The sequence below is a fragment of the Thalassotalea algicola genome (assembly GCF_012932965.1).
Taxonomy (GTDB): domain Bacteria; phylum Pseudomonadota; class Gammaproteobacteria; order Enterobacterales; family Alteromonadaceae; genus Thalassotalea_F; species Thalassotalea_F algicola.
The window spans coordinates 403,701-519,043 of the sequence record NZ_JABBXH010000001.1 but is presented as its reverse complement, the minus strand read 5'-3'; the positions used below and the strand labels follow the sequence as shown (position 1 = coordinate 519,043).

General features: G+C 39.4%; 110 protein-coding genes and 1 riboswitch (2 of these 111 cut by a window edge). Of the genes, 62 read left to right on the top strand and 48 right to left on the bottom strand.

Features of this window, described 5'->3' with window-relative positions:
• Positions 1-115, top strand: the 3' end of a protein-coding gene (locus tag HII17_RS02345; RefSeq protein ID WP_169073704.1) for an acyltransferase family protein. It extends 1,166 nt beyond the left edge of the window; 115 of the gene's 1,281 nt are visible here — the last part of the coding sequence; the start codon falls outside the window, past its left edge; the stop codon is at positions 113-115.
• A 62-nt stretch (positions 116-177) separates the two neighbouring features.
• Here the strand turns inward: HII17_RS02345 and HII17_RS02340 are convergent, their stop codons facing one another.
• Together HII17_RS02340 and HII17_RS02335 are read right to left on the bottom strand one after the other, a co-directional pair.
• Positions 178-1,053: an alpha/beta hydrolase family protein gene (locus tag HII17_RS02340; RefSeq protein WP_235938613.1), complete on the bottom strand. Its 876-nt coding sequence runs from the start codon at positions 1,051-1,053 to the stop codon at positions 178-180.
• Between the two features lie 83 nt (positions 1,054-1,136).
• Positions 1,137-1,538, bottom strand: a complete 402-nt coding sequence (locus tag HII17_RS02335) for a rhodanese-like domain-containing protein (protein WP_169073703.1) — start codon at positions 1,536-1,538, stop codon at positions 1,137-1,139.
• A 50-nt stretch (positions 1,539-1,588) separates the two neighbouring features.
• Here HII17_RS02335 and ftrA point away from each other — a divergent pair, with 50 nt between their 5' ends.
• Together ftrA and HII17_RS02325 are read left to right on the top strand one after the other, a co-directional pair.
• Entirely contained in the window at positions 1,589-2,605 is a 1,017-nt protein-coding gene (ftrA, locus tag HII17_RS02330; protein WP_211185223.1) for a transcriptional regulator FtrA, read from the top strand.
• Positions 2,606-2,694: 89 nt separating this feature from the next.
• Positions 2,695-3,648 (top strand): S41 family peptidase, encoded by a 954-nt coding sequence (locus HII17_RS02325; protein ID WP_169073702.1) that lies wholly within the window; start codon positions 2,695-2,697, stop codon positions 3,646-3,648.
• Positions 3,649-3,652: 4 nt separating this feature from the next.
• Here the strand turns inward: HII17_RS02325 and HII17_RS02320 are convergent, their stop codons facing one another.
• Entirely contained in the window at positions 3,653-5,350 is a 1,698-nt protein-coding gene (locus tag HII17_RS02320; RefSeq protein WP_169073701.1) for an RluA family pseudouridine synthase, read from the bottom strand.
• Between the two features lie 135 nt (positions 5,351-5,485).
• Between HII17_RS02320 and HII17_RS02315 the strand changes: the two genes are divergently transcribed.
• Positions 5,486-6,286, top strand: a complete 801-nt coding sequence (locus HII17_RS02315; protein WP_169073700.1) for a sulfite exporter TauE/SafE family protein — start codon at positions 5,486-5,488, stop codon at positions 6,284-6,286.
• Between the two features lie 57 nt (positions 6,287-6,343).
• On the opposite strand, the gene HII17_RS02310 is transcribed toward HII17_RS02315, so the two are convergent.
• Positions 6,344-7,762 (bottom strand): alpha-amylase family glycosyl hydrolase, encoded by a 1,419-nt coding sequence (locus HII17_RS02310; protein ID WP_235938612.1) that lies wholly within the window; start codon positions 7,760-7,762, stop codon positions 6,344-6,346.
• 131 nt (positions 7,763-7,893) lie between these two features.
• Here HII17_RS02310 and HII17_RS02305 point away from each other — a divergent pair, with 131 nt between their 5' ends.
• Positions 7,894-8,772 (top strand): LysR family transcriptional regulator, encoded by an 879-nt coding sequence (locus HII17_RS02305; RefSeq protein ID WP_169073699.1) that lies wholly within the window; start codon positions 7,894-7,896, stop codon positions 8,770-8,772.
• Here the strand turns inward: HII17_RS02305 and HII17_RS02300 are convergent.
• The 3 genes from HII17_RS02300 to HII17_RS02290 form a co-directional block, all read right to left on the bottom strand.
• Positions 8,769-9,653, bottom strand: coding sequence for a DMT family transporter (locus HII17_RS02300; protein ID WP_169073698.1), 885 nt, complete (start codon positions 9,651-9,653; stop codon positions 8,769-8,771). The genes HII17_RS02305 and HII17_RS02300 overlap by 4 nt on opposite strands.
• A 105-nt stretch (positions 9,654-9,758) precedes the next feature.
• Positions 9,759-10,475, bottom strand: coding sequence for a helix-turn-helix domain-containing protein (locus HII17_RS02295; RefSeq protein WP_169073697.1), 717 nt, complete (start codon positions 10,473-10,475; stop codon positions 9,759-9,761).
• A 138-nt stretch (positions 10,476-10,613) separates the two neighbouring features.
• Complete coding sequence (locus HII17_RS02290) at positions 10,614-11,138, bottom strand: NADPH-dependent FMN reductase (protein WP_169073696.1); 525 nt, start codon at positions 11,136-11,138, stop codon at positions 10,614-10,616.
• Between the two features lie 141 nt (positions 11,139-11,279).
• On the opposite strand from HII17_RS02290, the gene HII17_RS02285 reads away from it, so the two are divergent.
• The 11 genes from HII17_RS02285 (at position 11,280) to HII17_RS02235 (ending at position 18,793) form a co-directional block, all read left to right on the top strand.
• On the top strand, positions 11,280-12,176 hold the full coding sequence (locus HII17_RS02285; RefSeq protein ID WP_169073695.1) for a LysR family transcriptional regulator: 897 nt from the start codon (positions 11,280-11,282) through the stop codon (positions 12,174-12,176).
• A 109-nt stretch (positions 12,177-12,285) separates the two neighbouring features.
• A complete protein-coding gene (locus tag HII17_RS02280) occupies positions 12,286-12,864 on the top strand; it encodes a TetR/AcrR family transcriptional regulator (protein WP_169073694.1) in 579 nt (192 codons plus the stop codon).
• 70 nt (positions 12,865-12,934) lie between these two features.
• Positions 12,935-14,041 (top strand): NADH:flavin oxidoreductase, encoded by a 1,107-nt coding sequence (locus HII17_RS02275; RefSeq protein WP_169073693.1) that lies wholly within the window; start codon positions 12,935-12,937, stop codon positions 14,039-14,041.
• A 124-nt stretch (positions 14,042-14,165) separates the two neighbouring features.
• Complete coding sequence (gene dusA, locus HII17_RS02270) at positions 14,166-15,143, top strand: tRNA dihydrouridine(20/20a) synthase DusA (RefSeq protein ID WP_169073692.1); 978 nt, start codon at positions 14,166-14,168, stop codon at positions 15,141-15,143.
• Positions 15,144-15,368: 225 nt separating this feature from the next.
• Entirely contained in the window at positions 15,369-15,632 is a 264-nt protein-coding gene (locus HII17_RS02265) for a hypothetical protein (protein WP_169073691.1), read from the top strand.
• Between the two features lie 12 nt (positions 15,633-15,644).
• Positions 15,645-15,800, top strand: coding sequence for a hypothetical protein (locus HII17_RS02260; protein ID WP_169073690.1), 156 nt, complete (start codon positions 15,645-15,647; stop codon positions 15,798-15,800).
• Positions 15,801-15,932: 132 nt separating this feature from the next.
• The gene (locus HII17_RS02255) at positions 15,933-16,796 is read left to right on the top strand and encodes a sulfurtransferase (protein ID WP_169073689.1); all 864 of its coding nucleotides are present in this window, start codon (positions 15,933-15,935) and stop codon (positions 16,794-16,796) included.
• Positions 16,797-17,073: 277 nt separating this feature from the next.
• Entirely contained in the window at positions 17,074-17,367 is a 294-nt protein-coding gene (locus HII17_RS02250) for a hypothetical protein (protein ID WP_169073688.1), read from the top strand.
• Between the two features lie 11 nt (positions 17,368-17,378).
• Positions 17,379-18,041, top strand: coding sequence for a phage shock protein PspA (gene pspA / locus HII17_RS02245; RefSeq protein ID WP_169073687.1), 663 nt, complete (start codon positions 17,379-17,381; stop codon positions 18,039-18,041).
• Between the two features lie 153 nt (positions 18,042-18,194).
• Positions 18,195-18,407, top strand: a complete 213-nt coding sequence (locus HII17_RS02240) for a PspC domain-containing protein (RefSeq protein ID WP_169073686.1) — start codon at positions 18,195-18,197, stop codon at positions 18,405-18,407.
• Positions 18,408-18,448: 41 nt separating this feature from the next.
• Positions 18,449-18,793: a hypothetical protein gene (locus HII17_RS02235; RefSeq protein ID WP_169073685.1), complete on the top strand. Its 345-nt coding sequence runs from the start codon at positions 18,449-18,451 to the stop codon at positions 18,791-18,793.
• A 25-nt stretch (positions 18,794-18,818) separates the two neighbouring features.
• Here HII17_RS02235 and HII17_RS02230 read toward each other — a convergent pair whose 3' ends face one another.
• The gene (locus HII17_RS02230; protein ID WP_169073684.1) at positions 18,819-19,559 is read right to left on the bottom strand and encodes an enoyl-CoA hydratase-related protein; all 741 of its coding nucleotides are present in this window, start codon (positions 19,557-19,559) and stop codon (positions 18,819-18,821) included.
• A 69-nt stretch (positions 19,560-19,628) separates the two neighbouring features.
• On the opposite strand from HII17_RS02230, the gene HII17_RS02225 reads away from it, so the two are divergent.
• From HII17_RS02225 to HII17_RS02215, 3 genes are read left to right on the top strand one after another with little or no spacing between them, the layout of a single operon-like run.
• Positions 19,629-20,096, top strand: coding sequence for a copper chaperone PCu(A)C (locus HII17_RS02225; protein ID WP_169073683.1), 468 nt, complete (start codon positions 19,629-19,631; stop codon positions 20,094-20,096).
• Between the two features lie 9 nt (positions 20,097-20,105).
• Positions 20,106-21,098, top strand: coding sequence for a DUF2333 family protein (locus tag HII17_RS02220; RefSeq protein ID WP_169073682.1), 993 nt, complete (start codon positions 20,106-20,108; stop codon positions 21,096-21,098).
• Positions 21,099-21,101: 3 nt separating this feature from the next.
• A complete protein-coding gene (locus HII17_RS02215; RefSeq protein WP_169073681.1) occupies positions 21,102-21,884 on the top strand; it encodes a TIGR04219 family outer membrane beta-barrel protein in 783 nt (260 codons plus the stop codon).
• Between the two features lie 31 nt (positions 21,885-21,915).
• Here the strand turns inward: HII17_RS02215 and HII17_RS02210 are convergent, their stop codons facing one another.
• Positions 21,916-23,421 carry a transporter substrate-binding domain-containing protein gene (locus HII17_RS02210; RefSeq protein WP_169073680.1) on the bottom strand — a complete coding sequence of 502 codons (1,506 nt, stop codon included), beginning with the start codon at positions 23,419-23,421 and terminating at the stop codon, positions 21,916-21,918.
• Between the two features lie 48 nt (positions 23,422-23,469).
• On the bottom strand, positions 23,470-25,029 hold the full coding sequence (locus HII17_RS02205; protein WP_169073679.1) for an amidohydrolase family protein: 1,560 nt from the start codon (positions 25,027-25,029) through the stop codon (positions 23,470-23,472).
• A gap of 148 nt (positions 25,030-25,177) precedes the next feature.
• On the opposite strand from HII17_RS02205, the gene HII17_RS02200 reads away from it, so the two are divergent.
• Together HII17_RS02200 and ssb are read left to right on the top strand one after the other, a co-directional pair.
• Positions 25,178-25,579 carry an acyl-CoA thioesterase gene (locus HII17_RS02200; protein ID WP_169073678.1) on the top strand — a complete coding sequence of 134 codons (402 nt, stop codon included), beginning with the start codon at positions 25,178-25,180 and terminating at the stop codon, positions 25,577-25,579.
• A gap of 152 nt (positions 25,580-25,731) precedes the next feature.
• Positions 25,732-26,451, top strand: a complete 720-nt coding sequence (gene ssb / locus HII17_RS02195; protein ID WP_169073677.1) for a single-stranded DNA-binding protein — start codon at positions 25,732-25,734, stop codon at positions 26,449-26,451.
• A gap of 68 nt (positions 26,452-26,519) precedes the next feature.
• Here the strand turns inward: ssb and bfr (HII17_RS02190) are convergent, their stop codons facing one another.
• The 6 genes from bfr (HII17_RS02190) to HII17_RS02165 all read right to left on the bottom strand — a co-directional run bounded on the left by bfr (HII17_RS02190) (position 26,520) and on the right by HII17_RS02165 (position 30,814).
• Positions 26,520-26,987 carry a bacterioferritin gene (gene bfr, locus HII17_RS02190; protein WP_169073676.1) on the bottom strand — a complete coding sequence of 156 codons (468 nt, stop codon included), beginning with the start codon at positions 26,985-26,987 and terminating at the stop codon, positions 26,520-26,522.
• Positions 26,988-26,996: 9 nt separating this feature from the next.
• Positions 26,997-27,461, bottom strand: coding sequence for a bacterioferritin (gene bfr / locus HII17_RS02185; protein ID WP_169073675.1), 465 nt, complete (start codon positions 27,459-27,461; stop codon positions 26,997-26,999).
• 133 nt (positions 27,462-27,594) lie between these two features.
• Positions 27,595-27,789 carry a (2Fe-2S)-binding protein gene (locus tag HII17_RS02180; RefSeq protein ID WP_169073674.1) on the bottom strand — a complete coding sequence of 65 codons (195 nt, stop codon included), beginning with the start codon at positions 27,787-27,789 and terminating at the stop codon, positions 27,595-27,597.
• 167 nt (positions 27,790-27,956) lie between these two features.
• Positions 27,957-28,148: a hypothetical protein gene (locus HII17_RS02175; protein ID WP_169073673.1), complete on the bottom strand. Its 192-nt coding sequence runs from the start codon at positions 28,146-28,148 to the stop codon at positions 27,957-27,959.
• A gap of 184 nt (positions 28,149-28,332) precedes the next feature.
• Complete coding sequence (locus HII17_RS02170) at positions 28,333-29,451, bottom strand: anhydro-N-acetylmuramic acid kinase (protein WP_169073672.1); 1,119 nt, start codon at positions 29,449-29,451, stop codon at positions 28,333-28,335.
• Positions 29,444-30,814 (bottom strand): peptidoglycan DD-metalloendopeptidase family protein, encoded by a 1,371-nt coding sequence (locus HII17_RS02165; RefSeq protein ID WP_408033872.1) that lies wholly within the window; start codon positions 30,812-30,814, stop codon positions 29,444-29,446. The genes HII17_RS02170 and HII17_RS02165 overlap by 8 nt, the downstream gene beginning before the upstream one ends.
• A 166-nt stretch (positions 30,815-30,980) precedes the next feature.
• Between HII17_RS02165 and tyrS the strand changes: the two genes are divergently transcribed.
• The 4 genes from tyrS to HII17_RS02145 all read left to right on the top strand — a co-directional run bounded on the left by tyrS (position 30,981) and on the right by HII17_RS02145 (position 33,820).
• The gene (gene tyrS / locus HII17_RS02160; RefSeq protein WP_169073671.1) at positions 30,981-32,180 is read left to right on the top strand and encodes a tyrosine--tRNA ligase; all 1,200 of its coding nucleotides are present in this window, start codon (positions 30,981-30,983) and stop codon (positions 32,178-32,180) included.
• Positions 32,181-32,319: 139 nt separating this feature from the next.
• Entirely contained in the window at positions 32,320-32,871 is a 552-nt protein-coding gene (locus HII17_RS02155; RefSeq protein ID WP_169073670.1) for a DUF4136 domain-containing protein, read from the top strand.
• Complete coding sequence (locus HII17_RS02150; RefSeq protein WP_169073669.1) at positions 32,864-33,346, top strand: hypothetical protein; 483 nt, start codon at positions 32,864-32,866, stop codon at positions 33,344-33,346. The genes HII17_RS02155 and HII17_RS02150 overlap by 8 nt, the downstream gene beginning before the upstream one ends.
• 150 nt (positions 33,347-33,496) lie before the next feature.
• Positions 33,497-33,820: a ribonuclease E inhibitor RraB gene (locus HII17_RS02145; RefSeq protein WP_169073668.1), complete on the top strand. Its 324-nt coding sequence runs from the start codon at positions 33,497-33,499 to the stop codon at positions 33,818-33,820.
• Here the strand turns inward: HII17_RS02145 and HII17_RS02140 are convergent.
• The 8 genes from HII17_RS02140 to HII17_RS02105 all read right to left on the bottom strand — a co-directional run bounded on the left by HII17_RS02140 (position 33,817) and on the right by HII17_RS02105 (position 40,940).
• Positions 33,817-34,446, bottom strand: coding sequence for a trimeric intracellular cation channel family protein (locus HII17_RS02140; protein ID WP_169073667.1), 630 nt, complete (start codon positions 34,444-34,446; stop codon positions 33,817-33,819). The two genes, HII17_RS02145 and HII17_RS02140, sit on opposite strands and share 4 nt — an antisense overlap.
• A 25-nt stretch (positions 34,447-34,471) precedes the next feature.
• The gene (locus tag HII17_RS02135) at positions 34,472-34,864 is read right to left on the bottom strand and encodes a rhodanese-like domain-containing protein (RefSeq protein ID WP_169073666.1); all 393 of its coding nucleotides are present in this window, start codon (positions 34,862-34,864) and stop codon (positions 34,472-34,474) included.
• Between the two features lie 10 nt (positions 34,865-34,874).
• Complete coding sequence (locus HII17_RS02130) at positions 34,875-35,849, bottom strand: cobalamin biosynthesis protein CobD/CbiB (protein ID WP_169073665.1); 975 nt, start codon at positions 35,847-35,849, stop codon at positions 34,875-34,877.
• A complete protein-coding gene (gene mtnN, locus HII17_RS02125; RefSeq protein ID WP_169073664.1) occupies positions 35,849-36,559 on the bottom strand; it encodes a 5'-methylthioadenosine/S-adenosylhomocysteine nucleosidase in 711 nt (236 codons plus the stop codon). The genes HII17_RS02130 and mtnN overlap by 1 nt, the downstream gene beginning before the upstream one ends.
• Positions 36,560-36,659: 100 nt before the next feature.
• Positions 36,660-37,307: a DUF2726 domain-containing protein gene (locus HII17_RS02120; protein ID WP_169073663.1), complete on the bottom strand. Its 648-nt coding sequence runs from the start codon at positions 37,305-37,307 to the stop codon at positions 36,660-36,662.
• Positions 37,308-37,397: 90 nt separating this feature from the next.
• Positions 37,398-38,027, bottom strand: a complete 630-nt coding sequence (locus HII17_RS02115) for a dUTP diphosphatase (RefSeq protein WP_169073662.1) — start codon at positions 38,025-38,027, stop codon at positions 37,398-37,400.
• A 70-nt stretch (positions 38,028-38,097) separates the two neighbouring features.
• Positions 38,098-38,979 (bottom strand): prenyltransferase, encoded by an 882-nt coding sequence (locus tag HII17_RS02110; RefSeq protein ID WP_169073661.1) that lies wholly within the window; start codon positions 38,977-38,979, stop codon positions 38,098-38,100.
• Between the two features lie 143 nt (positions 38,980-39,122).
• On the bottom strand, positions 39,123-40,940 hold the full coding sequence (locus HII17_RS02105) for a DUF885 domain-containing protein (protein WP_211185221.1): 1,818 nt from the start codon (positions 40,938-40,940) through the stop codon (positions 39,123-39,125).
• A gap of 217 nt (positions 40,941-41,157) precedes the next feature.
• Between HII17_RS02105 and HII17_RS02100 the strand changes: the two genes are divergently transcribed.
• Positions 41,158-41,973, top strand: coding sequence for a class II aldolase/adducin family protein (locus tag HII17_RS02100; RefSeq protein ID WP_169073660.1), 816 nt, complete (start codon positions 41,158-41,160; stop codon positions 41,971-41,973).
• Positions 41,974-41,987: 14 nt separating this feature from the next.
• Complete coding sequence (locus tag HII17_RS02095; RefSeq protein WP_169073659.1) at positions 41,988-42,857, top strand: bile acid:sodium symporter family protein; 870 nt, start codon at positions 41,988-41,990, stop codon at positions 42,855-42,857.
• Positions 42,858-42,863: 6 nt separating this feature from the next.
• Here the strand turns inward: HII17_RS02095 and HII17_RS02090 are convergent, their stop codons facing one another.
• A complete protein-coding gene (locus tag HII17_RS02090) occupies positions 42,864-43,766 on the bottom strand; it encodes a LysR family transcriptional regulator (RefSeq protein WP_169073658.1) in 903 nt (300 codons plus the stop codon).
• Positions 43,767-43,907: 141 nt separating this feature from the next.
• On the opposite strand from HII17_RS02090, the gene HII17_RS02085 reads away from it, so the two are divergent.
• From HII17_RS02085 to HII17_RS02065, 5 genes are read left to right on the top strand one after another with little or no spacing between them, the layout of a single operon-like run.
• Positions 43,908-45,128 carry an acyl-CoA dehydrogenase family protein gene (locus HII17_RS02085; protein ID WP_169073657.1) on the top strand — a complete coding sequence of 407 codons (1,221 nt, stop codon included), beginning with the start codon at positions 43,908-43,910 and terminating at the stop codon, positions 45,126-45,128.
• Between the two features lie 13 nt (positions 45,129-45,141).
• Positions 45,142-45,957 (top strand): SDR family oxidoreductase, encoded by an 816-nt coding sequence (locus HII17_RS02080; RefSeq protein WP_169073656.1) that lies wholly within the window; start codon positions 45,142-45,144, stop codon positions 45,955-45,957.
• 4 nt (positions 45,958-45,961) lie between these two features.
• Positions 45,962-47,047 (top strand): phosphotransferase family protein, encoded by a 1,086-nt coding sequence (locus tag HII17_RS02075; protein ID WP_169073655.1) that lies wholly within the window; start codon positions 45,962-45,964, stop codon positions 47,045-47,047.
• The gene (locus tag HII17_RS02070) at positions 47,047-47,745 is read left to right on the top strand and encodes a histidine phosphatase family protein (RefSeq protein WP_169073654.1); all 699 of its coding nucleotides are present in this window, start codon (positions 47,047-47,049) and stop codon (positions 47,743-47,745) included. Before HII17_RS02075 ends, HII17_RS02070 begins: the two co-directional genes overlap by 1 nt.
• Before the next feature lie 15 nt (positions 47,746-47,760).
• Complete coding sequence (locus tag HII17_RS02065) at positions 47,761-48,510, top strand: SDR family oxidoreductase (RefSeq protein WP_169073653.1); 750 nt, start codon at positions 47,761-47,763, stop codon at positions 48,508-48,510.
• Positions 48,511-48,514: 4 nt separating this feature from the next.
• On the opposite strand, the gene HII17_RS19290 is transcribed toward HII17_RS02065, so the two are convergent.
• The 4 genes from HII17_RS19290 to folE2 form a co-directional block, all read right to left on the bottom strand.
• Positions 48,515-50,317 (bottom strand): sensor domain-containing diguanylate cyclase, encoded by a 1,803-nt coding sequence (locus HII17_RS19290; protein WP_169073652.1) that lies wholly within the window; start codon positions 50,315-50,317, stop codon positions 48,515-48,517.
• A gap of 136 nt (positions 50,318-50,453) precedes the next feature.
• Positions 50,454-51,887, bottom strand: coding sequence for an FAD-dependent oxidoreductase (locus HII17_RS02055; RefSeq protein ID WP_169073651.1), 1,434 nt, complete (start codon positions 51,885-51,887; stop codon positions 50,454-50,456).
• 19 nt (positions 51,888-51,906) lie between these two features.
• Positions 51,907-56,367, bottom strand: coding sequence for a glutamate synthase large subunit (gene gltB / locus HII17_RS02050; RefSeq protein ID WP_169073650.1), 4,461 nt, complete (start codon positions 56,365-56,367; stop codon positions 51,907-51,909).
• Between the two features lie 425 nt (positions 56,368-56,792).
• The gene (folE2, locus tag HII17_RS02045) at positions 56,793-57,719 is read right to left on the bottom strand and encodes a GTP cyclohydrolase FolE2 (protein ID WP_169073649.1); all 927 of its coding nucleotides are present in this window, start codon (positions 57,717-57,719) and stop codon (positions 56,793-56,795) included.
• Between the two features lie 252 nt (positions 57,720-57,971).
• Here folE2 and HII17_RS02040 point away from each other — a divergent pair, with 252 nt between their 5' ends.
• Positions 57,972-58,319: an Hpt domain-containing protein gene (locus HII17_RS02040; RefSeq protein WP_169073648.1), complete on the top strand. Its 348-nt coding sequence runs from the start codon at positions 57,972-57,974 to the stop codon at positions 58,317-58,319.
• Between the two features lie 11 nt (positions 58,320-58,330).
• On the opposite strand, the gene arcA is transcribed toward HII17_RS02040, so the two are convergent.
• The 3 genes from arcA to HII17_RS02025 form a co-directional block, all read right to left on the bottom strand.
• Positions 58,331-59,032: a two-component system response regulator ArcA gene (gene arcA / locus HII17_RS02035; protein WP_169074143.1), complete on the bottom strand. Its 702-nt coding sequence runs from the start codon at positions 59,030-59,032 to the stop codon at positions 58,331-58,333.
• Between the two features lie 165 nt (positions 59,033-59,197).
• Positions 59,198-60,808, bottom strand: coding sequence for a sensor histidine kinase (locus tag HII17_RS02030; RefSeq protein WP_169073647.1), 1,611 nt, complete (start codon positions 60,806-60,808; stop codon positions 59,198-59,200).
• Positions 60,809-60,891: 83 nt separating this feature from the next.
• A complete protein-coding gene (locus HII17_RS02025; RefSeq protein WP_169073646.1) occupies positions 60,892-61,932 on the bottom strand; it encodes a methyltransferase in 1,041 nt (346 codons plus the stop codon).
• A 175-nt stretch (positions 61,933-62,107) separates the two neighbouring features.
• Positions 62,108-62,280: riboswitch (Lysine riboswitch) on the top strand.
• A gap of 41 nt (positions 62,281-62,321) precedes the next feature.
• Between HII17_RS02025 and dapA the strand changes: the two genes are divergently transcribed.
• From dapA to HII17_RS01990, 7 genes are all read left to right on the top strand, one after another.
• On the top strand, positions 62,322-63,284 hold the full coding sequence (gene dapA / locus HII17_RS02020; protein WP_235938610.1) for a 4-hydroxy-tetrahydrodipicolinate synthase: 963 nt from the start codon (positions 62,322-62,324) through the stop codon (positions 63,282-63,284).
• A 35-nt stretch (positions 63,285-63,319) separates the two neighbouring features.
• On the top strand, positions 63,320-64,069 hold the full coding sequence (locus HII17_RS02015) for a 2,3,4,5-tetrahydropyridine-2,6-dicarboxylate N-succinyltransferase (protein ID WP_169073645.1): 750 nt from the start codon (positions 63,320-63,322) through the stop codon (positions 64,067-64,069).
• Positions 64,069-65,283, top strand: coding sequence for a PLP-dependent decarboxylase (locus HII17_RS02010; RefSeq protein WP_169073644.1), 1,215 nt, complete (start codon positions 64,069-64,071; stop codon positions 65,281-65,283). The genes HII17_RS02015 and HII17_RS02010 overlap by 1 nt, the downstream gene beginning before the upstream one ends.
• Positions 65,284-65,310: 27 nt before the next feature.
• On the top strand, positions 65,311-66,429 hold the full coding sequence (locus tag HII17_RS02005; RefSeq protein WP_408033871.1) for a succinylglutamate desuccinylase/aspartoacylase family protein: 1,119 nt from the start codon (positions 65,311-65,313) through the stop codon (positions 66,427-66,429).
• Between the two features lie 143 nt (positions 66,430-66,572).
• A complete protein-coding gene (locus HII17_RS02000) occupies positions 66,573-68,054 on the top strand; it encodes a M16 family metallopeptidase (protein ID WP_169073643.1) in 1,482 nt (493 codons plus the stop codon).
• A complete protein-coding gene (locus HII17_RS01995; RefSeq protein ID WP_169073642.1) occupies positions 68,054-69,436 on the top strand; it encodes a M16 family metallopeptidase in 1,383 nt (460 codons plus the stop codon). The genes HII17_RS02000 and HII17_RS01995 overlap by 1 nt, the downstream gene beginning before the upstream one ends.
• A gap of 120 nt (positions 69,437-69,556) precedes the next feature.
• Entirely contained in the window at positions 69,557-70,375 is an 819-nt protein-coding gene (locus HII17_RS01990; RefSeq protein ID WP_169073641.1) for a substrate-binding periplasmic protein, read from the top strand.
• Here the strand turns inward: HII17_RS01990 and HII17_RS01985 are convergent.
• Positions 70,337-70,765 (bottom strand): MAPEG family protein, encoded by a 429-nt coding sequence (locus HII17_RS01985; RefSeq protein WP_169073640.1) that lies wholly within the window; start codon positions 70,763-70,765, stop codon positions 70,337-70,339. The two genes, HII17_RS01990 and HII17_RS01985, sit on opposite strands and share 39 nt — an antisense overlap.
• 130 nt (positions 70,766-70,895) lie before the next feature.
• Here HII17_RS01985 and HII17_RS01980 point away from each other — a divergent pair, with 130 nt between their 5' ends.
• Together HII17_RS01980 and HII17_RS01975 are read left to right on the top strand one after the other, a co-directional pair.
• Positions 70,896-71,189, top strand: coding sequence for a hypothetical protein (locus tag HII17_RS01980; RefSeq protein ID WP_169073639.1), 294 nt, complete (start codon positions 70,896-70,898; stop codon positions 71,187-71,189).
• A 65-nt stretch (positions 71,190-71,254) separates the two neighbouring features.
• Positions 71,255-73,753, top strand: a complete 2,499-nt coding sequence (locus HII17_RS01975; protein WP_169073638.1) for a TonB-dependent receptor — start codon at positions 71,255-71,257, stop codon at positions 73,751-73,753.
• 496 nt (positions 73,754-74,249) lie between these two features.
• On the opposite strand, the gene HII17_RS01970 is transcribed toward HII17_RS01975, so the two are convergent.
• From HII17_RS01970 to lptD, 7 genes are all read right to left on the bottom strand, one after another.
• Positions 74,250-76,268, bottom strand: coding sequence for a methyl-accepting chemotaxis protein (locus HII17_RS01970; RefSeq protein WP_169073637.1), 2,019 nt, complete (start codon positions 76,266-76,268; stop codon positions 74,250-74,252).
• 194 nt (positions 76,269-76,462) lie between these two features.
• On the bottom strand, positions 76,463-77,278 hold the full coding sequence (locus HII17_RS01965) for a symmetrical bis(5'-nucleosyl)-tetraphosphatase (RefSeq protein WP_169073636.1): 816 nt from the start codon (positions 77,276-77,278) through the stop codon (positions 76,463-76,465).
• Between the two features lie 2 nt (positions 77,279-77,280).
• Entirely contained in the window at positions 77,281-77,664 is a 384-nt protein-coding gene (gene apaG / locus HII17_RS01960; RefSeq protein ID WP_169073635.1) for a Co2+/Mg2+ efflux protein ApaG, read from the bottom strand.
• Positions 77,665-77,669: 5 nt separating this feature from the next.
• Positions 77,670-78,479 carry a 16S rRNA (adenine(1518)-N(6)/adenine(1519)-N(6))-dimethyltransferase RsmA gene (rsmA, locus tag HII17_RS01955; RefSeq protein ID WP_169073634.1) on the bottom strand — a complete coding sequence of 270 codons (810 nt, stop codon included), beginning with the start codon at positions 78,477-78,479 and terminating at the stop codon, positions 77,670-77,672.
• A complete protein-coding gene (gene pdxA / locus HII17_RS01950; RefSeq protein ID WP_169073633.1) occupies positions 78,476-79,459 on the bottom strand; it encodes a 4-hydroxythreonine-4-phosphate dehydrogenase PdxA in 984 nt (327 codons plus the stop codon). The genes rsmA and pdxA overlap by 4 nt, the downstream gene beginning before the upstream one ends.
• Positions 79,459-80,760: a peptidylprolyl isomerase SurA gene (surA, locus tag HII17_RS01945; protein ID WP_169073632.1), complete on the bottom strand. Its 1,302-nt coding sequence runs from the start codon at positions 80,758-80,760 to the stop codon at positions 79,459-79,461. The genes pdxA and surA overlap by 1 nt, the downstream gene beginning before the upstream one ends.
• Before the next feature lie 12 nt (positions 80,761-80,772).
• Complete coding sequence (gene lptD / locus HII17_RS01940; RefSeq protein WP_169073631.1) at positions 80,773-83,049, bottom strand: LPS assembly protein LptD; 2,277 nt, start codon at positions 83,047-83,049, stop codon at positions 80,773-80,775.
• 157 nt (positions 83,050-83,206) lie between these two features.
• Here lptD and HII17_RS01935 point away from each other — a divergent pair, with 157 nt between their 5' ends.
• The 4 genes from HII17_RS01935 (at position 83,207) to HII17_RS01920 (ending at position 86,321) form a co-directional block, all read left to right on the top strand.
• Positions 83,207-84,205, top strand: a complete 999-nt coding sequence (locus HII17_RS01935) for an aminoglycoside phosphotransferase family protein (RefSeq protein ID WP_169073630.1) — start codon at positions 83,207-83,209, stop codon at positions 84,203-84,205.
• A 5-nt stretch (positions 84,206-84,210) separates the two neighbouring features.
• Complete coding sequence (murU, locus tag HII17_RS01930) at positions 84,211-84,879, top strand: N-acetylmuramate alpha-1-phosphate uridylyltransferase MurU (protein WP_211185252.1); 669 nt, start codon at positions 84,211-84,213, stop codon at positions 84,877-84,879.
• A 14-nt stretch (positions 84,880-84,893) separates the two neighbouring features.
• A complete protein-coding gene (gene djlA, locus HII17_RS01925) occupies positions 84,894-85,697 on the top strand; it encodes a co-chaperone DjlA (RefSeq protein ID WP_169073628.1) in 804 nt (267 codons plus the stop codon).
• 72 nt (positions 85,698-85,769) lie between these two features.
• On the top strand, positions 85,770-86,321 hold the full coding sequence (locus tag HII17_RS01920; protein ID WP_169073627.1) for a lipid-binding SYLF domain-containing protein: 552 nt from the start codon (positions 85,770-85,772) through the stop codon (positions 86,319-86,321).
• Positions 86,322-86,348: 27 nt separating this feature from the next.
• Here the strand turns inward: HII17_RS01920 and HII17_RS01915 are convergent, their stop codons facing one another.
• Genes HII17_RS01915 through rapA form a run of 3 tightly spaced genes read right to left on the bottom strand, consistent with a single transcriptional unit; the run spans position 86,349 to position 90,945 of the window.
• Positions 86,349-87,293, bottom strand: a complete 945-nt coding sequence (locus tag HII17_RS01915; protein WP_169073626.1) for a DUF3530 family protein — start codon at positions 87,291-87,293, stop codon at positions 86,349-86,351.
• 53 nt (positions 87,294-87,346) lie between these two features.
• Complete coding sequence (gene rluA, locus HII17_RS01910; protein WP_169073625.1) at positions 87,347-88,033, bottom strand: bifunctional tRNA pseudouridine(32) synthase/23S rRNA pseudouridine(746) synthase RluA; 687 nt, start codon at positions 88,031-88,033, stop codon at positions 87,347-87,349.
• Positions 88,034-88,041: 8 nt separating this feature from the next.
• A complete protein-coding gene (gene rapA, locus HII17_RS01905) occupies positions 88,042-90,945 on the bottom strand; it encodes an RNA polymerase-associated protein RapA (protein WP_169073624.1) in 2,904 nt (967 codons plus the stop codon).
• A 561-nt stretch (positions 90,946-91,506) separates the two neighbouring features.
• On the opposite strand from rapA, the gene HII17_RS01900 reads away from it, so the two are divergent.
• On the top strand, positions 91,507-92,895 hold the full coding sequence (locus HII17_RS01900) for a PhoH family protein (protein WP_169074140.1): 1,389 nt from the start codon (positions 91,507-91,509) through the stop codon (positions 92,893-92,895).
• Between the two features lie 145 nt (positions 92,896-93,040).
• Positions 93,041-96,328: an ATP-binding protein gene (locus HII17_RS19285; protein WP_169073623.1), complete on the top strand. Its 3,288-nt coding sequence runs from the start codon at positions 93,041-93,043 to the stop codon at positions 96,326-96,328.
• A 7-nt stretch (positions 96,329-96,335) separates the two neighbouring features.
• Here HII17_RS19285 and HII17_RS01890 read toward each other — a convergent pair whose 3' ends face one another.
• A complete protein-coding gene (locus HII17_RS01890; RefSeq protein WP_211185220.1) occupies positions 96,336-97,277 on the bottom strand; it encodes a hypothetical protein in 942 nt (313 codons plus the stop codon).
• Positions 97,278-97,713: 436 nt separating this feature from the next.
• Here HII17_RS01890 and HII17_RS01885 point away from each other — a divergent pair, with 436 nt between their 5' ends.
• From HII17_RS01885 to HII17_RS01860, 6 genes are all read left to right on the top strand, one after another.
• A complete protein-coding gene (locus HII17_RS01885; protein ID WP_169073622.1) occupies positions 97,714-98,340 on the top strand; it encodes a hypothetical protein in 627 nt (208 codons plus the stop codon).
• Positions 98,341-98,378: 38 nt separating this feature from the next.
• Positions 98,379-98,552: a hypothetical protein gene (locus HII17_RS01880; protein ID WP_169073621.1), complete on the top strand. Its 174-nt coding sequence runs from the start codon at positions 98,379-98,381 to the stop codon at positions 98,550-98,552.
• 79 nt (positions 98,553-98,631) lie between these two features.
• Positions 98,632-98,925, top strand: a complete 294-nt coding sequence (locus tag HII17_RS01875) for a calcium-binding protein (protein ID WP_169073620.1) — start codon at positions 98,632-98,634, stop codon at positions 98,923-98,925.
• 383 nt (positions 98,926-99,308) lie between these two features.
• Entirely contained in the window at positions 99,309-101,090 is a 1,782-nt protein-coding gene (locus HII17_RS01870; RefSeq protein ID WP_169073619.1) for an acyl-CoA dehydrogenase C-terminal domain-containing protein, read from the top strand.
• 105 nt (positions 101,091-101,195) lie between these two features.
• On the top strand, positions 101,196-101,780 hold the full coding sequence (locus tag HII17_RS01865) for a glutathione S-transferase family protein (RefSeq protein WP_169073618.1): 585 nt from the start codon (positions 101,196-101,198) through the stop codon (positions 101,778-101,780).
• Between the two features lie 84 nt (positions 101,781-101,864).
• The gene (locus HII17_RS01860) at positions 101,865-102,620 is read left to right on the top strand and encodes a response regulator transcription factor (protein ID WP_169073617.1); all 756 of its coding nucleotides are present in this window, start codon (positions 101,865-101,867) and stop codon (positions 102,618-102,620) included.
• A 14-nt stretch (positions 102,621-102,634) separates the two neighbouring features.
• On the opposite strand, the gene HII17_RS01855 is transcribed toward HII17_RS01860, so the two are convergent.
• Positions 102,635-103,219, bottom strand: coding sequence for a hypothetical protein (locus HII17_RS01855; RefSeq protein ID WP_169073616.1), 585 nt, complete (start codon positions 103,217-103,219; stop codon positions 102,635-102,637).
• Positions 103,220-103,516: 297 nt separating this feature from the next.
• On the opposite strand from HII17_RS01855, the gene HII17_RS01850 reads away from it, so the two are divergent.
• The 6 genes from HII17_RS01850 to HII17_RS01825 all read left to right on the top strand — a co-directional run bounded on the left by HII17_RS01850 (position 103,517) and on the right by HII17_RS01825 (position 107,869).
• Entirely contained in the window at positions 103,517-104,821 is a 1,305-nt protein-coding gene (locus HII17_RS01850; RefSeq protein WP_169073615.1) for an alpha/beta hydrolase, read from the top strand.
• Positions 104,821-105,576 (top strand): MlaA family lipoprotein, encoded by a 756-nt coding sequence (locus HII17_RS01845; RefSeq protein WP_169073614.1) that lies wholly within the window; start codon positions 104,821-104,823, stop codon positions 105,574-105,576. The genes HII17_RS01850 and HII17_RS01845 overlap by 1 nt, the downstream gene beginning before the upstream one ends.
• A gap of 107 nt (positions 105,577-105,683) precedes the next feature.
• Positions 105,684-106,436, top strand: a complete 753-nt coding sequence (locus HII17_RS01840) for a MipA/OmpV family protein (protein WP_169073613.1) — start codon at positions 105,684-105,686, stop codon at positions 106,434-106,436.
• 145 nt (positions 106,437-106,581) lie between these two features.
• Positions 106,582-107,325, top strand: a complete 744-nt coding sequence (locus HII17_RS01835; RefSeq protein WP_169073612.1) for a 1-acylglycerol-3-phosphate O-acyltransferase — start codon at positions 106,582-106,584, stop codon at positions 107,323-107,325.
• 4 nt (positions 107,326-107,329) lie between these two features.
• Positions 107,330-107,680 carry a ribonuclease E inhibitor RraB gene (gene rraB, locus HII17_RS01830; protein WP_169073611.1) on the top strand — a complete coding sequence of 117 codons (351 nt, stop codon included), beginning with the start codon at positions 107,330-107,332 and terminating at the stop codon, positions 107,678-107,680.
• A 30-nt stretch (positions 107,681-107,710) separates the two neighbouring features.
• On the top strand, positions 107,711-107,869 hold the full coding sequence (locus HII17_RS01825) for a hypothetical protein (protein ID WP_169073610.1): 159 nt from the start codon (positions 107,711-107,713) through the stop codon (positions 107,867-107,869).
• A 65-nt stretch (positions 107,870-107,934) separates the two neighbouring features.
• Here HII17_RS01825 and HII17_RS01820 read toward each other — a convergent pair whose 3' ends face one another.
• Positions 107,935-111,021 (bottom strand): efflux RND transporter permease subunit, encoded by a 3,087-nt coding sequence (locus HII17_RS01820; RefSeq protein ID WP_169073609.1) that lies wholly within the window; start codon positions 111,019-111,021, stop codon positions 107,935-107,937.
• Positions 111,018-112,124: an efflux RND transporter periplasmic adaptor subunit gene (locus HII17_RS01815; protein ID WP_169073608.1), complete on the bottom strand. Its 1,107-nt coding sequence runs from the start codon at positions 112,122-112,124 to the stop codon at positions 111,018-111,020. The genes HII17_RS01820 and HII17_RS01815 overlap by 4 nt, the downstream gene beginning before the upstream one ends.
• A 164-nt stretch (positions 112,125-112,288) precedes the next feature.
• Between HII17_RS01815 and HII17_RS01810 the strand changes: the two genes are divergently transcribed.
• Complete coding sequence (locus HII17_RS01810; protein WP_169073607.1) at positions 112,289-112,903, top strand: TetR/AcrR family transcriptional regulator; 615 nt, start codon at positions 112,289-112,291, stop codon at positions 112,901-112,903.
• Here HII17_RS01810 and HII17_RS01805 read toward each other — a convergent pair.
• Entirely contained in the window at positions 112,896-113,912 is a 1,017-nt protein-coding gene (locus HII17_RS01805) for a LacI family DNA-binding transcriptional regulator (RefSeq protein WP_169073606.1), read from the bottom strand. The two genes, HII17_RS01810 and HII17_RS01805, sit on opposite strands and share 8 nt — an antisense overlap.
• A 171-nt stretch (positions 113,913-114,083) precedes the next feature.
• Between HII17_RS01805 and pgi the strand changes: the two genes are divergently transcribed.
• Positions 114,084-115,343 carry the 5' portion of a glucose-6-phosphate isomerase gene (pgi, locus tag HII17_RS01800; RefSeq protein ID WP_169073605.1) on the top strand. It continues 393 nt past the right edge of the window, so only the first 1,260 of its 1,653 coding nucleotides appear in the window; it begins with the start codon at positions 114,084-114,086; its stop codon lies beyond the right edge, outside the window.

Genomic DNA, 115,343 nt, shown 5'->3' with positions numbered 1-115,343 from the left:
GCGTCCATGTTTTGGCTTGAAGTTGCAAAAAAAGTACTCACCTATGACAAACAAATTTGGCTATGCAGTAGGGTTATTAATGATAAGCCCATTGGCGTGGCAACTGTTAATGTAAATATATGTTTAAGATAGAAAAAGAGCATCAACTATATTGATGCTTTTTACTTTAATAACCCGTTAATGATTATCTAACCATTCAATGGCATATTGCCATAACGGTTTAGATTGGCGGCTAAAAAACTTCATATGACCAATTTCATTAAGGCCATAATTTTCAGCTTTTAGCGTTTTGGTTTGTGCTGGTAATTGTTTAAACACTGAAACCATATCGGCGACATTCTCATTGATGGCAATTTGATCATCTTCTGCGTTTATCCACATAGAGGGCATACTTAAATCATCATAATGATGACGATGAACAGTACTACCGAACGCAGTTTTCACATAACCTTGTCCGTTGCACCATAATTGCCACTGTTTGGCCACTTCTTTAGGTAACGGTTCGCCCATGCCAAGCCAATGAGATTTAGTATGGCCGAACAGCAAGTTGCTTAGAGGAATGAAAACGTTCATAAAAAAATGAGCAGAGAACTTGTAAGAGAGCTTCATATTACTTAGCTGCCCAGACGAACAGGCAAAATTGAATACCGAACTAATGTCGTGTGCATTGGGCATTAAACCTATTAATTGCCCGCCTGCACTGTGGCCAACCAAGTGATACCGGGTATCAGGAAAAGACTGTTTTAACTGTTCTAATACAGCTGGCATATCTTTTTCGCCCCAGCATTGAAGTGTTACCTCGCAATCTTTGATATGACCATCTAACGATTCGCCAATTCCACGATTATCAAAAGTGATTACACCATAGCCGTGCTCAGCTAAATGGATGGCGAAATTAGCATAAAATTGACGTTTGATACCTGTCGCTGGCCCTATTAATACAGCGCCTTTAACTTTATTATCAGGTGTATATTGGGTAGCCGCCAGCAAATATTTATCTGAGCAAGTAATCTGGATGTCAGTCTGTTTAACTTGGTTCATTTCGAATTTCATTTAGATAAGCTTATCTACACTCTAATTCTGGTCATACCAGTTTGCAAGTTTATTGCTGTCTAAAGGCCAGAAGATTTATTCCGCTATTTGCGTATTTGGTTTAGCGGAAATCCTTCATCTAACCATCCGGTGACGCCGCCTGTCATTAATTTTACAGGTCGCTCTAGTTTAGCCAAACGAATCGCTGCTTTGGCAGCACCATTGCAATGAGGTCCAGCACAATAGACCACAAATAGCGTATTTTGTGGCCATTGAGCCATTTTAGATTTAACAATCTTACCGTGTGGTAGATGTATTGCTCCTGGCACATGCCCGTTGGCAAAAAGTTCAGCATTGCGAACATCGAGTAATACAAATCCAGGTGATTCAGATTGCAGGGCTTCATGGGTATCCCAGCAATCAGTTTCAAAACTAAATTGTTTAGAAAAGTGGATGAAAGCATCGGTTGATGGTGCCGCTGGACTTGCTGTTACAGCGTTTTTCATAATGATTCCTTTTTCAATATATGTTTCGTTAAGTATTGTATGACTAAATTTTGTTCGCTAACATTGGCGGTAAAGACAGTGTTCGATTAAAAACTGACAATCAAATGAAGAGAAAACAAGTCGCCGTACTTATCTATGATGGATTGTGTTTATTTGAATTTTCGTGCGTGGCGGAAATTTTCGGTTTAGAGCGCCCAGAATTTGGTGAAAATTGGTATCAGTTTCATACAATGTCTCTAGACGGAAAACCAATAAAAACGCAATACAAAGGCAATATGGAGGCCGACTTACCAATATTGGATTGGCATGACATAGACACTATCATCGTACCTGGCTGGACTCATATCGATCAGCCTGTACCTAAGGCACTTGCTAGCACTTTAGCTAAAGCAAATACTGCAGGCGTAAGGGTTATGTCAATTTGTTCCGGTGTTTTTGTATTGGCGGCAGCGGGGTTATTAGATGGAGTCGCTGCTACAACACATTGGAAATATGCTGAAACTTTGCAGACTCGCTATCCAAAAATTGACGTGAAAAACGACGTGTTATTTATTGATAATGAACATATATTAACCTCAGCTGGCAGTGCGGCAGGTTTAGATTTGTGTTTGCATGTGGTTCGAAAAGATTACGGTAATGAGATTGTTAATAAAGTAGCCAAGCGTTTAGTTATACCGCCAGTAAGAGTAGGTAATCAAGCGCAATTTATCGAACAAGCGGTGCCCAAAAGTAAAAGCCACGCTATTGCCCCATTGCTGGATAAGCTTCGAGAAAACCTTTCTTTAAATTATAATAATGAGCAACTTGCTAAAGAAATTCATGTCACTGAACGTACTTTTTTACGTCGTTTCAAAGAAGCGACTGGTACAACACCAGGGGAGTGGCTTACTCAAGAACGTATTTACTATGCAAAAGCGTTACTTGAACAATCGGACTTATCTATTGATCAAGTAGCGGTGAAGTCAGGCTTTGGTACTGCAATGACGCTAAGGCATCATTTTCGACTAAAAATGCAGATATCTCCTCAGGCTTATCGAAAACAATTTTCGAAATCAGTTGGACTTTGAAACAATAGTTAAAAGAATTGTTGTGCAGGAGTTGATTATTTGGATCACAGCCCAACCTCTTACTAATATGTTAGTTTTTAAGAGTCGCTATGATTCAGTTACTTCGCGTTTGCATCGTTAGTTGTTATGTACTTTTTTCATTTGCGTTTGCCAATGATTTAGCGCTGAACCATGCATTAAAACAACAATCGGTTACACAAATAATTTCAGCTATTGAACTGCATTATTTGGACAGGGCGATAGCAGATAAAGTCGTTGCAGATCTTTCAAGTGACTATTTAAACTCAGCAAGTTCACCTAAAGAAACCATCCCACAATTTATTCGTCAGTTAAATAAAGATTTACTAAAAAGCAGTGGTGATGGGTACCTCACCGTCAATTTCAAGGAAAGTATTTTCATTGGCAAAGGCTTCGATAATCATGTGCTTGATAAGAAAAATGAAGGCGTCAGTGAAGCAAAATATTTATCAAACCATATAGGTTATTTGAAATTAGGCTCGTTAAAACCTAGTGATAATGTGCGTCAAGCACTAGATAGTGCGCTTACTTCGTTATCGCAATCAAAGGCATTAATTTTGGACCTTCGCCACTTAGAAGAGGCAGATATTGAGCAAGTGCAGTATTTATTAAGTTACTTTCTTCCGCGTGATACAACCCTTGCTACATTTAGTAATCCTAAGGACAATATGATGTTTACCGCTAAAACATCTGATGATATTTCCGGTGAACGATTTGATAGTTCGGTAGCGATTTATATCCTTAGCTCACCATTTTTAGAACAAGGCGCTGAGCTCCTCGCATACTCACTGCAACGTCAGGGCAGAGCTGTGGTTGTAGGTAAGCCGACCATGGGTGTAGCAATATGGCGAAAGAAAATCACAATTAGCGATAGTTTTATACTGGAAGTACCATTTGCCAAAGCGATGCTCCCTGAAAGCAATGATAACTGGGAAGGAAATGGTATTGATCCTGATGTTGATGCTGATGTCGAGCAAAGCCTTGAATTGGCTCATCAGCTAGCGAGAAGTTATCTAAACAAATAGCGATTCAAAAATTGGGCTCTGCTTCAAATGTGATGCGTTGTTGGGATACCGGATGTAGAAAACTCAATTGCTGGGCATGAAGGTGCAGGCGATTAGCAGAGGTACCATATAAGCCATCGCCCAATATAGATATATTTAAACCTTCAGGATGAGCACAGTGCACCCGTAATTGATGTGTTCTACCTGTAATTGGATAAAGCCATAAGCGAGATCTCCCTGCTTTATGTTCAATTAATTGCCATTTTGTTTTAGCTGTTTTTCCATGATCAAAACATACCATTTGGCGTGGACGATCATTTATATCTAAGGTCAGCGGTAAGTTAATTTCACCTTCAGACGTGCTCACAACTCCATCAACAATGGCGATATATCTTTTTTGTACAATTTTGCTAATAAATTGTTTTTGCAAATGTTTATGAGCACGTTCGTTAAGCGCTAGTACTAATAAGCCTGATGTTGCCATGTCTAAGCGATGCAATACTAAATTGCCTGTTGCCATAGGGAACATTTGTTTTACGCGTGAAGCGACAGAGTCTACAATGTTTTTCCCTGGCACAGATAGCATGCCTTCGGGTTTATTTACCACCACTAAGTGTTCGTCTTGGTAAATTATATCAAGCGACTTGTTTGTGGCAGGGTTCACTAATAACGGGTTGTCCTCTAATGCTATACCTTCAAGCATATGGCTTAAAATTGGCAGACATTTTCCCTGACAAGCTGGGTAATACTGCTGGTGTTTTCTAATTTCAGATTCTGGTTGTCTCCCCCACCAAAATTCTGCCATACATACTGGGGTAAGTTCATGTTGATAGGCGTATTGCAGTAGCTTGGGAGCAGCACAATCGCCAGAGCCTGCTGGTGGTGTAGGAGTGATGGTTTCGGCAAATAGCTCGACCAAATTTTTTGTGTTCCCAAGACCGTTAAGCAACTGATACTGCTTAAATAGCCTTTTTTGCAATGATGATGACAGTTTGCGCCGTGTTTTTTGCAGTTGTGCTAGTTTCTGTTGCCAGACAATCAGTTTTTGTTCGGCTTGCGCTATTCTCGCTTGCCAATACGATTTTAAATCAGTAATTGCACGCTTATCTTCAACGCTCTCGCGTGACAGTCCAATGCTTATTTGTTTGGCTTCTTGCTCATTAATGTTGGTTTCAGTTAACTTGTGATCTAATGCTTGTGATAGCCATTGGCGTTTTGCTTTACGTTGCTTTCGATTAACAACATGTTTCGCTTGTAAACGAGCGATTTGAAAAGCCGCTGCTGCTTGCTCAGACTCGTTAATAACCTGCAACATGTTAAAAACAGGCGCTTGTTGTAAGTCGTTAATTTCTTTATTAATTCGGTTTACGGTGGCTTGCTGTTCGACAAAGTAGGGATCTTCTTCATTAACATCAAAGACTGGTGGTACAAATTGAATTTGCCCCCGAGTGTCCAACTCTTCACTGTGCTTACCAGAAAGGGCAGTTAAATAGCCTAATTCACCGTTTGCTTTTTGTACGACTAACACGCCATACATTCTTCCTTTCTGGTTGCTTGATAATGGATGAAATGTTGAAAGTTGTTGTTTTAGTTGATCTGCGGCAAGCCTTGAAAGTGGGTGTGGCTGATAACAAAACGGGTAGGTAAATTTTGTCGGCAGCGAAAAGTTACTACTATCCGAAGTAAAAGGGGTAAAGCAAGTTGCAGAGTTTGATGACAACATTTAAATAAATTAAAAAGCGAGCTTAATGAGCGTTATTTTATCGTGTTTTCACTATGACTAGTATCACTGTCTGTAATTTTTAATTGTATGTCGAACTTGCTACAGTATCGGCAAAATTTTCATTGGGTCTGTTATATGACATTGGAATGGTTATTAATTTTCGCCTTGCTAGGTACTGTCGTTGGTTTTTTTGCTGGGCTTTTAGGTGTAGGTGGTGGGGGCATTATGGTGCCAGCATTAACATCGATATTTTTAGTACAAGGCATACCAGTAGATAAAGTGGTTCATTTAGCATTAGGTACGTCAATGGCGTGTATTGTTTTTACCTCAATTGCTAGCATGCGTGCCCATCAAAAAAACAAAGCGGTGCTTTGGCATTTAGTCCATAAAATGGCGCTTGGTGTCGTGGTGGGAACGTTTGCCGCTACTTTTTTGGCCGCTTATTTAAACTCTTCTTATTTAGCCATTTTTTTTGCGGCATTCATGAGTTACGTCGCGGTAAATATGTTTATGAAGAAGAGCGCTGAAATACAGCAGCAAACGCTTTCTACAAGCAATTTAGTTGGCTCTGGTTTTGGTATTGGTGCAATATCTGCGCTGGTGTCTATTGGCGGTGGTTCGCTTACCGTTCCTTATTTATCAGGCCGTGGTATTAATATTAAAAAAGCGATTGGTACGTCAGCAGCAGTTGGCCTACCTATTTCTGTGGCTGGTACATTAGGTTATTTGGCCAATGGATGGGCAGTAAGCTATCAGCAAGAATGGGTTTTTGGTTTTATCTATTTGCCTGCAGTCGTAATTATTGCTGCGACGAGTTATTTTACTGCGCCTATAGGGGCAAAATTGGCACACTCATTACCTGTTGCCACACTTAAAAAAGTATTTGCAGTAGTTTTAGTGTTGCTAGCAATAAAAATGTTGCTTTCTGTACTTTAAAACATAAAAAATTAAGGCATTACTGCAAAAGCAATAATGCCTTTAAAGCGGGGAAAACTATTTGACGAATACACGGTAGCCATATGGCTCAATCGTTAATGAAGAATCTTTACTTATGGTGACTTCATCTTTTCTGAACCACTCTGTATAACTACCCCACTGCACGTTCTCGTTGAATGTGGCACTTTGCTCTTGGTCGGAAAAATTAATGACTACAAATATTTTGTCGTCGTTTTTCTGACGAGCGAATGAAAATAATGCGTTAGGTGCGGTGTTTGGCACTGGGATCATTTTCCCTCCCCAATTGCCATTCCAAAGTGCTTGGTTTTGATGTTTGAGGTTAAACAATGTTTTGTATAAATCAGCAATTGGGTGCTCGCGCCATTCAATTTTGTCTTTATCGAAAAAGGCTAATACTTTGTCTAAACCCGCTTCTTGACCGCTGTAAATTAATGGCATACCTTCGGCGGTTGCAGTTAGTACAATGCTAGCGTTAAGGTAAGGGCCAAATCGGTCAAACATGGTTTTTTCCCAAGAATTTTTATCATGGTTGTCGACAAAATTCATGGTCATTGCATTTTCCGGCCATGCAGACAGCGAGTGGGCAAAGTGATGATAAATAGCACCGCCTTCTTTTTTGCCTATCGCAACTTCATGCATGGTGTCGTGAAGTTTCCAGTTGTAGGTCATGTCGAAAGCTTTTTTATGTAAATCACGAGCATCCCATTCAGCCAACATAAATACAGGTTTAATAGCGTCTAATTCTTCGCGAGCATTATCCCAAAAGCTTGTTGGAATAAAACCAGCAACGTCAGCTCGATAGCCGTCGATATCGGCTTCTTCTACCCAGTATTTTAGTGCGTCTGTCATGTATTGGCGCATTTCAGGGTTGTTATAATCAAAGTCGATAATATCTGACCAATCCCACCAAGGTGTTGGTTGGAAGTTACCATTGTGATCTTTGGTGTACCATTCTGGGTTTGTTTCCGTTAGTGGGTTATCCCAAGCTGAATGGTTGGCTACCCAATCTAGAATGACATACATATTCATGTCATGTGCTTGTTTTACCAGGGTTTTTAAGTCATCTAAGGTGCCGAATTCTGGATTCACTGCACGATAATCTTTAACTGCATAATAAGAGCCTTTGCCACCTTTACGGTTTTTCTCTCCGATAGGGTGGATTGGCATTAGCCATAAAATATCGACACCTAGTGCTTTTAAACGAGGCAGGTGCTCAGCAAATGCGTTAAAGGTACCTTCTTCCGTGTACTGACGAATGTTTACTTCATAAATGGTGGCATTTTTTGACCACTCAGGGTGAGTTAATTCAACATAAGGTGCTGGTTGATACTGTGCTAAATTTGATTCATTTTTCATAATTGTTTCTGTGCTTTGGCAGCCAACAAGACTTAATGCCAGCATTGTTGATGCGCCTATGGTTTTTAGTACAGAGTGTGCTTTAGTAATAGAGTACATGTGGGTTCCTGCCCGTTTATCGGTATAGCTTATTCTCGTTAATTTGCAGATGTGAACAACTGGCTAACTGGAAATTCATTGTTTACAATAGGAAACAATGAATTTATTGGTTTTCATTTGTGGGTCTTATTTTGAGTCTTGAACATATGCGCTTATTTGCCGAGGTGGTTAGAAATGGTAGTTATACCAAAGCTGCTGATAGCCTTGGTGTATCTAAAGGTTATTTGTCTAAGCAAATTCGATTTTTAGAACAAGAATTAGGCAAGTCTTTGCTGGTGCGTAATACGCGAATGATGCGTTTAACATCTGCTGGTGAAACCTTGTATCAAGAAGCGATAAAACTGACGAACTTTTGGCAACAAACCAAATCCTTGCTTGACGCCTCAGAAGAAGAACTCGCAGGTAAAGTTAAATGTACCGCGCCAATGGGGATAGCTCGCTATGTATTATGGCCGTTATTTAACGCGCTAATGACTAAGCAGCCTGAGTTAAATGTCACCATAGATTCGGGTAACACTACCCATAATTTGATTGCGGACGACTTTGATTTTGCTGTTCGGTTAACAAATACACCACCTGAAGATATGATTGCGCGCAAGCTAGTTAAGGTGAATTACATTTGTTGTGCCACGCCTGACTTTATCGCCAAATTTGGCGCACCTTCATCACCTTTAGCGCTCCCTGATAAACAATGTGTTGTTCTACCACATTGGAATGAGTGGCATTTTACTGTTAGCGGCAAACTTGAACGTGTGAAGCCCAATGGTCGTTTTATTGCGTCAGATAACGACTTGCTCAAAGAAGCTTGTTTGGCGAGTTTAGGTATCGCGAGACTGCCTGATTATATGGTAAGTAAAGAGATAGTCTGTGGCGAGTTAGTTAACCTATTTCAATCTGTGCAAGGTGATAGTCGAGATCTTTATTTAATTTACCCGCAGCTAAGTGCACGCCCTAAACGAGTGGCAATGTGCTTATCTGCAATTGAGCAAGCGTTTAAAGCTCAGCATTAATTAGCTTGGTTTTTTTTAGTATCAGCTTTTAACAGCATCTTTTGCCAGGCGTTTTTGCTATGGGTGACTAGGCCTCCGAGTAATATCATGACTAACGCGACAAACATTTCTACTGACCAGTGCGCAAGACCAAATAGCGCAAGCAGCATTGAAGAAAATACTGGCGTGAAAAAACTTAAGCTAGCAAGTAGTCGATTATTGCCTTTGGCTAAACCGTGTTCCCATAAATAAAACGAACCTCCTAACGGCCCCAATCCGATCAATAAAATATATCCCCACTCGATTAAACTTATGCTAGTAACCCTTGGTTCAAATAAGAAATGGCAGCTCATCGACAATGCTGCTACCGCCAGTGATATCCAACCTATGTCCCCTAAATCACTCTTTTGTTTTGTTAATAGTGCAGAGTAACTTGACCAGATAAATGCAGCGCCAAGCGCTAGTATATAGCCAACAATATGTTGACTTGAAAAGCTGGCCTGTTCGGTAGAAAGTAAAACGGCAATGCCAGAGAACGCTATAACGCCACCAAGTAAAGCAAAGACTCTTTCGCCTTTGTGAGCCAAAAATAATGTCAGTAATAGTGGCCACAAATAATTAATTAAATTGGCCTCTAAGACAGGAGCAAACCGGAGTGCGAAGAAATAACAAAAATGGTAGCCAAATAAGCCATAAATACCTAAGAGCCACTGAGAACGCCTCAATTTAGGTCGGCTAAACCAACGACCGTAATGCTTGTAGCGCCAGACAACGGAGATGATAAAGCTGACGCTAAAACAAAGCGCCAAAATTAAGAATGGCGGCAAGCTTCCTGTTTTAGCTGCTAATAGCGCTAAAGAAGACCAAAACAGTAATGCGATTATGCCAAATAAAGTTGCCATGAGCGGTCTTGTCGCCAGTTGAATAATAGTAGTGGCTATTCTAGCGGGTTAAATGATAGTAAGTGTGCTAAAAAGCCGAAATTGTTTGGTGTAAAGCTGATTATGCTAATGATTTCGAATCGCGGTAGGTGGTTGATTAAAGTGGGCATGGAAACGACGTGAAAATGCTGAATTATTTAAGTACCCCACTTGCTCTGCAATTAAACTGATGGGTAAATCGGTATAACTGAGTAGTGATTTGGCCTTTTCCATACGGAGTTTAGTAAGATATTGTTTTGGTGTTAACGTTAATTGTTTTTTAAAAAGGGCTTTAAACTGGCTTAAACTTAAACAAGCAATATTTGCTAACGCCGGAAGTTCAATGGCTTGTGCTAAGTTGTCCTCTAAATATTCTAATACCCGACTGATACGAAGATCGATGTTTTGATAAAAAGTTTGTGAAGATAGTAGTTGCCAAAACAGTTGGTTCACCTGTTGTTCTATAGAAAGAAATTGGCTGGCGGCTAACTGTTTTTCTATAAACAAGATATAGGCGTAAAAACTTTCTGAGATCGACACATAATGCTTTGATTCTTCTATCAGGTTAATGGGGAGTTTGTTGAGGTCGGCGACTAAAAATCTTGCGTGTTCATGTGCTGAAAAACTGTGAGTTTGATTTGCAAATATCGCTGCACATCGCTTTGGACCAATGGTTTCTTTTTCTCCTTCAATGTCGATATCTATATTCCCTTGAATTGGCAATACCAACTGACAATAACCATGAGCATGGCTTTGTTGACGTTTTGTATAACTACGAATTGATAAGCTTAAATTTATCGACATAGGTTATTGTGCAATAAAGACGATTTCTTCAAGGTAAATGTGTCAGCATCACAAATCAAGTAGCAATAAAAAGCAGGCAGCATTCAGCTGCCATTTCTTTTATGAAGCGAGCACTTCGTTTTAAAGTAGGATGTATTTTTAGGTCAATGCCGAAACCACGGCTCTTAACTGGGTATTTAGCGCTGGGTTTGTCAGTTTTTGAGATTCCATATCAAAATTGTCGAAAAAGCTTGGCACAGATAACGAACCGCGCACATCTGCAGCAAAAAACTGCGCTGAATTCACTGCTGCAGATAGTACACTTTGCGCACCGCCCGGGCCTGGTGATGTCGCTAGGTAAACAACAGGTTTCCCTTGGAATACTTTCATATCGATACGTGAAGTCCAATCAAACAAGTTTTTATATGCGGCTGTATAGCTACCATTATGCTCGGCAAATGAAATAATAACGGCATCAGCTTCGCCTATTTTGGCAAAAAAGTCCTTTGCTTGTTGTGGTTGGCCTAATTCTTCTTCACGGTCTTGGCTGTAAATTGGCATTTCATAATCGTTGATATCCAACATTTCAAATTCAGCACCCGGCACTTGAGATGCTGCATAATTAGCTAACGACTTGTTAATTGATTTTGAACTATTACTTGCTGCAAAGGCTAAAACTTTCATTATTAACTCCTTAGAGAATTTAGTGTTTATCGCAAACACGAATCTAATTTGGTTCAGCACTATTGCTGAAAAACTTGATTGCCAGTTTATATTGTTTATATTTAATCTTTAATATAGTGAAAGTGGATATACTTTTTCCAAATGGCAGCTAATACAAAATTGTTTGACGGAGTTGTGGTGTTTACACACCTAGTAAATGCGGGCAGTTTTACTGCAGCAGCTGAGGCAACGGGCCATTCGACTTCATACATAAGTAAAGAAATAAACAAACTCGAAGCGAGGTTGGGGGTTCGGTTGTTGAACAGAACTACGCGCTCGCTTGGTTTAACACCAGAAGGAAAAATGTATTACCAACAGTGTCTTCAGCTCGTCCAAGATGCAGAGCAAGTGCTTGGATTGTTATCGATGGAACAAGCACAACCGAAAGGAACTTTGAGAGTAAGTTGCCCAGTTGCATTGAGCCTTAACTATCTACAGCCTGTATTATCGGAATATATGAAGCTTTATCCTGAAGTTGATTTAGAGCTTGATTTAAATGATCGCAAAGTTGATGTGATTCAAGATGGGTTTGACGTGGTGATCCGTGCGACTCACCAATTAGAAGAATCTAGTTTAATCTGTCGGAAAGTCTTTAGCGCGAAAGCGTTAACTGTGGCTTCTCATGATTATGTCGAAAAATACGGGCGACCACTCCACCCAGAACAACTCAAACACCATAAATGTTTATGTTATAGCAACCTTAAACAGCCTACACGTTGGCAATATCGTGATCCACAAGGTATTCCATTATCGATTGATGTTAACTCAACTCTATTGTGTAATAGCTCAGAAATGGAACTCGCCATGGTTTTAGATGGCCACGGTATTTGTCGCCTTCCTACTTTTACTATGCAAAGCGCTTTAGATAGTAATCAACTAACGGTGTTGTTTGAAGACTTTATCGATAACGATATTGATGTGTTTGTTGTATATCCTTCGCGAAAACATTTATCGCCAAAAGTTAGAAAATTTATTGATTTAATGGTTGAGCGTCTTTGATAATTTATTTTATTAATACAGAGGCTTAGTTCTGTATTATTCAAACGAATAATAAGATATGTAAAAAATTCATTTGCTAACTTACCTTGGGGTAAGTTATCGTACCAGTATGCAAACACGTTTAAAAAATCGTAAAGAGCAAATTGTTGAAGTGGCCATGGATTTATTGCAAACCCACGGCTTTGAAAACTTTAGTTATTTAGATATTGCGAATCAGCTGTCGATAACGAAGGCGAGTATTCATCATCATTTTGCCAAGAAAGAAGACTTAGGCGTAGCCTTGTGTCGGGCCATTCATGATTGGCATCGACAAGAATTCGGCAAAATATTAACTAGTAATAAAAGCGCGCCTGAAAAGTTAGATATCTATATCAATGGCATGCTGCGCTTTGCGTGTGGTAAAAATAAAATTTGCCCATTAAGTAGCTTACAGGTCGATGTTGCATCATTACCGGAAGCTATGCGTATAGAATTAAAGGCACTTGATGAGCATGAGCTTGAGTTTATCGCTCAAGTGTTAGCGCAAGGCAAGCAAGAAAGTGATTTCAACTTTGTTGGAGAGGCAAATCATCAAGCGATTTTAGTGGTGATAGCACTTAAAGGCGCTTTGCAGTATTCACGTGTACATGGCGATTATATTTTTGAGCAAACCATGGCGCAGATAAATCAATTGTTAGTCAACAAGTAAAAAATTTTACCTTACTAACTTACCTTTAGGTCAGTTAGAGGTCGTAACTTAAAAAAGATAAGAGGACATTATGGCAAGCGGACAATTATTTGAACAAGTTTCATTAGGTAATTTAACGTTACCTAACCGTACGGTCATGGCACCAATGACACGTACATTTTCACCAAACAATGTGCCGAACGACTTAGTGACAGAATACTACCGTCGCCGTGCACAAGGTGGTGTAGGGCTAATTATCACAGAGGGTACTTGTGTCGGTCATAAAGCAGCTTCGGGTTACCCTAATGTACCTATGATCGCTGGCGAAGAAGCATTAGCTGGCTGGAAAAAAGTGGTAGATGCTGTACATGAAGCGGGCGGTAAAATCGCTCCTCAATTGTGGCATGTTGGTGCTATCCGTAAACCAGGTGTTGAACCTGGCGGCGATACTCCAGGTTATGGTCCTTCAGGAATGGCAATGCCAGGTAAAGTTACCGGCCATGAAATGACTAAAGAAGACATTCAAGAAGTTATCCAAGCTTTTGTTCAAGCAGCAGTTGATTCAAAAAATATTGGCTTCGACGCCATTGAAATTCATGGTGCACATGGTTACTTAGTTGATCAGTTTTTTTGGGAAGGCACGAACCAACGTACCGATGAATACGGTGGTGATTTAGCGGGTCGATCTCGCTTTGCCATTGAATTAGTGAGTGCGGTACGTGAAGCCGTAGGCCCTGATTTTCCAATTATTTTCCGCTGGTCACAATGGAAACAGCAAGATTACAGTGCACGTTTAGTTGAAACACCAGAAGCACTAGAAGCATTCCTAGCACCTTTAGTTGAAGCTGGTGTCGATATTTTCCATTGTTCTCAGCGTCGCTTCTGGGAGCCAGAATTTGAAGGTAGTGAATTAAACCTTGCTGGTTGGGTGAAAAAATTAACAGGCAAAGCAACAATCACCGTTGGCAGTGTTGGCCTTAATCAGGACTTCTTACCTGAAGATGGCACAAGCAACTTTAAAGATGCTGAAACGGTAAACTTAGATGAGCTGATGACCCGTGTTGAAAATCAAGAGTTTGACTTAGTTGCAATTGGCCGTGCTTTAATTGCTAACCCTGATTGGGTAAATAAAGTCAAAGAAGGTGCGATTGATAGCCTTAAAGCGTTTGATAAAAAACAGTTAGCCCAATTAGTGTAATACGAATTTAATATTGAAAAGCCCGCTGCTAAAAGGTGGGCTTTTTACATTAAGCGCTATTAATTCCTTCAAAGGAACAATGCTATAATCGCCAGATTGCTGTTAAAAAAAATGTATTCGTTTAATGTTAGATAAAGATGCCCACAAACTATCCGTCGCACCTATGCTCGATTGGACCGATCGCCACTGTCGTTATTTTTACCGATTAATGTCTAAGCGCACTGTGCTTTATACCGAAATGGTCACTACAGGTGCGATTATTTTTGGTAAAGGTGACTACCTTGGCTATAACGAAGAAGAACATCCATTGGTATTGCAATTAGGCGGTAGCGACCCTAAAGCAATGGCAGAATGTGCTAAACGTGCTGCTGAGCTAGGTTATGACGAAATAAATATCAATGTAGGTTGTCCTTCAGATCGCGTACAAAATGGTCGTTTTGGTGCCTGCTTAATGGCAGAGCCTGCGCTCGTTGCTGCTTGTGTTGAACAAATGAAGCAAGTGGTTGATATTCCAATTACGGTGAAATCTCGAATTGGCATTGATGACCAAGACAGCTATGAATTTTTAACTGAGTTTATCTCAACGGTTGAAAAATCGGGTTGTGAACACTTTATTATTCATGCTCGAAAAGCTTGGTTATCAGGTCTTAGCCCAAAGCAAAACCGTGATATTCCTCCGCTAGATTACGCTCGCGTATATCAAATTAAACAAGATTTTTCTCATCTCACTATTTCAATCAATGGTGGCATTAAATCATTTGAAGAAACCCAAGAACACCTAAACCATATTGATGGTGTCATGATTGGTCGTGAAATCTATCAAAACCCTTATATGTTGGCGCAAGCTGATCAGCTTATTTACGGACAAGAAACGCCGATGATTTCTCGCGCTGAAATTATTGAGCATATGGCAGGCTATATAGACCACCATGTTGCAGGAGGCAATAAGGCAAAAGCATCACATGTTACCCGACATATGTTAGGTATGTGCAATGGTTTACCTGGAGCTAAACAATTTAGACGCTATTTAAGTGAAAATGCGATTAGTGGCGAAGCAACCGGTGACGTGCTAATCAAGGCATTTGAGTTAGTGACTGAATAGAACTTATAAATTGACTAACTATTGGCCAATTTAACTAATTTATATCTAACTAAACTTGCACGCATTTACATTTGTAATAATATAAATAAATTAAATTTCCTTTAAATACAATGAGATGAGATTTTTTTCATCTCGTGGCACAACCTTTGTAACAGTTAATGCAACTTAACTAATATCGATTAACAACATTTATGTTAATTGGATTGACTTTCAAAGGAGTAAACAATGAAAACTTTAACAGGAATACTAGCAATGGTTGGTGTATTGGTTTCTACCAACGTATTTGCACAAAACAACGGTAACGTTGAAGCAGTAGCCGCGGCGTTAATTAAGCAACAGAACTCAGTAGTAAGCCAAGCAGTTGATCATCAAGTAAACCAAGATATCCATTTTGCGTTACGAGCGATGAAAATGCCAAAAATTACGCTTGACCAAACTATGATTGCAAAAGCGCAAGAAGAAAAAGTAAAAAAACAAGATAGTGAATAACGGGAGTTGCTTATGTTGAGTTTACCTGCGTTATTCGGCTTTTTGGTGGCACCAGGCTTAGTGTTAATGATGACATCAGTTGTTGTCGCTATGTTCGAACAAGATGATAGCGACAAGCCTTCTATTTTTACTTCTAATTTTTCTGACGATGCTAATATAGTGAAGTAAGCAGTTTCTATTTACTTCACTATTTACTTTTGCCTTCTATTTCACTTCCATACTATTGCTATTACGTCTTCACTATACAAATACATTTTTATTCGATAGCGTTACACGATAAATCATTTAATTTATCTGCTTATGAGTTTACCTACATCTGCGTTAATTTCTGCTCAACAATTACAAGATTACTTTGTTCACAAAAGCGCTAACCAAGAAAGTATCCTGATTATAGATGCAAGTATGCCTCCAGTTGGTGGCGGTACTTTACCAGATCAACGTTGGCCTGATGTGACTTTACCCAATGCTCGTCGAATGGATATCAATAATGTTTTCTCTGATGCTAATGCAGAATTTCCACATACCTTACTTTCACCGCAAGATTTTCAAGAGCAATGTCGACAACTGGGCATGAATAATGAGCACCACGTTGTTGTTTATGATGATTTAGGCTTATTTTCAGCTGCTCGTGCTTGGTGGATGTTAAAAGCAATGGGTCAAGAAAAGGTCAGTGTTTTAGATGGCGGATTACCAGCATGGCTTGCAAATAACGGCGAAGTTTCTGTGGCTATTGATGCTCCTTACAAGTTAGGCAATTTTACCAGTCAACATCAACCAAACTATTTTTGTGATCATGATTATGTAGCTAAAGCGCTTCAAAGTCATAGTCACCTAGTGCTTGATGCAAGAGCAGCAAATCGCTTTTACGGTAAGGCACCTGAGCCACGAGCAGGAGTAAGAGCAGGGCATATGCCTAACGCTTTGAATTTACCTTACGCTAATTTACTTGATAATGGTGCATTCAAATCATTAACTGAGTTAATAAAATTTTTTAGTACGATTAACCCTGAACAAAAACCGATGATCATGAGTTGTGGTTCTGGTATTACGGCGTGTATTTTAGCACTTGCAGCTACACTTGCTGGCAATACTGACATTACTGTCTATGACGGCTCGTGGACTGAATGGGGCAGTTTAGAACAATTACCTGTTGTTACTGATTAGAAAACGCTTTCTATTTTTTGCAAGCGCAAACTGCATAAGTATTGCGCAATTCCCTTCTTATATTCTAATTTGGTTAAATTAACTAACCATGTGGTTAATTTAACCAAAGTCTAGCGTGACATATTATGTCTTCAATCGTTGTGATTTTTTAAAAATAAAAATAAACCAATAAAAACAAAAAGATAAAAAATATTTAATTGTTGGCACATCACTTGTAATAACTAAGGAAACTAATTCAATTATGGTTAGTTTAACTAGCTAAGAAAAGGAAAGTGAAATGAACACGTTACAACATAAGGTTATTGGTACAGCAATTTCTTTGTCGTTAATGGTGATGGCTACTGGCAGCGTTAAAGCAGCTGAAGTTTCAACCGAGCAAGCCATTTCTCAATTCGTATTGGTGCAAGGAAAGCAGGTAATGACCAAGTTAAGCGATCAGCTTCAACAGTCTATTAACAGTAGCATCGAGCAGTTTTCAATTGACCAATTAATGAGTTGGGAAGATGAAAAAGTCCAGCTAACAAATAATACCGAATCAAATAAAGAAACAGTTAAATCAGAAGAAGAGTAGGAGATTACAAAATGGGAATGTTTACACGATTTGCAGACATCATTAATGCCAATATCAACAGCATGTTAGATAAGGCTGAGCATCCTGAAAAAATGATCCGTTTGATTATTCAGGAAATGGAAGAAACCTTAGTCGAAGTACGAGCAACAGCGGCAAAACATATTGCCGAAAAGAAAACGCTTGCTCGCCAAGTCACTGACTTAGAGAAAAGTGCTAACTACTGGCAAGAAAAAGCAGAACTTGCGATCAGTAAGGGGCGAGATGACTTAGCTAAAAGTGCACTAACTGAAAAGCATAAAGCGAAACAACAGCTAGACGGTTTAACAGAAGAGTCAGCAAAACTAGATGAGTTTTTAAATGCGGTACAGGAAGACAGCCAACGTTTGCAGAATAAGCTTACAGAAGCTAAGCGCCGTCAAGAAGCACTTATGCTAAGACAAGAATCTGCGGTCGTTCGATTAAAAGTGCGCGAGAAGTCTGCTCAATACAACATTGATGAAGCAATTAGCCGCTTTGAACGTTATCAAGAAAAAGTCGAGCGTGTTGAAGCTGAAATCGAAGCATACGATATGACTCAAAACCAGGATTTAGAAAGCCAATTCCGCGAACTGGAAACTGATGAAAATATTGATAGCGAGTTAGCTGAGTTAAAGAAAAAAGTCGTTAATGGTTAAATATTTGGCAAGGAGATCGGAACATGGAAGTTGAATTGATATTTCTATTAATTTGTTTAGTACCGGTCATTGTATTTGCTGTCGTTGCTATGGCAGTAGGCATAGCGAGAAAAAAACAGCAAAAACGAAGTCATTAAAAGAGAGAGAAAGACAATGAGTTATGAACGTAGTTATTTAATGAAAAAACAATTAACCAAAGATGTATTAAATAAAAAGCTATCAGGTGTATGTGCTGGCATTGCTAAGTATTATAAGTTACCGCGCATTGCTGTGCGTATCGCAGCAATCCTTGCCTTAATAACTTTCCCTGTAGCAGCAGGTGTAGCCTATATAGTTGCAGCGATGTTGCTTCCAACGCGAGCTTAAGCGCTCGCGTTAATCACCCCAAATTTACATCAGGAGGATATATGTCATTTTTCAAATCTTTAGTTTTAGCCATATTAGCCACTTTATTTTTAACCTATGTGTTAGGCGTTAGCATTCTAGATATATTTGATATTGATGTTTATATGGGGGATGAATTACTTGAACCATTGAAAGCAATTAGTGTAGCGGCGGTTGTTGCAGTGTTATTAGTATTGGTGGCATTAGCCATAGCATTAACGGTATTTGGCTCGATTATCTTTGTTGGTTTAATGATTGTGTGTTCTATCGGGTTAGTGGCTATAGGGGTGTTTTGGCCAGTGCTTTTAGTCGCCTTAATACTTTGGTTAGTTTTAAGGGACTCTCCGAGCAAATCGGCGCACGTGTAAACGATGCGCCAAGTTGTAAGCATCGTTATTTTTTAAGGAATTTTGACAAAATAGCTTTGCAGTCGGGAGTTTGCATTAGTCGAGCAAAAGCATCTCCTTCAAGCGCCATTGCTTCTTTAACTAAAGTCGAATTCGCTTGTTTTAACAACGCACGTGATGTCATCACAGAGTCATTAGGTAGCGCAGCAATTTTAGTGGCATATTCACTAGCACAAATGAGCAAGGATTCGGCGTTTACAACTTTATTAACCAAGTTTAAAGAAAGGGCGGTATTAGCATCAAATGATTCGCCTAAAACCAGCAACTCAAACGCTTTTACATGACCAACAAGGTTAGGAATTAACATACTTGATGCTGCTTCTGGGCATAAACCAAGTTGAGTAAATGGTAAAGCAAACTTGCTGTTTTCGGCAGCAATAACAATATCAGAATGTAGTAGCAAGGTGGTACCAATGCCGACTGCTGCGCCTGCTACAGCAGCAACAATTGGTTTGTTAAAATTGGCTAACGTTTGAATAAATTTGAATGCTGCCATTTCCTCATCGGGTTTGGCATTTAAAAAGTCAGCTAAGTCGTTGCCGGCACAAAAACAATTAGCATCACCTTGAATGACTAAACAACGTATATCATCACTGGTACGTGCACGTTCAAATAATGTGCAGAGGGCTAAATACATGTCTGAAGTTAAAGCGTTTTTCTTGGAGAGTCGGTTTAGGGTAATTGTTAATACGCCATTTTCTTCATTTGAAAGAATTAAGTTATCCATTTTGCGTTGGCTTAGTTACAATAAGAGTGAAATAACAATAATAGTTCTCCAAAAGGATGTATAGCGCAGATGAGTACTTTTTCTCGTGTAGTTACAGTTTTTACGTTAATTCTTAGCACATTTAGTGCATTTGGCAGCAATGTTGACGTTAACGATGGGTATATCAGGGAAGTTATACCAGGAAATGAAATTACGTCTTCGTATATGACAATTAATAATAATAGTGAGCAGCAAGTTACATTAATTGGTGCTAAAAGCCGAGAGATCCCTCGCATAGAAATTCATGAGCATTTGATGGCTGATGGCATGATGAAAATGCGACAAAAAGAATTTATTATCATTGCAGCGGGCGACAGCGCAGTTCTTCAGCCGATGGGGTTACATTTAATGATGTTTGATATCAAGACGCCGCTAAAAGCGGGACAAGATGTCAACGTTACTTTGCTTTTCAAAGAAGGCCAAGAGATCGACGTTTTGCTGCCAGTAAAATCAATTAAGCAAACTAAGCCTAAAACAAAGCATCATCATAACCACTAGGAGTTAGTAATGAACGTAACTTTTTCAACAAAATCTGTCGTTAGTATCTTAGTCGGTATTTTGCTCGTCTTTTATTTTTTAGGCGTTTATATGAGCTTCGAGCCCGATGAAATTGATCTTCGTGAAGCGGTAACTAGTGCGGCTACGAAAGATAATGTAGCACCAGTCATTGGTTACACAACAACTACTTCAATTATTTTAGTGGCTGAAACATTATTAGATAAACCAGGTGGTTATTTAAGTAATGATGTACTTCCACCGTCTGTTTTTCTAGACAATATTCCATCTTGGGAGTTTGGCGTTCTTGAAATGGTGCGAGATATGACGCTTGTCATGCGTCAAGAATTAAGTCGTTCGCAATCACAATCACTAGAGAATCAATTCCTGAAAAACGCACAGCCACGTTTCAATATTGATCATACTAGCTGGGCAGTACCTTCCGCAGAAAGTGAATATTCAAAAGCTATCAAAGAGCTTTATAACTTCCGTAATGCATTAACTGATGTGAATACTCAAGGTGCTCAGTTTTATGCGCGTGCAGATAACTTGCGTGCATGGTTGAGTGAAGTAGAAAAGCGATTGGGGAGTTATTCTCAACGATTAAGTGCAAGTGTTGGTCGTGAAATTGTAAACACAGATTTAGCCGGTGACAGTGTTGCACAGCAATCAACTTATGCGGCTTCTAATTTAGCTGTTAAAACTAGCTGGTGGAAAATTGATAATGAATTTTATGAGGCTAGAGGCGCATGTTGGGCGTTATTACATTTCTTAAAAGCGATAGAAATTGATTTTAATGACGTGCTAGAAAATAAAAATGCGAAAGTAAGTGTTCAACAAATTATTCGTGAATTGGAAGCAAGTCAGCAAAGTATTTGGAGCCCAATGATTTTAAATGGTGATGGCTTTGGTGTTTTAGCTAACCACTCATTGGTTATGGCTAACTATATTTCTCGCGCAAATGCTGCGCTTATCGATTTGAATGAGTTATTAAGTCAAGGATAAATAATGAAAAAAACTCTTATCGCAGCAAGTTTAATCAGCTTGATGTCTGCTACGGCGCAAGCTGATGTTGTTGGTCTCTATATTGGCGGTCAAATTTGGGATAATGAAGCTACGGGTGCATTTGGTGAAACTGCCAATATGCAAGAATTTAGGCTTGATGATGAACAGCAAACGAGCTTTCATATTGCTGTCGAACATCCATTTCCATTTATTCCTAATATAAAACTTGCTCAAACGACATTGGACACTACTGGTTCTGCAACGTTAACTGAAGAATTTAAGTTTGGTGATGAAACTTTTACAGTTGGCTCTAGTGTAGATGCTGATTTTGATGTCAGTTATACCGACTACACGCTTTACTATGAGCTATTTGACAACGGAGCCTTTAGTTTTGATTTTGGTTTAACTGGTCGTGATTTTGACAGTGAAATTGTTGCAACATCTACAGTGACTACAACGGACTCCAGTGGCGGTTCGGTAACGGAAACACTCACAGGTAAACAGTCAGCGTCAGAAATTGTCCCTATGCTATACGCAGCAACAGAAATTGGTCTAATGTTTACTGGGTTGAACCTTTATGCTGAAGGTAACTTTTTATCAATAGATGATCATACTTTATATGATTATCAAGTCGGTATTAGCTATGACTTAATTGACAATATTGCCGTAGACGTTAATGTCACAGCTGGTTATCGTTCAGTTAAATTAGAATTGGAAGACTTAAGTGACTTATACACCGACATCGAATTTGATGGCGTGTTTGCTGGATTAGTTATACATTTTTAATCAAATGATTACTGCCCCTTTTGGAAAGATGCTAAAGGGGCTTAACTAACAATTCCTTAAATTGCACTACCGATTGATTATCCATTGTTGATAGTGTTTCATCAAATAATGCACTTCGATGCTTTTTCTGCTCAAGCAGCAGATTTATCGCTTCAATCATTGCTAAGCCTTTTTCTGATTTGCTACAGGCAATATAGCTATATTGATAGTTACTAACTAGTTTATTTAAGCCAAATGTTGTTAATTGATTTGAAACTTTACTATCAGCAATAATATTTGGTATTAAGCTTGGCCAAACTATCACAGCATCAACCCGCTTATTAAGCAGCAATGGCAATATCTTATTTTGTGGGACATCGGATATTTGGACTAAGTTGTCTAATAAGTCTTGTGAGTAAGATTTTAATAATACTTTTTCTGTATTTCCCCCGTCGATAATAGCAATTCGGTATTGTGGGGCGGGTATTAATAAATGCTCTAGCGAAATAGTATTTACAGATTGATTAGACAATTCTTGTTCAATTTTACTACCTGAGATCGTTAATAGTCTAGGTGCTAAAAATACGTAACTTGGTAAAGAAAAATAAGCAATAAGTTGTCTTTCTTCAGTTTTACTTATATTTAGTGCACATTGGTTATCTTGCGTTTTAAAGTGTTCAAAAATAATACGAGAGCTGTTTACTTGAATATCTAAATCTATATTGGATAATTGCCTATCGATATAACTTGAAAAGTGTATTTCTTGTTCTAACGCTTCAAGTTTTTTTGAATCTTGAGAGTATTTTTTGGGAACCAAGTGCCAATCAATTTGATTATTTTGAGAGGTGTTGAAGAAGTTCGCGTGCAGGTAATCAGCTTCTTTTTCAAAGTATTGTTCAATTTCTTTATCAGCCAGCAACTTTGCCATTGCCGCATCAAACTCATCTGCTAAACGTTGGCCATTTGTACTTGGAAATTGTAAGTACACCTTTTGAGCCGGCGCAATCTCTACACTAGTTAGCGATTGCTCAGGATCTGACAGATGTACGTTATAACTGTATGTGACAAGCGCATCTATGCGTTTGTTGTGAACAAGCTTATTGATATTGGCAATAGAGTCTACCTGATACATTTGCGTGTTATAGGGCAATATATCTAGCGTGGTAAATTCTCTGGTGGTTGCAACTACTTTATGCTCGAGAGAACTTGGCGTCGTATATTCAAATTGCGCCGGATTGTAGAGCAAATGAATTGAGTAACGTGTATCTATATGCTGTTTGGAAAAAACGTCATTTACGCTATTTGTATTTTTTCCAAATGAAATAAATGCATCGGCAAACTCTTCTTGTTTTAGCCGAGCAATTTCACTTGGCAGTGCTGTGGAAAGTTGCAATTTATAGTGTGGCTGATAAATCGCCTTGATAATATTCCAATAAGTCCCAGTGCCATCTGTGTTTATTAGTTGGGGTATTTCAGGTGCAACAATGCGAAGCAATGGCTTATTTGTAGCCCAAGCTATGCTAGGCAATATTATTAAAACTAAAAACCAATTTCGCACTGTTACAACTCACTTATTAACTGTGCATCCATGCATTAAAAGACAATGTTATTTGCTAGTTTCTTTTTGTTTTGCTTTTTCTACCATGCTTCTGACATCCTCTAATAATTCTTTAGCGTTGTAAACTATGCCGTCTTTAATGGTGTAATTAACACCACCTGCGCGAATAGGTTTATTACTGTCGTTTAGCCTAAAGTGACCTGTACCATACAACACTTTAAAATTGCGAAGTGGATTTTCTGCGACTACCACTAAGTCTGCTTTTTTACCAACACGGATAGATCCTATTTCATCTTCTAAGCCTAATGCTTCAGCACCATTGATGGTTGCAGACTGGACCACTTCTAGCGCGTTAAAGCCTGCTTCTCGAAGTAACTCAAGCTCGCGAATATAACCAAAACCATATATTTTGAAGATATAACCAGAGTCTGAACCTGTAGTGACACGTCCACCATGGTTTTTATAATCATTTAAAAAAGCCATCCATTGCTGAAAATTCTTTTTCCATGCAATTTCATCATCAGTTGTCCAATCAAACCAATATGAGCCATGGGCATATCGGCTTGGTTGAAAGAAGTCCCATAGCGTAGGTAAGGTGTATTCTTTATGCCAATCTGCATTCATCTCACGCATTAAATCGCGACTTGCTTCGTAAATTGTCATGGTCGGGTTTAAGGTGAAATCCAATGCTAACAATTCATCTCGAACTTCTAGCCATTTTTTCGTCTCTGGCTTTGCAGCTTGTTGCCATAGGCGGCCAGCTTCGCCAAAGCGATCTTGTTCGTTATTATAATTGTAATCAGGTGAGTAATTTTGAATATGTTGGTGTTCAAATAGTGCTTCAGGTAAACCATACCAATGCTCCATTGTTGTTAAGCCAAGTTTAGCCGAATCAACAACGTTCATATTGGTAACTTCAAGCTGGGCGTGATGCATCATACTTCCTAAGCCCTGTTTTTTGGCTTCGTCTAACGCAGCTTTCATTATCGCTGGTGGGGCACCAAAAAATTTGATGCCCTTAGCGCCTTGCTTTGCAATACTCTTAACCCATTTACGTGCTTGTTTTGGTGTTGTAATTGGTTCTTTTAATCCCATACCAAAGCCTACGTAGGGAATAATCCGCGGTGCAACAATCGTGTTATTATTACTGCGCTCTACATGGTCCATCACCCAATCAACACCATTAAAGCTCCCTGGCTCTCTCACGGTAGTTATGCCATGGCCTAGCCATAGTTTAAACACGTATTCCGCCGGAATATTATCGGCACTCCCGCCTATATGGCCGTGCATATCGATAAAGCCAGGTAAGATGTATTGGCCTTCAACGTTTATTTCTTTATCGCCTTCTTTTGCTTGCGGGCGTTTATGAGCCTTAATTGGAACGCCAGGGTTGCCGACACTTACTATGCGAGTAATGCGATCATTTTCTACAACGATATCAACTGGTCCTTGAGCTGGAGCTCCTTCACCATTAACCATAATACCCCCACGCAAAATTAAACGCTTATATGGGCCTTCGCCACGATCTTTATCTGGCGCTTTGTCTCCCGGTCCTGCAATGCTAGTAGCGGAAAATATTAAGCAAATTAGCAAAAATAGTTGTTTCATTGATGGCTTCTCAAATTATTGTTCTTTCGACACTGTACCTAACTGTAAGTTAAAACAATAGTGAATCGCGACTAATCGCCTAGTAAAAACGATAAACATTGCCATTAATTCAGGTTAGTATTTGTTTTTTATTTGGAATAGCTCGGTTATGTTTTCAGAATCATTTCTTCCTCGCTTTAGTGACACTGATGCACTAGGGCATATCAATAACACTATGGTGCCTATATGGTTTGAAGGTGCCAGGACACCAGTATTTAAAATTTTCACACCAGAGTTGAATTTATCGAGCTGGCCATTGATTTTAGCTAAGATAGATGTCGCGTTTGAAGCCCAGATGTTTTACGGTCATGCGATGGAAGTAAGGACTTACATAGGTCGAGTTGGTGGCTCATCATTTGATGTATTTCAAGAGCTATGGCAGCAAGGTCAGCGTGTTGCATCAGGTACAGCAGTAATGGTTTGCTTTGACTACAACGCACAAAAGTCTGTACCAATCTCTGAATCATTGAGGGAAGAATTAGCTGGGCATTTGTATCCTGGCGATAGCTAAAATTTATCTATTTTCTACTATCGATTCACGTACTAGAGTGATAGAATCGATCAGCTCAAAAGAACAATTTCTCATTTAATTTTCTTCTCTTAATTAAATGATTTGTTAGTCAGTAGCTTAGTGCTACTGCCAACTAAAAATAGGAAACGTAAATGGCCAGTCGTGGTATTAATAAAGTAATTATTGTTGGTAATTTGGGACAAGATCCTGAAGTTCGTTTTATGCCAAACGGCGGCGCTGTAGCTAACTTTACTGTAGCAACTAGTGAAACATGGAAAGATAAGCAATCAGGTGAACAGAAAGAAAAAACTGAATGGCACCGTATTGTAATGTATCAACGCCTTGCAGAAATTGCTGGTGAATACCTAAAGAAAGGTTCAAAAGTTTATTTAGAAGGTCGCCTTCAAACGCGTAAGTGGCAGAACCAACAAGGTGCTGACCAGTACACGACTGAAATTATCGTAAATGATATGCAGATGTTAGACTCACGCGGTCAAGGCCAAGGTGGTTTCCAGCAACAAGGCCAAGGTGGATTTAATCAGTCTTCAGGTCAGCAAGGCGGCTTTAATAAGCCAGCGGCTCAACCAGCACAGCAAGGTGGCTTTAACCAATCGGCGGCTCAGCAAGGTGGCTTTAACCAACAAGCACCAGCGCAGCAAGGTGGCGGATTTAATCAGCCTGCGGCTCAACCAGCACAGCAAGGTGGCTTTAACCAACGAGCTAGTCAGCCTGCTCAATCAGGCGGTTTTAATCAACAAGCTCCAGCTCAACAAGGTGGTGGTTTTAATCAACAAGCACCAGCACAACAAAATGCACCAAAGGTTAATCCACAAGAGCCTACAATTGATTTTGACGATGATATTCCGTTCTAGGAAACGTATAATCTAAAGTAATCAATAGAATTTATTGTATTTAATGATAAGGCGCTTAAAGCGCCTTTTTACATTTGAGATTGTAGGTAATTACTGAGGCCTATCTTATCGATAAGTCCTAACTGTTGCTCTAACCAAAATGCATGGTCAGACTCAGTGTCATTAATTAAAGTTTGTAGCATATCTCTGCTGACATAATCTTGCTCTTTTTCGCATAGCGCCATAACCTCTTTGAGTTTTTGATCAACTGCTAGTTCTACGCGAAGGTCGCTAGCTAGCATTTCAGGAACATCTTTACCGATCATTAAGCCATCCCGTTTGGTCATATCAGGTGTACCTTCTAAAAACAAGATGCGCTCAATAAGTAATGAAGCATGACCTTTTTCATCATCAAACTCATGGTTAATACGTTCGAATAGTTTACTAAACCCCCAATCGTCATACATTCTTGAGTGGATAAAATACTGATCCATAGCAGCTAACTCAAAAGCGAGTAAATTATTTAGTTGTGCAATTATTTCGCTATTACCTTTCATGTTCGCCTCCTAAAGTTGAGCTTGTAAATATTTTTCGAGACCTAGTTGCTCAAGTTGGTATTGTTGAGTTTCAATCCAGTCGATATGCTCTTCTTCACCTTCCAGAATGTCAGATAGCATGTCACGACTTACATAGTCTTGTTGTGATTCACAGAGCGCAATTGCTTGCTGTATGGTTGTACGTTGGGTTAATTGGAAGTGATAATCGCAATTGAGCATCTCTGGTGTTTCTTCACCAATTGATAGTTGCCCAAGCTGTTGCAGGTTAGGTAAACCCTCAAGAAACAAAATACGTTCAATTAACTTATCCGCTTGTTTCATATCTAAAATAGACTTTTTATAACACTTATCGTTTAGTTGTGAAAATCCCCAATTTTTGTAAATTCTAGCGTGCAAAAAATACTGATTAATGGAGGTGAGTTCTGAGGTGAGTACCTTGTTTAGCATAGCTACAATCTCAGTGTTGCTCTTCATGGTAGTGTCCTGTTTAATGAGTTAACAATACCAGTATAGTGAGAATTATTTGAGTTGCAAAAATGTTAACTAACTCAGAGGGTTGTTTAAAATAGGAATGATTTTGAATACGATTTTTATTAACGAAAAATCTTTAGCCAACGTCTTTGAACAGGCTTTCATCAATAATTGTATTGTCGATAACTTGCTGTGTAAGCTTAGCGCATGTACCGCACTGTGAAGCGATATCAAGTTGCTGTTTAAGCTCGCGAATACTGCCTACACCTTGCTCTAATACCATTTGTTTTATTTGCTTGTCTGTAATGCCTTTGCAGATGCAAACGTACATATGAAAACCCCGTTAACGTGAACGCAAGTGATAATAGTTATTATTTAGCTTGTGATCAAGCTAAAAAATGTACGGAAAAGATAAGTCATTGCAAAGTAAAGCAAATTAAATTTTGGAAATAAAAAAGCCTCTACATATAGAGGCTTTTTTATTTAAATATTTTCCTATCAGTAATAGGTGTCCTGTCTATTGTGTGCTTGAGGATCTTCGATAAGTTCCTCAAAGTTTACTTCAAAGCTATTGTTGTTTTCAGTATCCGCCATATATACGGTGCGCGTAGAGCCATCTATCCATGTCACTGTGCCACTTCCTTTTTTACTTCCGCACTTCATTCCAATATGAATATCACTAAACTCCATTGCTCCTCCTATAAATATGTGTTGAGACAAAGGCACAAAACATTAGATTGCTTATTTTATTTTTAGTTCAATAAATCGTCAGTTTCATACCAAATTAGTACAGTAATGTGTCGCTTGTTTTTCTACAGGCGAACTTTCAGTATAGAAGCAAAATTATGAGTTGCGAGTTTTTTTTCAAAGAATGTTAAGGGGTGAAAAGTACACCGAGTGTCGTACTTTTTGCAGCCCCTGTCACTGCTGGTATGTTGCTATGAATATTATTTTTGTAGGCATATGCAAGCCAAGCAAACGCTATTGCCTCTAACGCGTCGCCATCGATTCCCAGTACTTTTGTGCTTGCCACGTTCATATTTGGTAACTCACTACTAAGCACTTTTACTAACGTTTGATTATGTCTTCCACCACCACATAACCATACACTTGCCTTAGGTGTTAACTGCTTAATCTGATGAGCAATAGTGATGGCGGTTAAGGTAGTAAGAGTGGCTTGTATATCAACTGCTTGGTAACTGTGTTGGTTAATAAGCTGTCTTAACCAGTTTAGATTGAATACTTCACGACCCGTGCTTTTGGGAGCTGGCCTTTTAAAATAGGGTTCTTTTAGCATATTAGCTAATAAATCAGGAATTACATTGCCTTTAGCTGCCCATTCACCACTTTCATCATAATTGCCTTGATTATGGAGCGAATACCACTCATCCATTAAGCAATTACCAGGGCCCGTATCAAATCCTTGAATACCGCTTTTTTCTTTTGGTAAATAGCTGATGTTGGCAATACCACCAATATTAACTACGATATTGTCGATTGCATCTTGAGGCACAATAAATTGATGAAATGCAGGGACAAGTGGTGCACCTTGGCCACCTAAGGCCATGTCCTTAATACGAAACTGTCCTATTACTTGAATACCCGTTAAACAGGCGAGCGTTTGGCTACAACCTATTTGCAAAGTAAAAGCTTCAGTTATCTCACTTTCGTTTGAGGCAGGTCGGTGGCGAATAGTTTGGCCATGATTACCAATAGCGATAATGTCATTAGAGTTGAGGCTGTTATTGCTAAGGAGCTGCTCTATAGCATTAGCAAACTTAAAAGCGAGTTTTTTATCAAGAGCGTGTGCTCTATCAATTTCATTATTGCTAGGGCAATAAAGCGAAGTAATTTCGTCAGTTAGTGCTTGCTCATAAGGCACATAGTGGCTGGCAATTAGAGTTGCTTGTTGAGAATGACTAAACTCAACCAATGCTAGGTCAATACCGTCAGCACTGGTACCCGACATTAAACCAATATAATACTTAGCCATTACTAGCGTTTGATTGCATAGCTAATAATGCTTGTTTAGAACCGTTTAATTCTTGTGTACGCTTTTCTGCAATAACTAAGAAGTCTTTTTTATACTTTTTAGCGATAGGTTTCGCGTCTGGTAGCTTCACTGTTCTTGGATTACGATGAGTTCCGTTTACTAAAAATTCGTAATGAAGGTGTGGCGCTTGAGACATACCCGTAGAGCCAACGTAGCCGATAACTTGACCTTGTTTAACTCGTTGGCCTTTTTTCACTGCGCGTTTAGAAAAATGTAGGTACTTAGTGATAATACCATCACCGTGTTGAATAAATACGTAGTTACCATTGTATTTATTATAGGTTGAGTGTGTAACTTTACCGTTGCCTGCCGCCACTACTGGTGTACCTTTAGCTGCGCGATAGTCTGTGCCATTATGGGCTTTCCAGCGTTTTTGAATCGGATGGAAGCGTCTAGGTTTGAAATTAGAGCTGATATATTTGAAGTTTACAGGAGCGCGTAAAAAGGCTTTACGCATACTCTTGCCATCTGGCGTGTAATAGTCGCCGTCGGTAAAACGAATTGCTTTAAACTCTTCATCTTGGTTAACGAATTCGGCAGCGAGAATTTTACCAGAACCGATATATTCGCCATCTACATATCGGTTTTCATATACCACATGAAAACTATCGCCTTTACGAATATCTAATGCAAAATCGATGTCCCAACCGAAAATATTAGCTAATGAAATAATTTGGTTGTCGTCTAATCCTGCACTAATGCCTGCATTCCAAAAGCTTGAGTTAATTACACCGTGAGCAAATGTTTCACGAGTCTCTACGGTTTTTTCGTCAATATGGGAATAATAGCCTTCATCTGTTAGTTCGACATGTAAGGTTTTTATACGACTCAATGGGTATTCAAGAGCAGCCAATTTACCTTCGTTATTTTTAGCAACACGAATTATGTCACCTACTTTGATTTTCTTTAATTGCTTCGCTGCTTTATCAACTTCATAAGTTGTTCGTGCGTTAAAGCCTAAGCGTTTAAATATTTTTGCGAGCGAATCGCCTTTTCTTATTTTTGCATTTTGCCAATTATATGCTGGCTTTTCGGGTAATTGAGCTTCAATCTCTTGTGCGATTTCAATTGCAGGTTGAATGGTTAATTCATTTATTTGATCTTGAGGGCCACTTTCAATAACCGTTAGATCTTTATCGGTGACTTGATATCTTTTGCCAATTTCCAAAGGCTGATTTTGCTTGCTTGCGGTAGCTTTTTCAGAGGGCAGCAACAAGGCTAACAGCAATAAACCAGATAATGCGCTAATAACGATCTGGTGCTGCTTAGGTAAAGCTAAATATAAATGTTTAATATTTTTTATATTTTTCAAAGGGATACTGCTCGAACTACAAATCTACGACAACTTTAATAATTTCACTATAACAAAAAAATTGCTCAGAAACAGTAAGAGGGTTTTATCCAACCCTTAAATTACAGTAGAATCGGCGTCTTATTTGAAGAATGTTGACCGATTTGGAGCTCGTTACATGACTGATGTCAGCCATGCGTTTGCAGAAATAAAACGTGGTGCAGAAGAAATCTTGCTGGAAGATGAATTACTTGAAAAGCTAAAGCAAGGCAAGCCGTTAAAAATTAAAGCTGGTTTTGATCCTACGGCTCCAGATTTACATTTAGGTCACACCGTTCTTATTAACAAGTTGCGCCAATTTCAACAATTAGGTCATGAAGTTATTTTCTTAATTGGTGACTTCACTGGCCTCATTGGTGATCCAACTGGTAAAAATGTTACTCGCAAGCCCTTATCGAAAGAAGATGTACTTGCTAATGCTGAAACTTATAAAGAGCAAGTGTTTAAGATTCTTGATCCAGAAAAAACACGAGTTGAGTTTAATTCAACTTGGATGGATAAATTAGGCGCTGCGGGCATGTTAAAGCTAGCCGCTCGTCAAACAGTTGCACGTATGATGGAGCGTGATGATTTTAAAAAGCGTTATGCTAACGGTCAGGCAATTGCAATTCATGAATTTATGTACCCTTTAGTGCAAGGTTGGGACTCGGTTGCATTGGAGTCAGATGTTGAGTTAGGTGGTACTGATCAGAAGTTTAACTTACTAATGGGGCGAGAGCTTCAAAAGTCCGAAGGACAAAGACCACAAACTGTATTAATGATGCCATTACTGGAAGGTTTAGACGGGGTTCAGAAAATGTCTAAATCGTTAGGAAACTACATTGGCATTACAGACGCTCCATCAGAAATGTTTGGCAAAATCATGTCGATTTCTGATGATTTAATGTGGCGCTATTATGATTTATTAAGTTTCCGCCCGTTAGATGAAATTGAGCAATTTAAGCAACAAATAGCTGATGGTGCTAACCCTCGTGACATCAAAATTGAATTAGCCAAAGAGATCATTGCAAGGTTTCATGATAACGCTGCGGCAGATGCCGCTCATCAAGAATTTATCAACCGCTTCCAAAAAGGGGCGATGCCAGATGAAATGCCAGAGCATACTATTGCCACAACTGATGGCGTAATTGCTATTGCTAATTTGTTAAAAGAAGCTGGCTTAGTCGCTAGTACGTCGGAAGCTATGCGCATGATTAAGCAAGGTGCCGCGAAAATTGAAGGTGAAAAAATTACCGATAACAAGCTACAGGTGTCTGCGGGCACCACAGCAGTTTATCAGGTTGGTAAACGTAAGTTCGCCCGAGTAATTACTGCTTAAGCAAAACGTTTTTAGAATGAATAAAGCCAGCACTTGTGTTGGCTTTTTGCTTTTCGGCCTTGTAATTTTTAGTATGCTCGGTAGGCTAGTAGCAGTTTTTTTACCGAATTATAATTAACACATGCGAAATAGCTTGGTAGTGCTACTTTTAACTATACTGCTTTGTAGTTGTAGCTCAACTAAAACAGCGGCGATTAAATATCAGCCTATATTTGATTTTTCAGCGCTGAAAAGTTATGGGCTTTATCAACGAGAACATAAGTTCTCTGATTGGCAACCGCTTAGCGACGGCATGCGCAACAGTATCGAATTAGCGATAGAAAAGTCTATGGATAGCCAAGGTTATTTGCTGAAAGATTCATCCCAAGCCGATGTCGTGGTTACCTATTATTTAGTAAAACAAAATAACCATACCTTTATTCAATACAATAATGGCGTGAATTATTGTTCGTATTGTTTAGTGCATTCTGAGAAGGGTAGTAGGAAAGAGCGGCTTATGATTTATCCCGGTAGCCTGATCATCGATATTGTAAAACCTAAAAGTCGTCGTAGTATTTGGCGAGCAACCTACCCACTCAAAATTAAAGATAAAGACAATAGTTTAGATATTAATACTAAGATTTCGTCGGCAGTGGATTCGATGTTACAACAGTTAACTATAATGAAACAAGCTCAGGGTAAGCGTGCTTAAAGCATTGGTTAAATGGTTATTAATTTCGCTGCTTGTCATCGTTGCACTGGCAGCAATATTACTAGGCTTAGGCTATTTGCTGAATGAAAACGAAAAAAATACCAAAGCATTGGTTGCGCAAATAGAGCAAGAAAAACAAGCTAATAAACAAACACTACCGAAACCAGTCGTTTCACCGTCACCTACTCACCTAAAAACGGAAGCCCATAATAAACAACTTGAGACAGCTCTTGCTCAATTGAACAAGATAGAGCGAGTGAAATCCTTGATTGTTGATAATTTAGTTTGTAAAGATGTCAGCCAATGTAAGTTCGTTGATACTGGTCAAGTTGATTTGGGTTGTGTTATCGCGGTTAATTCAATCGGAAAAAGCCTGCTTTTAAAGGAGCAGTTTGGTCAGCGTATGATCGAGTGCGAAGAGCGGATAAGTGACTTGTCATTAACCTGTCATCATAATATTTGCTCGATCGAATAGCAGCTATATAGATGCGCTATCAGGCATATTTCATTTACAATTAAATCGATATCTTGGCTTTTCTCATTCAATTCGAAGGTTAAGTAATGCATCTTGTTGCGCTCGGCTTTATAATGCACTTCATTAAATTGCTTCAAATATTTAAAAACTATGACTTTTCCAAACGACGATACGGGTAACGTGCTTGCTGAAATGCAGGAAGCTGGCATTGATTTGAATGATATGCACGATGTAGTATTTTTTCAATTATTTGAGCAAGAAGCACAGGCTCAGCAACTTGTCGATCATTTAAAGACTGCAGCACCCGAAATGAAAGTAGTAATTCATCCTGACGAGACACCAAATGTCTGGGATGTTGATTGCACCGTAAAAATGGTACCTAGTTATGATGGTATTGTTGCTCAAGAAGCAGAATTTGAACAGCTTGCCACAACGTTTAAAGGATACAATGACGGCTGGGGTATAGAAGCTTAAGGTTTACTTTCTTTTTCAACAATTTGAAATGCTGGAAGGGAGACTTGCCAATAAATTGCAGCTAGTCTAAGTATTAGCGCGCCTGCTACGGCAAATATAATTGCCAACGTATCGCTAACTTGCCAGGCGATTAATATTGCGTACAAACCGCTGCCTAACATAGCTGCTGTCGCGTATATTTCTTGCCTTAAGATCATAGGTATTACGTTGCAAAGCACGTCGCGTATCATGCCTCCAGCAACCGCTGTGATTGTACCTAATACTATTGCCGCTGAAATCGGCGCACCAAGGCCTAAAGCTTTTTCCGTACCAACCACCGCAAATAATGCTAAACCAAACGCATCGGCAATCAGTAAAAAACGCTTAGGAATTCTTTTAGGGCGACGAATAAAAGCGATAGTTAATACCGCAGTTACACAGATTACCCAAAGGTAATAGGTTTTTTCGACCCAAAATACAGGGGTATTGAGAATAATATCGCGAATGGTGCCACCACCAACGGCAGTAACAGCGGCAAGCACTACGACACCAAAAGGATCTAATTGATACCGTCCAGCCATTAACGCCCCTGAAAGCGCAAAAACGATAATGCCAAAAATATCGAGCCAGAATAAAAGATCGGTCATTTGTTATCTTCTCAATACCTTAAATCTATTTAACTAACGGTAACTCACTTGCTTGCCAGCCTTTCATGTCGCCATCTAAATGCCAAACATTAGTAAAACCTTTATCTCGTAGTATTTGCTCAGCAATACCGGCGCGACGACCTGAACGGCAATAGACAATTACTAACTGATCTTTATCGTTTGGTAGCATTGAAAGTTTATCTGTTAAAGCGTCATGACTAACATTGATAGCTGACTTTACATGGCCCTCAGAAAACTCTTTGTCGCTGCGAACATCAAGTAAGGTATATGTTTCAGCTTTGGGTGCATTAATAAGGCTCAGAACTTGCTCTTGAGAAACAGTAGGGCGATCTGCATATGCTGAAAGGCTTAATATGGTCAAGATAACGATAAATATTGTTTTAAATAAAGAGGTCATTGTTATTTACCTATAGTGTTGTTTGATTAGAAATTGCCCACCACAATGCGCAGCAGGCAGTGAGAATTATTACGGCAAAAAAATTGATCCGGTCAATGAATTGATAACCTCGCACTATATCTTGCAATTCAGGAGGTCGACCGGTTGGATTATATTCAGTTCTTCTTAATTTATTACCGTCATAAATGGCGACACCACATAGCTTGATATTAAGTGCGATGGCAAAGAATTGGAGCAATACGCCATTATTTAAGCTAAAAAAGTGGGGCATTGAAAGTCGCCACAGTAAGGTGGATTGCTGGCCAAAGGATAATACTAACCCCGAAAGTAAAAAAAGTCTTGCAGGCAACCATGCCGTCAGCTGAACAAGTAAGTTAGCAAACTGACCAAAGAAACGCATAGCGCTGCGTTTTTGATTCCAAGCATAATGCATTTCTAACAGCATTCTAAAACTAATGGCCACAAGAGCGTCAAAACAAATGAATAGAAGAATTGTTGTTATGGTTTGCTGTAAGTGCTTCAATACCAGCATTTCAATGCTCGCTTTTGCAATACCCATAGGAGAAAGTTGTTTTGTGTCTCTTAACACTAAAGGTTGAAGTAATTGTTTTGCGCGATAATTATTGCTGGCTGAAATGGCTTTAATGATTTGGGTTAAGTCACGTTTTATCGACAGTGTTCCCAGTGCCATATAGAGTAAAAACCCTTGCCAAAGCCAAGCAACTTCAACAAAGTCGCCAAAAAGCCAGAGGATTATCCAAAGCGGTGAAAACGTAACAATAACCGCGACAAATCCTGAAATCTGTTGTTGTTGTTCGCCATTCTCAGCCTTATTTACTTTTAAGGCGAGTTGTTGACAAAAAAACGAAAAAAAACGCCATGGATTGTGTGGAGCAACTGATTGTAGAAGGTATTTACTCAGCAATACCAAGACCAGCAAAATAATGCTGTGCAACTGCTCTGGTATTGCTGAGATAAAATTCATTAGCTGAGTGTTTTACCTGCTAATGTATCAATCATGTGAGTCACTAATTTTGAAGAATTTATTGAGGCTGTTTCCAAATATGCTTCAAAAGATGTCGGGGATTCTTTGCCTGCAATATCAGACATAGAACGAATAACAACAAACGGTACATTAAACTGATGGCAAGTTTGAGCGATTGCAGCCCCTTCCATTTCAACAGCGGCCATTGTTGGGAAATTAGCACGAGCTTTTGCGATGTCATCGTCTGCTGTCATAAATGTATCACCCGTTGTGATCAGACCTACTAGGGTATTAATATTTTCGAGTTTATTTATGCCTTCCTTAGCTGCATCAACCAATACAGGGTGTGGAACATAAGCTGCAGGGTTAGCCGGAAGTTGGCCAATTTCATAACCAAAAGCGGTTACATTGACATCGTGATAGCGTACTTCAGAGCTAATAACAATATCGCCAACTTTTAGTGATTGTTCAAAACCACCAGCTGAGCCAGTATTTACAATGTAATCAGGTGAAAATTTATCAATTAACAATACAGTAGCTAAAGCGGCTGCCACTTTACCTATACCAGACTGAACAATAACAACGTCACTGCCATTTAATTGGCCTTGATGGAATTCAAAACCACCAAAAGTTGAAGAAGAAGAGTTTTCAAGCGCTGCTTTTAAAATAGCAACTTCTGGTTCCATTGCACCAATAATGCCTGCTTTCATTTTTTTTCCTAACTAAAACAATTAGCAAGATTATAAAGCGATATTGGAATAAAGTCTGCTAAAGGTAAATACAATTTACCTTTAGCGATAAAAATAGTATTTAGTGAGGAAGAGCTGCCATTGAAGGAGCTGATAACTGTGGTTGTTGCTCTGCCACCTCTTTTGCTGCAGTGGCGGTAATAGCCCCAGTATTTTTTGGACGAGCTTTGACAAGTGGTGCAGGAATAACGCGACCTTTTACTTTAGGGAGTGACTTCTGATTTACCCCTAAAATTTTACTGCCTAAACAGGCGCGAATTTCTTCAACACTATAATTTGGTTTCACTTTTACCCTTACATGTGGAATAGAAGCCGCTTCTAAGGCGCCACTTACAAACCAATCTTTCTTAACCTTGTAGCCACGACCTTTAGTATCAACTAAGTCAACTGCGCCAAGCAATTTCATGTTGTCGCGCTGACAAATAACAAAGTCGAGATATTTGTTGTTAGCGTTATTTAATGCTGACTGCATTGCTTTTTTAGATACGCCTTTACGAATATCAACAATGTCCGCTAATGAAACGCGGTTTAATACTCGAAATTCAGGGCCTAAGGCTTTTTCAACTAGGCTGATGAAGTTCTTTTCTGCAGGCGTATAAATAGCTTGTTTGCTATCAAACGGGAAGGGAAAACTATTGTCGGTTAGACGACTTGCTAACATAGCAACAATAGCAATTAAGCTGATTAAAGCAAATAAGATAAGCTCCATAAACATCTCCAGCAATTCAATTTCTTGACGGTTAACTTGTTATAACCAGTTAAAGCAGAAAGTGTGCCAGAGATATCTACAGTAATTAATTTAGCCTGGGTAGCTATTTTTTAAGGCTTGATAAACTTGTTGTTGGAAGTCTTGTGCGCTGCTATCAAGTTGGGTAACGGCTTCAGCCAGCACTTCATTGTCTTCTTTTCCATTCCACACTTTAACGTAACTACCGTCTTTATAGCCATGATCTTGGCGGAAGAAGTTAAGCGTGTTTTTTCCTACGTACTGGCGAAATAGTTCGTCTAAATCCATATTCATTAGACGCATACAATCAGCAAACGCCGGACCGTTAAATGCTTTTTCGGTAACCGCTGAAGATGCAAGACTCTCAAGAGCGATTTTAAAGTCAGATTCATTACTTGTTTCGGTTATCTCTTTGGCCAAATCAGCAGTAATTGCTTCGACACTCGCCCCTGTCATAAGGCGTAAACTTAAGCCAAAATGAAAGATATCTACTAATTCTAGTTGTACTTGTGGCACATCAATTTCTTGATGTTTCCACCATTTCCAGCCGTGGTGATCTAGCATTTCAGCACACTCGACCCAAATCGCGCGATACCATTCGTAACCATTATCTCGCCAAGTTTCACTGACACGTGAATTCATCGCGTCTTGCATTGATAGCATTTGGTTAATTTGTTGTTGGGCAATTGATAATGTGCTCATTTAGCTCTCTAATATTATCGTTAAAACTAAAAGCCTATAGTGTGCCTAAGCGCAGCGGGCAAGGCAATATTTATAGCAGACTAATAGCTAAAAATAACGGCGTTAATAAACTACAGGCGACATTGGCAGCTAAGTACTTAGGTTGTTGGCCAATACCAAATTTTTCTTTTAATGCACCTATACAAGCAAATACCGCAAATGGTAGCCCCACCATCGCGAGGTACGACAATAGAGGAAGTATTTGCATCGATATCAACAGCGATAGCAAAATAAATGGAATGATGGCAAATAGCAGGTAAATAACATTACTAAAATTAGGACCATACCTAATGGGCAGCGTATTTCTGCCGTTTGCGTTATCAGCTTCAACGTCGGGGTATTGATTTAACAGTAATAAGTTGTTGATTTGCAGAAATGGAATTAGCCCAATTAACCAAATATCGATTGATAACTCTCGGGTTAACGTTAGATAACTGCCGATAATCATGATGGTTGAAAAACCGATGCCTGGAGCGACAAGGCACAGTAGTGGCACTTTATTTAACCACTGGGTGTAGCTTATTACGATGAGTAAACCTATTAAGCCAAAGGGGATTATTGCTAAGGTAGTGGCAAACGCTAGGTATAGCCCAAGAATGGCGATAATCACCACGCTGCTTACGCCAATTGCTAAAGTCGCACTGGCTAAGTCAGGTCTAGCGGGTAAAGTGCCGCTACCACCACTAAAAGGTGTTTTATCGGTAGTTAAATCTAAGCCGCTTTTAAAATCATAATATTCATTTAGCGTATTTACCGCTATATGGGCTAAAAGTGCAGTAACAAGCATGATTAAAAGAGGTATTAGGCTAACGTGAAAGCCCTTAAAGTTCGCTAACGCAGCAGCTAGAAATAAACAGATAGGCGTTAGTACTAAAAAGGAAGGCCTAAATGTTTGAATTAATGAAAATGTCATATTTATTACCGATGTTTGTGCTCTATTGTGCGCTAATTTAGAATTCAAACTCTTAAAGTAGAATAATTTTATTAAATGAACAATGCAGAGAAAAAGAAAAGGCCGGAGTAAAACCGGCCTTTAAGTAAACGATTGAAAAGTAATTATGTACTTTCGATATATTGCTCAACTAAGCGCTCTAGAATATCGAGTGGTACGGCACCGTTTTTCAGTACAACATCATGGAAGTCTCGTAAATCAAAACGATCACCTAAGACGGATTTAGCACGTTCTCTAAGTTCCAAAATTTTCATCATACCAACTTTATATGCTGTCGCTTGCCCTGGCATAACGATATAACGCTCTATCTCTGAAACTACATCACTTTGCGCCATGCCTGTGTTTGCCTTCATATAATCAATCGCTTGTTCACGTGTCCAGCGTTTAGCGTGAATACCGGTATCAACGACAAGGCGAACAGCTCTAAATAGCTCGGCTTGCAATCGACCTATGTTATCAAATGGATCTTCTTGAAAACCTAACTCCCAAGCTAACCTTTCGGTATAGAGTGCCCAACCTTCGGTGTATGCCGTAAATGGTGAAATACGACGAATGAACGGCATGCCTTCCAGCTCCATTGAAATGGCAATCTGGAAGTGGTGCCCTGGAATACCCTCGTGATACGCTAATGTGCGCATGCTATAAGTAGGTGTTGCTTTGATATCGTATAAATTAGCAAAGAAACGACCTGGTCGACTGCCATCAATGGCCGGCTGTTGATAGTAGGCACCTGGTGATGTTTTTTCTTTAAATTCAGGAATACGCACTACTTCCATGCCAGCTTTTGGGCGGATACGGAATGCATTATCTAAATTAGCATCAATTTCATCTAAGATTTTTTGATAATCTTTTAAAATCTGAGCTCGACCTTCGTCACTGTCCTCATAGTAAAAGCGCTCATCTGCTGCTAATGCCTCAATGGCAACACTAAAGCCCTGGGCTGTGTCGTAACCTTGTTCAGTTAGAATGGTAAGAATTTCAGTTTGAATACGATCTACTTCGCTAAGGCCGATATTATGAATCTCATCAGCTGTGTAATCGGTAGTGGTGAAAAACCTTAAGGCTGACTCATAGGCTTTATCACCATTAGGTAAGTGCCAGAAGCCATCGTCGGTGTCTGCTTTTTCTTTGACACGATCAAAATATTCAATCAGTAATTCATATGCCGGGTAAACATAACCTGTAATATTGCTCTCGGCACTGGCAAGTAAACGTGCCTTATCGTTTGAAGTAACTTCTTTGGCATCGTTTAATTTCGTTTGTAATGAAGTATATAGAATATTTTCTTTCGCTGGCGTATTGATGAATCCATTCATTTCATCTAAAACACGGTCTATCACGAAGCGAGGGGGGAGAATGCCATTTTCGGCTCTCAGCTGAATACCTGCTAAGTTTTGAGCAAACTTAACACGAACCGCTTCAAGGCGAGCTAAGTAATTCTCAGCATCTTCAACTGTATGAACTTGGTGTTGAGCTTCCATAAAACTAGGGTAACCATTTTGTACACCAAACAGTTGGTTAACCGGATAATTGTGATATCTGAACTCTTCTGCTTGCTCGCCAAACTCTAATAAATACAGGGTAATTTCTTTAGATAAACGCTCTTTTTCTGAAAGGCTAGCATCGTCATAGCTCAGTAATACTTCTTTAATTTCAGGGATTTTTTCAAATAACTCGTCGGCCTTTTCTGGGCTGTCGTCATCAAGTTTTGCGTTGTGACCTTTAATACCTACAGACTCTAGAAAACCAAGCGAAGTTAAAGTTTCAGGGCTTTCAAAAGCGAACTGAATTAATGTGCGATCGAGAAATACCCGGAACAGGAAAGGTTTCTGTGCTTTCCATTCATGAGCTGCAAATGCGCCACCAAGTAGCACAATGATCAGCAAGCCTAAAAAAAGTCGCTTAAAGAAGGTTTTAATCATAATAAACTCTTATTGTTGTTTGTGATTTTATAATAAGCACATCCTATTTAGCCTAGCATTTTTCAATTTAATAAAACAGTTAGCTACTAGTTAATAAGAGGGAGACTCTAGTATGCATTATATTTATGAGTGCCCATTAATACGTATCATTGGTAATTGCACACCTGCTCACTACTATCGAGTAATAAGATCAGCAAATGAAATTTGAGGACGGCAAATGACCGAATTAACCAAACCTGATGATGTGAGTATTGAAAGTATGACACGTGGCAGCGATAAGTTCGCTGTGCCACAAGCGCCAAGCTTTGAAGATAAACACCAACAACGCCAATATGACAAACAACGATTAGCATCGGCTTTCCGAGTCTTTGCGATGAAAGGCTTTGACGAAGGCCTTGCAGGGCACATTACCGTGCGTGATGCGGTTGAACCGGAGACATTTTGGGTAAACCCGGTTGGTGTTCATTTTTCACAGATCAATGCCTCTATGCTAGTGCGAGTGGCTCATAGCGGTGAAATCATTGAAGGTAACCATGCAATTAACAATGCCGCTTTTGCTATTCATTCACGTATTCATCAAGCAAGACCTGACGTCAACGCTGTGGCACATGCTCATACCACTTATGGAAGAGCGTTTTCTGCATTAGGCCAGGCGTTAGCACCGATTTCTCAAGATGCTTGTATGTTCTATCAAAACCATAGCGTGTTTAGTGAATTTACCGGAGTGGTTTCCGTGGCAGAAGAAGGGGATTTAATTGCTCAATCATTGGCTGATAATTGTGGGGTGATTTTGCAAAACCATGGCTTACTTACGGTTGGCAAAACCGTTGATGCAGCAACAGCAAATTTCGTGATCATGGATAGCTGTTGTCACAGCCAATTATTGGCGCAAAGTGCAGGCGAACTAAAATTAATTCCTGAACCCATAGCCAAGCAAACTCAAAAGTTTAATGGTTCAGATATTGTGACATGGGGAAACTATCAACCTATGTATGCGCAGGTACTGTCGAGTGATAATAGCTTCTTAGATTAACAAATAGGCGAACAATGCAGGCATCTTTATCTACTCAACTGTTATTACCCGCAGTATTAGGGCTAATCATGTTTGGTATGGGATTAAGCCTAACTAGGGCTGATTTTATTCGCCTGCTGAGTGAGCCTAAAGTGGTTATGGCTGGCGTGATTGGGCAGGTGATTTTACTGCCTGTATTAGCGCTAGCTGTGGCCAAATTAACTAATTTATCACCTGCAATGTCTGTAGGACTAATGATATTAGCTGCATGTCCTGGCGGCACAACATCGAATATATTCAGTCAGCTTAGTGGTGCAAATTTAGCCTTGTCTGTCAGCCTTACTGCAGCAACAACGATAATCTGTGTATTCACCACCCCATGGTTAATCGAATTTTCGTTAACGTATTTTCAACTTAGCCAATCAGTAGATTTTTCATTATTCACCACTAGCTTATCCTTGTTGGTAATAATGTTAGTTCCTATGACGTTAGGCTTGTATTTCAGACGGCGATGGGAAAATGCAGCGCTAAGATTAATCAAACCGTTTCAAAGGTTATCCTTAATTTTTCTTGTTGTGATGATTATTAGTATTTCAGTGCAGGAATTTGAGACATTGAAGCAAGCCTTAGGCAGTATGTTTTGGTCAACAGTTGGTCTAAATGTTATCGCAATTATTGCAGGGTTACTTCTGGCTGTTGCAGTTAAGGCGGATAGGGCTAATAGCTTAACGCTTGGTATAGAAATAGGCATTCAAAATGCCTCATTGGCGATACTGATAGCATTAACATTTTTAAAAGAAAGTGAGCTGGCTATTCCGGCAGGTGTCTATGGCGTTACCATGTATTTAGGTACTGGCGTATTACTATTTTTTTTGGGTAAAGATAAAAACGTGTCCAACAACTAGTATAAGTTAAGTTAGTACAAGTTTAATTTGCTGTCTTAGCCAACTCATTGCTTCATCTTGCTCGGTATGTTCATGCCAATATAAATGGGTTTCACTGCAAGGAATAGCAAAAGGCAAAGTGTATAAGCTCACCCCTGGAACCAAGTACCTACGCGCAATTAACTTGGGTAGTGTCAGCAGTAGTGGCATGTGTTGGATAATGCTTATCGCTGTTTGATAGCTTTGGCACCTCAATCGAATATTGCGATTAATGCCTTGTTGTAATAATGAAAAATCCTCAACCACTTTACCTTTAGCACGACTAGAAACAGTAAGGTGCTCTGCGCTTAAATACTCAGCTTGAGTAAGTTTGTCCTTAAACAGGTTACTTGCTCCTAACACACAAAACTCGTCTGACGAAAGTTTAGTATGAGTGATCGGTTTGGTCATTGCTCTCACAACATCAATTGCTAAATCAATTTCACCGCTTGCGAGTTGTCGGCTCAATTGGTCACGAATCAGTGTCCCACTGATCAGTTTGGCATTTGGTACTAAAGGCGCAATTTGGTGTACTAGTTTTGGAATAATTAACGGCTCTAGTGCTTCATGAATTGCAATTTTAAAGGTTTGCTCGGTAGTCGCAGCGTCAAACTGGCCGCATTGTTGTAAAATTTGTCTTAATCGGGCAATGGTTTCTAGCAACTGTGGTGCGATTTGTTGGCAAGCTGGTGTAGGTTGCATTGTTTGCCCTTGCCGAACAAATAACGGGTCGTTCAATGCATCGCGAAGTCGCTTTATTGCATGGCTAACGGCTGAAGGGGTTAAGAATAAAGCTCGGGCAGTCGCAGACATATTTCGCTCTACATAGAGCGATTCAAATACTTTCAGTAAATTAAAATCAAGTTGTTGAATAGCTTTAGACTCAAGCATAGTGCCGCTGACTTTTAGTTGTGAATAATATTCATAACAGGTTAGCAAATATTTTCATTACATTCATCATCACCAATGACGTTATGCTTAGGAAATAGAAATTAGTTCTCTAACTAGAACGTTTGCAAAAAGGACAACATCATGAATTTTGCTCATAGTGAAAAATGCCAAGACTATTTAACTCGAGTTCGTCAATTTATGAACGAACATGTCATTCCAAATGAAGCAGAAATCCTAGCGGAAGTTAGACGTTTAAATCCAACAGGTGACTGGACGACTTGGCAAGTACCAGAGCAAATGAAGTCATTGAAAGCAAAAGCAAAAGCCCAGGGATTATGGAATTTATTTTTACCTGATGAAGAGTTTGGGCAGGGCCTTACGTGTGTAGATTACGCGCCGTTAGCTGAAGAAATGGGGCGCTCTTTGATCGCACCTGACTTATTTAATTGTAATGCTCCTGATACTGGCAATATGGAAGTGCTATATCATTTTGGTAGCAATGAGCAAAAAGCAAAATGGTTACAACCATTACTTGACGGTGAGATTCGCTCGGTATTTGGAATGACAGAGCCTGAAGTTGCTTCAAGTGATGCCACTAATATGCAGGCAACTATTTCGCTTGATGGTGATGAAGTCATCGTCAATGGCCGTAAATGGTGGTCTACCGGCTTAGGACATCCGGACGCCAAAATGACGGTGTTTATGGGGCTGTCAAACCCTGATGCGGATAAGCATCAGCGTCATGCTATGGTTATAGTGCCGCTTGATGCTCAAGGGGTAAAGATTGATCGTATGCTTACTGCTTTTGGTGATTACGACGCCCCTTATGGCCACGGCGAGATGACTTTAACTAATGTGCGTGTACCCAAAGAAAATGTTATCTGGGATTTAGGTAAAGGGTTTGCAATTGCACAAGGGCGTCTGGGACCGGGTCGTATTCATCATTGTATGCGTGCAATTGGTGCCGCCGAACGCGCCCTGCAACTTGCTATTGAACGAGGTCATCATCGTGTCGCTTTTGGTAAATCTATTATTAAATTAGGTGGTAATTTAGAACGCGTAGCTAAAGCGAGAATGCAGATTGATCAAGCGCGATTGTTAACGTTAAATGCGGCATGGAAGATTGATAACCTAGGTGTCAAACAAGCAATGACGGAAATTTCGGCGATTAAAGTTGTCGTGCCAAATATGCTGCAAGAAGTAGTGGATATGGCAATTCAACTACATGGTGGAGCTGGTATGTGTCATGATTTTCCATTGGCAGGTTTTGCAGCCATGGCACGTAGTTTAAGGCTTGCAGATGGCCCAGATGAAGTGCATATGGCAATGGTTTCACGTTTGGAGCTGAAAAAATATCAATAAGGGGCATGGGAATATGCAGAAATATATCATAGTTACCGGAGGTGCTTCAGGCTTAGGTCTGGCACTGGCAAAGCGCTGGGCTAAAGCCGGCGCTTTTGTGTGTATAGCAGATATAAATGATGAAGCTGCCAATATTGCTTTGTCAGAATTACAAACAATAAATAATGAATGCTTTTATCAACATTGTGATGTCACTAAACTGAAAGATATTCAGCAACTTAAACAGACGGCATTAGACAAGTGGCCACAAGTAGACATGATCGTAAACAATGCAGGCGTGGCGACAGCAGATCGTATCGAAGACGAGAGTATTAGCCAGTGGCAATGGGTGTTAGAAATTAACCTGCTTGCTGCGGTAAAAGTAAGTCAGGTATTTACGCCTTTATTTAAGTTGCAACAGCAAGGATATTTTTTAAATGTAGCCTCTCAAGCAGGTATAACACCAATTCCTTATATGGCGAGTTACAACGCGTCGAAAGCGGCAATGGTGAGCTTATCTGAAACACTTCGATTAGAACTCGCAGATGACAACATCTGCGTTAGCGTACTGTGTCCTGGTTTTTTTAAAACCAATTTGGGCGATAGTTTAAAAACTAAACTTACCAACATGAAGTCTATGCTAGGCCGAGTATTTGAAAGTGCTGAGATTACGAGTGAGCAAGTCGCTGAGCAAGCTTATCAAGCCGTGACAAAACGAAAGTTCATGATATTGACTCATAGCGAAGGAAAAAAAGTCTTTAGATTCAAACAGTGGCTGCCAATACATTGGTATTTAGCTATGGTATTAAAACAAACAGCAAAGTTAAGAGCACGAGTTGGAAAAGAGTAATTGAATGACAAATGTAAAACAGCAGGATTTACTAGATAAAGCTCAGGCAGTTAGAAAAGGTGAAGAACTACCTGTTGGCTCAGTTAATGAATGGCTAAGCTCACAAATACAAGGTATTAGTGGTGAGCCGTTAGTGACTCAATATTCAGGTGGTGCGTCGAATTGGACATATTGCCTAACTTATCCTGAAAAATCACTTATTCTAAGAAGAGCACCGCGCGGTACGAAAGCAAAAGGTGCTCACGATATGAATCGAGAGTTTACGCTACAGCAAGCGTTAAAGCCGGTTTATTCATATGTTCCAGAAATGCTAGGCTTTTGCGATGATAGGCAAGTGTTGGATAGTGACTTTTACGTCATGGAGAAGGTTAATGGCATTATTCCACGAAAAAACTTACCGTCTGGCTTATCGCTATCGCCAAGCGATACCCGTCAGCTTTGTCAGAATGTATTAGACTGTCTAATTGAGCTACACCAAGTCGATATTGAGCAGGCAAACTTAACTCATATTGGTAAAGGGCAAGGCTATATTCAACGGCAAATAGATGGCTGGAGTGAGCGATATAGCCGAGCTAAAACGTGGAATGTTCCCTCTGGTCAAAAAATAATGCAATGGTTACAAGCCAATATTCCGACTAATGAACGGATTTGTTTAACCCATAATGATTTTAGATTTGATAACGTTATTTTAGCAGAAAATGAACCGACTAAAGTCATTGGTGTGCTCGACTGGGAGCTTGCGACCCTAGGTGATCCTTTGATGGATCTTGGCAATAGTTTAGCTTACTGGGTTGAACAGGGTGATGATTTTATGGCGCAATCCAGTCGTCGTCAGCCAACCCATTTAAAAGGTATGTTTACTCGTAAGGAAGTTATTGATTATTACTGTAAAAAAATGTCGATAGACGTTGAACAGTTTACCTTTTATGAAGTTTATGGCTTATTCAGGCTCGCTGGCATTGTCCAACAAATTTACTATCGCTATCACCATAAGCAAACCAACAACCCTGCTTTTAAACAATTTTGGCTGTTTTCTCATTATTTACTGTGGCGTTGTAGTAAAGCGATAAAGCAACAGAGGAAAGGCTAATGTCGATGATTTATTTAATTCGTCATGGGCAGGCGAGTTTTGGCAAACAAAACTACGATGATTTGTCTACGCTTGGTCAAATGCAAGGTCAGGTACTAGGTGAAAATTTTAATTCAAAAAATATCGTCCCTAGCAAATTTTTTGCTGGTGAAATGGTAAGGCATAAGCAAACCTTCGAGCAAACCTGTAATGCCCTGTTAGAAAAACAACCTCAAGCTGAATTCTCGTCTCTTTGGAATGAGTTTGATCATCAACAAGTATTAGCTGCATTTGACGAACGGTTTAGCTGTCCTGAGCAAATGCTTTTAGTCTTTAAGGAACAAGGCTATGGCGATCAAATGTTTATCCAGGTGTTTCATCAAGCGTTAATGCGTTGGATGTCAGCAGACTACCCTGATGACTACGATGAGTCTTGGCAGTCATTTAAGCAACGAGTTGCTAGTGCATTAGATAAAGTTATTGGCGCTACACAGAAGGGACAAAACAACCTAGTGTTTACCTCTGGTGGCGTTATTAGTGTTGTCATTATGGCTTTGCTCAATATTCCAGATAGTGAATTTCTAAAAATAAACATGAACATAGCGAACTGTAGTGTGACCAAAATTAAAGTTACTAAGATAGGGGCTATGGTACATACCATTAATGATACGAGTGCTTTTGAAATGCCAGAATATCATCACCTTTTAACTTACAAATAATAAGAGCATTAAATCATGGTAAGACAAAATATTTTAATCACAGGGGCAAGTTCTGGTTTAGGTAAAGGTATGGCGATTGAATTCGCAAAAATGGGCAGAAATCTCGCTCTTTGTGCCCGTAGGATCGAACGTCTTGAAGAATTAAAAAGCGAATTGTTGGCGCTTAATCCGAATATTCAAGTTCTGATTAAGCCACTTGATGTAAATAATCATGAGCAAGTTTTTAGCGTATTTAATGAGTTTAAAGAAGAGTTAGGCACATTAGATCGCGTGATAGTTAATGCCGGTATGGGTAAAGGCGCTTCTATAGGTACAGGTTATTTTCATGCTAATAAACAAACGGCAGAAACAAATTTTATTGCTGCAATTGCTCAGTGTGAAGCTGCTATGGAAATTTTTAGAGCTCAAAATTCAGGGCACTTAGTGAATATTTCTTCAATTAGTGCGGTACGAGGATTTAGGCGTGCAATGACAGTATACGCAGCGACAAAAGCGGCACTAACTAGTTTGTCTGAAGGTATTCGTATAGATGTAATGAATACACCAATCCAAATCACCTGTATACACCCTGGATTTATTCGCAGCGAGATAAACGACAAAGTTGAAAAGGTCCCTTTTATTGTTGATACAGAAACAGGCTGCAAAGCTATGGTAAGCGCTATCGAAAAAGAAAAAGCGAATGCCTTTGTACCGAGTTACCCTTGGGCTATTTTACATTGGTTCTTACGGGTAGCGCCATTAAGCTTAATTCGAAAAATGAGTTAATTGCTTATTTCCGTTCAGAAGGGCGATCATGAATATTTGAGATATTTGCATGATCGCTTTCAAAGAATTCAACGACAGTATTTCGTCCTCGACTTTTGGCTTGATATAACGCTTTATCTGCACGGGCAACGAGTTGGTTTGGCCGTAAGCCTTTTAGTTGGTTCGAGACGATATAACCAACACTTACTGTAACGACGTTTTGATTATTGCTTTCTGAACGCTCATGCGGCACACCTAGTTCTCGTATATTGTCGCAAATAGCTTGTGCTGCTTGCTGGCAATACTCGTGATTAGTATTACTCAACATAACAATAAATTCTTCACCGCCATATCGTGCAATAATGTCGCTTGGTCGTTTGGTGATATTAGCTTCCATCAATAGCGTACCAATATTTTTCAGGCAAATATCACCCATTAAGTGGCCGTAGAAGTCGTTATATTGTTTAAAGTAATCAATATCAAATAAGATAATGGCAATGGACTTTCCATCACGTAAACATCGTTGCCATTCTAGATTAAACTGATTATCAAAGTGTCGTCTGTTGTGTAGACCTGTTAAACCATCTGTAATGGCTAAAACGGCTAACTCTTGGTTTACCTGAGATAAAGCTTCTTTTGCATCTTCCAAATCCGAAGTTCTTTTAAGTACCCTGACTTCGAGATCAGCATTTGTTTGAAGAATTTTAGCCTGAAATTGGCGTTGCACTCGGAACAAAAATTTTAGCATTAACAGGCATAAAATCATGGTGATCGTGATTACCATGATAAAAGTATTCCGAGTTTTAAAATAAGGCTGTAAGGCCTCCTGGGTATTGATCTCTGTCGCTACACCGAATTGGAAGTTCTCATCCCAAATCCATGCGCCAATAACATTAACACCACGATAATCTCGATAGCCTTGAGTATTAACCCCACTTTTTCCAGAAGTGGCTTGTTGAGCCATATAGGTTAGCGGTAATTGTTCATAACTAAGTGTCGGTTTAAATCCTTTTAATAGGTTACCACCCGGATCTTTAAGTTGAATATTAAAGATGCTGTTCTCACCATAATCGAGCATGCTAAGCTTACGTAACTGCTCAACAAACCGGCTCTCGGTTAGCAAGGTACCAGATTTATCAAATGCGTATGTCTCTCCAGTTTCTCCTACTCGCCCTAGCGTCGTAACACTAGAAAAATAAGTCATCGGGTTAATACGAATTGCGATTGCAGCGATTACTGAAAGGCTCTCATCGAATATAGGTGAAACGATAAACATAGTGGCATCGATGCTAATTCGCTGCAATTTTTGATTATTGATCGGGACGTCTGATCGAATAGGGGGAATAAAAACAGCTTCGCCTTTATCAAATACCCTAGCTAGTAATTCTGGGTTTTGCTGTGCAATTAAGTTGACCGTACCTAGATTACTATTACGCATAGAAGCAATGCTGATGTTATCAGGTGCGATAATGAAGAATCCCTGATCGCCAAAATTTTCTAAAATAGGCGCTAAAAGCTGTCGAAATTCAGTCAGGTACTTACTTTGTACAAGTGGCTTGTCACCTTGATAATCGTGAATCAAATCTTGAGTAAGTTTAATGACACTTTCATTTTCAGAAATGCTTTCTAATGCAAAACGTCTTTGCTCAACTAGGATGTGATGGGCTTCTTGAATGGTTAGCAGCAGGGTTTGTAAGTTTTCTCTGACTTGCTCAGTAGTGCTTGATTTTATTTGATAAAGGGCAATAACGGAAAGAAAAACAACAGCACTCATAAATACTGAAATAAGTAAAATAGCTCTAATGTTTTGTTTTTTTATCTGCTGCACGCATGACTTCTCTGTAACTATACGCTTAGTAATTATAGCAGTGTTACAAAGTGTTTACATTCTACTATGGTCTTATTGGTTTAGAAAACGAAAAAGGCTATGCAATGCATAGCCTTTTTTTATAGCGTAAGGATGATTACACTGCGACAACTTGCTCGCTATAAAGGTAATCTAATATGCCAATAGCAGCTTTTCTGCCTTGATCGACAGCAGTAACAACAAGGTCTGAGCCTAGTACCATATCACCGCCAGCAAAAATATTTTGAGCAGTGGTTTGTAGGGCGAATTCGCTATTATCTTTGGCCACGACTCGGCCTCTGCTATCAACTTCTACACCAGCATCTTTCATCCATTGAGGAGGGCTTGGCAAAAAACCAAAGGCGATAACTACTGCATCTGCAGCCATTATAAATTCACTACCATCAACAGGCTCCGGACTTCTGCGACCATTGGCGTCGGGCTCACCTAATTGAGTTTTAACAAATTTAACACCAACAGCGTTGCCATTATCATCAACGGCAATATCGAGTGGCTGAATATTAAATTCGAAGTTAACACCTTCTTCTTTGGCATTTTGAACTTCTCGTGGTGAACCAGGCATGTTGGCTTCGTCACGACGATATGCACAGGTAACATCGGTAGCACCTTGACGAATAGAGGTTCGCACACAGTCCATGGCGGTATCACCACCACCAAGTACGATGACTTTCTTTCCGCTAAAGTTAACATAAGGTTTAGCTTCTTGCGTCACACCCATAATGTGTTGTGTGTTTCCAATAAGGAAATCAAGAGCATTGTATACGCCGGAAGCTTGTTCGTTTTCAAAGCCGCCTTCCATGTCGGTATAGGTACCAAGCCCTAAGAATACCGCATCATATTCTTGGCAAAGCGAATCAAATGAAACATCAACACCGACATTGGTGTTAAGTTTAAATTCGATGCCCATGCCTTCAAATATTTTACGGCGACGAACGATAACTTCTTTTTCTAATTTAAATGAAGGAATGCCGAACGTTAGTAAACCACCAATTTCTGCGTGTTTATCAAACACTACGCAATCAACACCTTGTCGTGTCAGTACATCTGCACAAGCTAAGCCAGCAGGACCTGCACCTACAATGGCGACACGCTTACCTGTTTTAACTACATGCGATAAATCAGGTGTCCAACCTTGCTCAAAAGCCGTATCGGTGATGTACTTTTCAATGTTCCCGATAGTAACCGCGCCAAACTCGTCATTTAATGTGCACGCTGACTCACAAAGTCTATCTTGCGGACAAACGCGACCACACATCTCAGGCAAGCTATTAGTCTCATGGCAAAGTTCTGCAGCTTCAAAAATTTTGCCTTCAGTCACTAGCTCAAGCCATTGTGGAATATAGTTATGTACAGGACATTTCCACTCACAATATGGGTTACCACAATCTAAACAACGATCTGCTTGGCCTTTACTTTGATCATTACTGAGAGGGTGATATATCTCTACAAAATCTATCTTGCGTTCTTCAATCGCTTTTTTAGGTGGATCGATACGCTTAACGTCAATAAATTGATAAACATTTTTGCTCATTTTCTTTATTCCACCTTACTTATTGCGCTTGAACACGTAATTCTGCTGAAGAACGGCTTTTGTGGCCAAGTAACGATTTAACATCGGTAGCTTTTGGCTTAATGAGTTTGAACTTACTCGAGAAGGTATCAAACTCTTTCAAAATAGCTTGTGCTCGTAAGCTACCTGTTTCTTCAAAGTGTTGATTGATAATGCCGCGTAAGTGCTCTTGATGAATCACTAAATCTTCAATAGCCAACATTTCAATTGACTCGTTATTTAAACGAATAGCTAAATCGTCTGCTTCGTCTAATACGTAGGCAAAACCACCTGTCATACCTGCGCCGAAGTTTAAGCCAACATCACCTAATACTGTAACAATACCGCCAGTCATATATTCACAAGTGTGATCGCCGGTGCCTTCAACAACCGCATGGGCGCCTGAATTACGAACACCAAAGCGTTCGCCAGCGCGACCACAAGCATATAGCTTTCCACCGGTAGCACCATATAAACAGGTATTACCCATGATCATGGTTTGATGGGTTTCATATTCAACGCCTTTTGGCGGCTTAATTGTCAACTTACCACCAGACATACCTTTACCCACATAATCGTTAGCATCGCCAGTTAAGGTCATTTCTAGACCGCCAGTATTCCATACACCGAAGCTTTGGCCAGCAGTACCTGATAGGTGAATTTTCACGGGGTTCGTAGCCATCCCTTGATCGCCATGTTGTTTGGCAATTTCACCTGAAAGCGCCGCACCAACTGAGCGATCGGTGTTATTTATATTGAATCTAAATTCACCGCCAGTTTTATGAGATACCGCATCACTTGCTGCACCTAGCATTTGTTTATTTAGCAATGCTTCATCAAAAGGAGCGTTCTCTTCAGTTTGGTGCAACGCCGTATGCTCACCTGCTACAACAGGCGCAATAATTGGTGATAAATCGAGTTTTTGCTGTTTTGCGCTAATACCTTTCAGTGGTACCAACAAATCGGTACGGCCTATAATGTCTGTTAGGCTTTCAACGCCTAATTGGGCTAAGATTTCACGTACATCTTGTGCAACAAACTTAAAGTAATTCATTACTTGTTCAGGTAAGCCTTTAAAGTACTCTTCACGTAGCACTTCATCTTGCGTAGCAACGCCTGTGGCACAGTTGTTTAAATGGCAAATACGTAGGAATTTACAACCTAAAGTGATCATTGGTACGGTACCAAATCCAAAGCTTTCAGCACCTAAAATCGCGGCTTTAACAATATCTAAACCGGTTTTTAAACCGCCATCTACTTGTAGACGTACTTTGTGGCGAAGACCGTTATCGACTAGAGATTGGTGAGCTTCAGCTAAGCCTAATTCCCAAGGACAACCAGCGTATTTTACTGAAGTTAATGGGCTTGCGCCGGTACCACCGTCGTAACCTGAAATCGTAATAAAATCTGCATATGCTTTGGCTACACCTGAAGCAATTGTGCCAACACCTGGCCCAGAAACTAATTTTACAGAAATTACCGCTCTTGGATTTACTTGCTTTAAATCGAAAATTAGCTGGGCTAAATCTTCGATTGAATATATGTCGTGGTGTGGTGGTGGAGAAATTAGTGTAACACCAGGCACCGAGAATCTTAACTTCGCAATTAATGGAGTTACTTTATCACCGGGTAATTGACCACCTTCTCCAGGTTTTGCACCTTGAGCCACTTTAATTTGTAACACGTCAGCATTGACTAAGTAATGTGCTGTCACACCAAAGCGACCTGAAGCGATTTGCTTAATGCGCGAATTCTTCACAGTTCCAAATCGGCGCTCGTCTTCACCACCTTCACCTGAATTTGAGAAACCACCTAAACGGTTCATTGCAATTGCGAGCGCTTCGTGAGCTTCAGGGCTTAATGCACCAATTGACATTGCGGCACTGTCAAAGCGTTTGAACATTTCAGTATCAGATTCAACCTTTGAAATATCAATGGCTTGCGTATCATCTTTTAGTGCGAGTAAATCACGTAGCGTTGCTATCGGGCGATTATTTACTTCGTCAGCAAACTTACGGTAATCGTCATAATTACCTGAGCGCACAGCGTCTTGTATATTTTTAACCACATCTGGATTAAAGGCATGGTATTCACCACCGTGAACATACTTTAGTAAACCGCCATGATTAACTTTTTGATGTGGTAAAAATGCGCGACGAGCAAGGTTGAGATTGTCTTGTTCAATATCAACAAAATCAGCACCTTGAAGTCGACTTGGAATATCAGGGAAGCAATATTTCATGATATTGTCATTAAGGCCTATTACTTCAAATAAGCCTGCACAGCGGTAACTGGCAATGGTTGAAATGCCCATTTTAGATAAGATTTTTAATAAACCTTTATTAATACCGTTGCGATAATTTTGTATTGCTTCGCGAGCAGTGAGTTCAATTTGACCTTTCTCTACCATTTGTTCAATGGTTTCAAATGCAAGGAATGGGTAAACAGCTGTAGCACCTAAACCGAGTAATACCGCAAATTGATGTGAGTCTCTTGCCGATGCAGTTTCAACAATGATGTTAGAGTCACAGCGTAATTGTTGATCAACTAAACGTTTTTGAACTGCGCCGACTGCCATAGCCGCCGGAATAGGCACTAAACCTGGATAAATTTGACGATCTGATAATACTAAAATAACGGTATTGTGGTTTCGGACTAAATCTTCGGCTTCATCACATAAGCGTTTAACTGCTGCTTCTAGACCTTCTTCAGGATCATAATGCAAAGTTAATGTATCACTGCGGTAGTGCTCTTGATCAAGCTCGCGTAGCTGTTTTAAGCCGGTATACATTAATACTGGTGTTTCAAAAATAATACGATCGGCATGGCCTGTCGTTTCGTTAAATACGTTATGTTCGCGACCAATACAGGTAGACAAAGACATGACATAGCGTTCACGTAACGGATCGATCGGTGGATTGGTTACTTGTGCAAACTGCTGACGGAAATAATCGTAAAGTGTTCGTGGTTTGCTTGAAAGCACAGCCATCGGTGTATCATCACCCATAGAGCCAGTAGCTTCTTGACCATTTTCAGCTAATACTTTAACCACTTGATTAATTTCTTCATAGCTATAGTTAAATAGCTTGTGGTATTGCATCATTTCTTCATCGTTAAATACTCGTGTTCCAATTAGATTTGCTTCCAATTGATCAAACGGTACTAAACGGCGAATATTCTTATTGAGCCATTCGCGATATGGGTGACGTACTTTTAATTCTTTATCTATATCAGCACTGTTAAAAATAGTGCCAGTGTAGGTATCGATCGCTAGCATTTCACCAGGGCCAACTCGGCCTTTTTCAAGTACCTCGTCTTCACCATAATCCCAAATGCCAACTTCAGATGCTAAGGTAATAAAGCCATTTCGAGTAATAACATAGCGTGCGGGGCGTAAACCGTTGCGATCTAAATTGCAGGCGACATGGCGACCATTAGTCATCACAATACCTGCAGGACCGTCCCAAGGCTCCATATGCATAGAGTTAAACTCGTAAAAAGCTCTTAAGTCATCATCCATAGTTGGGTTATTTTGCCATGCTGGCGGCACAAGCAAGCGCATCGCGCGGTATAGGTCCATGCCTCCTGCTAGGAATAATTCAAGCATGTTATCTAACGATGATGAATCAGAGCCACTTTCATTTACAAATGGTGCCGCATCTTTTAGGTCAGGTAACAGTGGGGAATTAAAACGGTATGTACGAGCGCGAGCCCATTGGCGATTCCCCTTAATCGTATTAATTTCACCATTATGTGCCAAATAGCGGAAAGGCTGTGCCAAATGCCATTGTGGTGATGTATTAGTCGAAAATCGCTGATGGAATACACAAATAGCACTTTGTAAACGGATATCTGCTAAGTCTAAATAGAAGTTTGGTAAATCTACCGGCATCATTAAGCCTTTGTAGATAGTCACTAAACAAGAAAGACTAGCAATATAGAATTTTTCATCAGTGATGCGTTTTTCTGCACGACGACGTGCCATATACAAGCGGCGTTCTAGATCACGATTACGCCAACCTGGAGGCGCATCAACAAATATTTGCTCTATTGCCGGTAAGTTGCCTGCTGCAATAGGACCTAGTATTGATTTATCAGTTGGAACTATACGCCATCCGACAATAGTTAATGTTTCTCTTGATAATTCTTCTTCGAATATTTTTTTAGATTCAGCGGCGATTACAGGATCAGGGTTTAAAAACACCATACCAATGCCGTATTTACGACCAAGTTGCCAGCCATTTTCTTCAGCAACTGCGCGGAAAAAACTATCCGGCTTTTGCATTAATAAGCCACAACCATCACCTGTTTTTCCATCTGCAGCAATACCACCACGGTGCTGCATACGATCGAGTGCGCTAATTGCTGTCTTAATCAATTTGTGACTTGCTTCACCCTTTTGGTGAGCAATTAAACCAAAACCACAATTGTCTTTTTGCGAATTAGGATCATATAGCTGCATCTTTTTCTCCAAGCATTTATTATTCCGCAGTTATCAGGCTAGGGTACGAATAAAACGATAAGAATTGTGAATAAATATACCCATTTTCGCCAAAAGCGAACCACAAACACTAACCACAAATGATAAGTTCGTCAACATTTATAGAGTATTTGCTCGTAATTAATTTACATAATAAGAATGGTTATCATATGTAATTGCGCCAAACGGAGGCATTTGGCAATTAAAATGTAGGTTTTTTGAGCCAAAAAAGGGCATCGTTCTTATACTTTAGTCTTAAAATGAAATAAAACTACATTTAAGGTGTGTGAGGTTACAGATGTTCAACATTAATTGAATGAATACTGAATTAGATTTTATTGAATAAAACTACAATGGAGTAAATACAAAAAAGCCCGCTTAAAGCGGGCTATTATTCGGAAGTCAATTTAAGGCTGGTAGCCGCCTTGGATCCCTTTCGTCGTGATACTGACTGCATCATGTGCATGTAATGATTCAAGGTGATTCACTTTAAGCCAAAAATCGTCAAAATCGCTAGATTGATTCATTGCATGTTGTAGTTTGCGTGCTGCATCTTCACAAAACATTAAGTTTTGACCATTCAGTCTCGCGAATTCTTGTTCGTCTTCTCTTTTTACGGCTGCTTGGACCGGTGTTTGGAGTGTATTTTCTAAAATGTTCACAAGCTCAGTAATAGGGAACTCAGTAACATTACTGTTTAGCTTTACTTTTACTTCGGCAATTGAACGTTGGCTATGTGGCGTTGCCACTATCCCATCTGAACTACCTAGCCATTCGTGGATGGCTTCTTTGTCTACAGAGGTTTGTTCTTCAAACTTGCTTAGAAATGCTTGTTGAATCAATTGGCGAGCCAAGGCAGCAGAACATGGACAAGTCGATGAATAACGAACTTCAATACCTAGTTCAATTTCTAGTTTGCCTTGATTTAGATTACCAGTAAGTGTTACTGGGTATGCTTTCCAGCCTTGTTTTCCGCTAATTAAAGACTTACGTCTTAAATGGTATTCGAACCGAAATTGTACCTTAGCGTTATCACTCAGTTCTTGATGAGAAGTGATAAACCCGTCTAGTAAAGAGACTAAACTTTGATAATTAAGTACATTATTATTTGATAGATCATCAAGTAGTAAATAAAGGCGAGACATATGAATGCCTTTAGCTTCAGGTTCTTTTAAGTTTACGTATGCGTCTATATGAGCTGAAACCATTTTTTCAGGTTGCCCTTTAGCTGCTACCATCATTGGCATTTCAATATTGTTCATACCGACCCAGTCCAACTTACCTTCAGTTTGAGCCGTAGTATGGTTGGCGATATCAGGCATAGATGTTGGCATTGGTTCTCCGCAAAACTTAATACAATATATAGCTAGTTTACTTACTAACTTGTTCTGCTTGATAACTCTTATTATCAAGCAGAGTAAAATGGGCGGCTATTCTGAATGAAAATCAGGCTAAAATCAATATATGTCATGCTTTGCAGCTAATTTTGCTTTTGACATTTTATTCGATGCTGTGATTTGTAATTTACATTGATACATTAAGTGTTTACGCTGGTATTAAACCGGAAGTAGTAAAGAGAGAATCAAGTGTCACAAGCAGAATATATCGATAAAGTGCTAATTCAAGGCTATTTAGATAACTTAGGTGGTGCAGTCGTTTCGCAAATGCTTGATTTATACGAGCAACAATCACAAGTCTATTTAGAAGATATTCAAGGCGCACATCGAGCAAAATCTCAGCAAGAATGGCAAGAACGCTGCCATAAAATGAAAGGCGCAGCAGGTAGTGTTGGTTTACTGCAGGTGCATAGTCAATTAGTTGCTATTGAAAAATCGACCGATGACTGGACAAAAAAAAGCGAGTATATCACTCGCTTAATCTCTTTAAATAATGATGCATTAACAGAATTTAGGAACTGGCTAAACTCGTTGTAAATTAGAACGGGTTATTCAACAGTCCCAACAAACCGATAACCTTCACCATGGATGGTGTTGATTAACTCTGACGTACTTTCATCAGACTCAAAGTGCTTGCGTAAACGGCGAATGGTTACATCAACAGTTCTGTCATTGGAACGCAATTCCCGACCCGTCATTTCTTTAATTAGTTGGTGGCGTGAAACAATTTGCCCAGTATTTTCAATAAGTAATTTCAGTGCTCTATATTCACCACGTGGAATTGGAATAATATTGCCAGTTGGTGACGTCATTTTTCTAGAGTTACCGTCTAGCGACCAACCATTAAAATTGATAATTGAGCTTTCAGGTTCTGGTTTACCTTGAGTTATACGGTTTAAAATATTGCGAGCGCGTATGGTTAATTCTCGTGGATTAAATGGCTTAGTTAAATAGTCATCTGCACCAATTTCTAGTCCAAGAATTTTGTCAATATCACTATCTCGACCAGTAAGGAAAATAAGGCCAAGTTCGCGGTTGTGAGTTAATTCGCGTGCTAAAAGCAAACCATTCTTGCCGGGCAAATTAATATCCATTATAACTAAGTTGATATTATTGTTTTTTAATTGTTCGTCCATGCTGTCGCCATCGACAGCTTCTGAAACTATGTAACCTTCTGCTTCAAAAAGATTACGTAAATTGAAGCGCGTTACGTCTTCGTCTTCAACTATTAGAATTTGGGCTTTTTGCATCATTAGTCCATAACTTTACTGAGCACTTTTATTTTAAGTAATTTTCAGTGCTTTAGATAACTTTTATACTAGCTTTTAACAATTTAATTAACAATGTTAACAGTTATATTTCTTATTATTACGTTAGCTTAATACCTGCTAGTTACTAGCAATTAATTTCAAGTATTATTCCACGATTACTGGGAAATTAATTTCAAAGTGAACTCCATTACCCACTTCACTATCAAATTGAATGTTTCCGCCCAGCGCCTGTGTGACTAAGTTATACACTAAGTGCAAACCTAAACCACTACCTCCTTCACCACGTTTAGTCGTAATAAAGGGATCGAAAATCTTATTCCTAAGTGCTTGTTCAACCCCTTTACCATTGTCTCTATAGCTAATATGTAATTGACCACTTAATTGCATTATATTGAGATTGATAACGCCTTCATCAGAACCTTCAAAACCATGAATAATAGAATTCACAATTAAGTTAATTAAAATTTGGTTAATGGGGCCGGGCTTACTAATTACAGATAGGCTCTTAGGACATTCGATTTGTAGGTCGACGGTTTTATGCTTGAGTTGCGGAGCTAATGTTAAAATGACTTCGTCAATAAGTTCGTGCACCTTGAAGGCTCGGTCTTCTTCACTTGATTGATCAACTGCCACCTTTTTAAAACTGGAAATTAAATCTGCTGCTCGATTTAAATTACGATAAATAATACCAACATTTTCTTGACCCTCATTCAAAAAGCGCTTTAGCTGACTTGATTTGAGCGTTTTATCTTCAAAGGCAGTTTTTATTTCATTTAATCTGTCTGAAAGAAGCGTCGATGCTGTAACACCTAAGCCGATCGGAGTATTAACTTCATGAGCAACACCTGCGACCATGTCACCAAGTGATGCCATTTTTTCACTTTCAACCAATTGGCCTTGGAATTGATGAAGTTTTTCTAAGGTTGATAAAAGTTCTTGATTTGATTCTTTCAGCGCTTCTGTTCGTTGACTAACCTTGTCTTCTAATTCGTGGTTTAGTTTGAGAATTTCTTGTTCTGCATCCCCTTGTTTCTTAATGAATTTTTCGGTTCTGCTTAATAAAATATTTAGGTTGTTGGCTAGCACTTCAAACTCTAGAGTGTTCATTTGAACAAAGCGCTTTTGATAATTTCGTTTTTGAGAAATTTCACGAATGTCGGTGACTAGGTAGCTCACGGCGTTTGCTACTGAACGCTGCATTCTTATCGCGATATAGATACCAGCCAACAGGAATATTATGTAACCAATCGCTAAGGTAAAAAAAGAGGTTTTCCTTAAATGATATAAATGCTCTGCACTCAATTGGATATATGCATAGCCAATCAAGCTTTCGTTATGTATTACTGGGTAAATAAGTTCAACTATGTTTTCTGTGATTACCGGCGTTTTATATTGTTCAATAAACGCTTCTTTACTTGGAATAGCAGGAAAGCCTTTCTTGTTATAACTACTAAAAAACTCAAGTGCATCGTTCTTCATTTGATAAATATGTACGTAGTTAAAACGAGGAAGTGCCTCCAAACCATTTAATACCAACTTATATTCATTGAATTTGTCTTCAATGATGAAGTTGGCTGAACGGTTAGCGATCATATTGCCACGTTCTATGGTGTCTTTCGCGATATCCTCTTCAAGGTGCTCAAAAACAAAATAGGAGACCGCGAAATGGCCGCCAACAAAAGCAAAAGTAACAAATAATGCCATGATGGAGATATATTTGCTACGGAGTGATTTTACTTTACGGTTAGCGCTCATACTGTCCTTTTTAAATTTTTTTGTTTCGCTTATTAGATAATATGTAATACGTTTGATTTTTCAATAAAAAACGACATTTAAAGCTAGTTTTTACTCGCGTGATAGATATTAAAGCTTGATTTACTTGTTGGCGTATTGGTTATTTTAAAATTAGTTTGAATAATTGGTAGATATTTTAAAAAGCTATTGGCGACGATAGTCAGTTGACCTTTAGGGTTCAAGTACTCTTTGCTTTGCTTAAGAAAAGTTTCAGTTGCTGCGTAGTGAGTTTTCAATCCTTGATGAAAGGGGGGGTTAGATACAATGTGATCATATCTTTCGTTAACCATTGTTAAGCCATCTGAGGCAATTGCTTGACCAGTTAATTCGTTAATTTGCAGAGTCTTCTCAGTTGATGCAATAGCAAGTGCACTAATATCAATACCAAGGATACTAATATTGGTAAATTTTTTGGCCAATACTGCACCTATTACCCCCGCTCCACAACCAAAGTCTAGAATTTTGCCGCTATAGCTAGTTGGTAAGTTTTCTAAAAGTACTTTAGTTCCTTTGTCGAGCCCTTGCTGGCTAAATACCCCTGGTAGTGCTGCAATGTTTAATTCTATGCCGGCAATGTTTAGTGGATAAATATGAAACCAATCATCAATTGAAAAGCTGTATTGACCCGTTTGTAATTCAGCTAGGAAGAGGCTGCAATGTCGAGCTGAATCGACTTTATTGCAGTAAGTTAAATAGTCTTTTCCTAACTTTGCAACAGATTTTATACCCCCCTTGTTTTCACCAACAAAGAGGATTCTTGCATTGGTGGTAAGGTTTGGGGCTAACATTGCTAATGAATAGGCCAGCTCAGCTTTGCTTTTAGGAAACGCGATCAACGCTAAATCAAATTTGTCATTGCCTTGGTAATGACTACCAAAGCTAGAAGTAACAGCACGGTTGTCTATTTTGCTAAGCAAATTGGCTGATAATTTATTATTCGTAAAGTAATGCAGCTTTGTATCGTGAAAATCTGCCAACCATTCACGGTACAAATCATCTACCGGAAAGTTCACCAAAATTGCCTTCTGACATTCAAGTAAATCAATATTACGAACTAGCACTTGAGATAAATTACTGAGCGACATTGGTACCTGCAAACTGAGGGAGCGTTAAGCGAAATGATTATGTTTGTGCATTTTACGCGAAAGCCGATTCAAGGTATAGCCATCTATTGACATTAGAGTAATTGTTCGGTGTAATACCTACCGTCCTTATTCCAAGGTGGTGATATTGCGTTTTGCATATGTCATCACTCAGAAAAGGGCCAGAAGAGGAGCGTTAACCAGGTAGTTAATGTCAGGAGATCAAACTCCAATGACCATTGATGAGGGGGATTAGCGCCGAGATGAGTGTATTTTTGATTGATGCATTTGTCGGTTGTTCAGGCTGAATCCTGACAACTGTCACCCATTAGGTGGAGAGCTTCTGGCCTTTGTTCGCATGCCAGAATGTTTCGCATTACTGGTGTCGGCAAATGCCTTTAAGTTCTCCGAACGAAGTGAGTTCGAGAGAAATGAATCCTGAATCTTCATACAATTTAGCAGAATATCCATTGTGGACTGCATTAGTTACGCCGTTTACCGATAGCGGCGAAATAGACTTTGCTAGCCTTTCAAGAATTGCGCGTCAGCAATCTGCGGCGGGCAATGGCTTACTTATTCTAGGCAGTACAGGGGAAGCGCTTTCGCTTAGCGCTGAACAGCAGTTTGGCATAATACAATATATTACTGAGCTTAGCTTAAATGTCCCGATCATGTTGGGTGTTGGTGGTTATCAACTTATTCAACAACTTGAATGGATTGAGCGTTGTAATGAGCTGGCTATAGATGCTTATTTGCTTGGTGCGCCGTTATACGCAAAGCCAGGGCCTGTAGGCCAAGAGCAGTGGTTTACTGCATTGCTTAATGCCAGTAATAAACCTTGTATGCTCTACAATGTTCCCTCCCGCAGTGGCGTCAGTTTGTCTGTTTCAACTTTGGCCAACCTACAACATCATGAGAAATGCTGGGCATTAAAGGAAGCAAGTGCCGATATTGAGCAATTCTTGCAATACCGAAATGCTTGTCCTGAGCTTCATTTGTTTAGTGGTGAAGATGCGCTAATGCCTTATTTGGCGACGGCTGGTGCATCGGGTTTGGTTTCTGTTTCAGCTAATGCATGGCCAGAAGCTACTCACTTGTATGTTAGACAATGCTTAGATAGTGCTACTGACAATGTATTTCCCGTTTGGCATCAATCAATTGCAGCGCTTTTCACTGTGGCAAATCCAATCCCGGTTAAAGTGTTGATGCATGAAAATGGCGATATAGACACGCCTTTTTTGCAGCCACCACTGACTCATCACGAAATAATAGACAAGCAAGCCTTGTTTGATGCAAATGATGCAATACACAGCTGGTACTGGGCTCAAATCGAGTCGAGTAAACAGCGTGCTTAGTTTTAAATTTAATTAGATTTTTAGGTGTTAACAGAATGAATTGGCAAGAAACTTTACAAAAATTAGAGCGTGGTGAAGTACGCGCAGCAAATCAAGATGAACAAGGCAATTGGCATGCGAATGTAGATGCTAAACAAGCAATTTTAGCGGCGTTTAAAGCTGGAGAGAATGAAGAGTTTGGAGGCATTTACCAAGGGTTTGTTGATAAACATAATTTACCTGCTCGCGAGTTTACTCGTGATGATGCCGTACGATTGGTGCCAGGCGGCTCTTCTGTTCGCGCAGGCGCCTATGTTGCTCCGGGTGTAGTTATTATGCCGCCAGCATATATCAATGTAGGTGCCTATGTTGGAAAGGGCACTATGGTTGATAGTCATGCTTTAGTAGGTTCATGTGCGCAAATTGGTGAAAATGTCCACCTTTCTGCAGCGGTGCAAATCGGTGGTGTATTAGAGCCGGTAGGCGCTAGTCCAGTCATCATTGAAGATGATGCATTTTTAGGTGCAGGCGTGGTTGTTGTTGAGGGTATAGTTATTAAAAAAGGTGCAGTATTAGCACCAGGTGTTTCATTATCAGCTTCGGTGCCAATTTTTGATTTGGTTAATAACCGTCGACTGGAAAAAGGAGAGCCAATTCCCGAGAGAGCCGTTGTCATTCCTGGTACTCGACCAATAGAAAGTGACTGGGCACGTATACAAGGCCTTAATATGGCCTGTGCTTTGATTGTTAAATATCGAGACGAACAAAGCGATGCTTCATTGGAATTGGAATCGGTATTACGCTAATGACATTTCGTCCGCCAAGTAATAATTTGAAGCAAAGGCTGATGAGTCATCAAGGTGGTGAGTCGGAGCAAGGCTATTTTGTTTATGATCTTGAACACTTAGCTGAACATTTAACAAAGCTTCAGCAGCAAGATGTCGTTAAGCTTTGGTACGCAGTAAAGGCTAATCCGTTATCAAAAATCATTCAAACGATTGCTCAACAAGGGATTAATTTTGATGTAGCCAGTCGCGGTGAACTAGCGCAAGTTATATCTCAAGGAATTGATTCAAAAAGAGTTCTCAATACTGGGCCTGCTAAATCAAAAACGCAAATTAGTGATTTTTTAAGGCAAGGTGTTAATACTTTTGTACTGGAAAGCATTAACCAATTAACTTGGTTGGAAGAGGCGGCGAAAGAACAAGGGAAGAGGCCTGATGCACTGCTGCGTGTGCAACTGAGTTGGCCTGATGGAGAAAAAAACCCGTTAGGTGGCAACTCACTTACACCATTTGGCTTAGGCACTCAGGAGTGGTCATCTATTACAGCTAATCAGTTTCCATCTGTTAATTTTTGTGGGCTACATATTTTTCAATGGGGAAATATGCTCTGTAATAACAAAATGTTTGAGCTCTGGTCGCAAATGGTGCCTCCTTTGGCAGCTCTAGCTAAGCAAGTTGGCTTCGATTTACACGTACTGGACTTAGGTGGCGGCTTGGGTGTTGATTATGAAGGAACTGGCAATCAAATAGACTGGCAAACAGCAATGGCAGATTTGGCAAAAATTAAAGCAGAAGCCGGAGTACAAGAATTGTGGCTAGAATTGGGTCGCTATGCTGTGGCTGAATGCGGTTATTACGTCACTAAAGTCGTTGATAGAAAAACAAACTTTGGTGAACAACAGTTGATACTTTCAGCGGGTATTAATCATTTGCTACGACCTGCTATTACAGACCAACCTTTTCCAGCGGCGTTACTGCGAAATTCAAGTGCAGATACATGTGACTTCTATTTACATGGGCCGCTTTGTACCAGTATGGATAGCCTAGGCAATTTACCGTTGCCAAATGATGTCGATGTTGGTGATCAGGTTATTTTCAGTTTTGCCGGTGCTTATGGGTTTACCGAAAGCATGCCACTGTTTTTGTGTCATGAAATAGCGGCTGAATATGTGTATCGGAATAATGAGTTAATTGAAGTTCGAGCGGCACAACCTGCCTCGTGGTATCTTCAATAGTATAGGGTAGTGACAGATAGAATGAATATGGCAGATTATCAACTAACTAAAGATGTAATGCATGTTGGTGAAATGGCTAGTGGTGCCAAACTTACCGTCCCTGTGTATCGTTTTAAAGGCAAGTCAAATGCACAAAGTGTTTATATTCAAGCCAATATGCATGGTGCAGAAGTACAAGGTAATGCGGTAATTTATCAATTGTTGGAACAATTGCGTGACTTGAAAATACTTGGTGATATTACCTTAGTGCCTTATGCAAACCCGGTTGGTTGTAATCACAAAAACGGTGAATATACCTTGGGGCGTTTTGATCCTATTACTGGGGTGAACTGGAATCGCATGTATCACAATAACCCTGAACTTATATCGCCAATTGTTGAGCAATACCTTGACGCACCTGCAAGTGATATTGAAGCTGTTTTCAAACAAGCGCTTCTCGATGATATTACAGAGCAGCTTGATCATAATATTTTTGGTTTAACGACAGGTCAGCGTATTGCTTATCAACTACAAAAGTTAGCTCATCAAGCTGATATTGTACTGGATTTACACACCGGCCCTATTTCGAGTAAACATTTGTATTGTCCAGAGTATGCGAAAGAGAGTGCTAGCTTCTTTAACATTGAACATACTTTACTTATTCCAAATGAGTTTGACGGAGCGCTCGATGAAGCTACGTTTTGCCCATGGTGGTCGTTAACTGAGGCTTTTGCAGATAAAGGCAGGAAGTTACTCTTAGATAAAGAAAGTTTTACTGTTGAGTTAGGGTCACAAGAGCAAATTGATTTGGATGTAGCCTTAGTCGATGCAAAAAGTATTCTAACTTACCTTCAGCATAAAGGGGTGATTGCAGGTGGCGATTTTGTTCCGGACGTAATGACTCGGTATGCATGTTACCTAGCAGACTATAAAGCATTTTATTCGCCAATGGGGGGGATGGTGGATTACTTGGCTGCATTTGGTAAACCTTTACCTGCAGGTGAGCCGTTGGCACGCATCTTAAGAATGGATAACTATGGTGATGGTGATGCATTACATTACATTTCGCTTGATAAAGAAGTGATCCCAATCCTTCATTTTGCTTCTGCTAGCGTTAATCAAGGTACTGAACTTTATAAAGTGTTCAGTGACTTTTTTGAGTTGTAATACCCTATGATATTCAACGGTTTGTTTAACGAGTGAGCAAACCGTTTCAAATTATTTCCCAACTATTGACCAATTTATCGACAAAGCGCATGCTAAGCTTTGTTAAAAAGTATACTGATAAATAATAATAGAAAGGGAAAATCATGAAAAAAACGTCACTTTTGGCGGCGAGTATTATCTCAGTTTTATTGGTCGGCTGTGGTCAACCAGGTTCACCGGCAAGTGAACAAGCAAGCGATGAGGTAACCCCTATTGCCGAACAATTAGCTGCGAAGGCAGACAATGTTTCCCCTGTTGTCAATTATAACGTTCCAATTGAATATTTTACTTTGGATAACGGCCTGAAAGTTGTGTTATCTAAAGATGCTACGGCACCAACTGTGGTTATTGCGGTTTATTACAATATTGGTTTTCGTAATGAACCTAAAAACCGAACTGGTTTTGCTCATTTATTTGAGCACATGATGTTCCAAGGTTCAGCGAACTTGCCTAAAGGCGAATTTGATAAATTAACTACGGGTAGTGGTGGCTTTAATAACGGCTCAACACGTTTTGACTTTACTAATTATTTTGAGATTGTTCCCGCCCATAAGCTTGAAACATTTTTATGGGCAGAAGCTGACCGAATGAAAGGCTTAGCGATCACCCAAGAAAGTTTAACGAATCAACAAGGTGTGGTGAAAAACGAAGTTAAAGTTAATGTATTAAATCAGCCGTATGGCGGGTTTCCATGGTTGGATATGCCTCAATACGCTTATAGCAACTGGTATAACGCTCACAATTTTTATGGTGATTTAAAAGACTTAGATGCAGCAAATTTAGATGATGTTGATGCATTTTTTAATATGTATTACGCACCTAACAATGCCGCTTTAGTTGTTGTTGGTGATATAGACACTATTGAGGCCAAGGCTATGGTGGAAACGTATTTTTCCAAAATACCTTCGGCAGAGATAGCACCTCAACCTGATTTAACTGAGCTTAGACAAGAGAAAGAGCAGGTTTTTAACAAGTTCGATAAGTTGGCGCCGAAACCAGCCTACGCTTTTGCTTATAAAATGCCTGAGCGCGATACCCCTGAATATTACGCAATGGGCATAATCGACCAAATTTTGGTACAAGGTGAAGACAGCTTACTGTATCAAGAGTTGGTGAAAAACAAACAGATAACTGGTGATATAGGTGGTGGCATTAATTATTTGTTAGGCAATATGTTTAATTATAACGGCCCGATGTTATGGATGAGTTCATTTACCCATGATGACAATGTCAGTCGTGATGAGATTAAAGCTGCACTAGACTCTGTGATAAGTAAGTTCACTGAAAAACCTCTTACCCAAGAGGAAATGCAAAGAGCAATAGTCAAAATACGTTCGAGCATGTTTGATGCGATTGATGGTTTTTATGGCTTTGGCCGAGCAGATTTATTAGCAAGCTTTGCATTATTTGATGATAAGCCATCGAAAATAAATGAGCTCGAAGCTAACTTTAAACAAGTGACACCTGAACTTATTGTCAAAACCGCCAAGGAGTATTTAAGAGCGACAAATCGTACTATTTTAACGGTAACACCTGGCGACGATCCGGCAACAAAAGCTGGTGCAGCTGATAAAGGAGAAGAATAATGAAGTTAGTTAAATCACTATTGCTCTCTTTAGCTGTTATTAGCGCTAGTCAAACAATTGCTAAAGAACAGCCGCCAATTGGTAAGCAGCCGGGTAACTTTACAGTACCTGAAACTCATCATATGAGTCTTCCTAATGGAATGAAGGTCACCTTTATCCCTTATGGAGCGACGCCTAAAGCGACCGTGCGTTTAATTACCAACACTGGAAATGTTGATGATGGTAATAAAATCTGGCTATCAGATTTAAGTTTTGAGATGTTACGTCAGGGTACTGAAGCTCAGTCCGCGAAAGAGTTAGCAGAAGCTGTTGCCAGTATGGGCGGGCAGATTCAAACCTCTGTCGGTATGGATGCGAGCTGGTTAGGTATGGATGTACTGAGTGAGTTTTCTGGTGATGCCGTCGATGTTATTGCTGATATGGTGTTAAATTCCAGAATGGCAGAGCAAGATTTGGAGCGCATTAAAACTGATCGCCAACGGCAGTTGAAAGTATCGATGTCACGACCAGGACCTATTGCCAATGAAGCTTTCTATAAAGAAATTTTTGGTAACCACCCATATGGTCAGCTATATCCAAGTGAGTCTTCACTAGCAGGTATAGAGTCAAAAGACGTTGAACAGTTTATTCAAACAAATCTAGTGCCAAATAGAAGTCACCTATACATTTCTGGTGTTTTTGATCAAAAGAAAGTTTCTGCAGCCATTGAGCAAGCATTTGCTCAATGGAAAATGGGTGAAGCACGCAAGCAACATACTGTTCTGACCCAGTCTGGCCCTAAAGTTAAGTTAATAGATCGCCCTGATGCGCCACAGTCTACTATACGTCTAGGGCTTGCTACTTTTGGACCGGAGCATGAAGACTATTTAGAAATGGCCATGATGAACACCTTGCTTGGCGGTGCCTTTTCGAGTCGAATTACGAGCAATATTCGAGAAGATAAAGGTTATACATACTCTCCGCGCTCAAGAGTGGTTAATCGGGTAGGAACAGGATTATGGTATCAAGGGGCTGATGTTACAGCGGAATCTACAGGAGCCTCCCTTTATGAGATATTTGAAGAGATTCGTTTATTAGCTAAAGAGCCTCCAGGAAAAGAAGAATTAGATGGCATTAAAAATTATATGTCGGGCATCTTTGTGTTAAGTAATTCATCTCGTAGTGCCATTATCAATCAGTTATCCTTTCTAGCGCTTCACGGTTTATCAGATCAATACCTAAAGCAATACGTTGCTAAGGTCTTCGATGCGACACCAGAGCAAATATCAGCAATGGTGACAAAGTACTTAACCGCTGAAAAAATGACGTTAGTAGTAGTAGGTGATATTGCGACAGTCGAACCACAGCTTAAGGCGCTAGAAGCGTTAAAGCAATATTGGTAAATTTTTATAAGTAACAATGAATTAGCCGGACAATTAATGTTCGGCTTTTTTATGTTAAATGTTTGGTGGTTTTTTGATACTTGCTTATAGTTAAAGTGAGTAAAAGAGGGTAGTTATTACGTGAAGTTCAAACGGTTGCTGTATCTATTGTTATGTTTTGCCGGCTTAGCCTATGGTAATACTGGTGGCACCGATAAAGAGACCATCATTATTAATGACATTAACTGGCCGCCATATTTTATGCCTAAAACTAATGGGGGAGCTATTGGCTTAGGCAAAGAATTAATTACAGAATGCCTTACTCAATTAAATTACCCAAGCCAATTTAAATCACTACCTATACAGCGAACTCATGGTTACATGAAATCAGGTGATATAGATCTAACGGTTTATTCTCATAAAGCCGATCGAGAATCATTTGTTTATTACGGCAAAGAGCCCATTTTTAGCAGTGAGTATGGTTTTGCTGTTAAACAAGGCAGCGGTATTCAGATTAATAAAATAGCGGATATTCAATCGTTAATTATTGGTCATCTGTCAGGTTTGTCACATACTCCTGAAATTTTGTCCATTATTGAACAGAGCAGGAAAGTTAACAAAGTACGAGAAGGTTATTCTGTAGAAACAATGCTTGCTCAACTAACTGCACAACCCCGCCAATTTGATATTTTACCTAACTCTAAATCCACTTTATATTGGTATTCAAAAGTAATGGGCTTAAGTGAACAAGTTACGGTACTAGACTATACGGTAACTACAAAAAACTACTTTCTTACCGTATCTAAAAAAAGCAAACATATTAAATCACCCACCAAATTTCTAGGTGATATGGACCTGTGCTTAATAAAATTAAAGCAATCAGGCAAGTATCATCAAATATTGGCGAGTTATGGCTTTGACTTAACTGCTAAAGAGCTGAAAAAAGACATTACCCATTAAGGCAAACAGCGCTATACAAGACAAAACGTAGCAAATAAACCTTGGCATCACTCGTCCATTAATACAATGAACCACAGAATGAATAACACGGAAGAAGACAAAACTCCATGCGGCAATATTGCTAACAATACTGTAATCAGGCACTTGTGCCGCTATTAAGACTGTGATGTAAAACAACACAGGCATTTCAAAAAGATTTTTTAAATTATTAGAGGCTGCATTAACTGACTCTGGCAATAGCTCGGTTACTTTTTCTGGTGCATGTAATTTATCTGCATGAATTTGATGCTTCATTACATAGGATAAACGCTTTGTGTACATATAAAGCCAAACTAATACGGTTAATAGCATGATAATTGCCATAGGAAGGTAAAGCGGATAGAAGTTCATTATATGTTCCTTTATGGTGAACAAGCGTTTGATAAAAGATATTTATATTCACTAGCCTACAAGAAAATGTGCAATTAAGTAACCTTGTGTCATTGAATCGTTATTGTGAGTGTTATATTATCACGCCGTTATGAATTTAAGTTTACACTCAAACAGCACAAAGTTTAATCAATATGGCCTAATACTATTAGCTATATGGCTGTTTGCGCTTGTTTCTCATACCGCGCACAGTGAAATAATATCTCAGCCTGAGATAGAACTTGAATGTCATCTTTGTTATAACGTGCTCGACAACCTAGACGATGTAGAAGTTGTTGCACCATATTGTCAGCACGTTTCTCGTGTAAAAGTGCTCGCTGAAACACTTGTTGCAAACCAGTTTGTTAGTTTTATTCGCCCATTATTAAGGGCGCCACCTTTCTAAATTTTTCTCTCGTTTTCTATCGCCTTTAAGACAAGGCAACAAATTGAAATTTTTAGGATTTATTCATGCAATATAATAAAGCAATGATCGCTGTAGCGATCGCTTCTACTTTTACTACTAACGTATTGGCGCAAAATATTAGCGGCAAAATAACAGATGCTTCAGGCAAGCCTATTGTCAATGCAGAAGTACATATCGATAAAGAAAAAACACATGTTTTTACTGATAAAAATGGTCAGTTTGAAATCATCAATGTCAATAAAGGTGATGCAGAATTACACGTTAGTGCCAGTAACTTCGCACATTACAATCAAAAAATTACAATTACCGAAAAAGATGTGAGTGGATTAAACATTACTCTTGCACCAACGGTAATGGAAATTATTGATGTGCATGCAACGCCTCTGCATACTTCAACTATTGAGTCCGCACTGCCAGTAAATGTATTAACGGCTGACGAACTAAGAATGAAGCAAGCTTCAACTCTTGGTGAAACGCTAAAAAATGAAGTCGGTGTGCATTCAAGTTACTACGGCCCTGTTTCAAGTAGCCCTATTATTCGTGGCATGGATGGTCCTCGTGTATTAGTTAGCCAAAATGGATTAGATGTTGGTGATGTATCACGTGTTGGTGGTGATCATGTGGTGGCAACCGAAACAGCTACGGCAACTCAAATAGAAGTACTTCGTGGGCCTGCAACATTATTCTATGGTAGCGGTGCTATTGGCGGTGTAGTGAATATCGTTGATGACCGTGTACCTACTTCTAGTGATACGACATTTGATTATCTAGCACAGCACAACAGTGTTGCTGATGAAAATGAAGCATCATTTGCTTTAAATACGGGTTCAGAGCAATTTGCATTGCATTTAGATGGCTTCTGGCGTGAGTCAAATGATTACGATATTCCAGGTTATGCAACATTGGAAGATGAGCATCATGATGAACACGAAGAAGAACATGACGATCATGACGAAGTACACGAAGAGCATGAAGGTGAAAAAGGCACGTTAGCAAATAGTGCCTCTAAATCTTCAGGTTTTACGATAGGCGCAAGCTACTTATTAGATAATGGCTTTATTGGTTTTTCATACGGTCGTTTAGATCGTGAATACGGTATTCCAGGTCATGGTCATCATGGTGAAGAAGAACATGATGAACATGAAGAGCATGAAGAAGAAGATCATGAGGAAAATGTTTATGCGGATCTAGAGCAAGATCGCTTCCAAATGATCAGTGACTTAAATTTTGAAGATGAGTTTTTAAGCCGCCTAGCAACAAAATTTGCTTATACCGACTACAAGCACCAAGAAATTGAAGGCGGTGAAGTAGGTACAACATTTAAAAACGAAAGTTTAGAAGCTCGTGCAGATTTATATCATCAAGAGTGGAATGGTTGGAATGGTGCTTGGACATTACATTACAAAAATAGTGATTTTGAAGCGCTAGGTGAAGAAGCATTTACACCACCTTCTGATACGTCATCGTTTGCATTTGCTTGGTTAGAAGAGAAGCATCTTAGTGATGACTTGTTACTTCAACTGGGGGCTCGCATTGAATATGTAGAGTTAGATCCTAATGGTGTGGCTGAAGAGCATCATGACGATGAACATGATGAACATGATGAACATGATGAACACGACGAGCATGAAGAAGAGCATGACGAAGAACATCATGAACTTGTAAAACAAGACTTCACTCCTGTTAGTGTATCAGCTGGGTTAGTCTGGGATTATCAACCTGGTTACAACCTAGGCTTTTCTGCTTCATTCTCACAGCGTGCACCATCTGCGGCAGAGCTTTTCGCTAATGGTCCACACATTGGTACAAATACGTTTGAAGTAGGTGCATTATACGAATTGCATGAACACGACGATCACGCTGATATTGATGTTGGTGATCAAGATGTCGAATTAGAAACATCTTATAACCTAGACATTACATGGCGTAAGTTTGAAGGTGACTTCGGTTTTATCGTTAGTGCTTTCTACAACCATGTTGAAGACTACTATTACCAGCAAGAAACAGACTTCTTTATGGCAGATGGTCATGATCATGGCGAAGAAGAACACGATGAACATGAAGAAGAGCATGATGAGCATGAGGAAGAAGGTTTACCGGTGTTTATTTATCGTCAAGCTGACGTTGATATGTACGGTGTTGAAGCTGAGTTTGTTTATCAAGTATCAAACGCACTAAAAACAACGGTATTTACCGATTATATTCGTGCTGAACTATCTGACGGTGGAAACCTACCGCGTATCCCGCCAATGCGCGTTGGTACACAAGTTAATTACCAAGCAGAAAATTATGCAGCGGAGCTTTCAGTTAGCCATTACTTTGATCAGGATGATATTGCCGATTACGAAACGGAAACAGATGGTTATACAATGGTAGATGCTCACTTTAATTATTACTTGTCGGGCTTTGGCGCTGATACCACAATATTTGTTAAAGGTAGTAACCTAACTGACGAAGATGCACGCGTACATTCATCTTTCTTGAAAAATGATGCTCCACTGCCTGGTAGAAATATCACGGTAGGTATTCGTGGTAGCTTCTAACGAGCAGTTACTATTAATAAACTTTAAAAGTTTATAGAAAACGCCAGCTAAAATTGCTGGCGTTTTTTATGGATTACCCCAAATTACCTCCCATTTCGGAGGTAATTTAGTCTTCGACTCAGATGCTTTTAATGTACTTATATTGAATTCTGGCTTCGTTAATAAATCAAAGCTTAACCAAAAGCATAGCCATGAAATAGTAATTGGTAAGTTAGGCAAATAAGCTTATAGAAGCACTTATCGCTAAAAACTGTCAAATTATAGCGGTAAATGTCTGGGTCGGTCTTGTGTATATATCTGTCAGAACCTAACCTAGTTCAAGTGCTTAGTAATTAAAAGAAGGTATGAAGAGGCGATTAGCTATAAGTAAGAAACATGAAAACGATACGTTAGCTAACAGGTAGAGTCACAAATAAAGACAGCCAATTTTTGCTTAATTTTGATAAAAAAAAGCCCCCTAAAAGGGAGCTTTTCAAAGTCAACGGTTATTAACAAGTTACATTTTAAATTCTTGAACAGATTGTTGTAGTTCTTCTGATAATCGTGCAACTTCGCTACTTGACGTAGCAGTTTGTTGAGAGCCGGCAGTAGTTTGCTCGGCAATTGTTACTATAGATTCTAAGTTTTCACTAATCTCATGAGCAACAACACTTTGTTCTTCGGCAGCAGTCGCAATTTGCGAGCTGCGGTCAAAGGCTTCATGTACCGCGTGAGTAATAGTTTCTAATGCTTTATCTGCATTTTCACTTTGCTCAACACAGTTTGCTGCTTGTGACTTACCAGTATCCATAACCGATACTGCTTTTTCTGCACCAGTTTGTAATACTTCAATCATGTTTTGAATTTCTTGAGTAGACTCTTGTGTTCTACTTGCAAGGGTACGAACTTCGTCAGCAACAACCGCGAATCCACGACCTTGTTCGCCGGCACGTGCGGCTTCGATTGCAGCATTAAGTGCTAGTAAGTTGGTTTGTTCCGCGATGCCTCGGATAACATCTAAGATGCCGCCAATAGACGCACTATCTTGTTGCAGTTTATTTATTACTTGAGACGCCGACTCTACTTCGTGAGCTAATAGTTGAATTGTTTCACGGTTTTTGCTCGAAATCGCTTTCACACGTTCTGCTTCGTCATCAGCTTGCTTAATTTCGCCAAGCGCATCATTTGCACTTGAAAGTACACTTTGTGATGTGCTGCTCATTTCTGTTGTTGCAGATGCTGCTTGTTCAACCTGACTACGCTGCTCTTCAATTGCTGTTGTACTTTGTGCTGTTACTGCTGAGGTTTCTTCAGCGGCGGCTGCCAGTTGTGTAGAACGGCTAACAATACCTTGGATTAGGTTACGTAAACTATCTATTAATGAATTACAGTTGCGAGATAATTGTGCAAATTCATCTTTGCCACTGTCATCTAACTTACGAGATAAGTCACCTGAAGCAACGATGTTCAACATGTCGTTAACGCGTGCTAATGGACGTGTGATACTGATTAAAGTAATTCGTGTAATAGCTACTGCTGCAACGATAGAAATAATCAAGATGATGATGGTTTGCGTGTTACCGCCACTAACAGAGTCTTGAACTTCTTGGTTTTTCGCGTCAGTAGTATCGTTTGCTAGTTTGATTTGCTTAGCTAATATTTCGCTAGCAGTGTTAATATCTTTTTCTGCTGCAGCTAATGAAGTCGTTGCCTGGGCTAATGCGTTAAGCTGTGATGCTTTTGCTGCGAATATGCTGCCACTTTCACCAACTAGTGCTTTAATTTGTTCGAAAGAGCTACCTAACTCGGAAGACTCGTCTTCTGCTTCTGCATTGTTCAGTTCGATTAATACTTCACTCATATTTCTGTCAAGTTCAGTATAAGCATTGGTGATTTCTCTTGAAATTAAATCAACCGTCGCTGGTGCTAATGCGTCTCTGTATTCAAATGCAGAGCTTACAATGCCGTTTAGTGACGTTTCAATAAGTTCGCCCATGTCGACCGCACGCTGTAATTTAGTGTCAGCTAAGTCGTGATCAGCTAAATCAAGCAGTAAAGTTGCTGCGTCATCGGCAATCTCTTCTAATGAATCGACACCATCGCTTAAGGCAGTGCGTTGTTCAATACTGATTTGACGATTATTAAATACATCCATCACGTCTTTGTTAAACGTTTCATAAACGCCGTCGATTTGACGTAAGTTGCCAATTAGTGCGCTTTCGTTCTGTACAACGCTTTTTAACTTTTTAAGTGCATCACTAAATTGAACGTTATCTTGTTCAAACGCTTGCTTAGTATTGGCTAAAGGTTCTAGTTCTTCTTGATAGTAGCCACGTAGCGCTAAGTTACCCATTTGAGTTAACTCAACGGTTAACTGATTACTACCCGCTAGCGTAGGTATCGCCAATTCACTTACTTCAGTTGTTGAGTTGTGAACTGTATTTAGATTTAACAATGAAGAAATACTGGTAATAACAAGCAATATTGCAATGATTGTAAAGCCACCAATAATCTTTACCGCTACGGTTAAATTCATAGACACCACCATTTTGGAGTTGACGAAATATGTTGAAATTCTATTAAGACATTCGACTTAAATTATTTTTATCTAGCTATTCTATCGACTGAATTTAATATAAATTTAGTTACAATTCATCATTATAACAAGGGAAAAATCTTTTTCATTAGAAAGATACGAAACAGTGCCACCTTTATTTTGAAGACTGTCAATTAACTGTCAATTTCATGTGAAATTTCAGTAAATATTTTTTTGTCTTCCCAACGTAGCATTGTTAAGTGTCCTCCCCATACGCAACCGGTATCGAGTGCGTACACATTTTTGCGAGAGCATTCACCCATTAATGCAGCCCAATGACCAAAAACCCATTTAGCCTTTTGCAATTTTGCTAATTCAAACCAAGGTTTCAGTGCGCTTGGCGCATTTTTGGGCTGGTCTTTGCAGCTAAAGTCCAACGTTCCGTCTGGGTAGCAATAGCGCATACGGGTAAAAGCATTGACCGTATAGCGAAATCGTTGTTCTTTTGTTTCGACTAATTGCCAGTCATTAGGTTGCTCGCCATACATGATGGAAAGCCATTTTTCACGCTTTCTACCAGCAATTTTCTTATGAGCAAACTCTGCTTGTTTAACTGCATGTTTAATTGACCATTGAGGGGATAGCCCGGCGTGAGACATATAAGCATTGTCATTGGGCACTTTGAGCAGCAAAGGATGCAAAGCTAGCCAATCTACAAGTTGGCTAAAATTAGGTGAATTTAATAAGCTGGTTAGTTTATCTGAATTTTTAGCTTTTTTTATACCTGCTTCTATAGCTAATAAATGCAGGTCGTGGTTACCCAATACGAAATTGGCACTATGACCTAAAGATTTTACAAATTCTAACGTTGATAATGAATCTGGTCCTCGAGCTACCAAATCTCCTGCTATCCACAGCAGATCTTCTTTGGGTGAAAACTTTACTTTGCACAGCAATGCATCTAGTTCGTTATAACATCCTTGGATATCGCCAACTAAATACAGAGCCATGATTAATTTAAAATATTGGGTAGGGCAAGTCTAAAAACAGGAATATCCACCCAAAAAGTATTTTGGTTGTTGTCTATCATTTGATAGTGGCCATGCATTGTACCAACTGGCGTATTAAACACTGAGCCGCTGGTATAAGTGTATTTATTTCCTGGCTTAATCACAGGTTGCTGACCAATCACGCCTTCACCTTCAACAATCGACTCGTCGCCATTAGAGTCTGTAATTACCCAGCGCCGCCTTAAAAGTTTAGCACTTACCTCACTATTATTGGTGATGGTAATGGTATAGCTGAAGACAAATTGATTATCTGCTTGATTTGATTGTTCAGGCAAATATTGAGTTTTAACATTAACGCTTAATGCTGATTGTTCACTATTAGTCATAAAATTTAACTTAATGGATTTTCATCGACATAGTTTGCTACAGCGATGTAATTATCTATGGTTAAATTTTCTGGTCTTAAGGTCGGTGTTAGACCTAGAGATTCCAATGCTTCAGCTGATATCATTTTCTTAAAACTATTGCGAATAGTTTTGCGTCGCTGGTTAAACGCCGTTAAACAAACCTTATTCAATGTTTCTAAATTATTTACTGGATTGTCGATTTGTTTATGTGGAATAAGTCTAACAATTGCTGAGTCAACTTTTGGTGGAGGCTGAAATGCTTCAGGACCTATCGTCATAACCGGAACTACTTGGCATTGGTATTGGGTCATGATTGATAAACGACCATAAGTTTTTGAATCTGGGCCTGCAGCCATACGATCAACGACTTCTTTTTGCAGCATAAAGTGCATGTCTTGAACGTGCGCTTTAAACGACAGCAAATGGAAAATTAACGGTGTTGATATGTTATATGGCAGATTACCAAAAATTCTAAGCGGTTTATCTGGCATTGCTAGGCTGCCAAAATCAAACTTTAACGCATCTATTTCATGGATCGTTAAATGCTTAGCCAAAAAAGGATGATGCCTTAAACGTTCGGCTAAATCGCGATCTAGCTCAACGACTGAAATATCTCCAGCACGGTCGACAACGGGTTCAGTCAATGCGCCTAAACCAGGGCCAATTTCGATAAGATTTTCGCCAGGCTCTGGGTTAATTGCATCGACAATGCGACTAATGATTGCGTCATTATGTAAGAAATTTTGGCCAAATCGCTTTTTCGCTTGATGGCCTAAATGGGTGTTTTTACTCATGATTGATTTTGTGCCAAATCTATTGCGGTATTTAATGCTTCAATAAAGCTACCTGTGTCAGCCTTGTTTTTTCCTGCTAGTTCAAGTGCAGTGCCGTGATCTACTGATGTTCTAATAAATGGTAGGCCAAGGGTAATATTGACTGAAGAACCAAAACCTTTATATTTTAATACTGGAAGACCTTGGTCATGGTACATAGCAAGAATTGCATCGGCGTCTTGTAAGTATTTTTCTTGGAAAATAGTATCTGCAGGTAACGGCCCAATCAGGTTAATACCTTCATTGCGCAGCTCTTCAAAAGCGGGATTCATTACCTCAATTTCTTCTCGACCTAAGTGACCATCTTCACCGGCATGAGGATTTATGCCGCAGGCATAAATCTTCGGCGATTCGATACCAAACTTTTCTTTAAGATCTTGGTTTAGTATACGAGTGACTCTTTGTAGCCGTTCGTGCGTAATCGCTTTGGATACGTAGGCTAATGGTATGTGAGTAGTGACTAACGCTACACGTAACCCTGGTGTTGCTAACATCATAACTACGTCAGAGCAGTTTGCTTGATGAGCGAAGTATTCAGTATGACCACTAAAAGCAATGCCTGCCTTGTTAATCAATCCTTTATGAACCGGACCAGTGACAATCGCATCAAACTCGCCCGACATGTTCATCTCACTGGCGACTCTTAGCGTTTCAACGACATAGGCACCATTGTTAGCATCTAATAAGCCAGGTGTGACGTCAGTATCGGTTGGCATTGACTTAATTGTTAAAGTGCCAGATTTTTGAGCGATTGGCTCTTCATTACTATCGAATTCGGACAATATTAATGGCATGCCGAGCTGTTTAGCGCGATCTGCCATTAATTTAGGGCAACCGACAATGACCAGTTGCACAGGCCAGTCTTGCTGCGCAAGTGCGATAACTAAGTCTGGACCAATGCCAGCAGGTTCGCCTGGTGTGATAGCAATGCGTTTAACCATTACTTAATGTCCTGCTCGAATATTTCAATATAAGCTTCATCACGAGTTTCTTTGATCCAGCGGGCACTTTCCATACCAAACTTACGATTGAATAACAGTTGGTAAGCTCGGTTTTCGTTCATCTGCTTTGTCGCATCTAGCATTCTGCGCTCAGTTAGTTGAGTTAAATGCCAACCGAATGAAGAGCGGAAAGGTTTATGGTATTCACCTTCTTTTAACGTTGCCAATGCATCTCTAAATGCTGGGTCGTAAGAATTTGGGTCAGCCCAACCTAAGTCACCTCCACGTACAGAAGTAGGACCTTCAGAGTGCTCTTTTGCTAACTCAGCGAAATCTGCTTCACCGGCGTTAATTTGGTCTAAAAACCCTTGTAAAGTCGCCTCTGCTTTCGCTTCACTTAGAATGATTGAAGGTTTAATCAAGATATGGCGTGCTTTAACCTCTTCAACTTCAACGACTTCTCGGCCTCGAATATCAAGAATTTTAACAATGCTAAAACCTAAACCAGTACGAATTGGTCCTAATATTGTGCCTTTTTCTTTTCCGTCGATAATTTCAGAGAACAATGTTGGTAGTTCATTAATATTGCGCCAGCCTAGTTCGCCACCTTCTAATGCATTTGCATCACCAGAAGAGGCAATCGCAATCTTTGCAAAGTCAGAACCGTTATTCAGTAATTCGATAACTTTTTCTGCGCGTGTTTTCGCGGCATTCATGTCGTCTTGTGTTGGCTCAGCTGGAAACTCAATTAGAATATGACCTAAATTGTATTCTACGTCTTCGCTTGTTTGCTCTTTCATTTCGGTCAGCAAGTTGGCCACTTCCTGAGGTGAAATATAAATACGTCTTCTAACATTTGCTCGACGAACTTCACCAGAAATTAGTTCTGTACGGACATTTTCGCGATATTTTTCGTAATCTAGGCCATCACTGACTAATGCATCACGAAATTGCTCTAATGTGAGGTTATTCTCTTTAGCCATATTGGTAATGGTGCTATCAAGTTGGGCATCACTAATTTGTACGCCCATCCTTTCTCCCAATTGAACGATAAGGCTATCGTTAATAAGCTTATCGATAACTTGAGTACGCAATGCGCGATCAGAGGGTAAGCTTTGATCGTTTTTTTGGGCATTTGATTTTATATTTTTAAGTAAGTCCTGCACTTCAGATTCAAGTACCACACCAGAGTTAACTATGGCTGCTACTTTATCTAATGGGACTTCTTCTGCTTGCGTTGTTGTAAACATGCCAACTAAAATTGATGACATTAATGTAAATGCAGTAAACGTTTTCTTCATGAATTTAATTTCTTAATTATTGAGAAAGTACGGGCGTTTATAGCCAAATATACTTGAGTTAAACATATCTTGAGTGCCAACTGTTGATTTTTGGCTACCGAACCCTTTAATAACAAACTGTACCACGAATCCACTATCAAATTCATCGCGGTTTTCATTGCTATAATTAAACTCGTCTAAATCAGAATTGATATGACGATGGTACGCAACACGAACTGCCCAACAGCAACTTTCGTATTGCAGGCCAGCATAGCTTTCTAAGCTGCGCTTTTGCTTTAAGTCCTGAGTATAACGACCAACGAATTGCCACTCTTTGGTTAGTCTGACACTCGAAAGCAAAGAAAGTTGCTCTAAAGTTGAACCTGACACATTACGAGAGTATCTATGATTAAGCTGGAAGATATTGTCACGATTCTGTCGATAGTCAACATTTAGCTGACTTTTGTTCGTGGTATTGCTTTCCGTGCTGTACTGAATGTTGCCATTAAATTGCCATTGATTGTTTGCACGTAAATACATGTCGGCCGCTAATGCTGATTTATCTGCGGCAATGCCTTGTTCCTCGTTCACAGCAATATTACTGTCATTTAAGTAGACAATACGGCCAACACTTAACCTAAGTTTTTCAGTATTTGATTGATCTAGTAACCTACTTGTTACCCCCCAAGAATATTGGTTAGCTTCGGCAATTCTATCTAATCCGCTGAAACGTTTGTCTCTAAATAAGCCTTGATAATCATCTTGTAGCGTCGCGGTGTCATATACGCCAATATCACTTTGATCTTTGTCTGGAATGTATAAATATTGCAGCTGAGGCTCTAGTGTTTGAGTATATTTGCTACCGAAATAGTTGGCATCGCGATCAAAGTTTATGCCGCCGTGAAACCTTGCTTTGGGTAATGTTCTTTCAACTGTTTTCTCTAATTTTGAACCTGATGATATGCGTTCTTGCTCGTAGTAGGTTTGCATCAACTTAAATTCTGAATTAAAGAAATAAGCAGGGCGATTAATCGGGAAAGTAAAGCCAGCTTCTACATGATAACGACTAGCTTCCGGCAAGTCTGTATTTGGTGTTTCAAAGCGTGACAGTTCTGAATAAATATCAAATTGACCATTTAGAAATCCTAGCTCTGTGGCGCTGGATATTTCTATTTGAGGTACTGTTTTGTAACTTTGGACATGATTTCCAAGTACTTCAAAATCTTGGACTTTCATAATGCCTTGCCAATTTTCACCAAAATAAGCGAGTTCGCCAATTTGGTACAGATAAGCGTCATTTGAGTTGTAATGTTTACTACCAATGTCGACAAGGTAATTGTCGTCACTTATGGAGGCATAATCGACGTGGGCACGGAAATTATCTGAAAAGTTGCCTATGTGCTGGTATCGCCACAAGTATCGCGCATCATCACTTTGTACTTCGTTGTCTTTATGCAGATACTCTATGTCTAGTTGACCTTGTTGATCATTAACTAAATACCTAAATTCTGTAAGCAATTGCAGTCCGCGTTTCGACATATATCTAGGGGCTACAGTTGCATCGTAATTCTCAGCAATATTGATGTAATAAGGGAGTTCTACTTCAAAACCTGACTTATTAGACGATTTGATGGTTGGTTCCAATAGTCCAGATTTTCGCTCATCTGTGACGGGAAAAGATAAATATGGGACATAAAGTACAGGTACGTCTAATATTTCAAATCGAGCGTTGAATGCTTCACCTTTGTTTTCTTCAACAGATATCGAGATCTCGCTGGCTTTTAATTGCCAATCAGGGACTTCTCCGTGGCAAGTGGTGAAGCTTGAATCGATTAACGTGAGATCACCATTAGCGGTTACTACTATTTTTCCAGCACGACCATGACCGGGATTGCCAGCTAAAAAATAAGACGCTCCAGATAATGAAGTAGCGTTGCTTGATTCAGAGGCTGATAATTCATTGGCGAAAACATTAACACCTTCACGTTGAAAGTGAATTTCTCCTGACGCTCTTAATTCAGCATTTAGGCGATTAAAGGCGACTTCATCAGCGGTAATTTGCTGATTATCTTTTATTAATGTTACACCACCTTTGAAGATGGCTTGCTGGTCTTTCTCTATGCTAGTAAAGTTCGATAGAATTTGAATGGTGCCTTTGTCCAGCAGAGATGAATTTGTACTAATTGTTTTAAATTCAGGCAGCGGACAAATAAGTTGCTCGGTTTGAGTGTCTTGCTGTTGTGCTATTAAAGAATAGCTAGGGATAAGCAAAAAACTTGCTAACAACAGTTTATAATATGGAAAAGGCATTAAGTGTCCGGGATAAATTTACCGCAATAAAACCGATGATTGCATGCACCAGTTTCTCTTGATTGTTTTTGTTTCGCTAAACTTGGTTATAATATCGTAATTTTTGATAACTCGCTAATTGATCACATTGGCTTTTTACACTTTTTAGGAAATATTTTTGTCTTTAGAACAAGCTAACACCAGATTAGTTCAATGGCTTCATCAATCAGGTTATCCAGAAGTTAATCAATTAGTCCCAATGACGGGGGATGCAGGCTTTCGTCAGTATTATCGATTTAACTTTCAATCACAGTCATATCTTGCAGTCGACTCACCGCCAACATACTGTAATAACGAAGCTTTTTTTAATATTGCTAGTTACTTAAAGTCTGTTGATATGCAAGTGCCGGCAATTTATGCAAAAAATCTTGAACAAGGGTTCTTTTGCATAGAAGATTTTGGACAATGCTTGTTAGCAGAAAAACTATCTACTGAAAACATGAAAAGCTGGTACTCAAAGGCAATTGCAGAATTACCTAAATTAGCTTTACTAGAGCCGTTACAGGGGATGCCCAAGTTTGACGCCGCATTTGTTGCACTTGAACTTAAGATATTTACCGAGTGGTTGATTGGGCAATATTTATCTCTGAGCTTATCAAGCCAAGAACAGCAAGAATTAAAAGACGCATTTAAGGTATTAACCGATAACATTTTGGCTCAACCACAAGTGTTTATGCACCGAGACTTTCATAGTCGAAATATAATGGTACTGGCGGATGAGTCACTTGGAATTATTGATTTTCAAGATGCGGTTGTTGGCCCTATAACATATGACGTCGTATCGTTATTACGCGATTGCTACGTTAAGTGGCCTCAAAAAGATGTTTTAACTTTATTTAAGACATTTACCGAAGTAATGAACGAACGTATGGCAATTGACATTGATTTTACAACATGGAAAAGGTGGTTTGATTTGACGGGCTTACAGCGACATATCAAAGCAAGTGGCATATTTGCTAGGTTGCTGTTACGAGATAATAAGTCGAGCTATATCAAAGATATTCCACTAACACTAAGTTATATTGTTGATATTGCTTCACAATATCCAGAATTATCTGCATTAGCGAAGTTAGTGGAAAACAAAGTACTACCTGCTGTAAAGAGTAAGTTAGCGTGAAGGCGATGATCTTAGCGGCAGGCCGAGGTGAGCGAATGCGTCCACTTACCGATGTCACGCCTAAACCATTACTGCAAGTCGCAGGCAAAGCGCTTATTGAATATCATTTAGAACTTTTGGCTAAGCTAGGAATAGAAAATGTAATCATTAATCATGCATGGTTAGGTGAAAAAATACCGGCCAAACTGGGTAATGGTGCTAGTTATGGTGTGAGTATTGAATATAGTGACGAGTCGACAGGGGCGCTTGAAACCGCTGGTGGAATTATCAAAGCTTTGCCTTTGCTAGGAGATGAACCTTTTTTGGTGATCAATGGTGATATCTTTTTAGTTGCACCAAACATAAAGTTACCAAAGCTTGATGAAGGAAAGCTGGCGCATTTGTGGCTGGTAGAAAATCCTTCACACAACCTCAAAGGTGATTTTTATCTAGACAATGGCCTAATAGAAAATCAATCATCATCTGATGCACAATCATATACTTTTAGTGGTGTAGCGATTTATCGCCCGGCATTTTTTGAACAATCACCAGCTGAACAGAAATTGGCATTGGCACCACTGTTGAGATTAGCGGCAGACAAGCAACTGTTGTCAGGTGAAGTATTAACTTCTGAGTGGACAGATGTTGGCACACCACAAAGATTAGATAGCTTAAATAGACAAATAAAAGGTTAATGGCAGGACTGTAAATGCGATTTTGGGGAAAATTACTGGGTTTAATCTTTGGCTTTATGCTTACCCGAAATATTTTTGGTGCGCTACTTGGTATGTGGATAGGCCATCGATTTGACAAAGGCGTCGGCTTTGATTTTGAAGGTTTAAATCGAGAAAGCGAAATGAATCGCCAAGCGGCATTTTTTTACACGACGTTTTCCGTAATGGGGCATATTGCTAAAGCTAAAGGTCGTGTCACTGAGCATGAAATCGCTTTTGCGACAGCTTATATGAATAAGTTGGGCCTAAAAGGAGATTTAAGACAACAGGCGCAAGATGCATTTAGGGAAGGTAAGCTCGCTGGATTTCCATTAAAAGAGCGAATGCAAAAATTTAAACGTAGTTGTCGATCTCGAAACGATTTAATGCTGATGTTTTTAGAAATCCAAATTCAGGTCGCGTTTGCCGATGGCACGTTAGATCCCTCTGAACGCGATGTACTACACCAAATTGCTCGCTATCTTGGTTTTTCTGCGAGTGATTTAGACCGGTTGCTGGAAATGATTATTGCTGGTGAGTCTTTTCATCAACAAAGTGGCCGTACAGGAGCTACAAACGGAAAAAACCATGCAAGTTTAGTAGAAAATGCATACAAAGTGCTGGGTGTTGAAAAAAGTTCGTCTAAACAAGAAATTAAGAAAGCATATAAAAAACTAATGGCCCAACATCACCCAGATAAACTCGTTGCTAAAGGTCTGCCAGCAGAAATGATGGAATTGGCCAAACAAAAAACACAAGACATTCAAGCGGCTTACGATTTAATTAATAAGCAGAAATAAGCTAATTAGTGGGTTGTACTACACGGATGTCTGCTAAAGTTTGTAATAGATTTATTAATAAGGAAATGCATTATGATGAAGACGTTGATTACGCTTTTTACCTTGCTAATGTTACCGCTGACGGCAAGTGCTGGAGTTGATGAAGAACGCCAAGAAGTAAAGGAAATGCGGAAAAAAATACTAACGCGCTTATACAAAGAAGAGCCGTCAACAAAAGCTAAAATTGCCAAAGCAGCCGGTTATGCGACTTTTTCTAATATTGGTGTAAACGTTATTTTCTTCTCTGCCGGTGGCGGTAGTGGTGTTGTACATAACAATAGCTCAGGTGCAGACACATATATGTCTATGGCGACAGCAGGTATAGGTATTGGTTTAGGCGTAAAAGATTTTAATGCAGTTTTTATTTTTAAAACCAAAGATGCAATGAATACATTTATCGAACATGGCTGGGATTTTTCAGGCCAAGCCGATGTAGCAGCTAAATCAGGAAAAAAAGGTGCGGAAGGTAGTACAGCAGCTACAGTTGTTAAAGGTGTAGAAATATATCAAATGACTGAGAATGGTTTAGCATTGCAGGCGACATTGCAAGGCACTAAATATTGGAAAGATGACGATTTAAACTAAAACAAATTTTTGACCACAAGAGGTAAATTACCAACCGATTGTGGTCAGCCAGCCTTTAATTTCTTTAGCAAGGTGCTGTTCTGGATAATAACCGGTTCTAAAATTAGTCAGCGTGCGTTGACGGTAATAAGGCTTTAATTCTTTTTGAGCGAGTTTTTTTCTTAATGGTGCAAAGTGCGTTATCCAAGTGAGATCTTTTTTCAGCACGACATCTAATACCGGTATTTCTGATTCTGCCATTACATTGGCAAGCTGTTGATTATCTGCTGAGGTTAACATATGTGCACTAAGTGTAATAAAAGCGTTGGGTTTCTCTACTTTTTCTTGTTGGTATAAATTCATTAATACTGCGGCATTGTTGCCTTGGGCTATCACTAAAAATATTCCAGGGTAATCTGCCGCTTTTTCCATAACTGCGGTCATTAAGGGTGCCAGCTTATTTTGGTATTCGTCGAGAGTTTTTTGGTTTTCTTCAATTGCTTCGCTATGTTTTTGGGCAAGGCTTGGATAGTTCTCTGGCTTGGCTATTGGTTGTAGTGTAATCGTTGTCCAACCTTGTGATGGTAAATTTTGTCTTAAGAAGTTTATCGCTTTGACGTCAGTGGCGGGTTGGCTCCACTCTGGCAATAAAATCGCTACGCCTTTGTCTGAACTATGGGTATCAGGCTGAGTGATCGTCAGAAAGTCTTCAGTACCGGCTAACATAGGTTTAACCAAGGTTTCATCGACGCTATTTTTGATGTCTTGTTCAAACTGGTCGATTAGTGCCACAGGAGGATTGATTGTTATTTTGTCGGCTGTCTTAGCTGGTGTTTCGCTTGAGTCTATGTCTGATGTCGGAGCGGTTTCTTGGCTCTGGGTTGTTGAGTTTTCGGACTCTTCAGTTGACGTTTGTTGAGCTACAGTAGTACCTAAAAAGCTTCCTAACGTTAGGGAGATACTAAATAAAATATAGATAAACTTTTTAAACATAGGCTCAATTTATAAATGCATTCAGTTATTTATCGGTGATTGACTACAAACCTTTAGTTCTCAGGTTCATTTGCTTCGAACGTACAAGGAGCACTAAAGCTCAATGTTTGATTTGTGACTGGGTGGCTTAAGCTTAAATTCATCGCATGTAATTGCAATCGATTGCTCAGTGCCAACGCTTTATCATGTGCATATAATCTGTCGCCAATAATCGGGTGCCCCAGGGCAAGCATATGAACCCTTAATTGATGCGATCGACCGGTTATAGGTGTTAGCTCAACTAAACTTGTTTGTGGTTCTTCTTTTAAAACACGATATAAGGTTTGGGCTTTTTTACCGTGTTCATGATCAATTTTTTGCTTTGGCCTATTTGGCCAATCACAAATAAGAGGCAAATCAACTTCTCCTGATTTTTCAGTCAGGTGACCATAAACTCTCGCCAGATAGCTTTTCTTTGTTTGGCGTTTTTCAAATTGCCGGCTGATACTGACATGTGCGGACTTGTTGAGCGCCATAATTAAAATGCCGGAAGTCGCCATATCTAAGCGGTGAACTATAGTCGCGGTTGGCAGCACAGACATAACCCTGTGCTGCAAACAATCTTGATGCTCAGCTAAACGCCCTGGTACAGATAATATGCCGCTTTGTTTATTTAATACCACTAAGTCATCATCTTGATAAATAATTTCAAGGTAAGGTGATTTAGGCGGTTTATAAATAAAATCAGGGTTAGCGACCATTTAACACCCTAATGTGTAACTACAATTAATCGAACAGCTTCGAACGTTAATTGTGCTTTTTCGATATAGTGTGTTAATTCGCTTTGTTGGCGCTTGATAAAGTCTAATTCCTCTTGTCTAACACTTGGGTTTATCGCGGCTAGTGCTTCTAGTCGTTCAAACTCTTGGTCAAGGGTGCTGTGCATGTTGACTAATGCTTTGTCGGCAATAGCAGGGATCTGCGTTTTCGCATGTTCTTCTGCTTTAGTTACCAATGGCTGTACTTCACTTTTAAGTGCTTTAACTAACTGAAGTGCTACCTGTTTTTTCACTGGCGTCAATTGCTGCTCAAGTACCTGTGATGACACTTTACTTGCCAGGTTATTGCCTGACTTATCCACTAAAATACGAATTGGCGTCGTTGGTAAATAGCGACCTAACTGCAGGTGAGTTGGGGCTGTAGCTTCAACCGTAAATATACACTCAAGGAAGAAAGTGCCGACAGGCAGTGCAGGGTTCTTCAATAGACCAATGCTTGCATTACCGGTTTCGTCACTTAATACCAAGTCCATTGCCCCAGTCACCATGGGATGATCCCAAGATAGCAAATGATAATCTTCACACGCTAATGCGGTATCACGATCAAAAGTTACAGTAAGACCATCTTCAGGTAGGTATGGGAAATTTGCCGAAAGCATATGTTCTGTCGGGTTCAAGGCAATAGCATTATCAGCTTTGTCATCCTGTTGAATGCCATAAACGTCAAATACTTGGAACATAAATTGTGGTAAATCAATTTGCTGGTCTTGATTTGCTACTTGTTCAACAATATCGTGTGCCTTACCTTGACCGCTAGAGTTCAGTTCTAATAGCTTATCGCGACCGTTTTCTAGCTCGCTCTTAATAGCTAAGTGTTGCTGGTGGCTTGCTGAAATTAAAGTTTCTACGTTGTCGCCTTGCCATTGTTGACTAACAATAATTTCTTCAAGATTTTTACCTTGCGCTTCAAATACTGCTCTACCTGTAATACAAGTATGTTCGAAAGCATTCAGTGACTCATGGTACCAACGATACAGCAACGACTGCGGAGAATTTTCGAAATAAGGAATATGCAATTTAATCGTTTGTGTTTGACCTATACGATCTAATCGGCCAATACGCTGTTCCAGTAAATCTGGATTCGTTGGCAAATCAAAAAGAACAAGGTGATGAGCGAATTGGAAGTTTCTGCCTTCACTACCAATTTCTGAACATAAAAGAACTTGTGCGCTATCTTCCTCTTGGGCGAAATATGCTGCGGCTCTATCACGTTCGAAAATACTAAGGCCTTCATGGAAAACCGCAGCTCTAATGCCTTCTTTAACACGTAGCGCTGTTTCTAATTCAATCGCGGTCGCGGAATGTGCACATATCACTAAGACTTTTTCATTCTGTAATGACTTCAATAAGTCGATAAGGAAATTAACACGCGGATCGATATCGTGCCATGGTGTGCTTGATTGCCCTAAACTATATAGTTGTTCTGGCGTAGGTAAATACTTACTTTGTTTTAATGAATTAACTTCTTCTAACGATTTGTCATCAAGTAAATCGAAATAGGCCGCTTCATATTCATCAGGCAACTGCATGGCTGTTGCCAACGCTTTTCGCTCAGGGAATCCTTTGATTGTGTTGCGGCTATTTCGAAATAAAATGCGGCCAGTGCCATGGCGGTCGAGTAATTGATTAATCAGTTGTGAACGCGCATCTTCTTGTGTTGGTTCATCACCAGTGCTTAACGCTACTAATAAACTGTTGATGTCCGATTCTTTAAGTAATTGCTGTAACGTTTCACTTTGACTTTCGGTGAGTGGCTGTTTAGCAACTAAAGCATTTGCGGCGTCAGCAACCTCTGTATAGTGGCTTTCTTCTTCAATAAACGCTTGGTAATCGAAGAAGCGATCTGGGTCTAGCAACCTTAAACGAGCAAAGTGACTTTCGTGACCAAGTTGATCAGGTGTCGCGGTTAACAGCAATACACCAGGAATAACTTGAGACAGTTGCTCAATGCATTGATATTCGATGCTTGGTGCTTCTTTTGACCAATTTAAATGATGTGCCTCATCAACAACCATAAGATCCCAATCTTCGGCGATTAACGATTCATACCACTGCGGGCTCTCTGTTAGAAAATCCAAATTAACTAGTACTAATTGCTCTTCACTAAATGGATTTTCATCACCACTTTGTTGGCAGCGCTCATCATCATATATCGCAAACTTTAAATTAAATCGGCGTAGCATCTCGACTAGCCATTGGTGCATCAGTGATTCTGGTACAACGATTAATACACGTTTTGCTCGGCCACTAACGAGCTGTTGATGGATAATTAAGCCAGCTTCGATGGTTTTACCTAAACCTACTTCATCGGCAAGTAAGACACGTGGGGCAAAACGGCTTCCCACTTCCTCTGCTATATATAACTGATGTGGTATTAAACTTACGCGACCACCACTTAAGCCAACCAATGGTGATTGTTGTTGTTCGTATTGGTGCTTTAAACACGCCTTGCGCATGCGAAACCAATCTAGTCTATCTACTTGGCCGTTGATTAACCTGTCATGTGGCTTATTAAACTTGATAAAGTGATCAATCATCACTTCCTTTAGTTGAACGTTTTCTTCGGTATCGCTGCGTTGTCCGGTATAGGTGATAATGCCATTTTGTTCTTCAACAGATTCAACGGTTAACATCCAGCCTTCATGGCTAGGAATAATATCCCCTTCATTGAAAACAACTCGTGTTAGCGGAGCGTTGTCTATTGCGTATTTCCTAGATTCACCTGTTGCTGTGAATACAACGGTAACAAAACGACTTTCTACACTTGTTACTGTACCTAGGCCTTGATCAGATTCGCTGTCACTGATCCATCGTTGACCCGGAAAAAATTGCATATTGAAACTCCACAAAGAAATTAGTCAGCCAAAACATCAAAATAAGGCTAACACCAACTTTATTAATTAATCGTTCACACAATGTTGATGAGCAAGCGCACTATCAACACATTTAGCGATAAGCATTGAATAACGAGTTTTAGGGATATCATCTTGTTATTTAAGTTTTTCTAGTGTTAAAAGTGATTGATTATTTAATATGTAATTCGTGTAAAAGCCTGACTATGGCGAAAAAGGGCGACATATTACCGTTAATATTAGTTGTAATCATTAAAAAATTCGCCTTTCTGGATAGGAATTTTATACAGGCAAATTTAGCAGGAATAAACGAGTAGTTAATTTCCTACTATGACAGGTTTTTAGGTGCGGTCAATAGCGTAAATTTATTCACGAATTTCTTAAAAAAATTCGCTTGATAGATCAAAGATAAGCTGTCAAAGTGAAGTTGACTTATATGTTAATGGATTTTAATCAACCGCATGAAAAATCATCTCAGGTTGATATAGTTAAATGGCTTTATCGTCTGAGACTGATGGCTCTATGCTAAGTGAGCGTGCCTATATGACTAGCGATACCATCATTTATGTCTTGGATACCAATATCCTTCTCCATGAACCTTTCGCCTTCCTTTCCTTTAAAGAACACGATGTCGTTGTACCTATGACGGTACTAGAAGAACTTGATTCAATAAAAGATAGAAAAAGAGATGTTAGCCGAGATGCTCGCGTCGCTATTCGAGCGTTGGAAGATGTATTGGCTAACGCAACACCAGAAGAAATTATTGAAGGCGTGCCGCTTGCTACCACGCTTGGTAGTAATGAACAGGCACCAAGCGGTTGCTTATCAATTATTAATGATTATGCTTTAGAGCAAAAAGCATCAACTCTGTCATTTAATGAAAATGACAATCGCATTATTAATGCGGCAATTCAGATCCAAAACAACAACACCGAACGAAAAGTGGTGTTGGTGACAAAAGACATCAATATGCGCCTCAAAGCTAAAGGCGCCGGCATGGGACATGTTGAAGACTACCGCACCGATCAACTTATTGATGACGTAAGGTTTTTAACCAAGGGATATCATAAATTCGATGGTGATTTTTGGCAGCAAGTTAAAGAGTGTGAAAGTGAAACGGAAGGTCGCACTACTACGCATTACATTAAGAAATCCGTGTTGCCAGCTACTTATATGAATGAGTATTTGCTCGATGAAGGTGAACACTTTGCTGGTAGAGTAGTCGGTTGGGACGATGAAAAACTGGCCATACAAGATTTGTCTCGTGAACGACTAATGGCTAAAAATGCATGGGGTATTCATCCGAAGAATATTTATCAGGGCATGGCAATGGATGCTTTGCTAGACCCAACGATAGACTTAGTTATTCTTACAGGCCCTGCAGGGTGTGGTAAAACATTGCTAGCATTAGCAAGTGCATTGGAAACCGTTATTGAACGTGGACTTTACGATAAGGTTATTGTTACGCGTAGTACTCCTGAAATTGCCGAGTCTATTGGCTTTCTTCCGGGTACAGAAGAAGAAAAAATGGCACCTTGGCTTGCTGCTATTACCGACTCTCTTGAAGTGTTGCATAAACAAGATGAAAGCATGAGCGGTAGTATGAACTACATTATGGAAAAAGCTAATATTCAGTTTAAGTCAGTGAATTTTATGCGTGGTCGCAGTATTCAAAATGCTTTTGTATTGTTAGATGAATGTCAAAATCTGACGGCATCACAATTAAAAACGATTATTACTCGCTGTGGTGAAGGTACTAAACTGGTGTGCTCGGGTAACTTAGCGCAAATTGATAGTAATTACCTAACGGCAGTAACATCAGGCTTAACCTATATCGTTGAACGGTTTAAGGATTTTCCCGGTAGTTCTACGATTAATTTAAATGGAGTCGTACGTAGTCGATTAGCTTCGTTTGCCGAAGAAAACCTGTAGTTGATTAAGTGCTTAAATACGATTTAAGTTAACGATATAACTATCCAACTAAGAAAGCGGCTAAGTAGATTTAGTTGCTTTCTTTTTTTATGTTAATCTTCTTAGCAATTAAATTTCACGTTTTGATAAAAGTAACAACGCTGCAGTGAATCGAGGAATATCTAAGGTCAATTTATTTAGCCGCTATAACATCGCGGTTTTTGTGTTGTTTGTTGCTTTACTTTTGATTGCATCCGCAATTGCTTTTTATCGCTATCACTTTGAATTAGAACAGCAACTGACTAATGAGATTGTTGAACTAGGTGAGCAAGCAAATATCATTAGCAACAGCTTGGAGCGAAGCCAGCAAACCTTACAGGGATTGCAGCAATTTGCAGAATACTCTTTAACTCATCCAGATGACTTATTTGCGTCAGCTCCTTTGTTAGTGCAAGAAGATGACAGTTTTTATTTGAAAGTGAGCCAGCGTGGGGGCGTTAGACAAAAAAAGCTTAGGGGCAATATAACTGGCCGAGGAAAGGTTAGTGAATTTAGCACAGACATGTGGCGTGAAATTACTATGGCTAATGCACTTACACCGGCATTTGTTACAGGTGCGAATAACAACCCTGATGCTACTTGGTTTTATTACATATCACTGAGTCGATTCATTAATATTTATCCTTGGATTAGCCGCAATGCATGGCGATATTCTGACAGCATGCTAAATGAATCTTATTTATGGCAAGTACGACAAGACAATTTAGACGGTAAACGATTTGTTTGGTCGCAGCCATATCACGATACAGCGGGGAAGGGCGTTAAAGCATCAATTGGAACAGGAGTGTTTTTTAATCAAACTTTTAAAGGTGCATTGGTTATTGATGTTGATTTAGCAAGTTTGCAACGTAAGCTGCCAGACGTGAATAGTGAGTTGCATGGTTACGTATTATTAAATGAACAAGGCAGTGCTCTGGTTCATAAATCATTAGGTGAAGCTGAGTTAAAGATTAATGATAAATGGCAAGACATAGTTCCCGAGGCGTTAAAAAGTTTATCGCAAATACAGTTAAGAAATTTTGCTGATAATCTAATTTATCGCGATTGGTTGATACAAAAATATCAATTGGATATTAATGGTTGGAGCTTAATTAAATACCAGCCATACAATGACTTTAATGCTAACTTGAAAAATAGGTTTATTTTTTCAATTTTGATGTTTGTCGTTGGCCTAGCTGCATTTCTTGCCTTGGTTTATGTTATGACCCGTAAAACCTTTATTAAGCCGGCATCAGAGTTTATTAGTCATATAGAACATTGCGCGGAAGGTGATCCAGGAAAAATCAAACCTACTATTGAATGGCTACCTTGGTTCCAATTGGTCGAAAACATTTTTGGGCAAAACCGAAGCTTAATGCAGCAGTTAAAAGAGCAAAATGCAGCGTTAGATAGCAGGGTAGCTGAAAAAACACAGGCCTTGATTGAGCGAAGTGAACAACATCACAGAGCATATGTATTATTGCGCTCGGTAATAAACGGTATTCCCGAATTTATTATATTTAATGACAGCCAAAACAAACTCACTGGTTGTAATAAATCATTTGAGCAATACATAGGGGAAACTGAAGCGAACATGCAAGGCAAAGAAGTCACCAAACTGTTGCCTGTTCCCATTCAACAAATGTTATTAAAATTTAATGATCTGCCAGAAGAGCAAACATCATTAGGCTACCAACAAACCATTGAAACTAGCGGCGATACGTTTGAAGTGTTCTGTACCAGGTTTTACAACGAATCGGGCAGCTCTTTGGGCTCAATAGTTATATTGCGTGACGTGTCGGTTCAGTTCGCTGTGCAGTCGGCTCTTCAAAATGCAAAAGAACAAGCTGAACAAGCAAATAAAGCTAAAAGCCAATTTTTGGCTAATATGAGCCACGAAATTCGAACACCAATTAATGCCATTCAAGGCATGATGGCGCTTATGGCTAAAACGTCATTGAGTGCATTTCAACAACAGTATTTAGCGAATGCGCAAGGCGCGTCTGCAGCGTTATTGCATTTAATAGATGAATTGCTCGATTTATCTAAAATTGAAGCAGGTAAATTAAGGTTGAACTTTGGTAGCGCGAAACTCGATGGCATAGTCGATAGAGTATTACAGCTAAATACGCTAAATGCGTATAAAAAAGGTTTGTCGTTAGAAGTTGATATTGATGCACAAGTACCTGAACTGGTTAATATTGATGAGATGCGGTTAACGCAAGTACTTACTAACTTAGTTAATAATGCAATTAAATTTACCCATCAAGGCAGTGTTCGCTTAACCATTAACTCGACCGCACAAGATGATAACAATGCGATTTTAAAGTTTGCTGTTGCAGATTCAGGTATTGGTATTGCGAAAGAAAAGCAAGCACTGCTATTTGATGCCTTTAATCAAGCTGATGAGTCAATGACACGAGAATATGGTGGTTCTGGTCTTGGCTTGTCAATTAGCCAACAAATTGTGCAGTTATTTGGTGGTGAAATTAAGGTGAACTCATCGCCTGACACAGGTAGTGAATTCAGCTTTGTTATTCCTGTTAGACAAGTAGAAAAGCAGATACAAAATCGAGTAGAGAATATAACCATTGTCACCTTAGGTTGTGAGTTTTCGAAGTCGCTTGAAGCGTCTGTTAGTGCTTATCATTGGCATTATCAAGCAGCCGAGAGTATCGCTGCGCTAGAGCAACTGAACATTTCTGGTGACGTAGTTTTACTTGTAGATGGCGACTACTTAACCAATAACGACTTATCGATATCGAGTGTTGAAAAGGTCTTAAATGACATTGTGTTAATTGGTATATGCCAGCCCATTATGACGACAATTTCAGAGAAAATTGTTAATCAATTGCCACAGTTGGTAGCGCCATATTTACTGTTTGATATTCCGTTGTATCGTTTTACGCTAAGTAAAATTAATCAACATTTATTGCTAGCTGCCACGAAGGAAACGGTTAGTGACACACCGCAAATCGCCAACAGTAAAAGCGAAGAGAAAACAGAAAAACCATCGCCACTTGCAGGAAGTCTTAAAGATGTCTCTGTACTTTTGGTTGAAGATAATTTAGTTAACCAAATGGTTGCGCAAGAGTTGCTATTTTCGATGGGAGCCCAGGTTATTATTGCTGAAAATGGCGCAGTTGCGATTGAGCAATTAACCAAAAACGATGTTGATGTTGTATTGATGGATATTCAGATGCCAGTAATGGATGGATTAACAGCAAGCAAAAAGATAAGAGAGCAACAGCTATATGCAGATTTGCCAATTATTGCGATGACGGCACATGCTAGAGCAGAAGATAAGAAAGCGAGTTTTGACGCAGGAATGAATCTACACGTTGCAAAACCGGTAAGTGCAGAAGTGCTTTCCGCGAGCATTTTAAAGATGTTGAAACAAGCGACAGTGAATTAATGTTTAGCTATTCAAATAGCTCAGCCACGTAATGGTTAGATAAAATCGCTTGTTCAGAATCAAAAGTTAAATCACCAAGATTCAGCTGTACAGGACCTGTCGGATCGGCTAACACAAAGGTTCTTCCTTGGAATTGAATATTAATGTCATCACCTTCGGGTAACACATCAATTCCGATAAAGGCATGGTTATCGATATACACCATTACCATTTTTATTCTCGGCATTAACGCCCTTAGCAAAGCGACAGTTAGCGTCATTTTGCTATCGCAGTCACCTTGGTTTTCCCACAATACTTTAGTTGGCACGTTAAAACCTGCGCCCGATGAGGTTAAACGTGACTCTAACGCTGAGTAGGGGATACTTTGCACAAAGCCTAAGACATAGTTTGTTACTCTTCGAATATTTTTGAAGTTAACTATTTTCAAAATAATATCTTTTGTAGGTGCGAGTACTGCAACAGAGTCTTGGGCGATTCGGATATGATCAGGCTTTATGCCTTGTGCATTGCTATGATCGGTAAATTGATGGTAATACTGTTGTTCGAGATATGCGTTAAAATGACTTTGTTCTTCTTCTGCAATTCGCTTTTTTGCGTTGGCAATTACCTCAGGATCACGGCTTTTTATACTGAGTTGCTTAAACGCTGTATCAAATTCGATATTTGCATTTCTAATTGGATCCGCCTTTAGTGATTGTTTGATTCTCTTTTGAACATAACGAGTAGCGAATTCAGGTTTATATTCCCTAAAATGCCTAAATGGTGAGAACAAGCCTTTTTTAGGTAAGGTAAAGGTTAGGCTTTGGTTAGCTTTATTGATATCTAACCACTGGTAAACAAATTGATAGCTGTCGCCTAAATCAACCTTTTTAAAATCAAGTTGCTGCGCATTAACCCAAGTAGGTAAGAGTAGTACGTAAGCTACTAATACTTGGAGAATCTTTTTCACGAATCAATCCTAAATACATAAAGCGTTAGTCACTTTCACTATACCCTGATTTACCTTTAACTACCAAAAAGGCTTAGTTTTGTTGTTTCCGGTTAAGAATGAAATTGGGATATTAAGCTAAGGCTAATAAAAGCGAGTAGTTGAATAATTTTGTCCATTTAAGGCATTTCTTGTCTTCCACTTAAGGGGTATTCTACACCTTAAAAATCCAGCTAATTTTGAAATTGACCTAAATGTAAACCGAGCAAATGAATATCGATGGCAAGCCTGTACAACATAAGCAAATGTGTCAGTGATGGTTGAGCTTAAATCGGGATACGGCGATTAATTGGATTTTTACTTGCGTCTCTAGTGCGTGGCGTTAGTAAATGAGCAAGGTAACGATTTTGTTTATGAAATCTCTTAACGGGTTAAGAAAATTTAAGGAAGTGAAGTAATGGTTATAGGGATAATAATCTATCTAGTTGTTTTTTTTCTGTTTTGGATTGCAGGTACTTTTTTGACTCGATTTTGTTTACGTAAATGGGTCAATAAAAACAGTGGCACAGGTAAAGCTTTTGCCATATTTACCGTAATTTATTACTTAATTTTTATGGGAGACCGTCACCTTTCTTCGATGGTATTTAATTATTACTGCTCTGATAAAGAGCTTGTCGGCTTACATGTATATGAGCGTATTGAACTGCCACGAGATATGCTGTTACCGCCCCCTAAAACTTCAAAAGAACGCAGTAAAATAAGATCTTCTTTGCTAATTGATGAGGAAAGTAAACTGATTGATGAGCAAAAATTTAACAGACTATATGACTATCGCTATTTAATTAAGACGACAATTTTTCCTATTGGTCCAATTTTTAAATATGAAGCAAGTGTCCGACGTAAAGTCGATGGTACGTTACTGGGCAAAGCCGTAGAAATAAGGAATAGACATGGTTGGCTTGACAGGTTTGCAAATGAGGGTGCCAATTCAGGAACTAGCTGTCCTCGATATTACGATAATAGCGGGAGTTTTTATAATTATGATCGTGCTGCATTAATTGACGCAATATTTGATCAAGAATAAAACAAAATATATATAAAGGAACATCGCAAGGAGCACCTATGGATAATATTACTGAACTTTATTTAAACGCACTTCTGTCACAAGCTGCATATGCAAATGGCTTAGAGCCGGGCATGACTGACCAAGACCTAATTAACAAGCTAAAGATAGAGCTTAAAGACGATGGGCTAACACAAGCACAGGCTGAGTATAGGCAGCGATGTTATCAATGATAGAGAAGGAAATAACACGTTACGTTTAGGCGAAGGTATCACGGCAGACAACATTACGCTGACGGCAAACGAAACAGACATGTTAATCACCATGCCAGATGGTGAAGTGATCACTTTTAAGAATTGGTATATCAATTACGATCACACTAGGCTTGAAAATATTGAATTTGCTGATGGTACGGTATGGGGAAGTAGTCAAATGCTAACGAGTATAGAAGTTGAAGGTCAAAGCAACGACGTAGATACTGATGCAGCACTTGGTTTATTAATCCAATCATTTTCTAGTTTTGATGATTCATCGGATGAACTTGACTTTACGCTTGATAAGCGAGCGTTAATTGTTACTCCAATAGACAATGAGGCATTAATCTAAATAAATTAGTACCTTTACTTTAATCTAAAAGGGCACTCTTAAATGGTGGGCCCTTTTTTATTGGAAATAATATAACCTACGAGACCACATTAATTGACTAAATGTTTGACCAAGAATAAAACCAGATACACAAAACGGAATAATAAAAAGGAAACGAAAATGGATAGTATCACTGAGCTTTATTTAAATGCATTGCTTTCACAAGCTACCTCATAACTAAAAGCCGCTTTAGTTCATTGCAAATTAGAGATTTGCACCAAGTTGTAAACTTTCCTGTGAAACTGGAAATAACAGTTTTTGACTTTTAGCACTTTACTTTCTTGGCTAATCCACTATATTTAAACGCATGTTTAAATTGCCTGTTTAATTTTTTGAGGTGTAGTGTGGCTGAGTATCAAGTTCCGTTAAAAGACATGAGCTTTATTTTGTATGATGTACTTAAGGCTGATGAGTTATGGCAATCATTGCCTGCGTTGGCAGATCATGTTGACCGTGATACTGCTGATGCGATTTTGCAAGAGTGTGCGAAAATCGCAGAGCAAGAAATAGCCCCTTTGCTTCGTGTTGGAGATGAAGAAGGTGTGAGCTTTGAGAACGGTAAAGTGACAACAGCACCGGGCTATAAAGAAGCTTTTCAAACTTACGTAGAAGGTGGCTGGACAGGCCTTGGTGGTTTGCCTGAATATGGCGGCATGGGCATGCCAAAAGTAATTACCGCTTTACACGAAGAAATGCTTTGCTCTGCTGATATTTCATTTTCGCTCTATCCAGGCCTGTCGGCTGGCGCTGGCTTATCGTTAGGTAAGCACGGTAGTGAAGAATTAAAACAAACCTATTTAACTAAAATGATTGCCGGTGAGTGGACGGGTAGCATGTGTCTTACTGAGTCTCATGCTGGCTCTGATTTAGGTATTATTCGCACCAAAGCTATTCCTCAAGAAGACGGTAGCTACCGCATTACTGGCAATAAAATTTTTATTACCGCAGGTGAGCACGATTTAGCAGAAAATATTGTTCATTTAGTGTTAGCTAAGTTGCCAGATGCTCCTGCTGGTCCTCGCGGCATTTCATTATTTTTAGTACCTAAAATTAATGTCAATGATGATGGTAGCTTGGGCGATGAAAATGGTGTGAGCTGTGGCTCAATCGAACACAAGATGGGTATTCATGGTTCTGCTACTTGTGTAATGAATTTTGATGACGCCAAAGGTTACTTAGTTGGCGAAGTAAATAAAGGCCTAGCTTGCATGTTCACTATGATGAACTTTGAACGTGTTGGTGTTGGTATTCAAGGTATTGGTAGTGCAGAGCGTTCTTATCAGAATGCCTTGGAATATGCTAAAGATCGTCTGCAAGGCCGTGCGCTTACTGGTGCTAAGTCGCCAGATCAAGCGGCAGACTCAATAATGGTGCATGGTGATGTTCGTCGTATGCTTTTAAATATGAAAGCACTCACAGAAGGTTCACGAGCATTATCTACTTATATCTCTCTTCAACTTGATTTATCTACTTATGCTGAAGGTGATGCTCAGAAAAAAGGTGAAAACCTAGCAGCATTATTAACACCAATAGCCAAAGCATTCTTTACCGATATGGGCTTCGAGTCGACAGTTGCTGGTCAGCAGGTGTTTGGTGGTCATGGTTTTATTCGTGAGTGGGGTCAAGAGCAGTTGGTACGTGATACGCGTATTACGCAAATCTATGAGGGCACCAACGGTATTCAAGCTATGGATTTATTGGCGCGTAAAGTTGTTGCATCAAAAGGCGCACTATTTACTTTATTCGCTGACGAAGTAAAAGCGTTTATCGCAGAAAATAGTGAAGCTGAAATGAGTGAGTTTATTCAGCCTTTAGAGATTGCTTTAGACGACTTGCAATCGTTAACTGATAGTCTAATTGCCAGTAGCTCTGATGATATTAATATATTAGGCACTGCAGCTAACGATTATTTACATGTCTTTGGTTACACCGCAATGGCCTTTATTTGGGCGAGCATGGCAAAAGCTGCGCAAGGTAAACTTGCACAAGGCGATGCTTTCTACCAAGGAAAAATTAAAACAGCGCGTTATTACTTTGCACGAATTTTACCTCGTCGATTGTCATTGATAAATACGGCGAAACAGTCAAGTGACGTACTATTTGATATAGAAGATGACTTGTTTTAGATATTATAAAAGCTGAAAAGAGCCGCTTTAAAGTGGCTCTTTTTGTTTTTACTTTACGAAAAACTGAGATAGGCTATTTTTATTTGGTTTATTTCAGGAAACACAATGCAATTACTTGGCTCTACAACCTCACCTTATGTACGCAGAATTCGATTACTCTTTGAATTGATAGGTCAAGAATATCAATTTGATAATTTAGATATATTTTCTGAAAGCGGTCGCGAAATACTTAAGAAAAATAACCCTACCTTAAAAGTGCCTGCACTTATTGACGGGAGCGAGTGTGTTTATGATTCTCGAGTCATATTCCGTTATTTGAGCCATAAATTTGAGTTAGCGCCAATTTCATGGGCAGAAGAAAACAATTTAACGTTGATTGACGCAGCCAACGATTCGCTAGTGGCTTTGCTTATATCAACGCGTTCAGGGCTTAATGTTAACGATGACGTTATGTTTTTCAATATCCAACACGAACGTATAGAAAATATTTACCAATTGCTTGATAAACAGGTGGCGCAGGGGGATTTTGACCAGTGGAATTATCCAGCTATTTGTCTTTATTGTTTATTAGATTGGGCAAGTTTTAGAGAACTAAAAATGTTTGAAGAATTTTCTTCATTAAGTAAATTTGTTGCTGAAAACCGAAATAAAGTCGGGGTGTTGGAATCTGCTCCTGACATTACAATTTAAGTGTCAAGAATTACACTTATTAACAGAGACTTGTAACAGCTTTTCCTATACTGGTGAAACTTTTGTAATAGCAGGCCCTAGGAAATGTTTTCATCCAGTCAAACGCAGTCTTTAATAGAAGGCAACAGTATCGCTCTGATCATTGAAGATGATCGCATGGTATCCACCTTGTTAAAGTCATTCTTAGAAAAGTCTGGCTTCATTGTTTATCAAGTTCATCAAGGAGAAAGCGCTGAGGAGGCTGTTAAAAGTCATCAACCTGACGTAGTGATCCTTGATATCGGTCTTCCTGATGTAGATGGTTATGAAGTATGTCAGCGATTGCGACGTAGTTTTAATGGCCCAATCATGATGTTGACAGCCAAAGATGAAGAGCAAGATGAAATTCAAGCTTTCTATTCTGGGGCTGATGACTATTTAATTAAACCTGTTTCTCCCGCTATATTAAAAGTACGAGCAGAATCTTTAATTCGACGCAGCAAAGAGAGAATAGAATGCCGCTATAACAAGGCAAAGCAAGTAGGAAATTTGAAACTGGATACCGGGGCGCACAAATGTTTTGTTGACCAGCAGTCGCTGAAGTTAAGCTCATTTGAGTTTAAATTACTGCGCTTATTAGTAGAAAATGTTGGAAATGTTTTAAGTCGAGATCGTATCTACAAAGTGCTGCTAAAACGTGACTATAACGGCACTGAGCGCACGGTTGATGTTCGTATGGCGAAGCTTAGAGAGAAGCTTGGGTATTGTGGGTTGAAGCAAGCCCAAATTGAAACGGTTTGGGGGCAAGGTTACGTACTCAATGAAGTAAATCAACTAAAAGAATCTAATTATGCAAATTAAGAGAAGTAAGGCATTTAGAAAGAATAGGTAGCACCAATGAGTGCAGTATGAGCTAATTCATTGTGTAACGAAGCTTTTTCCACTAGAGATTCTGACAGAGCGGTTGTCGATAATGAACCAACGATTGCCCAATTATTCGACAGTTGATATTTACCTATAATGCCCAAAGTCGTATTGTTGAATTGTTCTTGCGACAGTCGATAACTGGATGGTTTAAGAAATTCAGCATAATTTAATGAACCTAAAGGTATTGCTTCTACACTAGCAAGCTTCGCAGTAATCGCAATATCGAGAGTATTGTATGACAATAAAGTATAAGTGCCTTGAATATAGCGTTGAACGCCCAAGTTATCTTGCTCACTACCTGTATGTAAGCCTGTATCAGTTATATTAGGTGTTAGCTTGTGGTTGTATGAAGCTAACTGAGTAAAATCAAAAATATTACGTTGATTTAATGAGATATCATCGCGGGTGATTTCTATTTGTTCTACGTTTCTTTTTATATGTTTCTCTATAGAGCTATTATCGGTAAGCTCTCGATCTTCGGCGACACATAAGGAAGAGATAATTAGACATAGCGTGGCGCAGACAAGCTTCATTTTCCCTCCCACTTTTTAATTTTATTAGCTTTATTTTAACTATAGCTGTTTATAAGTGTTTTGATGTAGGAAATTGAATAATTAAAGTTATTTATTTGAAATGATTATAGATTTATTTTCAATTCTCGTATTTACTTAAGGTCAATATGCTAAATAAACCTACTTTATTATTAATTTGCGCTACTTTAGATATAACGCAGGCGTGAAAACGAGTTTTCAGAGGAAGCAATTTTTTAATCGTTAAACTCGAAAAGCATAAATAATAATTACAATCTAATGAATATAAGGGGATACCTTGTGCGTTTATTTCTAGGCCTTGTGGTGCTTACTTTTCTTTTGGGTTGTAGTTCGACCAAAGAAAGTGATGTCGTCACAGTTGAAAAAGCTGTGTGTGATATTCCTTACAGCACCTACCAAGCAACTGTTACAGGTTACTGCCAAGAAGTTAGAGCTGACCTTACTGAAGAATTGCCGACAACAATTAAAAATATAGAGCTAAAGCCAGTAGAGCAAATTCCTGAAGTATTTTGGTTTTCTAAAAAAATGGAATATACCTTGAATAAACAAGACGGGCCTGCACCTTTAGTTTTTGCTATTGCCGGTACCGGAGCATCTCATGAAGCAAGTAAAATGTTGTCGCTACAAAAAACGTTGTATGCCCAAGGCTACCACGTGATTTCGATATCTTCGCCAACATTTTCAAATTACATTATCAACGCAACCACCCATGAAGACATGACAGGTGATTTAGCCAAAGATGCCAAAACTTTATATAAAACGATGCAAAAAGTTTATGCGCAGGTTCAAGAAGAAGATAACGTAGAAGCAACAAGCTTTAGTTTAACCGGTTATAGCTTAGGTGGCGCACACTCTGCTTTTATTTCTTTCCTTGATGAAACTGAAAAGAAATTTAATTTTGAAAAAGTAGTTTTAGTAAACCCCCCTGTAAGCCTTTATAACTCGGTGCAAGTACTTGATGGTTATTTAGATCTTGTTGGCGATAGAGAAGCTGCACTAGATATGGTTGAGTCTATTTTTGATCGTTTTGCTGAGCAATATGCCGTTCAAGAGTCCTCAAAATTTACGCAAGATTCTATTTACAGCATGTTCCAAGGCGTAGATTTAAGAGAAGAGGAATTAAAACTCCTAATCGGCGCGTCATTTAGGATGTCTTCAACCGATATGATGTTTGCCATCGATGCTTCCTATAACATTGGTGGTTTTATTTATAAAAATCATGAGATTAGCAAGTTTGAATCGTTGACTCATTCTATGCACCGAGCAGACGAGATTACTTTTACAGATTACTTTGATCGCCATTTATTACCATGGACAATAAAACTGGAACCTGAACTGACTCGTGATGAAATGATTGCTCGTCTTAGTTTAAAAAACTTAGAAGATTATTTATCTAAATCGGACAAGATTAGTGTGGTTACTAATGCAGATGACCTTATTTTAATCGATGGTGAAATAGATTACTTGCGAGAAGTTTTTGGCGATAGAGCTAAAATTTTTGAACGTGGCGGGCATTGCGGCAACATGGACCGTAAAAGCTTTGTTGAGTATATGAATACTCAATTTACGGGGGAGAAGTCGTAATGAAAATAGCAAACCAACCTGTTAAAATTTTTACCTCTGTAGCAATGGCCCTAATGCTTTCTGCATGTTCTTCAGCGCCTGATATTGAAGCAAATGCTGAGCCTCCAACAGTAGCCATGCCAGATGTTAAAAAAGAAGACACCTTAATAGGACGATATAGCGATCCTTTTGAAGGCTTTAATCGCAGAATGTATTATTTTAATGCCAAAGCCGATGAATACGTTATTTTGCCTGTAGTCTCTGGTTATAAAGCAATAACACCTGATTTTGTTGAGACGGGCGTAAGTAACTTTTTTAGCAACTTAGGCGAAATCCCGACCTTTGTTAACTCATTGTTACAGTTTAAGTTTGGTGTGGCTGCAGAAACGTTAGGCCGTTTTGCAGTAAACTCTACCGTAGGTGTAGCAGGCTTGTTTGATATCGCAACTCCAATTGGTCTAGATGAGCAAGATGAAGATTTTGGTCAAACTTTAGGATATTGGGGGGTAGGTCCTGGCCCTTATTTGGTATTGCCACTACTTGGCCCGTCTTCGTTACGTGATACATCGGGGTTAATTATAGATAGTGCCGTTCATCAAGCGACAGTTAATGAACTGGGGTTGAAGGATGAAGAAGCATTGCTACTGGACACGTTAAGAGCCATTGATACGCGTGCCAATGTGCCATTTAGGTATTTTGAATCAGAGTCGGCATTTGAATATGAAAAGATAAAATTGCTTTATATGAAGTTTAGAGAAATTCAAATAGAGCGATAATGCGCAATGATATCTGGGCTCAATAAAGAGTTTGTTGGGTAAATGTTACTGGTGTTGGTTGTGCACCGAAGCAAAACAAAATTTGGAAATAACTAAGAGATTTAAAAATGATTAAATATATTACTTTAGCATTAGGCTTAGCCAGCGCTTCAGCTTTTGCCGCTTCAACTGTAGGCGAAATGTCTGAAATTCCATCAACAGCAGCAGAATCAAAAAAGGGCTTTCATGGCCAAATAGGTTTAGGTGTCGCTAACTTACCTGAATATGTAGGCGGTGATGAGACTGAAAGTATAGCGCTACCGTTAATTAACGTGAGCTATAACGATCGCTTTTACTTTAAATTTAATAAGCTTGGCGGCTGGTTTTATAAGTCGGATAAGGGTTTCCGTGTCGGTGGATTGATTACCACACATCGTGGTTATGATGCTAAAGATATTCCTGATACTTATAATTGGGTAGGTGATCGTGATGACTCTATAATGGCAGGTGTTAATGTAGTTTATCGTCGTGGTAAATTCGCTAGTGAAGTGGGCTATTTGAGTGATGTTTCCGATGAATCTGATGGCGCCAAATTTTATGTTCAGGCTAGTTATACCTTTTTAGCCAACAGAACCTATACTCTGACAGCTATGGGTAAAATTGAATCTCAAGATGAAGATTTAGTCGGGTATTACTATGGTAATAATGAGTCTGCAACAAACGCAACAATAGGTTTAATTGGTACGTATAAACTTTCTGACCGTTGGTCACTATTAGGCGCAGTAACTGCTACGTCATTAGGTGATGAAATTGCTGATAGCCCAATTGTTGAGGATGACTCCTACAATATGGCACTAGTGGGTGCAACTTACTCATTCTAGTAAAGTCTTGTTTGAAGAAAGCTGGCGATTGCCAGCTTTTTTTTCGCCTATTATTTTTACTGATCAAAAAATACTAAAAGAGCTCATTAAATATTGGTTTAATTCCATGTATACTTGCGCCCTTGCTTAATTTTAGGACAAGTTTTTGTTAGCCGTTATTCGAATTATTCTTCTTGCGATCTTTTTAGTATTGATCTCAATTTATGCATGTATTTTCAGTTTATTGCGTCCTTTTCATCGCAATAATGTTTACCATGCTGCGCACATTTTAGGTAAATTATCTAAATTACTTGGTATTACGTTGGAAATTCGATTGCCTTATGAAATGGAAAAACATGAGCCAGTTGTTTACGTGTGCAATCATCAAAATTCATATGACTTGTTTACCGTAGCAAACGCAGTTCAACCACACACGGTAAGTATCGGTAAAAAAAGCTTAAAATGGATTCCGTTTTTTGGCCAAATGTATTGGCTAACTGGTAATATTTTAATTGACCGAAAAAATACCAATAAAGCAATGAATACAATTGCGACCGCAGCAGACAAAATGAAAGAAAAAAAACTGTCGGTTTGGTTATTTCCTGAAGGTACACGAAGCTATGGAAGAGGGCTTTTAAAGTTTAAAACTGGCGCGTTTCGTACGGCGGTTCAAGCGGATGCCCCCATTGTTCCTGTGTGTGCTAGCAATACCCATGGCGAAGTAAACTTAAATCGTTGGAATAATGGCAAAATGATAATTGAGTTTTTGCCGCCAGTTTATTTAACAGATACGGATAAAGAGAATATTAGAGCGCTGGCAGATCGAGTCAGAGCGTCTATGCTTGAAAAGATAAATGAAATTAGTACCGAAGTAGGTACTAAATTGCCAAATCACGACGCGGAAAAATAAATTGATGACTAACGAAGAATTAGAGCATTGGGGCGAATATACAGAGTCTTTAGTAACTGAATTGCTAGAAGATGGAAGCAATGAAGAAGCGCATCATACAATAGAACACCATTTCTCTTCTCCAGATTTTAATTTATTAGAAAAAGCCGCAGTAGCGGCGTTCAAAATGGGTTTGGAAGTTGAAGAGCCTGAAGAAGCAGAATTAGAAACTGGTGAAAAAGTATTTGCTTTCGACATAATTACTGAGCAGTATTTAGATACTGAGCTAATATTAGATGAGACCCAGAAAATGGTCGAACTAGCACAACAGTGCAAAGTCGATTATGATGGTTGGGGTACTTATTTTGAAGAATAATTGAACAAAAGTTAACAAGGAGTATTTCCCATGGAGTGGTTGAATCAGATTTTAAAGCCTGAAATCTTATCGTTACTTATCCCAATAGTTGCTATCGTTGGAGCGTTTGCTGTCGCGGCACTCAATGCTCACCATAAACATCAAGAACGGATAGAGCGAATTAAACAAGGTTTTAATCCGGAAAAGTAAAAGGCTAAGCCCTTTTACTTTGTTATTTTTTCAGTTAGCTTTCGGCTAACTATTTACGCTTCTTTTTATGCTTCTGCTAGCTGCTCTGATGGCTCAAAAGCATGTCTACAACTAAATAGTGAAAATGCTGCTGGTACAAAATAAAATGATAGTAGTGTTGTAAGCACCGTACCGCCGGCTATTGCGATAGCAAAAGGGGGCCAGAAGCCACCTCCGGATAGAATAAGCGGTAAGAAACCACCCACAGTTGTTATTGTTGTTGATGAAATATGCCGCGTACAACTTTGAACGCAGTTAATAATTGCTTGTTTGTCACCTTTTATCGCCAGCGGATCTGCTTTTAACTCAGCAATAATGACAATGGCCGCATTAATGGCTAATCCCATCAAACCAAGCAAGCCAATAATCACTGTAAAGCCAAATGGGTAATCAAAAATAAAGACGCTAAATAATCCAAGTCCAATAGACTGAAAAGCTGTTAAGAAAATAATGGTGCTAAGCCTAAAGGAATTAAATGAAAGTACTACTATGGTGATAAGCAAGGTAAAAATAATACCCACACTCGCCAATAATTTGCCAACAGCGGTGTCACGCTCGGCTGATTCGCCTCCTATTTCAATACGATAACCAACAGGGAGGGTAAAGTTAGCCTCATCAAGATTTTGTTGGACCTTCGCTAAAACTATCGATGGTAATACACCAGCACGAATGTACCCTTCAATAACATTTACTCTAGTGCCATCACGGTGCGGTATTGCCCCGCGAGATGGTTTCACTGTGACTTCTGACAGTGACATTACAGGTATGTTGGCTTGGCTTGTTGCGCTTAGTAAATCGAGGTTGGCAACATCGATGATTTCATCGCGAGCACTGTTGTCCATTCGTACCCTTACCGGGATGGATTCAGTCGCTTCAATTATCGAACCGTTAACCTGCCCTGTAAGCGACTGATTGAGTTGCTGAGCAATGCTTACTAACGAAAGGCCAGTTAGTGCAGCCGCAGATTCATCTGTATCAATCCAGAGTTTAGGTGTGCCAGGTTGGAGTGTCGCTCTGCTGTGCATTATATTTTCAGTCGTGCTCATGACGCGACGTACTTCATCACCTAGGGTTTTTAGCGTATCTAAATTAGGTCCGAATAACCTTAGCTCAACAGGGGCATTAAATGGTGGGCCTTGCTCGAGCTTACGGACCAAAATTTGCGACTCTGGAAACATATCATCCAATGCAAATTGAATCTCTGGAATTAAACGGTTTGCTGCGCGAAAATTGGTAGCTGTTATCATACCTTGTGCATAATTTTGCAAACCATCGTTGTTTGGCACCATGTTGTAGTAAAACGATGGGGCATTTTTACCTATAAACCAACGTACTTTTTCTATACCTGATTGCTGGCTAATATATTGCGTTATTTCGTCAGTAACCCGTTTGGTGTTTATGATGCTACTTTGCGCAGGCATGTATACTTCAATTTGAAACATGTCCCGATCAGATGGCGGAAAAAATTGTTCGGTTAAGTGCTTGGCACCGATAAAACCAGCAAGCGGGAGTGAAAAAACGACAATAATTGCTATTTTTCGGTAGCTTAGTGCTAAAGACAAACTTTGCTCAAAGAGCTTGGCAAGCTTTGGCAGCTGAATACCCGAGTCATACCACTTGTAGTTATCATTTTCGCGTTTGGCAATAAATCGGCCAGCTAGTCCTGCGACAATTGTGTGTGAAATTAAATATGAGCCTACTAGTGAGAAAATTACACTTAGTGCAATACCGCCAACAAACTCACCTGCTGGCCCAGGCATAAGAACAATTGGCATGAACGCCAAAACAGTTGTTAACGTGGATCCTAATAATGGAATCCATAAGTGCTTTATTGCATAGCCGACACTGTCTAAACGTCGCATTCCTTGTTGGCGTTTGGTTTGTATGGTGTCGGTCATAACAATAGCGTTATCAACCATAATACCCAATGCGACTACCAGTCCTGTAACTGACATTTGATGGATAGGTAAGCCATAGGCATTCATCACTGACAAGGTAAATAGAACTGTTAACGGTAAAGACACCGCCACGATAAATGCACAACGCCAACCTAGTGTGATAAATAAAACAATTGATATAAGTACAAAGCCTATGGTGATGTTATCGAGCAACTCGCCTAAGCGTGCATCGGTATAGCTGTTTTGATCAAATAGCACTTCGAGTTTTACCGAGTTAGGTAGAGTCGTTTCAAATTCACTGAGGGCTTTACTTACTTTTTCGCTCCATTGGTCAATACGCAAATCAGGAAGCATGCGCGTACCAACTACCAAAGCAGGTTTGTTATTTACAATGGCTATTTCTTTTGCAGGCCAAGTTAGTGACTTACTGACCTGAGCAATATCTCCTAGTGTGGTAATAGTACCTTGGTTATTCGTTTTAATTGGAATGCGTTTGATTCGTTGAACATTATCTAATGCGCCGGTTAACTCGACTTGCATTTGATTATGTTCATTAATCAATATGCCAGCAGATACTTTGGCATCTGCTAGCAATATTTGTTGGGAGATTTGCTCGGAGGTAAGCTTGAGTCTTGAAACTTCAGCCTCATCAAATGCGACTAAAATCTCTTCTTCACCTTGGCCAAAAATAGAAACGATATCTGTGCCGATAATTAGTCTCAGTTTGTTTTGCAAATCATTTGCATAACGGCCTAAACTGGCAATGTCTGGTTCGTTACTTGCTGTCCAATTTAAGGCGATAAGTTGCGTGTAGGCATAACCTCTATCATCTTCTAATGTTGGCTTTAATACGCCTTGCGGTAACTGAGGTGTAACATCATCAACTAAATCTCGTACCCTAGACCATATGGGACGGGTATTCGTTATTTCGTCTTTTAATTTGACTTGTACAACGGATAAGTTCGGACGGGATACCGAAGTGATTAAATCAATTTCCGGGATTTTTCTTAATTTTTGCTCGATTTTTTCGGTTACCAGTACTTCAACGCGTTCAGCACTGGCACCAGGGAATTTAGTTAATACGCTAGCATTACGGTTTGTAATTCTCGGGTCTTCAGTTCGAGGTAAGGTAGATAACGCAGCCAACCCTGAGACGATAAGTAGCGCAATAACTAATGACATTAACCTGCCATTGCGGACGAAGGAGCGGATCACTCGTTGGCTCCTTTTGCCTTAACAATCTGGCCTGGTACATAACGATGTAGCCCAGCGGTAATTATACTAATTTGATTGCTAGTAAGACCGGTTATGTAGGCACTGTCTTTAGTGGTATGAAGTACCTTAACTGTTTCAGGTAAAATCTTAAATTGATTACCTTGTGCGACTGCTGTGTATATATTCCATTGTCCGCGCACGCCATCTGTAATTGCCGTTAATGGTAACCAAAAACCTGAGTCCGGAATGTGTTCTTTAATACTTACCCGAGCAATTAGCCCGCTTACGGCATTAATTGGCTGTGTTAATTTAAGCCTTAAGCCTAAAGTACGTGTTGCAGGGTCAATTTGTTGGCCAATTGCTATAATTTTTGCAGCGTAGGTTTTCTTATTAATTTCAACATCCAACTCCTCGTCAATCGCTAATTCTTTAGCTACTTTAGCTGGAATGCCAAGCGATACTTCTTGTTGGTTTTGATTATTGATGGTAAATGCGGGAGTAGCTGCTGATAATAAATCACCTTGTGCAATCAGTCGCTGGTTAATTACCCCGTCATACGGTGCTCGCAATGTTGCTTTGGAGATTTGATAATGAAGTGCGTCATAGGAGGCTTTCAAGCCATTCTTATTTGCGGTTAAAATACTTTTTTCTGCCGTTAATTCATCTATAACCTGTTCTGAAGCATAATTACTTAAATGTAACTCTTTAGCTCTTTTATAGTTTGCCTTATTCAACTCGATTTGCGCGTCTACTTGATTAATTTGAGCGCGGATCTCGTTGGCTTTGATATTTAGCAGCTCAACATCTTGAACAGCAAGAATATTCCCTTTTTTTACCTTATCGCCGCTGTCTTTTAGCGTTTCTAGTACGCGACCAGCAAACTCAAAACTTAAGTTAGATTGTTGTTTCGCGGAAATCTTTCCAACATATTGGCGATCGATTTGATAACTAGGCTGACGGTTAACTTGTTCAATTTGAGCGGTTTGCACATAGTTATTTGCCGTTTCATTTGAGTGGCTTTCGGAACAGGCTGAAATCAGCAGCAAAAAGCTGTTAACAACTAATAACTTTGCCATTAGTGCTAAGGTGTTTTCTGAGTTCATGTCGATCCTTTTCTATTTATGCAACTTAACTGTTTGAACTAACACAAGCCTAAAATGGACTAGGTAGTCTAATTAGTTTAATTTATACGTTCTGGACTGTCTAGTCTATTTTAGTTAGAGTACTTTGTTTTCATTAGCTAAGTTTTTCATATTAGTTTGAGTATATGACAAAAAATCGCAGTAAGAACGAAACTAAACGCAAGCAGATATTAGCATCAGCCACTCATTTATTTACTGAGCAAGGCTACGCGTCTACCAGCATGGCACTTATTGCTAAGCATGCCGATGTTTCGAAACAAACGGTATATAGTCACTTTGGCAGCAAAGAAGAACTTTTTTCTGCTGCAATAGAGCAAAAGTGTGATTCATCTATTTTGCTCGATTTCGCGCAAGTGACGTTAACAGACCCGCATGCAACGTTATTAGCAATCGCTAAGCGATTTTTTGCCATGATCACTTCAAAGGAAGCGCTAGCGGTTCATAAAATATGTGCTTTTGAAGCAAAATCATATCCCCAGCTGTCAGAGCTTTTTTATCAAGCAGGTCCAGAAAGGTTAACGGCAGAAATGGCAAAACTATTAGTAGAATTTAATGATAAGGGCTTGCTTAGCATAGAAAACCCCCATTTTGCCGCGACACAGTTTCTGCATTTGGTTAAAGGTGAGGCTTGGATGCGTATTGAGTTTAATACACAGTATCAACTTTCAGAGCAACAAATCGATCAGTACATATCGTCTAGTGTCGATTTGTTTTTAAGGGGCTATGCGCCGATTAACTAACGTTTGCTGTTGAGTCTCTGACAACCAGCTCAGGCGTGTATTGTTTATCTTCTATTGCCTTCGTTTGTTTGCGCGTATGAGCAATTAATAAGTTTGCGGCATTTTCAGCAATTGCTTGGTTAGGCTGATGTGCAGTGGTTAACTTAGGCCAAGTTTGACGAGAGAATGGACTATTCTCAAAGCCGGCAATAGAAAGCTGCTCTGGAATGGCAATGCCCATTAATCGTGAAGCAAATAGGGCTCCAGCGGCAATTTCGTCATTACATGAAAATATAGCAGTAGGCTTACTAGCTTGTGAAAGTAACGCTTTAGCGCCATCTACGCCAGACTCAAAAGAATACTCTCCTGACTTTATTAACGCTTCGTTTATGTCAATTCCGTTACTGGTTAACGCATCCTTATAACCATTTAAGCGTTCTATCGTCGATTTATGCTCCATGCCACCAGCAATAAAGCCGATATCTTTATGGCCAAGGTTAATCAAATGTTCAGTAATACTATAAGCAGCGTCGTGGTCGTTCACCATGACACATGGTGTTATATTATCAGGCGCTTTATCTCCAGACATAATACGAACAATGCTTACATCTAATGCTTTAATTTGTTCAACAAATTCTGGTGACTCTGAAAAAGGCGGTGTAAGTACTAAACCTGCAATGCGAGACTTTTTTACCATATTGGTAATCTCTTCAATAATGTCAGGTTTTGTTGAATCACACGGATGAATAACTAGCTCAAACCCCTGTTTTTTGCATGCCGATAAAATACCGTTCTGCATATCAATGACATAATAAGCATTTGGATTGTCATACACAAAAGCCACACTATAAGCTTTTGTACCTGCCAAATTTCTTGCTGCGAGGTTGGGTTGATAATTAAGCGCTTCAACTGCGGCCATCACTTTATCTCGGGTAGGTTGTCTAACTGATGGTTCGTTATTCATCACCCGAGAAACTGTTTTTATCGATACACCTGCCTGCTTGGCAACATCGTTAATGGTGGCTTTCATGCGCAATTAATGCCTTATATCCTGTTTTATATGCTTGAAACGGCTTTAGAGTATTGTTTATTACTTATGCCCGCAATCTTTAATTCACTAATTACTTAAAAAAGCAAATTGACAGCGCTGTCATTGTTGTCTAATGTGCTTGTCAAATAAGCGAAATAATCAGAGGTATTTATGCACAATAGAGAATCTTTAGCAAGCTGGCAGCAATTAGTTGAATTGGCAGAACAGAAAAAACATCAACATATGAATGAGTTATTTGCAAAGGATGGTGATAGGTTCAGTAAGTTTTCAATTCAGTTGCCTCAAATACTACTCGATTATTCTAAAAACCTTATCGATGACGAAACTTTAGCAGCCTTACTGAGATTAGTTGATGAAGTTAACGTCAGCCAATGGCGAGACAAAATGTTTGCTGGTGAACAAATCAATAAAACCGAACAGCGAGCCGTTTTGCACACCGCACTGCGTGGTTCTGTTACTAGCGATTTACAAGTCGATGGTGAAAATGTTCGCGACAGTGTTAATGCACAGCTTGCCAAAATAAAAACATTCAGTGAAAAAGTTAGGCAAGGGCATTGGCTTGGCTATTCGGGCAAACGAATTACCGATATCGTTAATATTGGTGTAGGCGGTTCAAATTTAGGCCCTCAAATGGTGACCGAAGCGCTAAAACACTACAGTGATAATAGTGTAAACGTGCATTACGTATCAAATGTCGATGGTGCACAAATAGTCGAAACTCTAAGACCTTTAGATCCTCAAAAGGTCTTATTCATTGTATCTAGTAAAACATTTACAACCACCGAAACGATGACCAATGCTCGAACGGCGATGCAATGGTTAACTGCAGCATCTTTTGACGAGTCCGCTATAGCGAAACATTTTGTCGCGGTTACTTCTAATAAAGAAAATGCGATGTCGATGGGTATTGAGCAAGAAAACATTTTTGACATGTGGGACTGGGTTGGTGGTCGTTTCTCTTTGTGGTCCGCGATTGGCTTACCTATCGCACTTGATTTAGGCTTTGAACAATTTGAAGCACTACTAGCCGGCGCCCATGAGATGGATGAACATTTCATGTCAGCACCGTTTAAAGAAAATATGCCGGTTATTTTAGCTTTGCTAAGTTTATGGAACACCACGTTTCTAGAGGCAAAGTCACAGGCAATACTTCCCTATGATCAAACATTGCACATGTTGGCGGCCTATCTACAGCAAGCTGAAATGGAAAGTAACGGCAAGTCTGTCTCTTGGGATGGGGAAGCAATCGATTATGCCACAGTACCCTCTATATGGGGCGAATTGGGCATAAACGGACAGCATGCGTTTTACCAGTATTTGCATCAAAGTAATAACGTTGTACCGGCGGATTTTATTGGCTCTGTCGAGAGCGTTACACCAGTAAAAGGGCATCATGAAACGCTTATGGCA

Excerpts from the sequence above, each read along its gene's own strand:
- HII17_RS02090 (WP_169073658.1), bottom strand. The coding sequence starts at position 43,766 with ATGCTTGAGTCTAAAGCTATTCAACAACTTGATTTTAATTTACTGAAA.
- pspA (WP_169073687.1), top strand. The coding sequence starts at position 17,379 with ATGGGAATGTTTACACGATTTGCAGACATCATTAATGCCAATATCAAC.
- HII17_RS02225 (WP_169073683.1), top strand. The coding sequence starts at position 19,629 with ATGAGTACTTTTTCTCGTGTAGTTACAGTTTTTACGTTAATTCTTAGC.
- surA (WP_169073632.1), bottom strand. The coding sequence starts at position 80,760 with ATGAAGAAAACGTTTACTGCATTTACATTAATGTCATCAATTTTAGTT.
- rluA (WP_169073625.1), bottom strand. The coding sequence starts at position 88,033 with ATGGTCGCTAACCCTGATTTTATTTATAAACCGCCTAAATCACCTTAC.
- HII17_RS02130 (WP_169073665.1), bottom strand. The coding sequence starts at position 35,849 with ATGAATTTTATCTCAGCAATACCAGAGCAGTTGCACAGCATTATTTTG.
- HII17_RS02115 (WP_169073662.1), bottom strand. The coding sequence starts at position 38,027 with ATGAGCACATTATCAATTGCCCAACAACAAATTAACCAAATGCTATCA.
- HII17_RS02240 (WP_169073686.1), top strand. The coding sequence starts at position 18,195 with ATGAGTTATGAACGTAGTTATTTAATGAAAAAACAATTAACCAAAGAT.
- HII17_RS02295 (WP_169073697.1), bottom strand. The coding sequence starts at position 10,475 with ATGTCGATAAATTTAAGCTTATCAATTCGTAGTTATACAAAACGTCAA.
- HII17_RS02260 (WP_169073690.1), top strand. The coding sequence starts at position 15,645 with ATGTTGAGTTTACCTGCGTTATTCGGCTTTTTGGTGGCACCAGGCTTA.
- HII17_RS02215 (WP_169073681.1), top strand. The coding sequence starts at position 21,102 with ATGAAAAAAACTCTTATCGCAGCAAGTTTAATCAGCTTGATGTCTGCT.
- rapA (WP_169073624.1), bottom strand. The coding sequence starts at position 90,945 with ATGCAATTTTTTCCGGGTCAACGATGGATCAGTGACAGCGAATCTGAT.
- HII17_RS01965 (WP_169073636.1), bottom strand. The coding sequence starts at position 77,278 with ATGGCTCTGTATTTAGTTGGCGATATCCAAGGATGTTATAACGAACTA.
- HII17_RS02030 (WP_169073647.1), bottom strand. The coding sequence starts at position 60,808 with ATGAGCGCTAACCGTAAAGTAAAATCACTCCGTAGCAAATATATCTCC.
- HII17_RS02200 (WP_169073678.1), top strand. The coding sequence starts at position 25,178 with ATGTTTTCAGAATCATTTCTTCCTCGCTTTAGTGACACTGATGCACTA.
- HII17_RS01880 (WP_169073621.1), top strand. The coding sequence starts at position 98,379 with ATGGATAATATTACTGAACTTTATTTAAACGCACTTCTGTCACAAGCT.
- HII17_RS01805 (WP_169073606.1), bottom strand. The coding sequence starts at position 113,912 with ATGAAAGCCACCATTAACGATGTTGCCAAGCAGGCAGGTGTATCGATA.
- HII17_RS02065 (WP_169073653.1), top strand. The coding sequence starts at position 47,761 with ATGGTAAGACAAAATATTTTAATCACAGGGGCAAGTTCTGGTTTAGGT.
- HII17_RS01825 (WP_169073610.1), top strand. The coding sequence starts at position 107,711 with ATGGAGTGGTTGAATCAGATTTTAAAGCCTGAAATCTTATCGTTACTT.
- HII17_RS01885 (WP_169073622.1), top strand. The coding sequence starts at position 97,714 with ATGGTTATAGGGATAATAATCTATCTAGTTGTTTTTTTTCTGTTTTGG.
- ssb (WP_169073677.1), top strand. The coding sequence starts at position 25,732 with ATGGCCAGTCGTGGTATTAATAAAGTAATTATTGTTGGTAATTTGGGA.
- HII17_RS01995 (WP_169073642.1), top strand. The coding sequence starts at position 68,054 with ATGAAGTTAGTTAAATCACTATTGCTCTCTTTAGCTGTTATTAGCGCT.
- HII17_RS01920 (WP_169073627.1), top strand. The coding sequence starts at position 85,770 with ATGATGAAGACGTTGATTACGCTTTTTACCTTGCTAATGTTACCGCTG.
- HII17_RS02235 (WP_169073685.1), top strand. The coding sequence starts at position 18,449 with ATGTCATTTTTCAAATCTTTAGTTTTAGCCATATTAGCCACTTTATTT.
- HII17_RS02325 (WP_169073702.1), top strand. The coding sequence starts at position 2,695 with ATGATTCAGTTACTTCGCGTTTGCATCGTTAGTTGTTATGTACTTTTT.
- HII17_RS02095 (WP_169073659.1), top strand. The coding sequence starts at position 41,988 with ATGCAGGCATCTTTATCTACTCAACTGTTATTACCCGCAGTATTAGGG.
- HII17_RS02255 (WP_169073689.1), top strand. The coding sequence starts at position 15,933 with ATGAGTTTACCTACATCTGCGTTAATTTCTGCTCAACAATTACAAGAT.
- HII17_RS01860 (WP_169073617.1), top strand. The coding sequence starts at position 101,865 with ATGTTTTCATCCAGTCAAACGCAGTCTTTAATAGAAGGCAACAGTATC.
- HII17_RS01815 (WP_169073608.1), bottom strand. The coding sequence starts at position 112,124 with ATGAACTCAGAAAACACCTTAGCACTAATGGCAAAGTTATTAGTTGTT.
- HII17_RS02100 (WP_169073660.1), top strand. The coding sequence starts at position 41,158 with ATGACCGAATTAACCAAACCTGATGATGTGAGTATTGAAAGTATGACA.
- apaG (WP_169073635.1), bottom strand. The coding sequence starts at position 77,664 with ATGACTAATAGTGAACAATCAGCATTAAGCGTTAATGTTAAAACTCAA.
- HII17_RS02085 (WP_169073657.1), top strand. The coding sequence starts at position 43,908 with ATGAATTTTGCTCATAGTGAAAAATGCCAAGACTATTTAACTCGAGTT.
- HII17_RS01985 (WP_169073640.1), bottom strand. The coding sequence starts at position 70,765 with ATGAACTTCTATCCGCTTTACCTTCCTATGGCAATTATCATGCTATTA.
- HII17_RS01900 (WP_169074140.1), top strand. The coding sequence starts at position 91,507 with ATGACTAGCGATACCATCATTTATGTCTTGGATACCAATATCCTTCTC.
- HII17_RS02170 (WP_169073672.1), bottom strand. The coding sequence starts at position 29,451 with ATGGCTAAGTATTATATTGGTTTAATGTCGGGTACCAGTGCTGACGGT.
- rsmA (WP_169073634.1), bottom strand. The coding sequence starts at position 78,479 with ATGAGTAAAAACACCCATTTAGGCCATCAAGCGAAAAAGCGATTTGGC.
- HII17_RS02230 (WP_169073684.1), bottom strand. The coding sequence starts at position 19,559 with ATGGATAACTTAATTCTTTCAAATGAAGAAAATGGCGTATTAACAATT.
- HII17_RS02180 (WP_169073674.1), bottom strand. The coding sequence starts at position 27,789 with ATGTACGTTTGCATCTGCAAAGGCATTACAGACAAGCAAATAAAACAA.
- HII17_RS02275 (WP_169073693.1), top strand. The coding sequence starts at position 12,935 with ATGGCAAGCGGACAATTATTTGAACAAGTTTCATTAGGTAATTTAACG.
- HII17_RS02015 (WP_169073645.1), top strand. The coding sequence starts at position 63,320 with ATGAATTGGCAAGAAACTTTACAAAAATTAGAGCGTGGTGAAGTACGC.
- HII17_RS02280 (WP_169073694.1), top strand. The coding sequence starts at position 12,286 with ATGCAAACACGTTTAAAAAATCGTAAAGAGCAAATTGTTGAAGTGGCC.
- bfr (WP_169073676.1), bottom strand. The coding sequence starts at position 26,987 with ATGAAAGGTAATAGCGAAATAATTGCACAACTAAATAATTTACTCGCT.
- HII17_RS01810 (WP_169073607.1), top strand. The coding sequence starts at position 112,289 with ATGACAAAAAATCGCAGTAAGAACGAAACTAAACGCAAGCAGATATTA.
- HII17_RS02320 (WP_169073701.1), bottom strand. The coding sequence starts at position 5,350 with ATGTTGTCATCAAACTCTGCAACTTGCTTTACCCCTTTTACTTCGGAT.
- HII17_RS02310 (WP_235938612.1), bottom strand. The coding sequence starts at position 7,762 with ATGTACTCTATTACTAAAGCACACTCTGTACTAAAAACCATAGGCGCA.
- HII17_RS02175 (WP_169073673.1), bottom strand. The coding sequence starts at position 28,148 with ATGGAGTTTAGTGATATTCATATTGGAATGAAGTGCGGAAGTAAAAAA.
- HII17_RS01865 (WP_169073618.1), top strand. The coding sequence starts at position 101,196 with ATGCAATTACTTGGCTCTACAACCTCACCTTATGTACGCAGAATTCGA.
- HII17_RS02220 (WP_169073682.1), top strand. The coding sequence starts at position 20,106 with ATGAACGTAACTTTTTCAACAAAATCTGTCGTTAGTATCTTAGTCGGT.
- HII17_RS01875 (WP_169073620.1), top strand. The coding sequence starts at position 98,632 with ATGTTAATCACCATGCCAGATGGTGAAGTGATCACTTTTAAGAATTGG.
- HII17_RS02315 (WP_169073700.1), top strand. The coding sequence starts at position 5,486 with ATGACATTGGAATGGTTATTAATTTTCGCCTTGCTAGGTACTGTCGTT.
- HII17_RS02335 (WP_169073703.1), bottom strand. The coding sequence starts at position 1,538 with ATGAAAAACGCTGTAACAGCAAGTCCAGCGGCACCATCAACCGATGCT.
- HII17_RS02145 (WP_169073668.1), top strand. The coding sequence starts at position 33,497 with ATGACTTTTCCAAACGACGATACGGGTAACGTGCTTGCTGAAATGCAG.
- HII17_RS02010 (WP_169073644.1), top strand. The coding sequence starts at position 64,069 with ATGACATTTCGTCCGCCAAGTAATAATTTGAAGCAAAGGCTGATGAGT.
- HII17_RS01980 (WP_169073639.1), top strand. The coding sequence starts at position 70,896 with ATGAATTTAAGTTTACACTCAAACAGCACAAAGTTTAATCAATATGGC.
- rraB (WP_169073611.1), top strand. The coding sequence starts at position 107,330 with ATGACTAACGAAGAATTAGAGCATTGGGGCGAATATACAGAGTCTTTA.
- tyrS (WP_169073671.1), top strand. The coding sequence starts at position 30,981 with ATGACTGATGTCAGCCATGCGTTTGCAGAAATAAAACGTGGTGCAGAA.
- HII17_RS02290 (WP_169073696.1), bottom strand. The coding sequence starts at position 11,138 with ATGAAAGTTTTAGCCTTTGCAGCAAGTAATAGTTCAAAATCAATTAAC.
- HII17_RS02135 (WP_169073666.1), bottom strand. The coding sequence starts at position 34,864 with ATGACCTCTTTATTTAAAACAATATTTATCGTTATCTTGACCATATTA.
- mtnN (WP_169073664.1), bottom strand. The coding sequence starts at position 36,559 with ATGAAAGCAGGCATTATTGGTGCAATGGAACCAGAAGTTGCTATTTTA.
- HII17_RS01855 (WP_169073616.1), bottom strand. The coding sequence starts at position 103,219 with ATGAAGCTTGTCTGCGCCACGCTATGTCTAATTATCTCTTCCTTATGT.
- HII17_RS02285 (WP_169073695.1), top strand. The coding sequence starts at position 11,280 with ATGGCAGCTAATACAAAATTGTTTGACGGAGTTGTGGTGTTTACACAC.
- HII17_RS02110 (WP_169073661.1), bottom strand. The coding sequence starts at position 38,979 with ATGACATTTTCATTAATTCAAACATTTAGGCCTTCCTTTTTAGTACTA.
- HII17_RS02105 (WP_211185221.1), bottom strand. The coding sequence starts at position 40,940 with ATGATTAAAACCTTCTTTAAGCGACTTTTTTTAGGCTTGCTGATCATT.
- lptD (WP_169073631.1), bottom strand. The coding sequence starts at position 83,049 with ATGCCTTTTCCATATTATAAACTGTTGTTAGCAAGTTTTTTGCTTATC.
- HII17_RS01970 (WP_169073637.1), bottom strand. The coding sequence starts at position 76,268 with ATGAATTTAACCGTAGCGGTAAAGATTATTGGTGGCTTTACAATCATT.
- HII17_RS02070 (WP_169073654.1), top strand. The coding sequence starts at position 47,047 with ATGTCGATGATTTATTTAATTCGTCATGGGCAGGCGAGTTTTGGCAAA.
- HII17_RS01840 (WP_169073613.1), top strand. The coding sequence starts at position 105,684 with ATGATTAAATATATTACTTTAGCATTAGGCTTAGCCAGCGCTTCAGCT.
- HII17_RS02120 (WP_169073663.1), bottom strand. The coding sequence starts at position 37,307 with ATGGAGCTTATCTTATTTGCTTTAATCAGCTTAATTGCTATTGTTGCT.
- djlA (WP_169073628.1), top strand. The coding sequence starts at position 84,894 with ATGCGATTTTGGGGAAAATTACTGGGTTTAATCTTTGGCTTTATGCTT.
- HII17_RS02265 (WP_169073691.1), top strand. The coding sequence starts at position 15,369 with ATGAAAACTTTAACAGGAATACTAGCAATGGTTGGTGTATTGGTTTCT.
- gltB (WP_169073650.1), bottom strand. The coding sequence starts at position 56,367 with ATGCAGCTATATGATCCTAATTCGCAAAAAGACAATTGTGGTTTTGGT.
- HII17_RS02055 (WP_169073651.1), bottom strand. The coding sequence starts at position 51,887 with ATGAGCAAAAATGTTTATCAATTTATTGACGTTAAGCGTATCGATCCA.
- HII17_RS02000 (WP_169073643.1), top strand. The coding sequence starts at position 66,573 with ATGAAAAAAACGTCACTTTTGGCGGCGAGTATTATCTCAGTTTTATTG.
- pdxA (WP_169073633.1), bottom strand. The coding sequence starts at position 79,459 with ATGGTTAAACGCATTGCTATCACACCAGGCGAACCTGCTGGCATTGGT.
- HII17_RS02140 (WP_169073667.1), bottom strand. The coding sequence starts at position 34,446 with ATGACCGATCTTTTATTCTGGCTCGATATTTTTGGCATTATCGTTTTT.
- folE2 (WP_169073649.1), bottom strand. The coding sequence starts at position 57,719 with ATGCCAACATCTATGCCTGATATCGCCAACCATACTACGGCTCAAACT.
- HII17_RS02005 (WP_408033871.1), top strand. The coding sequence starts at position 65,311 with ATGGCAGATTATCAACTAACTAAAGATGTAATGCATGTTGGTGAAATG.
- HII17_RS02075 (WP_169073655.1), top strand. The coding sequence starts at position 45,962 with ATGACAAATGTAAAACAGCAGGATTTACTAGATAAAGCTCAGGCAGTT.
- HII17_RS01915 (WP_169073626.1), bottom strand. The coding sequence starts at position 87,293 with ATGTTTAAAAAGTTTATCTATATTTTATTTAGTATCTCCCTAACGTTA.
- HII17_RS02340 (WP_235938613.1), bottom strand. The coding sequence starts at position 1,053 with ATGAAATTCGAAATGAACCAAGTTAAACAGACTGACATCCAGATTACT.
- bfr (WP_169073675.1), bottom strand. The coding sequence starts at position 27,461 with ATGAAGAGCAACACTGAGATTGTAGCTATGCTAAACAAGGTACTCACC.
- HII17_RS01845 (WP_169073614.1), top strand. The coding sequence starts at position 104,821 with ATGAAAATAGCAAACCAACCTGTTAAAATTTTTACCTCTGTAGCAATG.
- murU (WP_211185252.1), top strand. The coding sequence starts at position 84,211 with ATGATCTTAGCGGCAGGCCGAGGTGAGCGAATGCGTCCACTTACCGAT.
- HII17_RS02205 (WP_169073679.1), bottom strand. The coding sequence starts at position 25,029 with ATGAAACAACTATTTTTGCTAATTTGCTTAATATTTTCCGCTACTAGC.
- HII17_RS01975 (WP_169073638.1), top strand. The coding sequence starts at position 71,255 with ATGCAATATAATAAAGCAATGATCGCTGTAGCGATCGCTTCTACTTTT.
- dusA (WP_169073692.1), top strand. The coding sequence starts at position 14,166 with ATGTTAGATAAAGATGCCCACAAACTATCCGTCGCACCTATGCTCGAT.
- arcA (WP_169074143.1), bottom strand. The coding sequence starts at position 59,032 with ATGCAAAAAGCCCAAATTCTAATAGTTGAAGACGAAGACGTAACGCGC.
- HII17_RS02025 (WP_169073646.1), bottom strand. The coding sequence starts at position 61,932 with ATGTCGCTCAGTAATTTATCTCAAGTGCTAGTTCGTAATATTGATTTA.
- dapA (WP_235938610.1), top strand. The coding sequence starts at position 62,322 with ATGCCTTTAAGTTCTCCGAACGAAGTGAGTTCGAGAGAAATGAATCCT.
- HII17_RS02300 (WP_169073698.1), bottom strand. The coding sequence starts at position 9,653 with ATGGCAACTTTATTTGGCATAATCGCATTACTGTTTTGGTCTTCTTTA.
- HII17_RS02250 (WP_169073688.1), top strand. The coding sequence starts at position 17,074 with ATGAACACGTTACAACATAAGGTTATTGGTACAGCAATTTCTTTGTCG.
- HII17_RS02080 (WP_169073656.1), top strand. The coding sequence starts at position 45,142 with ATGCAGAAATATATCATAGTTACCGGAGGTGCTTCAGGCTTAGGTCTG.